The sequence below is a fragment of the Chitinophaga filiformis genome (assembly GCF_021646545.1).
In the GTDB taxonomy this organism is placed as follows: Bacteria; Bacteroidota; Bacteroidia; order Chitinophagales; family Chitinophagaceae; genus Chitinophaga; species Chitinophaga filiformis_A.
In genome coordinates, this window is sequence record NZ_JAKIRP010000004.1 from 173,015 (window position 1) to 288,357 (window position 115,343).

General features: G+C 47.4%; 89 protein-coding genes (1 of these 89 cut by a window edge). 34 read left to right on the forward strand and 55 right to left on the reverse strand.

Going from position 1 to position 115,343, the window contains the following annotated elements; all coding sequences use genetic code 11:
- The first annotated feature begins 252 nt into the window (after positions 1-252).
- The gene (locus tag L3C95_RS13040) at positions 253-1,899 is read left to right on the forward strand and encodes a UxaA family hydrolase (RefSeq protein ID WP_236388058.1); all 1,647 of its coding nucleotides are present in this window, start codon (positions 253-255) and stop codon (positions 1,897-1,899) included.
- A gap of 68 nt (positions 1,900-1,967) precedes the next feature.
- On the opposite strand, the gene L3C95_RS13045 is transcribed toward L3C95_RS13040, so the two are convergent.
- From L3C95_RS13045 to L3C95_RS13065, 5 genes are all read right to left on the reverse strand, one after another.
- Positions 1,968-3,320: an MFS transporter gene (locus tag L3C95_RS13045; RefSeq protein WP_236388060.1), complete on the reverse strand. Its 1,353-nt coding sequence runs from the start codon at positions 3,318-3,320 to the stop codon at positions 1,968-1,970.
- Between the two features lie 106 nt (positions 3,321-3,426).
- Positions 3,427-4,092: a bifunctional 4-hydroxy-2-oxoglutarate aldolase/2-dehydro-3-deoxy-phosphogluconate aldolase gene (locus L3C95_RS13050; RefSeq protein WP_236388062.1), complete on the reverse strand. Its 666-nt coding sequence runs from the start codon at positions 4,090-4,092 to the stop codon at positions 3,427-3,429.
- Positions 4,093-4,094: 2 nt separating this feature from the next.
- On the reverse strand, positions 4,095-5,093 hold the full coding sequence (locus L3C95_RS13055) for a sugar kinase (RefSeq protein WP_236388064.1): 999 nt from the start codon (positions 5,091-5,093) through the stop codon (positions 4,095-4,097).
- 12 nt (positions 5,094-5,105) lie between these two features.
- Positions 5,106-6,500, reverse strand: a complete 1,395-nt coding sequence (gene uxaC / locus L3C95_RS13060) for a glucuronate isomerase (protein ID WP_236388079.1) — start codon at positions 6,498-6,500, stop codon at positions 5,106-5,108.
- Positions 6,501-6,515: 15 nt separating this feature from the next.
- The gene (locus L3C95_RS13065; RefSeq protein ID WP_236388095.1) at positions 6,516-8,021 is read right to left on the reverse strand and encodes a tagaturonate reductase; all 1,506 of its coding nucleotides are present in this window, start codon (positions 8,019-8,021) and stop codon (positions 6,516-6,518) included.
- A gap of 179 nt (positions 8,022-8,200) precedes the next feature.
- On the opposite strand from L3C95_RS13065, the gene mnmA reads away from it, so the two are divergent.
- The gene (gene mnmA, locus L3C95_RS13070) at positions 8,201-9,301 is read left to right on the forward strand and encodes a tRNA 2-thiouridine(34) synthase MnmA (protein WP_089834717.1); all 1,101 of its coding nucleotides are present in this window, start codon (positions 8,201-8,203) and stop codon (positions 9,299-9,301) included.
- Between the two features lie 99 nt (positions 9,302-9,400).
- On the opposite strand, the gene L3C95_RS13075 is transcribed toward mnmA, so the two are convergent.
- The 4 genes from L3C95_RS13075 to L3C95_RS13090 form a co-directional block, all read right to left on the reverse strand.
- Positions 9,401-10,282 (reverse strand): hypothetical protein, encoded by an 882-nt coding sequence (locus L3C95_RS13075; protein WP_236388100.1) that lies wholly within the window; start codon positions 10,280-10,282, stop codon positions 9,401-9,403.
- A gap of 16 nt (positions 10,283-10,298) precedes the next feature.
- Positions 10,299-11,459 carry an RsmB/NOP family class I SAM-dependent RNA methyltransferase gene (locus L3C95_RS13080; RefSeq protein ID WP_236388108.1) on the reverse strand — a complete coding sequence of 387 codons (1,161 nt, stop codon included), beginning with the start codon at positions 11,457-11,459 and terminating at the stop codon, positions 10,299-10,301.
- A 110-nt stretch (positions 11,460-11,569) separates the two neighbouring features.
- Positions 11,570-13,138: a 2-oxoglutarate dehydrogenase complex dihydrolipoyllysine-residue succinyltransferase gene (gene odhB / locus L3C95_RS13085; RefSeq protein ID WP_236388123.1), complete on the reverse strand. Its 1,569-nt coding sequence runs from the start codon at positions 13,136-13,138 to the stop codon at positions 11,570-11,572.
- Positions 13,139-13,205: 67 nt separating this feature from the next.
- Positions 13,206-15,956 (reverse strand): 2-oxoglutarate dehydrogenase E1 component, encoded by a 2,751-nt coding sequence (locus tag L3C95_RS13090; RefSeq protein ID WP_236388136.1) that lies wholly within the window; start codon positions 15,954-15,956, stop codon positions 13,206-13,208.
- A gap of 313 nt (positions 15,957-16,269) precedes the next feature.
- On the opposite strand from L3C95_RS13090, the gene rpsT reads away from it, so the two are divergent.
- Together rpsT and L3C95_RS13100 are read left to right on the forward strand one after the other, a co-directional pair.
- Positions 16,270-16,524 carry a 30S ribosomal protein S20 gene (gene rpsT / locus L3C95_RS13095; protein WP_089834712.1) on the forward strand — a complete coding sequence of 85 codons (255 nt, stop codon included), beginning with the start codon at positions 16,270-16,272 and terminating at the stop codon, positions 16,522-16,524.
- Between the two features lie 476 nt (positions 16,525-17,000).
- Positions 17,001-18,740 (forward strand): M14 family metallopeptidase, encoded by a 1,740-nt coding sequence (locus L3C95_RS13100; RefSeq protein ID WP_236388157.1) that lies wholly within the window; start codon positions 17,001-17,003, stop codon positions 18,738-18,740.
- A 74-nt stretch (positions 18,741-18,814) separates the two neighbouring features.
- Here L3C95_RS13100 and L3C95_RS13105 read toward each other — a convergent pair whose 3' ends face one another.
- From L3C95_RS13105 to L3C95_RS13155, 11 genes are all read right to left on the reverse strand, one after another.
- Positions 18,815-19,873, reverse strand: coding sequence for a beta-ketoacyl synthase chain length factor (locus L3C95_RS13105; protein ID WP_236388165.1), 1,059 nt, complete (start codon positions 19,871-19,873; stop codon positions 18,815-18,817).
- A complete protein-coding gene (locus tag L3C95_RS13110; protein ID WP_262915863.1) occupies positions 19,863-21,077 on the reverse strand; it encodes a beta-ketoacyl-[acyl-carrier-protein] synthase family protein in 1,215 nt (404 codons plus the stop codon). The genes L3C95_RS13105 and L3C95_RS13110 overlap by 11 nt, the downstream gene beginning before the upstream one ends.
- A 14-nt stretch (positions 21,078-21,091) precedes the next feature.
- Positions 21,092-21,352 carry a phosphopantetheine-binding protein gene (locus tag L3C95_RS13115; protein WP_236388180.1) on the reverse strand — a complete coding sequence of 87 codons (261 nt, stop codon included), beginning with the start codon at positions 21,350-21,352 and terminating at the stop codon, positions 21,092-21,094.
- Positions 21,353-21,486: 134 nt separating this feature from the next.
- Positions 21,487-22,773, reverse strand: coding sequence for an ABC transporter permease (locus tag L3C95_RS13120; RefSeq protein WP_236388187.1), 1,287 nt, complete (start codon positions 22,771-22,773; stop codon positions 21,487-21,489).
- Positions 22,774-22,783: 10 nt separating this feature from the next.
- A complete protein-coding gene (locus L3C95_RS13125; RefSeq protein WP_236388196.1) occupies positions 22,784-23,530 on the reverse strand; it encodes an ABC transporter ATP-binding protein in 747 nt (248 codons plus the stop codon).
- The gene (locus L3C95_RS13130; RefSeq protein WP_236388204.1) at positions 23,530-24,555 is read right to left on the reverse strand and encodes a BtrH N-terminal domain-containing protein; all 1,026 of its coding nucleotides are present in this window, start codon (positions 24,553-24,555) and stop codon (positions 23,530-23,532) included. The genes L3C95_RS13125 and L3C95_RS13130 overlap by 1 nt, the downstream gene beginning before the upstream one ends.
- A gap of 60 nt (positions 24,556-24,615) precedes the next feature.
- Positions 24,616-25,014 (reverse strand): hypothetical protein, encoded by a 399-nt coding sequence (locus tag L3C95_RS13135; RefSeq protein WP_236388219.1) that lies wholly within the window; start codon positions 25,012-25,014, stop codon positions 24,616-24,618.
- 179 nt (positions 25,015-25,193) lie between these two features.
- A complete protein-coding gene (locus L3C95_RS13140) occupies positions 25,194-26,330 on the reverse strand; it encodes a beta-ketoacyl-ACP synthase III (RefSeq protein ID WP_236388230.1) in 1,137 nt (378 codons plus the stop codon).
- 363 nt (positions 26,331-26,693) lie between these two features.
- Positions 26,694-27,614: a hypothetical protein gene (locus tag L3C95_RS13145; protein ID WP_236388232.1), complete on the reverse strand. Its 921-nt coding sequence runs from the start codon at positions 27,612-27,614 to the stop codon at positions 26,694-26,696.
- A 661-nt stretch (positions 27,615-28,275) separates the two neighbouring features.
- The gene (locus tag L3C95_RS13150) at positions 28,276-28,944 is read right to left on the reverse strand and encodes a class I SAM-dependent methyltransferase (protein ID WP_236388242.1); all 669 of its coding nucleotides are present in this window, start codon (positions 28,942-28,944) and stop codon (positions 28,276-28,278) included.
- Positions 28,945-29,010: 66 nt separating this feature from the next.
- Positions 29,011-29,727: a head GIN domain-containing protein gene (locus L3C95_RS13155; RefSeq protein ID WP_236388244.1), complete on the reverse strand. Its 717-nt coding sequence runs from the start codon at positions 29,725-29,727 to the stop codon at positions 29,011-29,013.
- Positions 29,728-29,861: 134 nt separating this feature from the next.
- Here L3C95_RS13155 and guaA point away from each other — a divergent pair, with 134 nt between their 5' ends.
- From guaA to L3C95_RS13180, 5 genes are all read left to right on the forward strand, one after another.
- A complete protein-coding gene (guaA, locus tag L3C95_RS13160) occupies positions 29,862-31,400 on the forward strand; it encodes a glutamine-hydrolyzing GMP synthase (protein WP_236388246.1) in 1,539 nt (512 codons plus the stop codon).
- A 114-nt stretch (positions 31,401-31,514) separates the two neighbouring features.
- Complete coding sequence (locus L3C95_RS13165; protein ID WP_236388248.1) at positions 31,515-32,840, forward strand: ABC transporter substrate-binding protein; 1,326 nt, start codon at positions 31,515-31,517, stop codon at positions 32,838-32,840.
- A 140-nt stretch (positions 32,841-32,980) separates the two neighbouring features.
- Positions 32,981-34,006, forward strand: a complete 1,026-nt coding sequence (locus L3C95_RS13170) for a ligase-associated DNA damage response exonuclease (protein WP_236388250.1) — start codon at positions 32,981-32,983, stop codon at positions 34,004-34,006.
- A 40-nt stretch (positions 34,007-34,046) separates the two neighbouring features.
- Entirely contained in the window at positions 34,047-35,636 is a 1,590-nt protein-coding gene (locus L3C95_RS13175; RefSeq protein WP_236388252.1) for an ATP-dependent DNA ligase, read from the forward strand.
- Between the two features lie 84 nt (positions 35,637-35,720).
- A complete protein-coding gene (locus tag L3C95_RS13180; protein WP_236388254.1) occupies positions 35,721-36,224 on the forward strand; it encodes an Lrp/AsnC family transcriptional regulator in 504 nt (167 codons plus the stop codon).
- 5 nt (positions 36,225-36,229) lie between these two features.
- Here L3C95_RS13180 and L3C95_RS13185 read toward each other — a convergent pair whose 3' ends face one another.
- Positions 36,230-36,817: a hypothetical protein gene (locus L3C95_RS13185; RefSeq protein ID WP_236388257.1), complete on the reverse strand. Its 588-nt coding sequence runs from the start codon at positions 36,815-36,817 to the stop codon at positions 36,230-36,232.
- A gap of 71 nt (positions 36,818-36,888) precedes the next feature.
- Here L3C95_RS13185 and L3C95_RS13190 point away from each other — a divergent pair, with 71 nt between their 5' ends.
- The 8 genes from L3C95_RS13190 (at position 36,889) to L3C95_RS13225 (ending at position 45,508) form a co-directional block, all read left to right on the forward strand.
- A complete protein-coding gene (locus tag L3C95_RS13190) occupies positions 36,889-37,932 on the forward strand; it encodes an LD-carboxypeptidase (protein ID WP_236388259.1) in 1,044 nt (347 codons plus the stop codon).
- A 108-nt stretch (positions 37,933-38,040) separates the two neighbouring features.
- Positions 38,041-38,808, forward strand: coding sequence for a MerR family transcriptional regulator (locus tag L3C95_RS13195; protein ID WP_236388261.1), 768 nt, complete (start codon positions 38,041-38,043; stop codon positions 38,806-38,808).
- A 169-nt stretch (positions 38,809-38,977) separates the two neighbouring features.
- Positions 38,978-39,658: a hypothetical protein gene (locus tag L3C95_RS13200; RefSeq protein WP_236388262.1), complete on the forward strand. Its 681-nt coding sequence runs from the start codon at positions 38,978-38,980 to the stop codon at positions 39,656-39,658.
- Between the two features lie 137 nt (positions 39,659-39,795).
- Positions 39,796-40,512: a hypothetical protein gene (locus L3C95_RS13205; protein WP_236388265.1), complete on the forward strand. Its 717-nt coding sequence runs from the start codon at positions 39,796-39,798 to the stop codon at positions 40,510-40,512.
- Between the two features lie 9 nt (positions 40,513-40,521).
- Positions 40,522-41,226 carry a hypothetical protein gene (locus L3C95_RS13210; RefSeq protein ID WP_236388266.1) on the forward strand — a complete coding sequence of 235 codons (705 nt, stop codon included), beginning with the start codon at positions 40,522-40,524 and terminating at the stop codon, positions 41,224-41,226.
- A gap of 239 nt (positions 41,227-41,465) precedes the next feature.
- Positions 41,466-43,928 carry a ligase-associated DNA damage response DEXH box helicase gene (locus tag L3C95_RS13215; protein ID WP_236388268.1) on the forward strand — a complete coding sequence of 821 codons (2,463 nt, stop codon included), beginning with the start codon at positions 41,466-41,468 and terminating at the stop codon, positions 43,926-43,928.
- Between the two features lie 33 nt (positions 43,929-43,961).
- Positions 43,962-44,609, forward strand: coding sequence for a ligase-associated DNA damage response endonuclease PdeM (gene pdeM, locus L3C95_RS13220; protein WP_236388270.1), 648 nt, complete (start codon positions 43,962-43,964; stop codon positions 44,607-44,609).
- Complete coding sequence (locus L3C95_RS13225; RefSeq protein ID WP_236388271.1) at positions 44,609-45,508, forward strand: histone deacetylase; 900 nt, start codon at positions 44,609-44,611, stop codon at positions 45,506-45,508. Before pdeM ends, L3C95_RS13225 begins: the two co-directional genes overlap by 1 nt.
- A 622-nt stretch (positions 45,509-46,130) precedes the next feature.
- On the opposite strand, the gene L3C95_RS13230 is transcribed toward L3C95_RS13225, so the two are convergent.
- Complete coding sequence (locus L3C95_RS13230; RefSeq protein WP_199653190.1) at positions 46,131-46,883, reverse strand: XRE family transcriptional regulator; 753 nt, start codon at positions 46,881-46,883, stop codon at positions 46,131-46,133.
- A gap of 111 nt (positions 46,884-46,994) precedes the next feature.
- Here L3C95_RS13230 and L3C95_RS13235 point away from each other — a divergent pair, with 111 nt between their 5' ends.
- Positions 46,995-47,462 (forward strand): hypothetical protein, encoded by a 468-nt coding sequence (locus L3C95_RS13235; RefSeq protein WP_236388272.1) that lies wholly within the window; start codon positions 46,995-46,997, stop codon positions 47,460-47,462.
- A gap of 170 nt (positions 47,463-47,632) precedes the next feature.
- On the opposite strand, the gene L3C95_RS13240 is transcribed toward L3C95_RS13235, so the two are convergent.
- Complete coding sequence (locus tag L3C95_RS13240) at positions 47,633-48,307, reverse strand: SdpI family protein (RefSeq protein WP_236388276.1); 675 nt, start codon at positions 48,305-48,307, stop codon at positions 47,633-47,635.
- Between the two features lie 280 nt (positions 48,308-48,587).
- On the opposite strand from L3C95_RS13240, the gene dinB reads away from it, so the two are divergent.
- Both dinB and L3C95_RS13250 read left to right on the forward strand, forming a co-directional pair.
- Complete coding sequence (gene dinB, locus L3C95_RS13245) at positions 48,588-49,802, forward strand: DNA polymerase IV (protein ID WP_236388278.1); 1,215 nt, start codon at positions 48,588-48,590, stop codon at positions 49,800-49,802.
- A gap of 14 nt (positions 49,803-49,816) precedes the next feature.
- On the forward strand, positions 49,817-52,762 hold the full coding sequence (locus L3C95_RS13250; protein ID WP_236388280.1) for a DNA polymerase III subunit alpha: 2,946 nt from the start codon (positions 49,817-49,819) through the stop codon (positions 52,760-52,762).
- Between the two features lie 74 nt (positions 52,763-52,836).
- On the opposite strand, the gene L3C95_RS13255 is transcribed toward L3C95_RS13250, so the two are convergent.
- The 7 genes from L3C95_RS13255 to L3C95_RS13285 all read right to left on the reverse strand — a co-directional run bounded on the left by L3C95_RS13255 (position 52,837) and on the right by L3C95_RS13285 (position 65,324).
- The gene (locus L3C95_RS13255) at positions 52,837-54,159 is read right to left on the reverse strand and encodes an aspartate kinase (protein ID WP_236388282.1); all 1,323 of its coding nucleotides are present in this window, start codon (positions 54,157-54,159) and stop codon (positions 52,837-52,839) included.
- A gap of 79 nt (positions 54,160-54,238) precedes the next feature.
- On the reverse strand, positions 54,239-55,312 hold the full coding sequence (locus L3C95_RS13260; RefSeq protein ID WP_236388286.1) for an Ldh family oxidoreductase: 1,074 nt from the start codon (positions 55,310-55,312) through the stop codon (positions 54,239-54,241).
- Positions 55,313-55,368: 56 nt separating this feature from the next.
- Positions 55,369-55,683, reverse strand: coding sequence for a DUF3467 domain-containing protein (locus L3C95_RS13265; protein WP_089834682.1), 315 nt, complete (start codon positions 55,681-55,683; stop codon positions 55,369-55,371).
- A gap of 89 nt (positions 55,684-55,772) precedes the next feature.
- Positions 55,773-57,113, reverse strand: coding sequence for a SusD/RagB family nutrient-binding outer membrane lipoprotein (locus L3C95_RS13270; RefSeq protein WP_236388291.1), 1,341 nt, complete (start codon positions 57,111-57,113; stop codon positions 55,773-55,775).
- Positions 57,114-57,132: 19 nt separating this feature from the next.
- Complete coding sequence (locus tag L3C95_RS13275; protein WP_236388293.1) at positions 57,133-60,327, reverse strand: SusC/RagA family TonB-linked outer membrane protein; 3,195 nt, start codon at positions 60,325-60,327, stop codon at positions 57,133-57,135.
- Between the two features lie 340 nt (positions 60,328-60,667).
- Positions 60,668-62,104 (reverse strand): SusD/RagB family nutrient-binding outer membrane lipoprotein, encoded by a 1,437-nt coding sequence (locus L3C95_RS13280; RefSeq protein ID WP_236388296.1) that lies wholly within the window; start codon positions 62,102-62,104, stop codon positions 60,668-60,670.
- 28 nt (positions 62,105-62,132) lie between these two features.
- Positions 62,133-65,324 carry a SusC/RagA family TonB-linked outer membrane protein gene (locus tag L3C95_RS13285; protein ID WP_236388298.1) on the reverse strand — a complete coding sequence of 1,064 codons (3,192 nt, stop codon included), beginning with the start codon at positions 65,322-65,324 and terminating at the stop codon, positions 62,133-62,135.
- 105 nt (positions 65,325-65,429) lie between these two features.
- On the opposite strand from L3C95_RS13285, the gene L3C95_RS34940 reads away from it, so the two are divergent.
- Positions 65,430-65,564, forward strand: a complete 135-nt coding sequence (locus tag L3C95_RS34940) for a hypothetical protein (protein WP_262915864.1) — start codon at positions 65,430-65,432, stop codon at positions 65,562-65,564.
- A gap of 217 nt (positions 65,565-65,781) precedes the next feature.
- Here the strand turns inward: L3C95_RS34940 and L3C95_RS13290 are convergent, their stop codons facing one another.
- The 4 genes from L3C95_RS13290 to trpS form a co-directional block, all read right to left on the reverse strand.
- Positions 65,782-67,794, reverse strand: a complete 2,013-nt coding sequence (locus L3C95_RS13290) for a ComEA family DNA-binding protein (RefSeq protein WP_236388301.1) — start codon at positions 67,792-67,794, stop codon at positions 65,782-65,784.
- 180 nt (positions 67,795-67,974) lie between these two features.
- Positions 67,975-68,793 (reverse strand): hypothetical protein, encoded by an 819-nt coding sequence (locus L3C95_RS13295; protein ID WP_236388302.1) that lies wholly within the window; start codon positions 68,791-68,793, stop codon positions 67,975-67,977.
- 149 nt (positions 68,794-68,942) lie between these two features.
- Positions 68,943-69,578: a deoxynucleoside kinase gene (locus tag L3C95_RS13300; RefSeq protein WP_199653203.1), complete on the reverse strand. Its 636-nt coding sequence runs from the start codon at positions 69,576-69,578 to the stop codon at positions 68,943-68,945.
- 142 nt (positions 69,579-69,720) lie between these two features.
- Positions 69,721-70,725 carry a tryptophan--tRNA ligase gene (gene trpS, locus L3C95_RS13305; RefSeq protein ID WP_236388303.1) on the reverse strand — a complete coding sequence of 335 codons (1,005 nt, stop codon included), beginning with the start codon at positions 70,723-70,725 and terminating at the stop codon, positions 69,721-69,723.
- 107 nt (positions 70,726-70,832) lie between these two features.
- Between trpS and gatC the strand changes: the two genes are divergently transcribed.
- The 3 genes from gatC to L3C95_RS13320 are packed head-to-tail and all read left to right on the forward strand — an operon-like array spanning position 70,833 to position 72,450.
- Positions 70,833-71,123 carry an Asp-tRNA(Asn)/Glu-tRNA(Gln) amidotransferase subunit GatC gene (gene gatC / locus L3C95_RS13310; RefSeq protein WP_236388308.1) on the forward strand — a complete coding sequence of 97 codons (291 nt, stop codon included), beginning with the start codon at positions 70,833-70,835 and terminating at the stop codon, positions 71,121-71,123.
- 25 nt (positions 71,124-71,148) lie between these two features.
- On the forward strand, positions 71,149-71,874 hold the full coding sequence (locus L3C95_RS13315) for an ABC transporter ATP-binding protein (RefSeq protein ID WP_236388310.1): 726 nt from the start codon (positions 71,149-71,151) through the stop codon (positions 71,872-71,874).
- 12 nt (positions 71,875-71,886) lie between these two features.
- Positions 71,887-72,450 carry a cob(I)yrinic acid a,c-diamide adenosyltransferase gene (locus tag L3C95_RS13320; RefSeq protein WP_236388312.1) on the forward strand — a complete coding sequence of 188 codons (564 nt, stop codon included), beginning with the start codon at positions 71,887-71,889 and terminating at the stop codon, positions 72,448-72,450.
- A gap of 170 nt (positions 72,451-72,620) precedes the next feature.
- Here the strand turns inward: L3C95_RS13320 and L3C95_RS13325 are convergent, their stop codons facing one another.
- On the reverse strand, positions 72,621-73,283 hold the full coding sequence (locus L3C95_RS13325; RefSeq protein WP_236388705.1) for an ABC transporter ATP-binding protein: 663 nt from the start codon (positions 73,281-73,283) through the stop codon (positions 72,621-72,623).
- A 99-nt stretch (positions 73,284-73,382) separates the two neighbouring features.
- On the opposite strand from L3C95_RS13325, the gene L3C95_RS13330 reads away from it, so the two are divergent.
- Entirely contained in the window at positions 73,383-73,604 is a 222-nt protein-coding gene (locus L3C95_RS13330; protein WP_012794455.1) for a DUF2795 domain-containing protein, read from the forward strand.
- A gap of 1,033 nt (positions 73,605-74,637) precedes the next feature.
- Here L3C95_RS13330 and L3C95_RS13335 read toward each other — a convergent pair.
- The 5 genes from L3C95_RS13335 to L3C95_RS13355 form a co-directional block, all read right to left on the reverse strand.
- Positions 74,638-75,450, reverse strand: coding sequence for an enoyl-ACP reductase (locus L3C95_RS13335; protein WP_199653208.1), 813 nt, complete (start codon positions 75,448-75,450; stop codon positions 74,638-74,640).
- 81 nt (positions 75,451-75,531) lie between these two features.
- Entirely contained in the window at positions 75,532-77,181 is a 1,650-nt protein-coding gene (gene recN / locus L3C95_RS13340; RefSeq protein WP_236388314.1) for a DNA repair protein RecN, read from the reverse strand.
- An 88-nt stretch (positions 77,182-77,269) separates the two neighbouring features.
- A complete protein-coding gene (locus L3C95_RS13345; RefSeq protein WP_236388315.1) occupies positions 77,270-78,757 on the reverse strand; it encodes a tetratricopeptide repeat protein in 1,488 nt (495 codons plus the stop codon).
- Between the two features lie 150 nt (positions 78,758-78,907).
- Positions 78,908-79,660, reverse strand: a complete 753-nt coding sequence (locus L3C95_RS13350; RefSeq protein ID WP_089828206.1) for a zinc ribbon domain-containing protein — start codon at positions 79,658-79,660, stop codon at positions 78,908-78,910.
- Between the two features lie 8 nt (positions 79,661-79,668).
- A complete protein-coding gene (locus tag L3C95_RS13355) occupies positions 79,669-80,763 on the reverse strand; it encodes a Nif3-like dinuclear metal center hexameric protein (RefSeq protein WP_236388318.1) in 1,095 nt (364 codons plus the stop codon).
- A 42-nt stretch (positions 80,764-80,805) separates the two neighbouring features.
- On the opposite strand from L3C95_RS13355, the gene L3C95_RS13360 reads away from it, so the two are divergent.
- Complete coding sequence (locus L3C95_RS13360) at positions 80,806-82,320, forward strand: carboxypeptidase M32 (RefSeq protein WP_236388322.1); 1,515 nt, start codon at positions 80,806-80,808, stop codon at positions 82,318-82,320.
- On the opposite strand, the gene L3C95_RS13365 is transcribed toward L3C95_RS13360, so the two are convergent.
- Positions 82,315-82,983, reverse strand: a complete 669-nt coding sequence (locus L3C95_RS13365; RefSeq protein WP_236388325.1) for a rhodanese-like domain-containing protein — start codon at positions 82,981-82,983, stop codon at positions 82,315-82,317. The two genes, L3C95_RS13360 and L3C95_RS13365, sit on opposite strands and share 6 nt — an antisense overlap.
- 224 nt (positions 82,984-83,207) lie before the next feature.
- Between L3C95_RS13365 and L3C95_RS13370 the strand changes: the two genes are divergently transcribed.
- The 4 genes from L3C95_RS13370 (at position 83,208) to L3C95_RS13385 (ending at position 90,188) form a co-directional block, all read left to right on the forward strand.
- Positions 83,208-88,079, forward strand: coding sequence for a PKD domain-containing protein (locus L3C95_RS13370; RefSeq protein WP_236388329.1), 4,872 nt, complete (start codon positions 83,208-83,210; stop codon positions 88,077-88,079).
- 55 nt (positions 88,080-88,134) lie between these two features.
- On the forward strand, positions 88,135-89,172 hold the full coding sequence (locus L3C95_RS13375; protein WP_236388331.1) for a PorP/SprF family type IX secretion system membrane protein: 1,038 nt from the start codon (positions 88,135-88,137) through the stop codon (positions 89,170-89,172).
- Positions 89,173-89,228: 56 nt separating this feature from the next.
- Positions 89,229-89,699, forward strand: coding sequence for a redoxin domain-containing protein (locus tag L3C95_RS13380; RefSeq protein ID WP_236388333.1), 471 nt, complete (start codon positions 89,229-89,231; stop codon positions 89,697-89,699).
- 138 nt (positions 89,700-89,837) lie between these two features.
- Positions 89,838-90,188, forward strand: coding sequence for a T9SS type A sorting domain-containing protein (locus L3C95_RS13385; protein WP_236388334.1), 351 nt, complete (start codon positions 89,838-89,840; stop codon positions 90,186-90,188).
- A gap of 141 nt (positions 90,189-90,329) precedes the next feature.
- Here L3C95_RS13385 and L3C95_RS13390 read toward each other — a convergent pair whose 3' ends face one another.
- The gene (locus tag L3C95_RS13390) at positions 90,330-91,502 is read right to left on the reverse strand and encodes a class I SAM-dependent rRNA methyltransferase (RefSeq protein ID WP_236388336.1); all 1,173 of its coding nucleotides are present in this window, start codon (positions 91,500-91,502) and stop codon (positions 90,330-90,332) included.
- A gap of 351 nt (positions 91,503-91,853) precedes the next feature.
- On the opposite strand from L3C95_RS13390, the gene L3C95_RS13395 reads away from it, so the two are divergent.
- From L3C95_RS13395 to L3C95_RS13405, 3 genes are all read left to right on the forward strand, one after another.
- Positions 91,854-92,411, forward strand: a complete 558-nt coding sequence (locus L3C95_RS13395) for a nucleotide exchange factor GrpE (RefSeq protein ID WP_236388338.1) — start codon at positions 91,854-91,856, stop codon at positions 92,409-92,411.
- A gap of 64 nt (positions 92,412-92,475) precedes the next feature.
- Positions 92,476-93,636 carry a molecular chaperone DnaJ gene (gene dnaJ, locus L3C95_RS13400; RefSeq protein WP_236388342.1) on the forward strand — a complete coding sequence of 387 codons (1,161 nt, stop codon included), beginning with the start codon at positions 92,476-92,478 and terminating at the stop codon, positions 93,634-93,636.
- A gap of 184 nt (positions 93,637-93,820) precedes the next feature.
- Positions 93,821-94,768, forward strand: a complete 948-nt coding sequence (locus L3C95_RS13405; RefSeq protein ID WP_236388343.1) for a class I SAM-dependent methyltransferase — start codon at positions 93,821-93,823, stop codon at positions 94,766-94,768.
- Positions 94,769-94,773: 5 nt separating this feature from the next.
- Here L3C95_RS13405 and L3C95_RS13410 read toward each other — a convergent pair whose 3' ends face one another.
- From L3C95_RS13410 to tgt, 13 genes are all read right to left on the reverse strand, one after another.
- Complete coding sequence (locus L3C95_RS13410) at positions 94,774-96,540, reverse strand: vWA domain-containing protein (protein ID WP_236388348.1); 1,767 nt, start codon at positions 96,538-96,540, stop codon at positions 94,774-94,776.
- Between the two features lie 134 nt (positions 96,541-96,674).
- Entirely contained in the window at positions 96,675-97,211 is a 537-nt protein-coding gene (hpt, locus tag L3C95_RS13415) for a hypoxanthine phosphoribosyltransferase (protein ID WP_236388352.1), read from the reverse strand.
- Positions 97,212-97,230: 19 nt separating this feature from the next.
- Positions 97,231-98,976 (reverse strand): glucosaminidase domain-containing protein, encoded by a 1,746-nt coding sequence (locus L3C95_RS13420; protein WP_236388355.1) that lies wholly within the window; start codon positions 98,974-98,976, stop codon positions 97,231-97,233.
- A 38-nt stretch (positions 98,977-99,014) separates the two neighbouring features.
- Positions 99,015-99,659 (reverse strand): O-methyltransferase, encoded by a 645-nt coding sequence (locus L3C95_RS13425; protein ID WP_236388356.1) that lies wholly within the window; start codon positions 99,657-99,659, stop codon positions 99,015-99,017.
- Between the two features lie 34 nt (positions 99,660-99,693).
- Positions 99,694-100,392, reverse strand: a complete 699-nt coding sequence (locus tag L3C95_RS13430; protein ID WP_236388363.1) for a TIGR00730 family Rossman fold protein — start codon at positions 100,390-100,392, stop codon at positions 99,694-99,696.
- Between the two features lie 890 nt (positions 100,393-101,282).
- Positions 101,283-101,864: a hypothetical protein gene (locus L3C95_RS13435; RefSeq protein ID WP_236388364.1), complete on the reverse strand. Its 582-nt coding sequence runs from the start codon at positions 101,862-101,864 to the stop codon at positions 101,283-101,285.
- A 27-nt stretch (positions 101,865-101,891) separates the two neighbouring features.
- Positions 101,892-103,298 (reverse strand): FAD-binding oxidoreductase, encoded by a 1,407-nt coding sequence (locus L3C95_RS13440; RefSeq protein ID WP_236388366.1) that lies wholly within the window; start codon positions 103,296-103,298, stop codon positions 101,892-101,894.
- Positions 103,299-103,324: 26 nt separating this feature from the next.
- On the reverse strand, positions 103,325-104,347 hold the full coding sequence (locus L3C95_RS13445; protein WP_236388367.1) for a PorP/SprF family type IX secretion system membrane protein: 1,023 nt from the start codon (positions 104,345-104,347) through the stop codon (positions 103,325-103,327).
- A 4-nt stretch (positions 104,348-104,351) separates the two neighbouring features.
- Positions 104,352-108,047, reverse strand: coding sequence for a PKD domain-containing protein (locus tag L3C95_RS13450; RefSeq protein WP_236388370.1), 3,696 nt, complete (start codon positions 108,045-108,047; stop codon positions 104,352-104,354).
- A 226-nt stretch (positions 108,048-108,273) separates the two neighbouring features.
- Positions 108,274-110,385: an ATP-dependent DNA helicase RecG gene (recG, locus tag L3C95_RS13455; protein WP_236388373.1), complete on the reverse strand. Its 2,112-nt coding sequence runs from the start codon at positions 110,383-110,385 to the stop codon at positions 108,274-108,276.
- A gap of 151 nt (positions 110,386-110,536) precedes the next feature.
- Positions 110,537-111,856, reverse strand: a complete 1,320-nt coding sequence (locus tag L3C95_RS13460) for a citrate (Si)-synthase, eukaryotic (RefSeq protein ID WP_236388375.1) — start codon at positions 111,854-111,856, stop codon at positions 110,537-110,539.
- A 197-nt stretch (positions 111,857-112,053) separates the two neighbouring features.
- Positions 112,054-113,133, reverse strand: coding sequence for an LptF/LptG family permease (locus tag L3C95_RS13465; protein ID WP_236388376.1), 1,080 nt, complete (start codon positions 113,131-113,133; stop codon positions 112,054-112,056).
- A gap of 22 nt (positions 113,134-113,155) precedes the next feature.
- On the reverse strand, positions 113,156-114,286 hold the full coding sequence (tgt, locus tag L3C95_RS13470; RefSeq protein ID WP_236388378.1) for a tRNA guanosine(34) transglycosylase Tgt: 1,131 nt from the start codon (positions 114,284-114,286) through the stop codon (positions 113,156-113,158).
- 196 nt (positions 114,287-114,482) lie between these two features.
- Here tgt and L3C95_RS13475 point away from each other — a divergent pair, with 196 nt between their 5' ends.
- Positions 114,483-115,343 carry the 5' portion of a glycosyltransferase gene (locus tag L3C95_RS13475; protein ID WP_236388380.1) on the forward strand. 273 nt of this gene lie beyond the right edge of the window, so the window shows 861 of its 1,134 coding nt (coding positions 1-861); it begins with the start codon at positions 114,483-114,485; its stop codon lies beyond the right edge, outside the window.

A 115,343-nucleotide genomic window follows, 5' to 3' on the forward strand; every position in this document is an offset into this window, starting at 1 on the left:
AATGATAATTCATGTTGGGGATGCTGTATCAGTTGCATCTTTTTTCATAACCTGAATGAAAGGTAACGCTTAAAGCCGAAAATTGCAAACGTTTGCATAAAATACCGGAAATAACAGGAGGGCTAATCTTAAAGGGCTAAAATGTTTTAGCTAAACACTTGTGCGGTCCCGACTGTTCTAAAGGCAAAATCTTATCAAGGATTAAGATTTTAGTATTAACAGTGGGTGATGATATTTTATACTTTAGCTATTATGAATACGTTTCTACAAATACATCCTGATGACAATGTACTGGTCGCCCTGCAGGACCTGCAGCGTGGCACAGCAGTCAGGTTTAATGGTTCCACAATTACTTTGCTGAAAGATGTTCCCGCTAAACATAAATTCATGATCTCCGACATTCAGACCGGCGATCCTATTACTATGTACGGTGTACTTGTTGGTAAAGCAAATACCCCCATCCACAAGGGAGAAATCATTACTACTGAGAATATTAAGCATGATGCCAACGCTTTTCATGAAAAGGAAGGCAGCATTGAATGGCAGAAACCTGATGTCAGCAAATGGAAAGACCGCACCTTTATGGGCTTTCCACGTAAAGACGGACAGGTAGGTACCCGCAACTACTGGCTGGTGATACCACTGGTCTTCTGCGAAAACCGCAATGTAAGTGTGATCAAAACGGCCTTTGAAAAAGGGCTGGGATTTGCTCCGACAGAAGTATACAACGAGCAGGTACAGGACCTCGTATCCCTATACAAAAGCGGTAACCTGGATGCAATAAAAACTTATAAGGCAGAAGCAGTAACGCTTACCAACAAACGTAATACTGTCTTCTCCAATATCGATGGTATCAAGTTCCTGACACACGAAGGTGGTTGCGGAGGTACGCGCCAGGACTCAGATGCGCTCTGTGCACTGCTGGCGGGTTATATCCATCATCCGAATGTGGCGGGAGCAACAGTGTTAAGCCTGGGATGTCAACATGCTCAGGTATCCATACTGAAAGCTGCACTGAACAAATTGAACCCACAGTTCGACAAGCCGGTACTGGTGTTTGAACAGCAGAAGAGTCCTTCGGAATTTGAGATGTTGTCAGACGCAATCAGGGAGACGTTCCTTGCACTGGTAGAAGCTGATAAGGTAACCCGTCAGCCAGCCCCGCTCTCCAAACTGGTTATCGGCCTCGAATGCGGTGGTTCTGATGGCTTCTCTGGTATATCAGCCAACCCTGCGGTAGGCCATACCTCTGACCTGCTGGTAGCTTTGGGCGGCAGTTCTATCCTTTCCGAGTTTCCTGAACTGTGTGGTGTGGAGCAGGAACTGATCAACCGTTGTGTTGAGAAGAACACTGCCGATAAATTCATCCACATCATGCGGGCTTATGAAAGTCAGGCAGAGTCTGCAGGCTCAGGTTTCTATATGAACCCTTCGCCTGGCAACATCAAAGACGGCCTGATCACTGATGCTATTAAATCAGCCGGCGCCGCTAAAAAAGGCGGTATTTCTCCTGTAGTGGATGTGCTGGACTATACAGAATATGTCACCAAACCAGGGCTAAACCTGCTCTGTACACCCGGTAATGACGTTGAATCCACTTCTGCAGAAGTAGGTTCCGGTGCTAACATCGTTTTGTTCACCACAGGTCTCGGCACACCAACCGGCAACCCGATCGCTCCTGTTTTAAAACTCGCTACCAACACGAAACTGGCGAACCGTATGCCGGATATCATCGATATCAATACAGGTACTATCATCAGTGGTGAAAAGACCATTGAAGAAATGGGAGAAGAGATCCTGGAATATGTGATCAAAACTGCCAGTGGAGAATTAAAGACGAAAGCTGAACTGTTAAATCAGGACGACTTCATTCCATGGAAACGTGGGGTGAGCCTGTAATCTCATCATATTAAACTAAAAAAGGCTCATTGTACAATGAGCCTTTTTTAGTTTAATATGATGCGTATCTAAAGCTTTACCTGCTCCATCCTTGGTGCAAAAAGATGCATGATGAGCCAGGCGAGCAAATACATTGAACCACTGATCAGGAACAGGATATTATATCCTGCACCAATGTTGCCCTGCGCTTTATAATAGTCGAGCAAATACCCTACTAATATCGGAAACAGGCTACCTCCTATCGATCCGGCCATTCCACCGATGCCTACTACGGAACTCACCGCATGCTTGGGGAACATATCCGAAGCTGTTGTGAAGATATTTGCCGACCATGCCTGGTGTGCTGCTGCGGCCAGACTGATCAAACCTACAACTACCCATATATTGTTAGTGGCTTTGGCAAACATAATCGGTACTACACAGATAGCAAAAAGCAACATGGATGTTTTACGTGCTTTAAACACCGGCCAGCCTTTTTTGATCAGCCAGGAAGACAGGTATCCACCGCCAATACTTCCTATCGTGGTAGCTGTATAGATGACGAATAACTGCAGATTAGGTTTTTTGAAATCAAGGTTAAATGTAGTGGCAAAGTAAGAGGGCAGCCAGAAGAGGAAAAACCACCAGATAGGATCTGTAAGCAGTTTACCAAATACAAATGCCCATGTCTGTTTGACTCCTAACAGCTGTTTCCAGCTTATACTTTTCTTCTCATGAGGTGCCGACGCGGAAGCTACTGCTGCTGCAGTTACCGGTTTAACACCGGCAGGAAGCTCCTCCGTAGTGGGCTGATCATCACTGTGAATATGATCATATTCTGCCTGTGTCAGTTTCTTGTGCCGCGCAGGGATTTCGTACATCACCGCCCAGAATATCAGCCATACAAATCCTATCAATCCCGTCCAGATAAACGCATGCTGCCAGCCATAGGCGCCTGCCAGCCAGGGAACTACAATCGGTGCAATTACTGCCCCAATATTAGCGCCTGAATTAAAAATACCTGTAGCCAGTGCACGTTCTTTCTTCGGAAACCATTCTGCCACGGTTTTAATTGCCACCGGGAAGTTTCCGGATTCTCCGAGTCCGAGGAATACACGCGCCACCCCGAATCCGAATGTTGTTTTTGCCAGTGCGTGTCCCATCGCAGCGATACTCCATACAACGATAGATAAAATATACCCCATTTTGGTGCCTATCTTATCCACCAGGCGGCCGAAGACCAGCAGCCCTACTGCATATGCTGCCGCAAAAGCGGACATCATACCACCGAAGTCCTTTTCCGTCCAGTTGAACTGGTCCGGGGCCATTAGTATAGGCTTCAGCAGACCTATCACCTGACGGTCTATATAGTTAATTGTTGTAGCAAAGAAGAGTAATGCACAAATGCGCCAACGGTACTTGCCAATTGTAGTGGAATCCATGCCTTTCATTTTGGAATTTATAAAGCGTTATCAATTTACAACAGTCTGGTGAATAATGCAAACGTTTGCATCTTTTACTGTTGAAACCCTGGTTTTCGCGTGGCAGTTATTTACTTATGCCCTTTACCAATTCCACAAGGCCGGACATCTGCGTACGCAATGCAGCCCAGTCCTTCTTGTCTATCAAGTCTTTATTTAGCAGGTTGGAGCCCATGCCGACGCAGACTACACCTGCGTCCAGCCATGATTTTATGCTCTCTTTAGTTGGTTCCACTCCTCCTGTTGGCATAAATTTCATTTTAGGGAACAGTGGTTTAATCGCTTTTACGAAACCAGGTCCCAGCACATTTCCGGGAAACAACTTCGTCAACGGCGCCTCGTGCTTTTCAGCCACTGCAATTTCAGACGGGGTCATACAACCGGGTATCCATACAATATTCTCTTTGCGGCAGCTGTCTGCCACGCCTGCATCTATGATGGGGCTTACAATGAAATCAGCCCCCATATCTGCAAACACTTTTACATCTTCACCATTTTTAATGGTACCGATACCCAGATACATGTCAGCCATAGCTGCTTTCTTCTTCTCCTGCATAGCGGCAAAATTGCGCCGTGCACCTTCTCCACGGTTAGTAAATTCAAACACACGGAGCCCCGCATCATAACAGGCCTGCAATACTTCTACACATACTGCGGCATCATCGTGATAAAATACGGGAATTACTTTACTGCGCTCAAATGCGGCAATGATCTCTGCTGCTGGTGCTGCCATGTCTATATCAGTTTTAAGATGTCTGCTTTATCTGTTAAGTTAAAATCTCCTTTGACGAATAACTTCGACCAGGCTGCTGCTGCTGCAAATGAAATGGTCTGCTGTGCATCCATTCCGCTTACCTGTGCATGTATCAGCCCTGCCATAAAACTATCGCCGCTGCCCACACGGTCTACCACTTCATTCGTCTCATATTGTTTTGATACCTTCAGTTCTCCGCCTTCATACCAGGTGGCATAATAGAGGTTATGCGTAAATGCATTGGAAAAACGGAAAGTAAAAGCCACCTGTTTACAACGGGGATACTTCTCTGTAATCTCTTTGGCTACGGATGCGGCTTCCGCGAGGTAGGTGTCTTTTGTGGCCGTCTCCAGCGCTACAGTGTTTAATGTAGTATCCAGCATCTGGTGGGCGGCCCAGATATTGCCCATTACCACATCGCAATACTGTACCAGTTCCGGCATTACCGCGAATGGCTGTTTGCCATACTGCCACAGCTTACTGCGATAGTTCAGGTCTGTCGATATCTTCAGGCCTTTGCGTGATGCGGCCTCCAGCACTTCTTTACAGATAGCGGCTGTATCTTCATTCAGGGCGGGTGTCAGTGCACTCCAGTGAAACCATTCTGCGTCTCCCAGCAGGCTGTCCCAATCCACTGAACCACGTTGCATCTGACTGAAAGATGAATATTTCCTGTCGTATACAACACCTGCATTTTTCAGGTCGGTTCCTTGTTCCAGGAAATAGATCCCGATACGGTCACCGCCTTTCAGTACACGGTCTGTCACTATTCCCAGGCCTTCCAGCTGTTCTAATACCTGTGTGGCAATGCCATTGTCAGGTACTTTACTGATATAAGAAACCGGTGTGCCCCAGCGTGCCAGTGCTGCAGCTACGTTAGCTTCCGCGCCACCTACAAACAAGGCTGCGCTATTCTTGTTCCACTCCGGTGATAAGCGTAATAATATCTCTCCAAACGAAATTACTTTAACTGGCTTCATGCGCTTTAGGGTCTAAAATCCGAAATAAGATCTGGCATTATTGTAACTGATGTCCTGCACCATCTTGCCCAACCACTTGATATCTCCCGGCAGTTCTCCGTTCTCTACATCGTTACCTATGAGGTTACACAAAATACGGCGAAAATATTCATGTCGTGAGTAAGAGAGAAAACTTCTCGAATCCGTCAGCATTCCCACGAACCGGCTCAATAACCCCATATTACTCAACGTATTCATCTGTTTCTCCATACCATCCTTCTGGTCGAGGAACCACCAACCAGATCCAAACTGCATTTTTCCGGGCACAGTGCCATCCTGGAAATTACCGACCATGGTGGCAAATACCTCATTATATGAAGGGTTCAGGTTATATACTACTGTCTTTGCCAGTTTATCTTTCTTGTCGAGCCTGTCCAGGAATACAGACATCGCCTGTGCTACCTGCCAGTCACCGATAGAATCCACACCTGCGTCTGCACCGATCCGGCTTAACAGACGGCTGTTATTATTGCGGATAGCGCCGACATGGAACTGTTGTACCCAACCACGCTCGTGGTTCCATTCACAGATAATATGCAGGGTGCCTGCTTTGAAAGCATCCGCTTCTTCCGGTGTAAGCGCCTGTCCTTTACGCAGTTTTGCATAAGAGGCGGTCAATCCTTCTTCCGTGAAACTACCTGCATAAAATGTACTGATACCATGATCGGACAGGCGTCCGCCGTTCGCATGAAAATAGTCATGGCGACGGCGCAGCGCATCTATGAATTGACTGTATGTATCTGTATTGATGCCTGCTGCGGCACCCAGTTTATCTGCATAAGTATTAAATGCTGTCACATCTTCCACAGCTATTGCCCTGTCAGGCCTGAACGTAGGCAATACACGCACTTTAAAAGACGATTTGCTGATGGCCTGATGATATTCCAGTGAATCGCAGGGATCATCGGTAGTGCATAACGCATCTACTTTAAAATGTTGTAGTAGGGCCTGGGTAGTCCACTTAGGCAGCTGTTCATTGCAATATCCGTACACCCATTCTGCGCTGTCTTTATCAAGTAGTTGCTTTACACCAAAAGGATTCAACAGCTCCATATGCGTCCAGTGATACAGCGGGTTCCGCATGGTATAGGGCACGGTTTCTGCCCACCGTTTGAACTTCGTATAGTCGTCTGTATCGCCGGTAATATCTGCCTCTGCTACACCGTTTGCACGCATTGCACGCCATTTATAGTGATCTCCTTTCAGCCACATGGCTGTCAGGTTTTCAAACTGACGATTAGCCGCTATTTCATCTGGTGGCAGGTGATTATGATAATCGATGATGGGCATCGCTTTTGCATAATCGTGGAATAACTGTTTAGCCGTTTCTGTCTGCAACAGGAAATCAGCATCTAAAAATTGTTTCATAAACGATCTGGTTCCTTATAATACTTTACTGTAGCTGTCTGCATATGCTTTTACGCCTTCCTGTAACATGCCTTGCAGATGTGCGGATACTGCCTCCACAAAACCAGGGATCTGCGACAGATCGCTCTCCCATAAACGCTTGTCTGCACTGATGGCCTGAACCATTTCCGTAACGGCTGCACCTCCCCTGCCTGTTATGCCCGCCCAGTAGGCTGCAAAGATGGCGATATTATCGTCTGTGATAGCATAATATTCGGTTCCCCGCTGACCGAAATACTGTCCGTTTTCCTGCTTTTCAGGCCGCAGGAACAAGAGCATGGCGGCAAAGCCCAGGCACATAGAAACCGGTAATGCGTTCTGCTGCTCGTAATAACGGACGATGGTCCGCACGTTACGGGCATTCATCTTCATGCTTTCCTGGAAAGTGATACTCAGCAGCTTATGCGCAATGTTCGGATTGGCAAAGCGGTCCAGTACATCTTCCGCAAACTCCGGCGCCTGAGGACAGATCTCCCTGATTGTAGGCAGGATCTCTTCGATAATAACCGTCCGGAAGAAGGAGCGCATGTAGGCATTCTCCATACATTCGAAAACGGTGTTTAATCCGCAGAGATAGCCCAGCGGTACTGATATTGTATGACTTCCGTTCAGGATCCTGAGTTTCTGTTCACGGAAGGGTGTAATATCCGGTGTTATCAGCATCCGGGCATCTGTCTGATGGAATCCCAGGATGTCCCTTACACGCTCATCTCCCTCAATTGCCCAGAGCAGGTAAGGCTCTGCGTCAATCCACAAACCATCGCTATATCCTGCTTTCGCCTCGAGTGCGGTCAGGTCTTTCGGTTTTCCCGGTACGATCCTGTCAACAAGCGAGCTGCAGAAGTAGTTATCGCTTTCTATCCATTGCAGAAAAGCCAGCGGCAGGCCATTATATTTTGCCAGTTTCAGCACTATCTCCTTCAGTAACAGCCCGTTGTTAACAACCAGCTCCGTAGGCACGATCACAAATCCGGTATGTGAAGCCCCCTTGAAATACTGGAACCGCTCCCAGAGTACAGCCAGCAATTTTCCGGGGAAAGATGCCGGTACGCCGTCTATTTTTTCCTCTACATACTGGATTCCCACCTCTGTAGTGTTGGATATGATTGTTTGCAGCGCAGGCTGGTGTACTGCCTCTAATACCTGCTGCCAATATGCATTCGATTGCAGAACACGGCTAACGGAAGCATTGATCAGCACCTCATTCACCAGTTCCCCCTGGGAAACGCCCTTGATATTAGTTGTATATAAGTTGTCCTGCTGGCTGAACTCTTTCGTATCGCCTCCGGTAGATTTCACCACCACGATCCGTCCCTGGTACACTCCTTTTTTGTTGGCTTTATCCACCAGGTAATCCACTAATCCTCTCAGCAATACGCCTGTGCCAAACTGTAATATTTTCTCCGGATAGTTAAAATAGCTCTCAGACACCCCCAGTTCCGGATGCTTCAATACATGAGCTTTATTCAAAATAGGTAACATATTAAATTTTTTATTAAACGCAGAACTCCGATCATTAAATATAAAACGAATACTTGACAGTCCATAGTGTATACTTAATATCGGAGTAGAATTACTCTTTCCCATTCATGTCATAATATTACCCCCGGGGAGCCTTCTCGACTAATTTCTGTAATTTTGCGCACTTAATATTATTAACAATGAGCAGACATGGTAAGGTTCTGGTAGCGATGAGCGGCGGTATAGATAGTACCGTTACCGCCCTGATGCTGCATGAACAAGGGTACGAAGTGGTGGGAATCACCATGAAGACCTGGGATTATGCATCTGCCGGCTCCAGCAAAAAGGAAACCGGGTGCTGTAACCTGGATTCCTTCAATGATGCCCGTGCAGCAGCCGTACACCACGGTTTTCCTCACTTCGTGCTGGATATCAGGGACGAATTCGGGGATTTTGTTATTAATAACTTTGTAGACGAATATATAGCAGGCCGCACCCCTAATCCTTGCGTTCTGTGCAATACCCATATAAAATGGCGTGCGTTGATGAAACGTGCAGATGCCATGGACTGTGCTTTTATTGCAACAGGACACTATGCTCAGATCAGGGAAGAAGACAGCCGCTTCGTTCTCAGCAAGGGTATTGATGACCTGAAAGACCAGAGCTATGTATTATGGGGCCTCCAGCAGGATGTGCTGGCCCGTACGATATTGCCCCTGGGTAAATACCGCAAGACAGAGATCCGCCAGATGGCGTTTGATTTCGGCTATCCGGAACTGGCAAAAAAAGCAGAAAGCTATGAGATCTGCTTCGTGCCGGACAATGACTATCGCGGTTTCCTGAAACGTAAAGTGGATGGACTGGAAGAACAGGTAAATGGTGGCAATTTCGTGCTGAGAGACGGCACGATCGTCGGTCATCATAAGGGTTACCCCTTCTATACTATCGGACAGCGTAAAGGGCTGGATATTGCCCTGGGACGCCCGGTATTCGTCACTGAGATCATCCCGGAAACCAATACCGTAGTGCTGGGTAATGAAGATGAACTTAACCGTAACGAAATGACCGTTGCAGGTCTGAACCTGATAAAGTACGATCACATTCCGGAAGGGATGGAAGCCATCACCAAGATCCGCTATAAAGACAAAGGGGCTCTCAGCAATCTTTACAATGTAGACGGAAAGGTAAAGGTGAACTTCTATGAACACGTGAAAGGTATCGCTCCCGGACAGTCAGCCGTTTTCTACGAAGGAGATGATGTGATTGCGGGGGGTATTATACAGAGAAGTGTATTGCAGTAGAATGCTGTAATCCAGATATAGAAAAGGTGCTTCTTTATCCGAAGCACCTTTTTATTTTCCTTTAAAGATTATTTGAGAGCAGATCGAAGTTTTGAAATGCTACCTGTAAGTGATCTTTCTCGTTGTTACCGACGTCCAGGTTTTATCATGCGGTGTGGCTTTCTCAATCGTCCAGTTTCCTTTTTTATCATACTCATATTCGGATGTAAAACTCATAGCTTTGTTGATTTGACCAAAGCTATCCTTAGTCAGACTATCGGCATGATAATGTTCCCACAAGACAATATTCCCATACCTATCGTACTTCTTAATCACTTTGTAATCAGCCTTACCATTTGTATAGGTATACATACCCACAAGTTGATTTAAACTATTATATTCATCCTCCCTCGACCAGGACATGGAATCCTGATTCAACATACGATGTACCGCCATTAGAATACCTTTCTTTTCGCTGATGATAATCTGTTCCTTATTACTGCCTTTCCCCGCGGAAATCAGCAACGTATCGCCCATCTTACTATACTCATAAAATTGATGACTTTCAGTACTAAAAAAACGGTTTACTTTTTCAACACGTCTGCCGGCAGCATCATATCTGAATCGGTCGGCATTATAAGTGTTATAATCATCCGAATAGATAAGCGCTAATATTCTACCTGCGCTATCATACCGTATAGTGAGCGTATCATTCGTTGTTCTCCTGGAAGTGGTAACGATCCTGTACAGCCGGTGGTCTTTAAAAAGGTATTCCTTCAACACAGAGTCCCTTTCTATGTATCCATCGCCAGCCTTCGTTTCTGTATAAAATACTTCGGAAATGTGTTCAATGTCTCCCTGGAATGTTTCAGGACGGAATGGTGTAGTGAAGTGCTCATTCAATACCTTCTCTCTGATCAATGCGATCCTGTCCACTTTTTCATCAGATGACGATGATTTACATGCTGCCAGCAATAGTAACAAATACAATACTCTCTTCATAAGGTTTATAAGGCAATTACTTTTTTAACATCTTTACCGCAAACATACTATCCGCCCGCTGTTCATATCCGGCTATCACACCTCCTTCCTGTCGTTCAAGCCCACTCCCCTCTTCCAGGAATCTCACCACCTCTTCATTCTCTTTCCTGAACACCGAACAGGTTATATAGATCAGCGTCCCTCCGGGTTTTAACAGTTGCACTACATTGGCAGCGATCTTCTTTTGCAGCTGCTGATATTCTGTGATCTGTTTCTCACTGAAGAAAGAAAGACTTTCCGGCGTACGTCCCCAGGTACCTGATCCTGAGCAGGGTGCATCCAGGATAATATGATCAAAACGGCGGTCTTTAATAACTGATGATGCTACCGGTGCTGTCAGGTCCATCACAACACTCTCGTAATGCCTTATTCCAGCCTCTTTAAAGCGCTGATGCAGGTTTTGGATAATGGAGGTCCGGATATCACTTGCCAGTAGTTTTACGCCTGGTTGTTTGTCCAGCAACAGGATCGATTTCCCGCCACTGGCAGCACAACTATCCCACCAGAGCTCTCCGGCCTGTGCATTGAATAAGGCGCCTACTTTTTGAGAGGAGGCATCCTGTATCTCATACCAGCTCTTATCTGTAATGATCGCATCTATTTTCGTACTGTTAGGCAATGCAATGGTATCGTCTCCCAATACTTCAAATGCCACCGCCGACTTTTCCAACAGGCGCAATATCGAAAACTGCTTGTTATTACGCGTTCTGATAAACAGTTGCGGTTGTACGAAGAAAGAGCGACTGAAGGCAAGACTATCAATATCGTCGGACAATTCCCTGGTAAACGGGAATACATCCGTCACATCTGCATGTCCCAGCAATAACAGTTTCTCATCTACCGGCAATGTGATCTTTTCATGCAGTTCCGGATGATAGAACCGTAATATCTCATTCCCTTCCTGTTCACACAGGAAACATCCCATCAATATTCTTTCAGAAGTACTCTTCGCCCCTTTCCACAGGTGTCCCAGCCGGTAATACTGATATACCAGTTGAGAGATCTGTCGTCTGTCCCTGCTGCCCATGTAAGGATGCTGCTTAAAGAATCCTTTCAGAAAGTGGTGCAATGGCAGGGAGCCATCGTAAGCGACAATGATCTTCTCTGCAGCAGCTAAATAATTTTCCCAGCGGATCATATAGCGATTGATGCGGCCGCTTTAAATGCAAAACGCTTAACGCGATTGGCAACAATGCAATCAGGCGTTAAGCGTTTCCGCAATTATATGCGTTCCGCGTTTAGCGTTTTTTACAATTTCAGTAATGCTTTCAGCGGATCCTTACCGAACAGTAACTGCTCAGGACTCTCCAGCATTTCTTTTACACGCACCAGGAAGCTTACAGACTCACGACCATCGATGATACGGTGGTCGTAGCTGAGCGCCACATACATCATCGGACGGATCACTACCTGTCCGTTGACAGCCATCGGGCGTTCCTGGATCTTGTGCATACCTAAGATGGCAGACTGAGGAATGTTAATGATCGGAGTACTCATCAGCGAACCGAACACGCCTCCGTTGGTGATAGTGAAGGTACCACCGGTCATTTCATCCATGGTGAGTTTGTTGTCACGGGCTTTGGTAGCCAGTTCCACTACTTTCTTTTCAATCTGCGCCATATCCAGGCTTTCTGCGTTGCGGATCACCGGTACTACCAGACCTTTCGGTGCTGATACAGCGATAGATACGTCACAGAAATCATGGTATACCAGCTCTTCTCCGTCGATATATGCATTTACAGAAGGGAATTCCTTCAGTGCAAAACAACATGCTTTTGTGAAGAAGCTCATAAAGCCCAGGTTCACTTCATGCTGTTTCTTGAATACTTCTTTATACTTAGCGCGCAGTTCCATGATAGCTGTCATGTCCACCTCGTTGAAGGTAGTCAGCATCGCTGTTGTATTCTTCGCTTCCACCAGGCGGCGGGAAACTGTCTTACGCAGGTTGCTCATCTTCTCGCGACGTTCTGCGCGGGTGAACATTTCCTGACCGATAGCCACACCCGGATGCTGAAGCGCTGCGTATACATCATCTTTCATGATCTTACCATGTGCACCGGTACCCTTGATAGAGGATGGATCCACGTGCTTGTCTGCAATTACTGCAGCAGCTACAGGACTAGCCTTTACATCATTCGGGATAGCGGTCACCGGCGCCTGCTGTGCCTGTGGAGCGGCCTGTGGTTTCGCAGCGGGAGCAGCAGAAGCAGCTGGTTGCGCTTTACCGGCAGGACGGCCTACACTGGTATCTATTTTAGCGATAGGATCACCTACCTTTAATACGTCTCCTTCTTTACCGAGCGTCTGTAACGCACCGGCTTCTTCGGCATTCAGTTCGAAAGTGGCTTTCTCTGATTCCAGCTCGCAGATCACTTCATCACGTTCTACATACTCACCGTCTTTCTTCAGCCATTTTATCAATGTTACTTCACTGATAGATTCGCCCACAGTAGGCACCTTCATCTCAATGGTTCCTTTATTTACCGCAGGTGCTGCAGGAGCAGCTTCGGCAACAGGAGCAGGTGCAGATGCAGCAACAGGCGCAGCTGCGGCCGGAGCGCCCGCACCCGCAGGAGCAGCAGCATCCGTGTCAATTGTACAAGCTACATCGCCTACTTTTAAAGTAGCGCCTTCAGGGGCTGCAATTTTTAATACCCCCGCCTTTTCTGCATTCAGTTCAAAGGTGGCTTTTTCAGATTCCATTTCACAGATCACCTCATCCTGCTGCACATAATCTCCGTCTTTCTTCAACCACTTTGCAATTGTTACCTCGCTAATAGATTCTCCTACCGTAGGAACTTTGATTTCGATAGCCATATTTCTAATTTCTGTGTGCAATCAATGTTTAAAAGTGAAATCATTCTTCACTTTATTCTCTATTCATCTAAATGTTAAATGCAGTCTCAATGATCTCGAGCTGCTCACGCGCATGTACCTTCGCATATCCGGTCGCAGTTGCTGCACTTGGATTACGGCTGATCACACCATAGTTGATCTGTTTCAGGTTCATCTGCAGATAGGAAGCTGCGCCCATGTTCAGCGGCTCTTCCTGTACCCAGAACCAGGTAGCAGCTTTGTACTTCTGGTTCAGCGCTTCCAATTGTGTTACCGGCAGCGGATACAGTTGTTCCAGTCTTACAATAGCCACATCTTTCCTGTTCTCTTTCAGCTGTTTTTCGCTCAGGTCAAAATACATCTTACCTGTACACAGCAGTACCTTTTTCACTTTAGATGGATCATCGATGAAATCATCATCCAGTACTTCCTTAAATCCTCCTTCTGTGAAGGCTGATATTGGCGAGTAGGAACCTACGTGCCTTAAGTTGGCCTTAGGTGCAAAATTCACCAGCGGCTTGCGGAACGGCCAGGTTAACTGACGGCGCAATGCGTGGAAGAAGTTGGCAGATGTTGTAATATTTGTAACGATGATATTGTATTCAGCACATGCCTGCAGGAATCTTTCCGGACGGGCATTGGAGTGGTCTGGTCCACCACCTTCATAACCATGCGGCAATAACATTACCAGGCCATTCTGTGTTGTCCATTTTTGTTCTCCACTGCTCAGATACTGGTCAATCACCGTCTGCGCACCGTTGGCAAAGTCACCATATTGTGCTTCCCACAGTACCAGGGCATTTGGATTGGCCATTGCATAACCATATTCAAAACCCAGTACAGCAAATTCACTCAGCAGTGAGTTGTAGATACGGAACTGGCCTTGTTTTTCCTGCAATGTAGCCAGCCTGTTATAAGTAGCGTTTGTATTTTCGTCGAACAGGATAGCGTGACGGTGGGAGAAAGTACCTCTCTTCACGTCTTCACCGCTCATACGTACATCCTTGCCTTCAGTCAGCAGACTTGCATATGCCAGCAGCTCACCGGTTGCCCAATCCAGCTTTCCTTCTGATTCGAACAGTTTTATTTTGTCCTGCAGCAGCTTTTCAACTTTACGTAATGGAACGAACTCTTTTGGCCATGCCATCAGCTTGCCGAACAGGCGTTTTACTTCTTCTTCTTTAATGGCGGTCACCGGCGATTTTTCAAAATCTTCCGGCTGTGATTTGCGCAGTGCCGACCACCACAGCTCTGGTTTCTGGTAAGTATAAGGCAGCGGGTTCTGTCTTACCTCATCCAGGCGTTCCTGCAGGTCCGCCCAGAAGCTCTTCTCCATTTCCTTCGCCAGTTCCTGTACTTCCACTTCACCTGCCTGTAACAGTTTCTGGGTGTACACTTCCCTTGGGTTAGGATGTTTATCGATCAGTGCATACAGGCTTGGCTGGGTAAATTTAGGCTCATCACCTTCGTTATGCCCGTGCTTACGGTAACACAGCAGGTCGATAAAGATATCTGAATTAAACTCCTGTCTGTAACGGGCCGCTATCTCAGCTACTTTCGTAACCGCTTCCGCATCGTCGCCGTTCACATGGAATACAGGCGCCTGTACGGTAGAAGCGATACTGGTACAGTAGTCAGAAGAACGGGCATCGTCAAAGTCAGTAGTGAACCCGATCTGGTTGTTGATCACCAGGTGCATGGTACCACCGGTGTAATAACCTTTCAGGTTGCTCATCTGAATGAGTTCATATATTACGCCCTGCCCTGCTACCGCAGCATCGCCATGGATCAGGATAGGGAGGATCTTGTCGTAATCGCTGTTGTAGATCACATCGGCTTTACTGCGGGAGAAACCTGTTACCAGCGGGTCTACCACTTCCAGGTGAGAAGGGTTAGGCAGCAGCTGAAGGTTCACTTTGTTGCCGGATGGTGTTTCCACGAGGGAACGGAAGCCGAGGTGATATTTCACGTCACCGCTACCCATTGTCAGGTCCGGTACGGCATGTCCTTCAAATTCGTTGAAGATCTGCTCATACGTTTTACCGAGGATGTTGGCCAATACGTTCAAACGACCGCGGTGCGCCATACCGATCACCGCTTCCTGCACGCCTTCGGCGGCAGCAGTGTTGATAATAGCGTCCAGGGCCGGGATGGTATTTTCACCACCTTCCAGACCGAAACGTTTCTGACCGATATATTTGGTGTGGAGGAATTTTTCGAACATTACACCCTGGTTCAGTTTCAGCAGGATGCGTTTCTTCCTTTCCAGGGATACGGGCTGCTGCAGGGTAGTTTCCATTTCACGCTGTAACCACTCTACTTTCTTAGCATCGTTGATATAAGTAAATTCCAACCCCACTGCAGCAGCATATACCTGCTTCAGTCGGTTCACGATATTTTCCAGGCTTGTTTTACCAAGGCCCAGTACCTGACCGGCATAGAATTCAGTTTTCAGATCTGCTTCTCCAAGGCCGTAAAAAGAGATATCCAGGTTAGCCTGTCTGTCCTTTCTTTCGCGGATGGGGTTCGTTTTCGAGATCAGATGCCCCTTTTTACGGTAGGCCTGTATCAGTCTGTAAACATTGAGTTCCTTTGTTAACTGGTCACTGCTTACCGGAAGACCGGCGCCCGCCGCTCCCGGCGCTCCTGCTTTTCCATTAACGTTATTTACCGCAAAGTCAAATCCTTCAAAAAACTTGCTCCATTCCGGGTCTACTGCGCCAGGGTCTTTACGGTAATCCTGGTATAAAGATTCAATGTAGGCAGGATGTGAGTTGGTAACAAATGAGAAGTCCTTCATTTACAACGAGTTTTGCTAAAGCTTCGATTCAAATTGCTATTCTGTTGAATGCCCCTTATATAATATATGGGATTGCAAATATCGTAGCTTTTTTGTGAAAGAAAAACGGAAAAATGCTGAAGCTTTAAAGCTTAATCAGGAACACTTAAACTGCTTTTCTTATATTAACCGGTTTTCACTTGATTTTATTCAGTTTAATTAATTTTGTGTCTATAGTACGGAAATCCGGGCAAATATTCCGGGAATTTCGTTTTTATTTGTTTTCTATTGAAGTAATGCATACCTTTGCCGTCCGAAACTTGAAATAAGAAAAATGGCAAACCATAAAGCAACGAAAAAAGACGTACGTCAGAGCAGAAAACGGAATGAGCGTAACCGTTACTACGGTAAAACTACCCGTAATGCTATCCGTGATCTGAAGAAATTGACTGAAAAGGCGGCTGCTGACGATAAGTTGTCTGATGTGATCTCTATGATCGATAAGTTGGCTAAACGTAATGTTATTCATAAAAATAAAGCAGCCAACCTGAAGAGCAAACTTTCTAAGAAAGTAAACGCCCTCGCGTAAGCGCTTTAGTCTGAAAATAATTTTTAGCTCTTCCTGTCAGCAGGAAGGGCTTTTTGTTTTGCCGGTACATTCCACAGGGACCTGGCACGTCCGTGTTCTCTCCGTGTTCTCTCCGTGTTCTCTCCGTGTTCTCTCCGTGTTCTCTCCGTGTTCTCTCCGTGTTCTCTCCGTGTTCTCTCCGTGTTCTCTCCGTGTTCTCTCCGTGTTCTCTCCGTGTTCTCTCCCTCGTCCCATTCCACTCCCCTGGTTACCGCCGCTACAAACATACAGTCCGCCTGTGGTGCGGCTGATCTAAGCAACCTTTCCCGATCTTTCTGCCGCCCATGTATTTCTTCCTATGGACACACAACAGACATATAAAAACCAAAGATAATCCACTATTTTGTTGCCCCGGCATTGACAACATGCCGCCTGCCTGATCATAAGGCGCAACAGAACTAAATCAACCAACGCTTTACAAACGTCGCTTTTAATACATGAAGAAAATCATCAGAACCGCTACCCTGCTGGCGCTATGCTACGTCTGGCTGCCCGCAGCAGCACAGGACCTGACCACCCGCTTCGAAAAAACACAGGGACAGGAAACAGCTACTTATGAGGAATGCATCGCCTATTACCGGCAATTAGATAAACGCTTCCCGCAGATCTCCATGAAAGAAATGGGCCTCACAGATGCCGGTATTCCCCTGCACCTGGTCGTCTACTCCCCTTCCGGCGATTTCGATTTTACCAGCCTGCGCAAAAAGAATAAACGGATCATCCTCATCAATAACGGTATCCACTCCGGTGAACCCGACGGTATAGACGCATCCATGATGTTGCTGCGCGATCTGGCTCTGGGTAAAAAGAAACTGCCTGAAAATATCGTCCTGGCCGTCATCCCCGTATACAACATCGGAGGTGCTTTGAACCGTAGCACCAATTACCGGGTTGATCAGAATGGTCCTGCCGCCTTTGGCTCCCGTGGCAATGCACGGAACTATGACCTGAACCGTGACTTTATCAAAGCCGATTCCCGTAATGCCCGCTCTTTCCAGCAAATCTATCAGCTGGCGGATCCGGATGTCTTCATAGACAATCACGTGAGCAACGGCGCTGATTATCAGCACATCATGACCCTGTTATCGACCGAACATAACAAAATGGGCGGTATCATGGGTAGCTTCCTCCACAAGGAATTCGAGCCCGGCATCTACCAACTGATGAAGGAAAAAGGTTATGACCTCGTTCCTTACGTCAATCATTTCGGTGAGACACCTGAAAACGGCTGGATCACTTATGCAGACGGCCCCCGCTATTCCAGTGGTTATACCACCCTCTTCCATACGTTCGGATTTGTGCCTGAAACACATATGTTGAAACCTTACCCACAAAGGGTCCAGGCTACCTATGCGCTCATGGAATCATTCATCAGCTTCGTCAGCACACATAGCGAACAGATTAAAACACTGCGCGCACAGACCAAAGAGCAGGAAAAAACGCAGGCTTCCTTCCCGCTGGAGTGGAATGTGGATACCAGCCACTACAGCTATATCAATTTTAAAGGTTATGCTGCCGGATACAAGCCCAGCGAAATATCCGGTCAGCCCCGCCTCTACTACGACCGCACCAAACCTTTCGAAAAGCAGGTAAAGTTTTATGATAATGTCGTTGCAGGGAACTATGTGCAGAAGCCCCTGGCTTATGTTATTCCACAGGGCTGGTGGAATGTACTGGACCTCCTGAAGAATAATAATGTCCAGATGAGACGTTTTACACAGGATACGGCCATCTATGTGGAGACCTACCATATCGACGACTATAAGACTGCCCAGCGTCCGTATGAGGGACATTACATCCATAGCGATATGAAGGTGTCTGCTACCAAAGACACTATCCACTTCAGGAAGGGCGACTATTACATTCCGATGAACCAGGTCGCAAACCGTTACCTGATAGAAACACTGGAACCTACAGGAGACGACTCTTTCTTTGCATGGAACTTCTTTGATCCCATCCTGGCGCGCAAAGAGGGATATTCACATTATGTCTTTGAGGATATTGCGGCAGATTATCTGCGCTCAAACCCTGCCTTACAGGAGCAGTTAAAACAAAAAAGAGCGGCCGACAGCACTTTTGCCAGGAGTGGAGATGCCCAGCTGCGCTTTGTTTATGAACATTCACCTTATTCGGAACCAGGATACCTGAGATACCCGGTTTACAGGATCGTTAAATAAAAGATCATCCGATAAAATTCTTCAAAGGGCTGCCTGATACAGGTGGCCCTTTAATTTTCAGGGCTATTTACAGGTTACACCACCTGTACCAGCATAAACGTATGCTGCTCTCCAAAGAAGTGATTATAGATGAGAATATTCCGCAATCCTGCAGGCTGCTGCTGCAACATTGGGAACCATTGTGATGGGATCTGTTGTTGTTTTAATACCTGCGCTGCCAGCCAGAGGGCAAAGGCGCCCGCTGTTTCATAATCACCGCTCAGGTGTTTGAACGGCAATTGAGGACAATGCGTATAATCGTTCAGCACCTGGTAATAGTGCTCATGATTGCTGTCGGCATTTGCACCAGTCAGCACCAGGTCTATATCTTTCGGCTCTAACCCATGTTGCTGCAGGAACAGGGGCAACGCGGCTTTTAGTTTTTCGGAGGATGGTTTATATAACATCTCCAACCCTCCAATCTGTGCATAGCTCTGCGCCGTAGCTGCCGGAGCCAGTAAAAAGAAGATGGCGCCTTCTCCGGAGATTGTCCCGGGAGAGACATGCTCATACAGCCTGTCATTAGACACTGTTTCCTTCTTCCAGTGACCAATACGCCCTTTTATGAAAAAGTGCTCCGGTGTGATCTCATCGAATGCTCCTGCCAATACATCAGAAGTGCCTTCATGCAATAACAGCATACTGTCCAGCAGCGCATGTTCAAACGAAAAGCCACGATGTACGAACGTGTTGTTGTATGTTGTACATTTTTGCTGTAGTGCAATCAGGCCATTTACAGCATTATAGGTAGATTGAATGAAGGGAGTAGGATTCAGGGCCTGCTCCTGGTAATCACGGATCTCTTTGATAAAGCGTTCTGTGTCCTGCAGACTGCCTTTGCCAGTACCGGTCACAATAGCACCGGGAACGGCAATACCGCTGTCCTGCAGGCATTTCAGAGAGGCCGTCAGCCCCATTCTGAGCACGCGCGTCATACGGCGCAGACTGTTCGGGGCGATAAAGGAACGATAATCCGGTTCCATGCAGGAAAGCATATTTCCCTCCGTAACCACTACCGGCTGCGACAGGTCTCCCTCAAACGTATGCTGGGGTGTGATGGCGGCCAATCCCTGTATATAACACTTACCCTTCATATTTGCTGATCAGCAGGGAAGCATTGCTGCCGCCAAACCCAAATGAATTTGACAGCACATTACGTACGGGATACTGCTCCAGCAATCGGGTTTCCGGTGTAATGTACAATTCCTGCATTTTATCTTTAAAGTGGAGATTAGGAAATATTGTCTGATGAGAGATGGCCAATACAGCATAGATCGCTTCTATCCCACCTGCTGCCGCCAAAGCATGACCCGTAAAAGGTTTGGTACTGCTGAACTTCGGTACCTCAGTGCCAAACAACCGTTGTAAGGCCATTCCCTCCGCTACGTCATTGGTGAGTGTAGCAGTACCATGCACATTGACATACTGAATATCAGCAGGTGTACAACCACCCATTTCCATGGCTGTTTTCATTGCAGCATAGGCGCCATCGCCCTCCGGAGAAGGAGCTGTAGGATGGAACGCTTCGTTGGTATTGGCATAACCACCCAATGTGGCCAGTACAGTAGCATTCCGCTCTTTTACGAGCGATTCACTTTCCAGCACCAGGTATGCCGCACCCTCTCCCAGATTCAGACCGTTGCGGTCGTTATCAAAAGGACGGCAGGGGCGTTTATCTACATTCTTAAGTGAGTTGAAACCATTCAGGGTAAAGCGGGTCAACGCTTCCGTGCCACCGCAGATCGCCCGGCGTAGCAGACCGGCTTTGATCAGCCTTGCGCCATACATCAGTGCATTTGCAGAGGAGGAACATGCGGTGCTAATAGTAGTGATAGGTCCGTTGATGCCCATTACATCAGCAATCTGCTGTGTACAATCGGCGCAATCCAGGGTATCGATATACTTGTAGAAATCACCCGTCTTGGCCGGGTCAGCGATATCAAAATAAACATTCTCTGTATCACACATGCCACCTACAGTAGAAGCATTGATAAAGCCGGTGGATGTATCCTCCACGCTGCTGAGACCTGCATGTTTCAGTGCTTCCTGCATGGCGATCAGTCCCAGTAAAGTAGTACGGGTATATCCCTCCTGACCGGCAACGCCAGCCATTTCACGGAGTGCCGCTGTGGTATGATTGACTTCAGCTACCGGTAAAACTTCCTTATAAATAGTGTCCAGCTGCCTGGTGAAACCCAGACCGCTCTTTTGCGCGCGCAGACTCCGGAGATTCTCTGCGACGTTATCACCAATGGCGGTGATCATGCCTAAGCCTGTTATAAACACTCTTTCCGCCATCTCTGGATTGCTACTTACGCAGGTTGTTGTTTGGACTGAATGAATTCTGCCATAGATTGAACAGACTGTAATATTTTTCTTCCTTCGCGGGGATCTTCTACTTTGATCTGGTAATGCCTTTCCAGCAACACCATCAGCTCAAGGGAGTCAATGCTGTCGAGGCCCAGACCATCACCAAACAAAGGTGCATTGTCATCAATATCTTCAGGACGTGTGTCCTGCAGGTTCAACGCCTCAATAATCTGAACTTTCAATTTCTGTTTTAATTCTTCCATAGTATTGTTGCAGGTTTATATCCCCTTTCGTTTATCCCGGGAGCCTGGCCACCATTCGCAATTTTCACGCCAGGTGGCCGTAAAAATACAGTTTTACCTCCAATAGTCAATGCGCTCACACTTAACCCATTCCCTTAGCTGAGCCGCCTTTTCTCTATCACTGCTGCGATACACAATAAGCCTACCGCAAATAACACCAGCTTGCCCATATGCCCCCAGATATGCCCTACGCCCACATTGCGCAGATAAATATCATTGATGGCATCCAGGCCCCAGCTAAGCGGCGACAGGTGACCAATGAACTGCATATGCGATGGCATAATTTCCAATGGTATCCAGATACCGCCAATGGCAGACAGGATAACAATGGATATAGCACCAAAATTCAACGCCTGGTTGGGTGTTTTGAACACGGTACCCACCAATATGCCATAAGATGTAGACGCTAAACCGATCCCTACCGCTACAATGAATGCCGCCAGCAGGCTTTGTCCCAGCATCAGTTTGGGCAATCCCAACAGTGGCAACAGGTAAATACCTACCTGCATCATCAGGTAGAACTGCACCACACATACCGCTACAAAAAACAACATCTTACCCGTCAGAACCGCCAGGTAAGAACCCGGTATCAGCTTCATTCTCAGCAGACTGCCATCTTCCCTTTCCCTGATCATATTGCCCGCAATAGGAATCACGATAAAGAACATAGCAAAGATGCTCCATGCCGGCACATTGTGCTGCACAGAATTGGATATTACGTCTATCTCCTGTGATGGCCCCGTCAGCTGTTCTTTCAGTCCTACAGCCTTGAGCTGTATCACCATAGAATCGCTTTCCGGAACATCCTTTCTTCTTAGCTGTTGTTTGATCCTTTCCAGCAGCAGGTCTGTTTCCACCTGCGTCAGGAAATTATCCAGGGCCTGATGAATAGCGCTTTTGAAGGCTTTCTTCGAAGCAGGATCAAAATAAACGGTCACATTCAGTGAGTCTTTACGGCTGCTTACAGGCAATACACCAGGCATGCCCATACGCTTCGAAATATCATTAACGATCTTGTTCGCATTGCTCACAATAGCGCCGGTAGCACCTTGAGGAATGATGATGCAGATCTTGTATTCACCTTCATTCACCAGGTCCCTGGCCTGTTGTTCCGTAATGGGCTGGCCTTTCATCGAATCTATCACCCGGAACTGCGCACTGTATTCCAATCCTTCCCTGATATATTTTCCCAGGCGGCCATGATCATTATCCACGGTCAGGATGTCAAATCTCAACTCCTGGTAATCACGGAAAGGCGCATCCTCTATCATAGCCATTACGGTGATCAATACCACCGGCATGGCAAATAACAGCGTCAGCCCTGTCCTGTCGCGCAACAGTAATAACCATTCTTTTCGTATAGTAGCCAGTAGTCGTAACATCCGGTTTTTATTAATCTCTCAATGCGTGTCCGGTATAATGCAGGAACACGTCTTCCAGGTTGCGGCATTCAGGATGCCTTGCAATCAGCTCAGTGGTGCCGCCTTGTACTACTGCTTTGCCTTCATCTATGATGGCTACTTCCTGGCAGAGGGTCTGTGCCTCGTCCAGCAGATGCGAAGTGTATACGATGCTTACGCCCTGCCGGTTATAGTCACGAAGGAACTGCAGTATCATACTGCGCGATTGTACATCCACACCAGCTGTAGGCTCGTCCAGCACCAGCAGCTGCGGCTGATGTAAGATGGCGGCAATGATATTGGTACGGCGTTTCATACCACCTGAAAAATGCCTTACCTGTTTACCACCGTTCTTTTCCAGCCCGAATATCTGCAGGTATTCGTCAATACGGCTGCGCAAAGATTTGCCCTTCAGTCCATACAGGTTGCCGAAGTATTCCAGGTTTTCAACAGCAGTAAGATGGGGAAATAATGCGATCTGCTGGGGCACAATACCTATCAGCCCTTTAATGGCTTCCCGGTTCATGGCATTCTGCGGCAGATCAAAGATCTGTACCTGCCCTGCATCTGCTTTTATCAAACCACAGAGGATGGAAATAGTAGTAGTTTTACCAGCACCATTAGGTCCCAGCAGGCCCACGATGGACCCTTTCGGAAAACTAAAGCTCAGGCCTTTCAATGATGGTTCCAGCGCTCCCTTATATGTTTTGTGCAGGTCCTGCACCAGAATGCTGGTCATTATAATTTTACTTTCGACAATTTACGGAATAACACTTCTTCTTCTGCCGCGCATTGCATCAGCATTTCACTCAGTTCCGCATACGATACATTATTCACACTTCTGCTCTTACATACCCTGCCTGCATTGAAGGCAAAGTTGCGCCACGTATCTCCGATGCTGGTCAGCTCTGCTGAGATCTCTGCCAGTTCATCCCGTTTCAGAATACCTGCTGATTCCTGTAAAAAGGCAGCATACATAAAGCGGAAACCAGCACCACCGGTGCCGATCTCCTCCTGCATACGAATGATATTACCCAGATATAACACTGCTTTCCTGTCGCCCACCTTTTCAGGATAATGCTTCAACCGTTTCGCCAGAAAACGCATACCCTTTACACCGAAAAATGGCAGGGGAATATGCAACATATCGCTGCATGCCTGTTTGATACCATCACGTATAGGTTGCTCCAGCGATACCTTCTTAGGTACTTCTACCGGATAATACATCTTTCCTTTCGGAGCAGGGAACCCTTTAGCAAAGCGGGCCTCTGCGAGACTCGCGGGGTCTATCTGCGTAACCGTCTCCATGATCGGATCACTGATACGGTAGTTGTCTCCATCCTTTCCGAATGCCACCAGGTTGTGGGCATTGAAATGGAAACGATATGCCGGCGGAAAATAAGGCAGGTAATATACACTGGATAGCAGTCCCACGGGCTTACCTGTTTCCAGCACACGGTCCAGCGCTTCCATACCTTTCTGCGGACTGGAAAAGGTCTGTGACTCCATTTTAACCCCCAGGCGTTTGCACACTCTCTTGAATATTGCACCCGGCACCACGCGGTAAGTTGTACCCGGCACCCCGTTCACCTTCATGAAAGGCAGGTGTCCAAAGAAAATACCGGCTCCTATACCAAACGCCATCGGCTCACTGATGTGCAAACCGTAATGGCGGAAGATATTTGAAATAACCCCACTCTCGCAATGGGCGGTTTGCTCGTGGTTGAACTGAATATCACTCATAACTTCCAGTACCTCATCCATTTGGATATAATTTATTGAAGACCTTCAGGAATTGGTCCTGCAGGGTCTCTCTACACTTGATTATTTGATATTTTTCAATTCCTGCACACTGACCTTAAATGCCGCGGCATACTTGCGCAACATTTTATCGCTCAGCTGATTAAAAATGGCTGGTTTCATATGGCGTTTTACCTGCCACTGGAACTTACCTACATAACTGGCCAGTAATGGCAGGTCCATGATGGTCTTTTCCATGTAGTATACTACCGGACTGACTTCACCAGCTATTACCTGCGCCCTGGCTTTTTCCACACGTTCATTGATCTCTTCCCACGCCTGCTTCATCGCTACATTCTCAGGCTCCCAGCCTACGCTGGTTACCGGTACATATTGACCCGCATTGTCGGTGGCATAAAACAACTGTTTGAAAGTACCTTCATGCATGTTGTCACCATCCTGGGGAACTTCCTCTTTTTTCATGTGTATTATGTTTGAGCCAAATTTACATTTATATTATATATCATATACTAAAAAAGAAAGGAGCTTACGCCCCTTCTTAATTATTTAAGGATCAGGAATTAATATTGGATGCTCTTCATCAAACTCAACAACGCCATTGGAATTAACCTGTTCATCTGCCCAAACATCCAATCCGCTTCCTACACCACAGTAATATGTGCGTAAGCATATGAGAATCTTGCACTCTCAGGCACCATCATTACTATGGTCTGCCCTTTTTTCAGCATATTATTATTCATCAGCTCTTCCAGCATGAAATAAGGAGATGCTGTACCTACATTACCTACACGGGTCAGGTTGGTAAACCATTTTTCCTGCGGAATAGGTACTCCCAGACGGGTGATCTCTTCATCGATTTTGAAACGGAAGAATTCGGAAGACAGGTGTGGCAGGAAATAATCCAGTTTATCGAGGTCAATATTATGACGCTCTACCAGCTCCTTCCACATTTTAGCGCCGGACGGAACAATGTTCTTACCCAGCAGGCGGGTATCCTGTTTGAAAGAGAATACACTATGCTGTGCCCACTCTTCCGGTGTCATATCGATCCAGCCTTTGGTGGAACCGTCTTCATTCTTGATGGAACCGGCATACATACAAGTCTCCAGTTCATGTGCATAAGAAGCTATTTCAACCCAGTCTACGCGCAGGGACAGACCAGTTTCATTCGGTTTATCCTGGAACAGGGCTGCGCTGGCGCCATCAGAGAGCATCCAACGAAGAAAATCCTTTTCAAAGGCGATGATCGGGTTGTCTTCCAGCTGTTTCAGGTTCTCGGTTTCGGGCTGGAATTTTTCTGCCAGCATCCAACTGGAGAATTTCTCAGAACCGGTACTTACCGCATTGCTGGTATTACCGCATTTAATAGACATCCAGGCGTATTTGAAAGCCTGCATGCCTGCAGCACAGGCGCCTGTGGCTGCTATTAATTCTACCGGCTGGCATTTCAGCAACCCATGCACCATAGCCGCATGGTTAGGCAGCAGCTGATCGGGTGAAGTTGTACCACATGCCAGCAACTGCATTTTGCTGATAGGGAATTTATCATCAAACAGATTGTTTACAGCCGCGGCTGTCATTTCAGCGTTCGAATGAGTCGATTTTCCTTCTTTATCCAGTGAATAATAACGTGTTTTGATCTTATTATTTCCCAGAATTCTCAGCCGGGCGCGGGAAGGCTTTCCATCCACCATGCCCAAAATGTTTTCCATTTCATCATTCCCTACAGGCTCATTTGGCAAAAATTTAGATAGCCTTGTAATATAAACTTCCTTCATTTGAAATAGATTCCTGTTTTTTTAGTTGATGCCCATCCTCCTTTAAAGACTGGCTATTGATTTACAATGGTATGTTATCAGTGCAAACGCGTGGCCTTTCGTTCAGACAGGTCATGTCCCCATTACGTATGTTACATTTGGTTATATGAATGTCCGGCTGGCCCTTCCCAAATCCTGCTAATGCTGGCAAATCATCCCCGTTTACTTGTTACATGAAATGTCCGATTTGCCCCTCTTCATCCTTTTGAAATACACAAACGCCCGTAAATATAGAATACTCTACGGATATTACCGTAAAACAGTCAAGTACATGTTGTCCCGGATAATAGTCACATGATAAGTATTAAATGACAACGGCTGGGCTTAGCGCAGATGTATGCCTTTATAGTATTCTACATCCTGCTGCAGCTGTTTCTTATTTAACGCCAGCTTGAAAACAGATGTTATTTTGGCTATAGGCGATAATACAAAAATACCGATTAGCAGCAATCCTCTGTACATTGTTACTCTTCCCTGGCGTTCTGGTGCTCCCGGACCTCCTTTGGCGCTGATGAACTTCGACCAGTAACGGAAAGCTCTGATACCCCGGCCTTCCAGCAAGATCAGGTTAGGTAACAGGTCTATCGCCCCCAATTCCAGCAGTTGTGGCTGCAATGCATCCCACTGCCTGGTTTCCAGCACTTTAGCTATCGGCTCAGCGAACCGGACTGATTCAATGATATCTTTCTCCTGTACACCTGCCGGTGGTAACAGGGCTGTTGCTTCTTTTTTTCCTTTGAATTGCCATCTCAGTACCGTGATCAGCGCTACCAGGTTTGGAGAAGTATCTTTCAGTACAATATTGCCAACCAGTTTCGCTCCTGCCTTCTGCAAATATTCCTTCACTCTTTCCTGTGCGTTCAGCCACATATTGCGGCAGCCCATCAATGTAATAACAGGTTTGCCTTTCAGCAGGCGGCCTGCTATCTCACTCTGCAAAAATGCTGCCGTAGGTTGAGATGGAGACAGGAACCAGGGTTGGTAAGCCAGTACAACGAGATCAAAATGCTCATCCGGATTCACCTTTAGCGGCTGAATACCTCTTGGACGTCCTAACACTGTTTCCGGCATTGTATCATAAAAAACCTGCTTTTTCCATGGGAACTCAAATGGTTGCAATGGTTTCAATTCTTCATATACAATGGTTGCTTTATCCTGTAAAGGGCCAAGCACTGTATCGATGATTCTTTTCAGTTGTCCCGTTTGCGTATAATATACAACCAGGATCTTAGGTCGTTCAATCATAAAAGGAATAGGAGGTTCAACAATATTGAAGCCGTAAACTTACGAAAAACAATATTAGCCAAAGGATATTTTTTTGTTATATGAATAGTGGTCGTTAATAAACGCTTGTTCAATATCAGGGAATATCCGGCCGCATGAATGACTGATCGCTTGTTCTATCGGGGTTCGTACATGGGCTGCGCCTTCCTGTTCCGTCATCCCGGCTCACACATATCTTCCCGGTACCAATCCGGTACCAACGGTGTACCAATGGCTTCATCTTATGTTCATCTTACGTTCAAAACGTAGGATGAACATAAGATGAGGCCATTGGTACACCGTTGGTACCGAATACATACTATATTGCTACGCTATCGGACTAGCCCCAGGTCAATTTTCTCATTTAATGCCATTGCACGCATTCCTTTAAAAGAAAACGCCTGCGGAAAGCGTATTACTTTCCCGCAGGCGTGTATATATCTTTTTGCCGTACCTGTAAGGCCGTTACCCTCACCTAAACGGCACCAATAATCGTAATTTTCAACTCCATCTAGTGCCTTAGCCAGGTACTGCCATATCCTCTGCATTTGTTTACAGCAGTACCGTGGCCAAAGGACTTAATGACTTGTTTAACAGGTACAAAGATGCTGTTTTGTTCAATAACATAACTGTTAAAGAGAACTTAAAATTTTATTCCGCGTAAACAAATGTTCTCTAACTCCACCATCGTACTGCCGTCACCTGACATTCTGGGCGCCTCCATCCTTGTCTGCACCTCGATATCCCGGAATCCATTCGCTTCCAGCAATGCTTTGGCCTCTTCTGCACTATATAAGGTAAAGCCATGGGCGCTGAAAGGCAATTGCTGCATGGTTTCTTTAGAACGAATACCCAGTAACAGCTGTCCTCCGGTATCCAATACACGATGTATCGCTTTAAGCGCCACGACAGGTTCGTCCCAGAAATACAATACGTTCACCGCAAAGACCTTCGTGAAGGCTCCTGCTGCAAAAGGCATGTCTTCTGTTTTGCCCAGCTGTAACGTTACGCTGCCATCTGAAATACGGGCCTCATTTTCCCGGGTAGCTTGCGTTACCATTGTTTCAGACATATCAAGACCGGTGTACCGGATCGCGTTCTCCCTTTCAAAGAGCGCCGGAATGAAATGCCCGTTCCCAAACCCGATTTCCAGTATCCGGTCGCCAGGTTTTATGGCCAGGAAATCCAACACCATTTGGTAAAGCGCCGCGTTCGACTTATTCATCGCAAAACCCACCTTTATCCCATCTTCACCTTCCGGCCGGCGTAACTGGCTGGCAACCTCTCCGGCAGTCATTGCTGGCTTCTCCATATCAGTTATCTGTTTACGTAGCTTAAAATAATCCTGAATTATATTATTGCCCGAACGGCCGGGGTATCAGCCCTTACGCACGGAGCCTGAACCGGCGATCCTGGAGCTTACTTCGGGACTGCCTTTATATCTTACATCGCCGGAACCTGCGATCTTCGCTTCCAGTTTCACGCTGGCATGTACGTCTACGTTACCGCTACCGGCAATAGATACCCGGGCGTTTTCTGAGTGCAGGTCACCGCCCTCAAAGTTACCACTGCCTGCCAGGCTTATTTCCAGGTCTTTGGTTTCACCGGTCAGCTTTATATTACCGGATCCGGCCGAAGAAGCCTCTATTTCCGGGCTATTCACTGTCCCGTCAATATTACCGCTGCCGGACAATTTCACACGTACCCCATCGCTGTTCTGCAGCGTATTGGTAATATGTATGTTGCCGGAACCGGCGAGTGACAGGGAATTTACATCAGGAGCAGTCAGTTTTATCCTGATCCCTTTATTTGTTTTTACGGAGATATGGTCTTTCAGGTCCACTACCAGTTCACTTCCATGTACTTCCAGCCGCACATACTGCATGATGTTATCTTCAGCTTCCACTACTGCTGCCTGAGCAGGGCCCTGGGTGAATTCTACATCCATAGATCCTTTCAGCACTACTTTCTCATAATCTCCCACGGTACGGGTCTGTGTTGTCACGTTGCCGCTGCCATTAACGCGTTGGCCGTTGCAACTGTATTGGGAAGCAATCAATAGTGTAATAGCAGAAAAACAAATGATCTTTTTCATAAGGGTAATGTTTGTTTGGGTTGTAAAATGGCGATTTATACACATGTATATTACGAATATAAGAACAATCATCTATAGACTATTCCCATTTTCGGACTTGGGATTTCATATTTGGCCTTTATCTTTGCACCACCATGACAGAAAAGATACTTATACTAGACTTTGGCTCTCAATATACGCAGCTGATCGCACGCAGTATCAGGGAGTTGAACATTTATTGCGAAATCAAGCCTTGTCTTCAGCCGGTACAATGGGATGATACAATAAAAGGCATTATTCTCTCCGGTAGTCCGTTTTCAGTGAACGATGCCGGTGCACCAACCGTTGACATAGCTGCCATGGCGGCAAAAGTTCCTGTACTGGGTGTTTGCTACGGCGCCCAGCTCACAGCAAAGGTATTTGGGGGTGAAGTAGCCAAAAGCTCCATCCGCGAATATGGCCGCGCGTTTATGGATCATGAGAACAAGGAAGAAAAGCTCCTGTATGATATCTCTTCCCGCAGCCAGGTATGGATGAGCCATTCAGACACCATCGTGCGTATGCCCGAAGGATTTGAGATCATCGCCCATACTGATAACATCCCGGTGGCAGCCTTCAAATCAGAGACCGTAGCCAAACACCCGATCCTGGGCCTGCAGTTCCACCCGGAAGTGACCCATTCGCTGGAGGGTAAACAACTGCTCCGCAACTTCCTGGTACACATCTGCGGATGTAAACAGGACTGGACACCAGCAGCATTTGTTCAGGAAACCATCGAAAAGATCAAGGCGCAGGTAGGCGACAAAAAAGTAATAATGGCGCTCAGCGGTGGCGTAGACTCTACCGTGGCTGCCGAACTGATACACAAAGCAATAGGAAGTAACCTGTATTGTATATTCGTTGATAACGGCCTGCTCCGTAAGAACGAATTCGAAACCGTACTGGACTCCTACAAGCACATGGGCCTGAACGTAAAGGGCGTGAACGCCAAAGATCTCTTCTACGGAGAACTGAAAGGCGTGACCGATCCTGAGAAAAAACGTAAGATCATTGGCCGTCTCTTCATCGAAGTATTCCAGCAGGAAGCTAACCAGCTGAAAGATATCTCCTTCCTCGGTCAGGGTACCATTTACCCTGACGTGATAGAATCCGTTTCTGTAAATGGTCCTTCTGTTACCATTAAATCCCATCACAATGTAGGCGGTCTGCCTGAGAAGATGAATATGGGACTGGTAGAGCCTTTGCGTTTCCTCTTCAAAGACGAGGTTAGACGTGTAGGCCGTGAAATAGGCATCAGCGACATCTTCCTGGGCCGTCATCCTTTCCCTGGTCCGGGTCTGGCTATCCGCATCCTGGGTGAGATCACCCCTGAGAAAGTAGCCATGTTGCAGGAAGCAGACGCCGTATATATCGACGGACTGCGTGAAGCAGAGCTGTACGACAAAGTATGGCAGGCGGGTACCATCCTGCTGCCGGTACAGAGCGTAGGCGTAATGGGAGACGAAAGAACCTATGAATTCACTGTAGCCCTTCGTGCAGTAACCTCGGTTGACGGTATGACCGCCGACTGGGCACACCTGCCATATGAATTCCTGGCTAAGATGTCGAATGATATTATCAATAAAGTGAAAGGTATTAATCGTGTGGTATACGACATCAGCTCCAAGCCACCGGCTACTATCGAATGGGAATAATTCCTTTCGCCGTGAGTAGAAACGCTTAACGCTGAGCACTTTATACATTTGCACCTCAGTGTTAAGCGTTTCTTGTTCAACGCCTGGGAACGATTTTTGTAATTAATCATCGCTATGAGTAAATCCAAAATATGCAGTCTGATGGTCACTGCATGTGCACTGACCATTCTGCTGTCTGCCTGTTCACTGTTCAAAAGCAGTAGCAGCAGCACCCCGACTGCTCCACCAACAACTGTCACAAAGCCTAAAGAGGAAGAAAAGAAGAAGGATGAGAAAAAGAATGATGAAAAAGCAGCCCCTTTCAATGTACCGGCATTTGCCCGCGAAGTGAAAAAAAGCGCTTACAACATTGCACTCTTTGCTCCCCTGTATCTTGACTCCGTTTTCACAAATGGTACAGAACTTTCCGGCCGCACGCTGCCTCGTTACGTATTGCCTGGTCTTGATTTTTACGAAGGCGCTCAGCTGGCGCTCGACAGCCTGCAACAGCAAGGTGTAAAGCTCAATGTACATGTATATGACAGTAAATCCAGAGCGAACAGCATCAGCAACCTGACAAGGAATAAATTACTGGATAGCGTAGACCTCATTATAGCAGCGGTAAGCGCTCCGGAGATACAGGAACTCAGCAACGTAGCCCGTCAGAAAGAGGTTAACCTGGTATCTGCCACTTATCCAAATGATGGTGGTATCACCGCCAACCCTTTCCTGCTGATCACCAACAGCATGCTCCGCACACATGGAGAAGCCCTTCAGCGCTATCTGCAGGAAACATTTGCCACTAAGAACATCCTGCTGTTCCATCGTAACAGTGCCTTCGAGAAACGCCTTGCAGCCGATTTCAAGGCCGACTACGAGAAAATGCAGAATCCGAAGAAATCACACATCCGGGAAGTGATCTGGAGCGATGCGATGACAGATGGAGAATTGTCCCAGTTCCTGCTGACCGACAGGCCTAACCTCTGTATCATTACCGCGCTGGATGAGACCAATGCAAAGGCCATCCTGCGTAAGCTCAGCGTACAGACCGGCACTTATCCTATCCAGATTTATGGTATGCCTACCTGGGATATCATGAAGTTTAAAGAGCCTGAGTTTAAGGATATGCAGATCTACTACACCTCTCCCTACTTCAATGATAAGACCAACGCATACAGCCGCTATATCACAGATTATTTCAAGCGCATCTACAAATCCCGTCCGTCAGACATGGCCTTTAAAGGCTTTGAGCTGACCTGGTATTTCGTGAAACAGCTGACTGATAAAGGCGTCTACTTCAACGGTAGCCTGAACGATCCTTCGAAAAAAGTGTTCAATAATCTCAATTATCAGCCGGTATACCTGAAAGATGGCGCCACCATGCCTGATTATTTTGAGAATAAGAACATCAACATCATACAAAAGAACGATAGCAGTGATGTAAGGATGAATTTCCAGTAAATATTACTGTTGTTTCTGCAACGTAAAGAGGGTGTCAATTACAACGGCACCCTCTTTGTTTTTCTACCCTTTCTCGCGGATATCAAAATAATATCAGCATCCCCCCTCATCACGCATGATAATTGTATACTTTGCTTTATATGCAGGTATTACAGTTTACGGACAAGGGCATTTACTGCCCTGCAGGCGATTTCTACATCGATCCCTGGCAACCCGTGGAACGGGCTGTCATTACCCACGCCCATTCCGACCATGCCCGGTATGGCAACAAACATTATCTCTGCCATCATGATAGCGTCCCTCTTCTACAGCTAAGGCTAGGGCAGGATATCAGTGTACAGGGCGTCGCCTTCGGAGAAACCATCCGCTATAATGGCGTCACCATATCCCTCCACCCTGCCGGGCATATTATCGGATCGGCACAGGTACGGGTACAGCAGGAAAACGAAGTGTGGGTGTTCAGCGGTGACTATAAAGTGGAAAACGATGGCATTTCAGGACAGTTTGAGCCTGTTCCCTGCAATACCTTCATTACGGAATGCACCTTCGGCCTTCCTATCTACAATTGGCAGCCCCAGGGCCTTATCTTCAGCAATATCCGGCAGTGGATACAGGACAACCAGGCGGCCGGCAAGAACAGCGTGCTGCTGGGCTACAGCCTCGGAAAAGCCCAGCGCTTGTTGCACAACCTGCGCGACGTGACAACACAGATCTGGACGCATGGGGCCATCTACATCCCCCACCAGCTGCTGCGGGAGAAGGGCTGGGACCTACCGGAGATCCATCGTGTTACGCCGGAAACCCCGGCATCGGCTTATAAGAACAACCTGATCATTGGCCCGCCGTCCGCAGCAGATAGTTTCTGGATGCGGCGTTTCAATCCGTACGCCCTGGGCGTGTGCAGCGGGTGGATGCAGGTACGGGGACATATGCGCCGTCGTAATGCGGACGCAGGCTTTGCTTTGTCAGACCATGCCGACTGGACAGGCCTGTTACAGGCAGTGAAAGCTACCGGCGCTGAGAAGGTATATACTACCCATGGCTTCAGCAGCGCTTTTGCCCGTTACCTGACTGAAAACGGGATTCCGGCACAGGAAGTAAAGACAGAATACGGCGACATGGACGAGGAAGCTGGGATGCCGGATACCATCACTAATGATCAATAAAGCCTGGGATACCATCACTAATGATCAATAAAGCCTGGTTATGAAAGAATTTGCCGCACTCATAAAAGTATTGAGCAACAGTACCAAGACCAATGAAAAACTGGATGCGCTAAGCCGCTACCTGGCGGCTGCAGATGCTCCTGACCGCCTCTGGGTGCTGGCACTGTTCACCGGCCGGCGTCCCAAACGAACCGTCAATGCCACCCAGCTTAGCACCTGGTGTCTGCAAATGACAGGTCTGCCCGCCTGGTTGTATGAAGAGTGTTATCATACCGTGGGAGATCTGGCGGAGACCATTGCCCTCCTGCTGCCGCCAGGTAAAAGCCTCTCTGCCCACCCTTTGCATTACTGGATAGAACAACTCTTACAACTTCAAAATGCAGACGAAGCCACCAAACAGACCTTCATCCTCAGGGCCTGGGAAGAACTGGATACCAGTGAAAGATTTGTGTTCAATAAACTGATCACCGGTGGTTTCCGCATCGGCGTATCCCAGCAAACCATGGTGAATGCGCTGTCCAACACCTACAATATCCCCGCTGCTACCGTCTCCCATATGATCAGCGGGAACTGGGACCCGCAGCAGACCACCATAGAGGCCCTGCTCAGCGAGAACATCACAGAAGCTGATGCCTCCAAGCCTTTTCCTTTTTATCTAGCCTATGCCCTGGAAGGCGATCCTTCGGAGTTAGGCACTCCCGAACAATGGCAGGCGGAATGGAAGTGGGACGGTATCCGCGGACAGATCATCAAACGTAACGGACAACTGTTCGTATGGTCGCGCGGAGAAGAGCTTATTACCGAAAAGTTCCCTGAATATCAGCCCTTGCTGGACATACTTCCGGAGGGTACCGTACTGGATGGAGAGATCCTCACTTTTGCCAATGGGGCGCCCCTGCCCTTTCAGACGCTGCAGACCCGCATCGGACGGAAGAACGTGACCCGCAAACAATTGCAGGAGGCCCCGGTGGCCTTCCTCAGTTATGATCTGCTGGAATGGGAAGGTCAGGATATACGTACAACCGCACTGCAGGAACGTCGCTTACTTTTGGAGAAGGTAGTGGAGCAGATCAATCACCCGGCCCTTCGGTTGTCGCCGGCTATTACTTTCCACGACTGGGATGAACTGGCCCGTTTCCGGCTGCAGGCCAGGGAAAAAGGCAGCGAAGGACTGATGCTGAAGAAACGGGATTCCGTGTATCAGGTGGGCCGTAAACGCGGAGACTGGTGGAAATGGAAGATAGACCCGCTTACCATTGATGCAGTGATGATCTATGCCCAGAAAGGACATGGACGCCGTTCAAATCTGTATACCGACTATACCTTCGCCGTCAGGGACGGAGATCAGCTGGTATCGTTTACGAAGGCCTATTCCGGCCTGACAGACAAAGAGATCGGCGAGGTGGATAACTGGGTGAAAAAGAACTCATTGGAGAAATTCGGTCCGGTCAGGACGGTGAAACCCGAACTCGTATTTGAGATCGGCTTTGAAGGAATTGCAGCCTCCAACAGGCATAAGTCAGGCGTGGCACTCCGTTTTCCCCGCATCCTCCGCTGGCGGAAAGACAAACCGCTCTCAGAGATCAATACGCTGGAAGATTTACAGCAGCTACTGCGAACACATAAATAATAAGGAATTTTGAAGGAATATTGAAGCGAATTAGTATATTGTACTTAATTTTGCTTTTGAAACGGAACATTATTCTATACTGACATGAATAACCTGGGAAATAACAAAAAAGAAAACGCAACTGAAAACATTGCGCTGGATGAAAAGGATATCGCTATCCTCCAGTTGCTGGAAGAAGATGCCAAGATGACCATCCGCGATCTGGCAGCAAAACTGAACCTGAGCGCCACTCCCGTTTATGAACGTATTCGTAAAATGGAACAGGCAGGCGTTATCAGGCAGTATGCCGCCATCGTTGATCCCAGTAAGATTGACAAAGCCCTCACCGTGTTATGTTATATCTCCCTGAAAGAGCATGGTAAAAAAGCAGGCACCAAATTTATCAAAGAGATCACCTCTTTCCCGGAAGTGATGGAATGTCTCAACATTTCAGGCCAGTTTGATTTCATGCTGAAGGTGCAGGTGAAAGACATGCTTGCCTATCATGAGTTCAATGTAAATAAACTGGGTGAACTGGATAATATTCGTCACATGGAAAGTGTGTTCGTGATGTCAGTGATCAAGGCTACACACAGGGTGGTATACTAAGCTGCTTACAACTTTTTTAATCCCTCATACCCGGGAAAGAGAATATAGGTATTGATATCTTCTCCCTGAGGATGTACAGTAATGGCTGTACATAGCTGTTTACCACCTTTTACCGTCGTCATTTCAAATGCGATACCTTCTTTACGCACATCGTACAGTGTGATCTTCCTGCCTTTCAGTTTATCCTGATACTGTGCCACGACCTTGATAGCGGGAAATAGTTTTTTCACTTCGATATAAGAGCTGCCTACCCTCAGTCCTTTCTCCGTTGTAAAGGAAGATGTGTTTACACGGATCTGTTTCACCACCATTGCTTCCTTACCGCTTGTTTCTTCTCTAACGGAATAAACAGCCAGGTATCTGCTGGAATCGATGGCTTTATCTTTTTTGTGGCTGTACCAGATGCTCCATGCTTTTCCCATAGCAGCGTCTCCGCCATCAGCGGGACCTAACATAGCAGCCATATCATCTGCGGTAGCGCCTATTTTTGTATTTCCGATATATTGACCCGGTTCTATTCTCCAGGCTGTCTGTGCCATTGCCGGTGCTATCATCAGCAGAAGTGCTGCCCCCAAAAAGTAAAGGTGTTTCATGGTATATTCTTTATACAAAGAAAGACAAAAAACACGCCATATCGCTTATAAATTATGCTTACATTAATGTTATGAATCGTAAACACTTCCTGTCAGCACTGGCCACTACAGCAGGACTCACCACATTACCGGCGCTCACCCGTTTACAACAGGCCGCCGCTGCCCTGCAACCCTATGAAGAACGATTATTGATCCCGCCGTACCTCAGGCCCGGCGATACTATTGGCATTACGTGTCCTGCCGGACACATTACCCTGGAAGAGATAAAGCCTGCCATCAGCATCATGCAAAGCTGGGGTTTTAAAATACGTGTAGGCAGCACTGTTAATAAGACTGACTTCAGCTTCGGAGGCACTGACCAGGAACGCCGGCAGGATATGCAGGAAATGCTGGACGAACCCTCCATCAAAGCAATCATGTGCGCCCGCGGTGGTTATGGGAGCGCACGTATCGTAGATCAGCTGGACTTCTCCCGCTTTGCTCAACAACCAAAATGGATCATCGGCTTTAGTGATATTACGGTACTGCATTGTCATATTAATCGCCTGTATGGCATTGCTACCTTGCATTCAAAGATGTGTAACAGTTTTCCTGATGATTTCAGTAAGGCTGAACCTATCGTACAACAAACCATTTCTTCTATCAGGGATGCGTTGTCAGGTCAGCAACTGCACTATACCACTTTCTCCGATTCCCGCAACCGTACAGGCACTGCAAAGGGAGTGCTTGTGGGGGGTAATCTTTCAATGATCCAGAGTGTGCTTGCTACCAATTCGGAACTGGATACTATCGGCAAAATCCTTTTCCTCGAGGAAGTAGGTGAATACCTTTATAGCCTTGACCGCATGTTCAACAGCCTTCAGCGCGCACATAAACTGGATAATGTCGCAGGATTGATCATCGGTGGTTTTAACCGCATCAAACCCGATGATCCCGGAGAAGAATTTGGCAGGACAGTGTATGACATTGTGATGGAGAAAGTGAAGGATTTTAATTACCCGGTGTGCTTCGGCTTTCCTGTGGGACATCAGAAAGATAATTATGCGTTGAAATGTGGTGTTATGCATCAACTGACGGTGGGACAGCAGGAGGTGACGCTGGATGAGTTGCGGTAATGATGTGTGGTAATCATAACACCGGTTGGTACAGCACAAAAAAATCTGGTAAAACACTTGACTCTTACCTTACGTCATAGGTTATGTTTGTATCTCAAAGTATCGATCATGGAACATTATGCTGTAAAAAAGCTGGCAAAGTTGGCAGGTGTAAGTGTGCGCACCTTACACCTGTATGACCAAATGGGGTTGCTGACGCCTTCCATCCGTACGGAAGCCAGGTACCGGCTGTATGGAAAGAAGGAACTGCTACGGCTTCAACAGATATTGTTTTACCGGGAACTTGATATTCCATTAAAAGAGATCAGGGAAATACTGGATGATCCGGCATTTGATCTTGTACAGGCACTGGAAAACCATAAAGCAGCGCTGCGTGCAAAACAGGAACGGATCAGTACATTGATCGATACAATAGATAAAACATTGTATCACTTAAAAAACAAAACTATGCTTGAGGTAGAAGAACTATATGACGGATTATCACCAGAGAAAATAGCCGAATATAGAGAGCAGGCGATGAATCGCTGGGGCAAAGACAGGGTACTGAAAGGAGAAGACATACTGCGTAAACTCAGTAAAGAGGAAGTGAATGAGATGAAGCAGGAGCTGGATACGGTTACAAAACAATTACTGGCTTCCAGCGAAAAAGATCCTTTCAGCCAGGAAGTACAAACATTGATCGCACGACATTGTAAAATGATCACAAAATTCAGTGGAAGAACGGAAGAACAGGGCCTCCGGGATTACTACAAAGGCCTCGGAGAACTCTATCTTTCAGACGGACGGTATACGAAAGTAAATGGCGAAGAAAATCCGGCTTTTGCACAATTCATGCAAAAGGCGATGAAACATTTTGCTGAGACGATGTTGGAATAAATGCGAAAAGTTTCTCGTGATTATTCTGATAGGTATTGAGGTATAAAATGAATTAGGGCTCAGATTTTCTGAGCCCTAATTTCCTTACCTGATTACGTTTCCACGAAGGAAAGAGGCTTTACCAGGCCTGTATGCCAACAAAGATAGTATTTTTTCCGAAATTGCTTAAATGAAAATAGCTTTAAGAAATCAATATCTTTCAACACAACGTTTTAGCAGATACCTTATCGCTACGGGAAATAATAACAGAAGAGCAAAAAGACTATATGCTGCCAACATAAGGCTAGCACAGGCTTTTCACCCGATGTTAAGTCAATTGGAGGTTGTCTTCAGAAATGCCCTCAATGCGACATTATCTGCATATTTTAACGATCCTGATTGGATAATTAATCAAAAAAATGGGTTTATGAGCCATCCCTCGCTAGCCCGATCAAAATTTTTCTTACGTAGCTGTATTCAGAAAACTGAATACCATCTGCAGAACAGATCGATTCCGGTTACGGCAGGAAAAATAATATCCGATCAAATGTTTGGCTTCTGGGCCGCTTTCTTCGTTCCACACCATTATACCTTGATACGTGGACAACCGATTTACGTTTTTCCTAATAAACCAGCGAAGGAAACCAGAGCGAGTATTCATCAGAAACTGGAAGAAATAAAGAACTACAGAAATCGCATGAATCATTGTGAGCCGCTTTGCTTCAATGCCAACACGGTCGATTGTACTAACGCTTTAGCAATAAGGTCCATGATATATGAGCTAATAGAATGGATAGATCCCGAACTGAAAGGTTATTTTCAAAGTATAGATACTATCCAATCGAAAACAGCACGGATTATGTTAATATAAATCACCATCATTTTGATCTCGCTATAATCTCGAAAGTACTCCCCCTCATACCAGATTGTCAACCTGCCCCATGTCACTAATTTCACATTTGTTTTTACTCTCCCCTCTTCTTATCTTACACGAGCCAATCCCAGACCATGAAAGCATATATATCTGTACTAATACTCTGCATCGCAATCCTTATATCCTGTAAAAAAGATGACAATACTCATGTCATGCGGGAAGGGACCTACACCAACAACAGCCTTGCCACTGCCGGCCCAATCACGTTGTACGTCGGTAATAAAACTATCACTGAAAAGACATTTATTCACAACTTCCTGGAAAGAAGGATCAACAGCTGGCTGACGGATAGTACTTTCAGAGAACAACCAGGCATCAACACGCCGTTTATTTTCACTTCCGTAACCATTCGGGGTGACTTTGCGTACTACACACTCGATCCGGGCAACAGCTATGAGGACACTTTCCGCATCAACGCACTTTCTGCCAATACCAGACTGCTTGTGGCCAATACGGAATCTATCATAAAGCCTACAGTAACAGGAGAATTAAGTTGTGCGAACGTCGCAAAGTATGTACGCCGTAATCCTCCAACATATGCATGTAGTTATTTCAATTATCCGGATAGCTACTGCACCGGCCGTAAACAGCTGCAGCTGAATGTGGAGGATGATCATCTGGTGATACCTGTGCTGACATACTACTTCGCCCGCCCTATCGCTCCGGGCATTATTTGCCATACGTACGAGCGTTATATCAGCGACGATTTCAACAAAGATATTCTCAGTAAATTACGATCAGAAGATACACTCGCTGTACAAACCTATTTTGTAAAACTCTATAAGCAATAATCCTTCAATATGAAATCATCCTTGTTACTAATATGTGTGCTGTTGCTTTGCTTTGGCTGTGGAGATGATGATGTGGCAACTTACCCGACCGGCAATTATGAAAGCGCGGCTAATATCAAAAACGATCCTGTAACGCTTTATACTAAAGATAAAATCATTACAGACGTCAACTTCATTCAGGCATATCTCGAACGCCACCCGTTCTATGGATCCTTTGATCTGACAGCTGGCACGGCAGAATCAGCCATTCAGGTGGTATTTGATAACCGGGTTTCCGACAGTGTCTATTTCAGGTCAGTTTCTGAGGGTAATGCACGTGAACTGATCTTTAACCAGGTTTATTATGAGAACAACGCTGCCATATTACTAGGCCGCGACAGTCTGCCGGTAGCTGCAGCCGATGATGGTGAATTGAGCTGTTCAAATGTGGGTATACGCATTCGCCGGCATCCGATGCTTACCTATTGTTTCCCCTCAGTACCCTGGAATCCATTGACCTGCAAAGGCAGATATCAAATGCCGGTAGTGATGGAGGGAGGTCATCTTACTCTTCCGATCATCAGCTATCAATTCTACAGCAGGACCGCAACTACATCTTGTGCTGTGTCAGAAAGATATGCGTTTGGTAGTTTCAATGCAGATGCGTTAAAAACGATACATACACAGGATACGCTGGTGGTGCAGACAAGGATGTTAACGTTGGAAAGGAAATAATCCGGCACCACCGGTAATTATTGATCTCCCAATCCTCCACGATCTGGATATTTCATATAGTAGACTGTTCTCTGTTTCAGAAAGCTTATCAAACCCTTTCTGCAAATAGGATTCTATTACGATCATTGCGATAAGATACTGGAAGTTCGTTTCAATTTTCATACAGGAATCTAAAGTCAGGCAAATGTACGTTGCCGGGACATTGACATATCCCCGCTTTTCCCTAATTTCATTACCCAATGAAAAACAAAGCGCGCGGATGGCAAGTGATAACAGAATGGCTCGCTGCACATGACAGAAAGCCTTTTGCTTTCCAGGAAGAAGCCTGGGAGCATTACCTGCAAGGCAGATCAGGCCTTGTAAACGCCCCTACCGGTTACGGTAAAACCTTCTCTCTCTTCCTTGCCGTGGTGATAGACTGGATCAATAAACACCCAAAGGATTATCAGCAGAAAACGAAGAACGGCCTGCAAATGATGTGGATCACTCCGCTACGCGCACTGGCAAAAGATATTGCCCGCGCAATGGAGGAAGTGCTGCAGGAACTTAATATGTCCTGGCAGGTAGGTATACGCAGCGGGGATACTCCCATTTCTACCCGCCAGCAGCAAAAGAAACAGATGCCGGAGATATTGATCATCACGCCGGAAAGCCTGCACCTGCTGATGGGACAGAAAGAATATGCAAAGGTATTCACACATCTCACAACGGTTGTAGCGGATGAATGGCATGAATTGCTGGGCAGCAAACGTGGTGTTATGGTGGAACTGGGTCTCAGCAGGCTCCGGGGACTGGCAAAAAAAGCAGGACGCCCTGCCCTGAAAGTATGGGGCATATCTGCTACTATCGGTAACCTGGAGGAAGCGCTGGATGTACTACTGGGGCAGCCAGATGCGGAAGCGGTAATTGTACGCGCCAAACTCGGTAAGAAAATAGAACTGAAAAGCATCCTGCCGGATGAGATCGAAAAATACCCCTGGGCTGGTCACTTAGGTACAAGGTTGCTGTACAAAGCCCTGCCAGTGATCCTCAACAGCCAGACCACCCTTATATTCACTAACGTCCGCTCACAGACAGAGATCTGGTACCAGGAAATATTACGCCAATGCCCCGAACTGGCGGGCGCTATTGCCCTGCACCATGGATCTATTGATGCGGAGCTACGCGTATGGGTGGAAGAAGCGCTGCACACGGGTGTATTGAAAGCAGTGGTCTGCACGTCCAGTCTTGACCTGGGTGTGGATTTCAGGCCAGTAGATACGGTGATACAAGTGGGCAGTCCGAAAGGGGTAGCCCGCTTCCTGCAAAGGGCCGGCAGAAGCGGTCACCAGCCCGGCGCTACCAGTAAGATCTGGTTCCTGCCTACGCACAGCCTGGAACTGGTGGAAGCAGCTGCCCTGAAGGCGGCTATGGAAGAACAGCTGGTGGAAAGCCGCCTGCCTGTTTTACTCGCCTTTGATGTACTCCTGCAATACCTGATGACACTCGGCATTTCTGACGGTTTTCATGCGCCTGAAATATGGGAAGAGGTGACCGGTACTTTCTGCTTCCGCGATATGACGGAAGATGAATGGGGCTGGATATTGTCTTTCCTCTCTACCGGTGGAGAAGCACTGTACAGCTACGATGAGTTCAAAAAACTGGAAAGAGAGGGCGACTTCTTCATCTGCCGCAGCCGTATGCTGGCCATGCGGCATCGCCTGCATATCGGCACCATCGTCAGTGATGCGATGCTGAAAGTGAAGTTCATGAGTGGAGGATTTATCGGTATGATCGAAGAATGGTTCGTTGCCCGCCTGCAACCAGGCGATGCTTTCAGCCTGGGCGGCCGTACCCTGGAGTTTGTGATGATAAAGGACATGACGGTGCTCGTACGGAAATCGAACGCTAAGCGGGCCATTGTGCCCAGCTGGATGGGAGGAAGACTCCCTCTCTCCGCCAATCTCGGGAAGATATTACGCCGCACCTACAACGAGGCATTATCCGGCAAGTCGGATATGCCGGAGATTAAAATATTACAACCGCTATTCGACCTGCAGGAACAATTGTCGCACGTCCCAACGGACAATCAGTTGCTGATTGAAATGATCCATACCCGCGACGGTTACCATATGTTCGTCTACCCTTTCGAAGGACGCCTGGTACATGAGGTGATGGCCGCCCTGCTGGCTTACCGGATCAGTAAACGTCAGCCTATTACCTTTTCCATGGCAATGAACGATTATGGCTTCGAACTGCTTTCCGATCAGCCGATCCCTGTCAGCGATGGCGATGTGCATGATCTGTTCTCCCTTGACAACCTGAGTAACGATCTGCAGGCGAGTGTGAACTCGACTGAAATGGCCCGCCGCAAGTTCAGGGACATTGCCGTCATTGCGGGTCTTATATTCCAGGGTTATCCGGGCAAGCATAAAGCCAGCCGCCACCTGCAATCGTCCGCCTCCCTGCTGTTCAATGTGTTCAGGGATTACGATCCGCAGAACCTGTTATTGCGGCAGGCCTTTAACGAGGCATTCTTCTACCAGATGGAAGAAGCCCGCCTGCGCGAAAGCCTGGAGCGTATTTACAACAGCGATATTATTATTACGGCTCCCGAAGCGCTGACACCTTTCTGTTTTCCGATCAAGGTAGACAGTCTCCGGGAGGAACTGACCAGTGAAAAACTGGAAGACAGGATCAAAAAAATGCGTCCACAGATATAGTTTGGGAGAGATACAGTAGTTTTACCGGAGATTATGGAGGAAGTGATTTACAGACACCAGGACCAGACCTGGCATTTATCGGCCCACAGGGCTATTTTCTGGAAAGAAGAACAGGCGCTGATCGTCTCTGACCTGCACCTGGGTAAATCCGCCCATTTCAGGAAAGCAGGAATAGCTGTTCCTGCCAACATCGGGCAGGACGACCTCTATCGCCTGCAGTTGCTTATTACAGCTTATAATCCCTCCCAGATCATCATTGTAGGAGATATGTTCCATAGCCGGGAGAACAATGATGTACCTTACTTTAAACTCTGGCGGCAGCAATTTGCACATATCCGTTTTAAACTGGTAAAAGGTAATCATGATATATTACCGGCCGCTACTTACGAAGCGCTGAATGTTGAAGTGTTTGATACGCTTATCATCCGCGATATTCATTTCATACATGAGCCCTGTTCAGAAGAGGATGCAGCGGGTTATACTTTCTCCGGGCATTTACATCCGGGGATCGTTGTTGCCGGCGCCGGAAGACAGCGTTTACGCCTGCCCTGTTTCTACTTTGGAAGACATTGCAGCATATTGCCCGCTTTCGGGCGTTTTACGGGCCTCGCCATGCTGGAACCTGATCCAGATGAGGCAGTATTCGTTATCGCTGAAAACAGCATTCTAAAAGTCAATTAATGCTGGTTGCCTACGATCCTATATATGCACACCCATTGCCGGAAGGTCACCGGTTCCCTATGGTGAAGTACGAGCTTATTCCGGCGCAGTTATTACGGGAAGGTGTGATCACGGACAAACAGATACATACGCCGGCTCCGCTGGATGAAGCGACTATCCTGCTCACCCATACTCTGGGATACTGGCACAAACTACAGCACCAGACATTGTCAGATAAGGAGCAACGCCGTATTGGCCTCCCACAATCACCAGCATTGACATTACGTGAGACCGTGATCTGCCAGGGAACAATAGACTGTGCGCTGCATGCACTGGATGATGGCGTGGGATTGAACGTGGCAGGCGGCACACATCATGCCTTCGCTGATCATGGGGAAGGTTTCTGTCTGCTGAATGATTTTGCTGTTGCGTCGAATTATCTGCTGCAGCGAAAGCTGGTAAAACAGGTGCTGATCATCGACCTGGATGTACATCAGGGAAATGGCACTGCTGCCTTATTTGCCGGCAGACCGGATGTATATACGTTCAGTATGCACGGTGCGCATAACTATCCATTTCACAAAGAAACGTCCGACTGGGATGTACCCCTACCCGATGGTATGCATGACGGTGACTATCTCCGTACACTACGCGACTGCCTGCCCGTACTGATTGATAAGGTAAAACCCGACTTTGTATTTTATTTATCAGGAGTGGATATTCTGCAAACTGACCGTTATGGTAAGCTGAAGGTCACGTTACACGGTTGCAGAGAGCGGGATGAGCTGGTGTTTCAGACGATGAAGCAACATAATATTCCTTGCGCCGTAGCGATGGGCGGAGGGTATTCAACACATATCAGGGATATTGTCAATGCGCATTGTAATACGTTCAGAGCAGCGGCGGAGATATTTGGTTAATACCAATCGCTTTGGTAAGCTCCGTCAGGAGCGATGTGTTTGTAGCCCTGAATTTCAACCGGCGAAATGAACGCGGTGCCCCCGGAATCTGGTAACCAAAACAAAACATCAATCAACCCCGATAGGGGTTGTGTGTTTGTAGCCCGGGGTTTCAACCCCGGGAACGAGGGTTTCAACCCCGGGAAACGAACGCGGTCCCACGAAAATCCGGTAACCAAAACAAAACATCAATCAACCCCGATAGGGGTTGTGTGTTTGTAGCCCGGGGTTTCAACCCCGGGAACGAGCGTTTCAACCCCCAGGAAACGAACGCGGTCCACGAAAATCCGGTAACCAAAACAAAACATCGATCAACCCCGATAGGGGTTGTGTGTTTGTAGCCCGGGGTTTCAACCCCGGGGACGCAGGTTTCACCCCCGGGGATAAACGCGGTGGGCGTCATGCACAATATTAGTAACGCATATTTTAATATGGGGCCGTATAACACAACAACAATATCATCATCGATACAATCATCTCATTCACCTCGACAATCTAACGGGGAATTAACAACACAATAACGTCCCTGCCGCTATCTACATACAGCATTCCTCTATACAACAACAATGTCTTTGTATTAATCTTAATCCTTGATCCTCTTCTTCAGCATGCTCACCTGATCTTGCAGATGGCTCACCATATCAGCCAGATGATTTACGCTCAGACGGCTTTGCTGGCCGGTCTTGCTGATGACCGCATCTGACTGCCACAGTTCCAGCACTTCATCCATGCCAACGGCATAAGGCTCATATTGCGGATTATCCGACACCAGTGTGATCTTTCCTTTAGTGCGGTTGCTTTTGAGCACACGTTTATAAACAATGCCTTCACGACTGGTCACTACCACATAGGCTTCATTGTTACGGATCTCTTCCCAGCCATCTACTTTATGGCAAACGATCACTGATCCGGAAGGAGTAGGTAACATAGAATCTCCTGCGATCTCGAACGCCCTGTAGCTGCCTGCGCCCATCATAGGCAATGTGAAAGTGTTCAGTTCTTCAATAAATTCGTCATCGTTGTAGCCTGCCAGATATCCCGCCGCAGCTTTTACGGGTACGAACTCTATCTGCTGACGGTCATTCGCCATCTTCTGCTGTCTGCGTTTTTCAAGGAAACTCTCTTTCTGGGAACCTACATCACGACGTAATAAGTCGTCAATGGATATACGGAACATGTCACTGACCAGTTCGAGCACCTCCGTGCGGGGTTCTGCACGTTCTTCTTCGTAAGCGCCCAACAGGGAACGTTTGATCCCTAATTTATCAGCAAACTCCTGCTGCGTCCAGCCTTTCTGCTTGCGCAGGAATTTTAAATTGCGGCATACTACTGACATAATCTAAATAATTTAGTACGTTACTAACAAAATTAGCATATAATTTTTATAATTACCAAATATATTCCGGTCAGCTTAACTTATTTTTGCCCGTAAATCCAACTCAATATTATGCATAACACGTTGTTAATTATTCACTCGCTGCTAAGGTGGGCAATCGTACTGACAGGATTATGGGCCGTGATCCGTGCATTGAAGGGCGTTAGCGGTAAGACACCTTATACCGGCGCTGATAAAAAAGCAGGTCTTTTCTTCATGATCTTTCTTGATATACAGTTACTGGTAGGTTTATTACTTTATTTCGTTACCAGCGCACTGGGACTGAAAGCATTCCAGACAATGGGCGGTGGCGTCATGAAAGAGTCTTATTACCGTTACTTCGCAGTTGAACATGTATTTGTCGCTATCGTTGCCATTGCACTTGTACACATCGGACGTGCAAAAGTGAAGAAAACAACGCTGGATGCACAGAAACATAAAACATCTCTGATATTCTTTGCTATTGCGTTAATCCTGCTGGCTTCACGTATTCCATGGCCAGGTACATTCGCCGGTGCAGGTAGAGGTTGGCTGTGGTAATAGCAAGACCAATTGCATTATAAAAGTGAAGGGGGATGTAACAAATAAGGGAACATCCTTATAGGCACATAAAAGATTATCTGATTCCATCAGGTTCCAAAATAAAACGAGCCCGTATCAACTTTTGATACGGGCTCTCTGCTTTTTATATAGTGACCACTAAGAGTACCTTATCCTCTGTCAGTATGGAATAACCGATAAGAATAAATATAAGGCAGCGCGGCCAGGATACCTCCTACAAAGATCAGCAGGAAGGTGCCTGTCACTACCGGCAGGAAGAATCCTGCAACAATCATAACGATACCAGTATATAACCAAAGATTACCGGCGAAAGCATGTGTTTCCCGCCAGATATCATCACTTCTCAGCGTCCAGGGCGTTCGCACACCCACAAAATAGTTTGGCTCAAGCCGCCTCAGGTAGATACCTATCACTCCGATCAGTAATCCTACTCCTGTAAATACCCAACGCTCTATCACAAACGGATGGCCCTGACTAGCCATAAAAATGATAGCCGCTGTAAAAATAGCCAGGTAGATATGGATCATGAAACGGATCTGATAGTATTTCCGGTGAAATACAGTCATGTCTTTGTGGTGGATATCCGGCTCATCTACATGCGGAATGTACCGGAACAGAAAATATAACAACAGGTTAGTAAAGAACAGGAACGTCATTAACAAAAGGAAATCACTTTTGCTCCCCACCCGTTCGGCAACACCTTTTACATTGAAATTAGTCGGCATAACGTCTGGCAGGGAGGGCCAGATAATTCCCAGATAGACCATGGGCACTATCAATAACAACAATAACAACAGCTCCTGGCCAATATCAGGCTTTTTCATGAGAAAGTGTTTTGTTTGAAAGTAAGTTGACAAATACTGTACCCGCCTTATGGCACTTTATTAATTAACCATTATCCCCTGTAATTTGTTATTGCCTGGTTATTTATACTAACATTATTAGTATTAACTAAAAATATTAGTAAATTTGTTTCAGATCTATAGTACATGGGCGATAGTCTGTGGACAGGCCATGCCCTCATAGCCTATGTCACATCTATACCGCCTATCCATAGACTGTTTCCTGTGTACTATTCATCAGCATGAACCATTATCATAACTTATGATTTCTTTGCAGCACAGGTCCATTGCTCATTTTGATATGGACAGCTTCTTCGTATCAGTAGAATGCAGGGATGATAACAGCCTGAAGGGGAAACCTTTGCTGATAGGAGGCATGAGCGATCGGGGCGTAGTAGCTTCCTGCAGCTATGAGGCCCGCCGCTATGGCATCCATTCTGCCATGCCTATGAAAATGGCCCTGAAACTGTGCCCCCACGCTGTTGTCAGAAGAGGGGACATGGAGAAATACAGCCAGCTTTCCAGAGAAGTCACCGAGCTCATAGCCGAAAAGGCGCCGCTTTACGAGAAATCTTCCATAGATGAATTTTACCTCGACCTGACCGGCATGGACAAATTCTTCGGCTCCATGAAATGGACAGCAGAACTACGCCAGCATATCATGCGGGAAACACAACTGCCCGTTTCCTTCGGACTGGCCTCCAACAAAATGATCTCGAAAGTAGCTACCAACGAGGCCAAGCCCAACGGACAAATGGAAATCGTTTTTGGAGAAGAAAAAGCTTTCCTCGCTCCCATGCCGGTGGAAAAACTACCCATGGTGGGTAAAGAAACAGCCGGTCAGCTAAGACGCCGTGGCGTGGAAACAGTGAAAACACTGAGCGAAATACCCGTTAACTTACTCGAAGCATGGTTGGGGAAGAATGGCATCTCCCTGTGGAATAAAGCCAATGGTATCGACGAATCGCCCGTTGTACCCTATCATGAACAGAAATCTATCTCGACAGAAAATACTTTCTCTTCCGATACGATCGACATGCAGTTCATCCATGCAGAACTGGTACGCATGACGGAAAAGATCGCCTTCGAACTACGCCAGCAAAACAAACTCACCGGTTGTGTTACCGTAAAGATCCGCTATTCCGATTTTGAAACCGTTACCAAACAGATGACCATTCCCTACTCCGGCAGCGATCATATACTACTGGAAAAAGTAAAAGAACTGTTTAATAAACTCTATGACCGCAGACTGCTCATCCGCTTGATAGGCGTGCGCTTCAGTCACCTGGTACAGGGCAATTACCAGATCAGCCTGTTCGATGATACACAGGAAATGATCGCACTCTATCAGGCTATCGACAATATTAAAAACCGTTTCGGATGGCAATACCTGATGAAGGGAACCAATGCAGTACCTCCGGCAAAAAGAGGAACCGTGAGGAAACCGGATGTTATGCCTTATCCTAAAGTGAGATAAAACGCTCTGCTGATATGTATCTCAACTGTAAATCCTTCTTCAGCCTGCGCTACGGCACCATTGATACGAAAGACCTGGTCAGGATCGCGCGTGAAACAGGCATTACATCACTGGCGCTGACCAATATCAATATCACATCCGATACCTGGAACTTCGTGAAGGAATGCCAGGAACAAGGCATCAAACCTATCATAGGACTGGAATGCCGAAACGGACACGATCTGAAATACATCCTGCTGGCGCGTAATATGGAAGGGTGGTTTCATATCAATCGCTTCCTCTCCGACCATCTGCATAAAGCACTTCCTTTTCCTGACCGTGCGCCAGCCTTTCCGGGCGTATTTGCGATCTATGCATGGGGAACCCTTCCGCTGCACGATCTGCATGCGCATGAACTGGTAGGTATCCGGCGCCGTGAGATCAATAAACTGTTTCGCATAGACACTATGTCCTACCAGGACAAACTCGTCATACTGCAGCCCGTTACCTTTCAGGATGCTGATCATTATGAATTGCATCGCGTATTGCGCGCTATAGATCAGAACATCCTCATTAGTCAGCTGCTGCCACATACTACAGCGCAGGCAGACGAGCAATTCCTGCCACCTGCAGTATTGTTTGACAGCTTTGAACAATATCCTCACATCATCAGTAATACCGTGCGGATAATGGATGCCTGTCAGGTCAATTTTAACTTTAAAACACCCCGCAACAAAAAACATTTTACGAACAGTGAATCGGAAGACCATGCCCTGCTCCGGCAACTGGCATATGATGGCATGCTCCAACGCTATGGGCCCGACAATGCAGAAGCCAAAGCACGCATTGAAAAAGAACTGGGCGTTGTACAGGATCAGCACTTCGATTGTTATTTTCTCATCACCTGGGACATCATCCGCTATGCGCAGGAACGGGGCTTCTTCTATGTAGGCCGGGGCAGCGGCGCTAACTCTATTATCGCATATTGTCTTAAGATCACAGACGTTGATCCCATAGAACTGAATCTTTACTTCGAAAGATTTCTTAATCCTTATCGCAGCTCTCCCCCCGACTTTGATATCGACTTCTCATGGCGGGACAGGGACGAGATCATTGACTATGTTTTTAAGAAATATGGCAACATACACACCGCTCTATTAGGCACAGTTACTACCTTCCAGCAGAATGCCACCATTCGTGAACTGGGTAAGGTATATGGTCTTCCGAAACATGAAATAGATAAAATACTGGATACACCTTTCCAACCTGATCTCACCGGCGATAGTGTGCAAAGGAACATTCTTCGCTACAGCCAGTTGATGTCGGGAGCAAAAGCATTTCCCAACCATCTTAGCATACACGCAGGCGGTATCCTTATCAGCGAAGCACCCATTCATCAGCACTGCGCTACGTATATGCCGCCGAAAGGTTTCAGTACCGCACAACTGGACATGCACCAGGCAGAAGCTATCGGGCTGTTTAAATTCGATATACTTAGTCAGCGTGGTCTCGGACATATCAGGGACTCCCTTGCCATTATCAAAGAAAACAAAGGCGTAGATATCGACATTCATGATGTAAAAAAATTCATACAGGATCCGCATGTACAGCATGCACTGAAAACAGTGAACACCATCGGCTGCTTTTATATTGAGTCGCCCGCTATGCGGCAGCTGTTACAGAAACTGCAATGTGAGGACTATCTCACGCTGGTAGCCGCCAGCTCGGTGATACGGCCGGGTGTAGCGCAATCAGGTATGATGCGGCAATATGTGCATAACTACCGCAACCAGGAGAAAGTGGTATACCTGCATGAAATTGTAAAGGAAGTATTAAGCGAAACATTCGGTATCATGGTATACCAGGAAGATGTGATCAAGATAGTGCATGAATACGCCGATATGGACCTCGCTGATGCAGACATCCTGCGCAGAGCCATGGCTGGTAAATACCGCGGACAGGGCGACTTTCAGAAGATAGAACAACAATTCTTCACGAACTGTAAACGGCTCGGAAGACCTGATGATGTGACGCAGGAACTCTGGCGCCAAATAGCCAGCTTCTCCGGCTTTTCTTTCTCAAAGGCACACTCTGCAAGTTTTGCAGTAGAGAGTTATCAGAGCCTTTTCCTGAAGACATATTTCCCTGCTGAGTTTATGGTAGCAGTGATCAACAACTTCGGCGGTTTTTATAACAGGGAACTATACTTTCGTGAATTGTATAAAACAGGCGCCACCATTAAAGCACCCTGCATTAATAACAGTGAGTACTACACGAGAATAACAGGCAATACGGTATATACCGGCTTCATTCATGTTGAAGGACTGGAAGAAAAATGGATACAGGATGTACTGGTAGAACGTACGCTGTACGGGCCTTTCGAGAACCTGGAAGAGTTCGTTGCACGTGTGTCCCCTCCACCGGAACAACTGGATATACTAATAAGGATCGGTGCATTCAACTTTGATATGCACACGAAAAAAGAATTGCTGTGGAAGAGTAGCCTGCTACTGAAAAACAAAGGACCACGCGCAGAACATATACAACCTTTATTCCGTGAGCAGGTGCCCGAATGCCAGCTGCCGATGTTGTCATATCATGAACATGAACATGCATTCGAAGAAATTGCATTGCTGGGTTTCCCCTTGTGCTCTCCGTTTGACATCCTGCAACATGACCAGCGTGCATATATTCCTGCCAGACATTTTAAGGAACATAAAGACAAGGTTATTTCCACGCTGGGCTACCTTGTGTGCACGAAGGGAATTCATACCAGTAAAGGCGTTCCAATGAGCTTCGGTACCTTCATGGACGTGAATGGCGACTTTATTGATACGGTGCATTTCCCGGATATTCTCCGCCAATATCCTTTCCAGAAAGAAGGGTTTTATATACTGCAGGGAAAGGTGACAGAAGAGTATGATGTATATTCGATAGAGGTGAACTACATGCGGAAGATAGGCTACTTCGAGGATAAATAACAACATGTAATAAACGGCAAAGGGTGCATCATATGATACACCCTTTGCCGTTTATTATATACTTTTTCAAGCGCCTATTCCAGGTTGAACAACCCTTTGTTCAGCAGCTGTAATGTTTTCTCTTTGTACTGACCGCCTATCAGGATAGATATGTTATGACGGCTGCCTCCGTAGGAGATCATACGCAATGGTACTTCATTCAGCGCATCAAACAGTTTCTTCAGGATAGAAGGTGTAGCAGCTACTTCATTACCCACAATAGAAACGATGGTCTGATGGTGATCCAGTTCCACAGAACCAAAAGGCTGCAATTCTTTCAGCAGCTGGTCCAGGTAAGGCGTATTCTCTATTGTCAATGATACGGCTACTTCAGAAGTAGTGATCATATCGATAGGTGTACGGTATTTTTCGAACACTTCGAAGATCTTACGGAGGAAACCGTAAGCCAGCAGCATGCGGCTGGATTTGATCTTGATAGCGATGATACCGTCTTTAGCAGCGATGGCTTTTACACCGTCCCCACTTGGCAGTTCAGTGATGATAGTACCTTTTGCTTCCGGCTGCATGGTGTTCAGCAGTTTCACGGGGATGTTAAAGTGCTGTGCAGGCCAGATGGAAGCAGGATGCAGGATCTTGGCGCCAAAGTAAGCCAGTTCTGCTGCTTCATCGAAAGACAGCTGCTCGATCGGGAAGGTTTTCTTTACTACCCTTGGATCGTTGTTGTGCATACCGTCTATGTCTGTCCAGATCTGTACTTCGCTGGCCTGGATGGCGGCGCCGATCAGGGAAGCAGAATAGTCGCTACCGCCACGTTTCAGGTTGTCTACTTCACCTTTTGCGTTACGGCAGATGTAACCCTGGGTCACGAAGATGGTTTTACCCTTGTTCTTTTCCAGCAGGTTACCCAGCTTGATCTTGATCTTCGGGATCTCAGGCTCTTCGTATTCGTCGATGCTCATGAAGTCCAGCGCAGGCAGCAACACTGCATCTACGCCGGCTTCTTCCAGGTATATGCTGAACAGGCGGGTGGACAGCAGTTCACCTTGTGCCAGTATATCCTTGTTTAAAGCCTCGTTAAAAGATATCTTAAGAATGATGTTCAGGAACTCGAAATGTTCGTCAACAACAGCAGTAGCCTTGGCGCGTGGAGCGTCCTGCTTGACCAGGGCCTCGCAAAAAGTTCTGTAATGTGCTTCCAGCTTGTCTATCTGGCCTTTTGCCTGTTCTTTTTTGCCCTCTGAAAGGGATTGCCCGATTTCTACCAAAGCATTGGTAGTACCGGATAATGCAGACAATACTACTATTTTAGGAGCATTATCAGCAGTCACCAGACTGGCCACGGCATGCATACGTTCCGGTTTACCTACAGACGTACCACCAAATTTTAAGATCTTCATTACTGTTGAGTTGTTATATGTTTGACGCTACAAGATATTGAGCTTTAAAAAGCCGCAAGTTCGTGTGTTTATGGCGACTTTAAAAATCCAATTTAAATTTTCCTGCTACTTCCTGCAGATCTTTCACCACGGGGTCCAGTAAGGGAATCCCGGCGGTTCTTCTCTCCTTCTCCATTTCCCGTTCGGGATCGCCAGGTATCAGCACCTGTTCTCCGGCTACAGGCTTTGCCTGGCGGAAACGTGTGATCCATTTGTCCATATGTTCCTTGAATTCATCTGCCGGACGGAATGCATCCACCCTCATAGCGCCCAGGAAATGTCCCAGCCCCTCTCCCACCGGATCGGGTGCCAGGGGCAGGAAGCTCACAAAGGGCGGCGCCCAGGGCCCGTAATTGGCGCCGGAGAGCACGGCGGAGAAAATATCCACGATTGCTCCCAGGCAATATCCCTTATGGCTGCCATGATCGCGGTCGCCGCCCAGCGGCAGCAATGCACCTCCTGATTTCAGCTCATGCGGGTTAGTGCTGGACTGCCCATCTTTATCCTGGATCCAGCCGGTAGGCGCTTCCTGGCTTTTCCGCTGGAGGATCTCCAGTTTGCCATTGGCAGCGGTCGTGGTGGCAAAGTCGGCCACGAAAGGCGGCTGTTCTTTGGCAGGTATGGCTACTGCAATGGGGTTGGTGCCCAACATACGCTCAGTAGCGAAGGTTGGCGCCACCAGGGGGCTGGCATTTGTCATAGCCATCCCGATCATATCTTTTTCCAGGGCCATCATGGCATGCTGGCCCGCTATACCAAAGTGATTGGAGTTTTTAACACTTACCCAGCCACTGCCAACTGCTGCTGCTTTCTCAATGGCCACCTTCATAGCAAAGGGCGCTACTACCAGCCCCAGCCCGGCATCGCCGTCTACAACGGCTGTACTGGGTGTTTCATGCACCACACGTACATTCGGCGTAGCATTGATCCTGCCGGCCTCCCACAACCGTACATAACCGGTCAGACGGGCTACGCCGTGGGAGTCGATTCCCCGCAGATCCGCAGATAACAATACTTCGCTGGCAGTGTCGGCATCCTGAGGAGGACACCCCATTTTTATAAATACTTCCCTGGTAAATTCCCGCAGATGGGGATAGGAGAATGTTTGACTCATTGTTTCTTAAATCCTGTTTCCTGTATGGTTTCCGTTCAGCGTTTCAGAGAGAATGATTACGCCTGTGCAGTAGGTCCGCCAAAATTCATGGGCAGGGAAACAGGATCCTGGTCCTGAATGGCTCCATGCACAGACTCATATTTCTTGATATTGTCCACCAGGGCTCTCATGAAGCGCTTGGCATGCTGAGGAGTCAATATGATACGGGATTTTACCTTAGCCTTTGGTAATCCCGGCATCACATTTACAAAATCTACCACAAATTCTGCGTTGGAATGGGTAATGATGGCCAGGTTGGCATACACACCTTCCGCTATTTCCTCGCTCAATTCAATATTAAGCTGATTCTGTTCTTCCTGCTGATTTTCCATATTATTTTGCTTTTGCGGTACAAATGTAAAAAAGAGACCTTAAAATGAAAGGTCTCTTTTTCAAACGTCGGTACAAGGAAGTAATACGGTCATGGAACATCCCACCAGACGCGACGTGTCAGCCTTGTATTGGCTGGCGTATTGGTATTATAGCGAATTTCACTGCTTGGGTAGAACAGCGACCTTGGCAACTGGCCTCCCAGTACATTTCCCGGAGTAGCTGTCAGCGTCGGTAAACCCGTTCTGCGCCAGTCTGTCCATACTTCAGGACTGAGGAACAACGCTATGTACTTTTGAGTCATGATGTCATTAAGCGTGATATTGGCGGCTGTCCTGTCTACTTCAGACAAATAAGAGGCGTCGCCGATAGTCCGGATCAGATTTGCCCTCACCGCTTCATTGTAGGCTTCGGCTGCCGCTGTAGTATTACCGTTCCGCAATTGCAGCTCTGCTTCCATGAACTTCAGTTCATCGTAAGACAGGAAATACACCGGAGAATTGGGGGAACCGTACAATGATCCCAGGGCACTCGGATCTGAAGGATCGAAATACACGTCGTACCGGGGGTCGCCGGCTGCGTCCATGATGTCATTCAGATGACCTGTGAATATAATGTCTGCACGCTGGGTATTGAACTGGTACCAGGGCGCCTGGGTAGTAGTGGCACTGCTACCTACAAATCTGACAAATGCAGCTTCTCCGTCCTGGAAGCCCTCGGCAATTTCAGCCAGCGCTTTCGCTGCCGCGGTATTGTCCACCTTAACAGTATGCAGGTAGAACTTCGCTTTCAGTGAATGGGCGAACCTGAGCCATTTTTCCAGATCGCCTTCAAACATCAGATCGTCATTGGAATTTGGCTGGAACGGAGATCCGTCATCCACTTCAAGGCTGGCAATAGCCTCATCGAGCAACCGGTGCAGCTCAGCATAAATAGACTGCTGACTGTCATATTTGGGCTGCGTATTACCCAAGCCTCTGAAGGCTTCTGTATAAGGCACATCGCCCCAGAAATCAGTCACCTGTCCAAGGTCATTTGCCATCAGGATCTTGCCCAATGCTGCATAGTGCAGCTGGCCGGCGGCAGTAGCGATAGATATCAATGTATCAACATTGGTCAGAATAGCGCCATAAAAGCCGGCGTACCACATGTTGTCCACGTCATCAGGCGTGATATTGTACACGTTGGCGCTGGCTGACTGGTTAGCTGCTCCTGTCGTCTGTTGCATAAAAATAGACGGGAGGCGGGAAGCATCCCCACCCCAGATGTAAGCGCTCTGCAGGATCGTTCCGGGCAGTAACGCCGTAGCTGTTGGGTTCTTCAGCTGAGAGGGGTCATCGTTGATACCATTGTAGAAGTAGTCTTTTCTGCAGCCCTGCGAGATGGCCAACAGGAACAATAGTGTGAGTATATATTTCGTAATCCGTAACATGGTCGTTCGTTTTAAAGGGTTAGAATTTAAACTTAAAGTTCAGGCCATAACTGGAGGTACCAGGCATATTGAAGTAGTCAATACCCTGTGCATTGGTAGCCCCTGTCAGGCTGGTTTCCGGATCTATGCCCTTATACGGTGTCCATATGATAATGTTACGGGCAAATCCACTAACGGTAATGCCTTTGATAACCCGGGAGTTTTTGAACCTGTCTGTTGGAAAGTCGTATGATAAACTCACTTCACGCAATTTCACAAAAGAGGCATCGTCTATAAATGTCTCTGTCTGTGCACCGAAACCACCACCATTTCCAAGGTACCAGGCTTCATCCAGTGGCACTGCGGTAGTATTTACTGCTCCTGCACCGGGTTTTTCAGCGCCACCCTCATTATGCACGATCTCGCCCGCATCGTTCAGGTGCCCCAATACACCAGGGAATGTGTGCATCTCTCCCCTGTTTATGGTATAGTAGGAAGTACCAATGGCCTGCAGCGATCCGCGTGTACCATTCCACAGGTCACCTTTATGTTTCCAGTCTACCAGGGTATACAATGAAAATCCTTTGTAGCTGAAAGTATTGCCGATACCCATCAGGAATACCGGGTTAGGATTACCTACTCTTTTCTGTATGTTGGATACTACCGGATAACCGAAGTCATCGGGGTTGTCACTGACGATAATGCGGCCCTGCGGGTCTCTTTCCCAGCCATAAGCATAGATAATACCTGCGGGCTCATTTGGCAGGTGTGCCACCACTGTACCTGTAAAACCGTTGACGGTCACCTGATTAATACCAGGGGCCAATGCCAGTACTTTACTGCGGTTCATGCTGTAGTTCACAAACATATCCCACGTAAAGGCCTTGCTGACGATCGGTTTAGCACTGAGGGTGACTTCAAGACCATTGTTCCTGATAGAAGCTGCGTTCAGGTTTACATACTGAAATCCGGCAGACCCTGCTATCGGAGATTCCACTAACAGGTCGGTTCCCTTTGTATGGTAACCTGTCACATCAACTCCGAAACGGTTGTCGAAGAACTGTAACTGTATACCAGCCTCATAAGAGAGCGTCTTTTCCGGCTTCAGGGTAGGGTTACCCAATACATTGTCCAGGGAGAAACTACCTTTTCCATCATATGGGAAGGAAACACCGGTGGTGTAACCATCCGGGAAAGTGGTAGGCACTGAGAAAGACTTTGTTACGAAAGAACCGGGGTCTTTACCCACCTGGGCAACTGATAACCTGATCTTACCGAAGTTGAGCACATTTCCACCTTTCAGGCCTTCCAGTTCTGTAAATACAAAACCTAAGCTGGCTGAGGGATAGAAGAAACTGTTATTATCCGGTGGCAGTGTGGATGACCAGTCATTACGCCCGGTCAGTTGCAGGAACAACATAGACCGGTAGTCAAAGTTCGCATCAAAATAAAGCGATATCCTCCTGTAGGGAGTGATATAGTTGTAGGATTTCTGTACGGTGGCATTACTGATGTTGTCGTATCCCGGAGAGGTCAGACCATCACCTTGTACATACAGCTCATCCATTCTGCGGGAGTATAAGTTGTTACCCACCCGGAGGTTTACCCTGAAATCTTTGGAGACCTGCTTGTTGTAGGTGATGATCGCGTCTGAGTTCACACTTTTGTAAGTATACCTGTCATCAAACACACGGCCGCCATTGTAGGCGCCGGATTGTATTTCGTAATACTGGTGACGGTTATCACTATAAACATCTGTACCAATGCGGTAAGTCAGTGTGAAGTCTTTTATAAAATCCCAGTCCACCTGCAAGCTACCCAGCAGACGGGTTACAGCAGTAGTGTAAGGGGTGTTATTAAGGGTCCAATATGGGTTATCGTATATACCATTCCGGTAAGAACGCTGTAAGCCATTAGAGAACAGATAAGTGCGCGGATCGTCAGCGGCCAGTCCACCGTTTGAGTTATCAAAACTGATAGGCGTTCTGGTTAGCCCCAGCATAATACCTGACAGGTTACTACCATTCTGCGGCATACTACCATTAGTAACATTGAAATTGAGGTTAGCTGATGTCCTTATCTTTTCAGATACTTTCAACTGTCCGGCCAGTGCGATAGCGGTACGTTGCTGGTATTGCAATGGCACAATGGAATTCTGGTAGTTATGGGAAACAGACATGCGGTACGTGGCCGCCTCAGTGCCACCTGTAAATGCCAGGCTATTGTTATAAGTAACCCCTGTTCTCCAGAAATCGTTCGTATTGTCATAAGGTACGAACTTGATATTGGCGTTAGGGTCTGAAGCACCTACCAGATCACCGTGGAAATCATATTCGTTAGGAACACCTGTCCAGTACATTGTATCTATATTAGGCCCCCAGGAATAGCGGTTACTGGAAGTGAATGGCGCCAGTATCCCTCCAGATCCTTTCACAAATTGTTTCTGGATCTTAGGCAACCTGTTCACCACATCAAAGGATACGCCGGTACTGAAATCTACAGAGACCTTGCCGGCTTTACCTTTTTTGGTAGTAATGATGATGGCGCCGTTAGCGGCGTCAATCCCATACAGCGCGGCAGCGGCAGGACCTTTCAGTACGGAAATACTTTCAATGTCGTCAGGATTGAGGTCAGCACCACGGTTGGTATTGGTAGCGCCCTGCAGTAACTGGTTTTCTCCGTCAGCAGGGTCGCCGGAAAAATTCTGCGAGTTATCTACCGGAATACCATCAATTACGAAGAGCGGCTGGTTATTACCGGTCAGGGAGTTGGTACCTCTGAGTTTTATAAAGGTAGCGGCCCCTGGGGTACCGCCGGAACCAACAACCTGCATACCGGCCACTTTTCCTGACAGGGCTCTGAGCGCATCACCCTGGCTGGCCCTTACAAGGTCATCGCCTTTTACATCCTGTACGGCATATCCCAACGCTTTTTTCTCACGTCTGATACCTATACCAGTGACTACCACTTCCTGTAAATTTCTGTTATCCTGTACTAATGTAACATCGTAGGTAGTAGCTGAGCCGACGGGGACTTCTTTAAGCGTAAAACCCACGCTTCTGATCTGGAGTATGTTATTATCGCCGTCCACGATTAAACGGAAATTACCGTTCTGGTCGGCAGTGGTCCCCTTGTTGGTACCTTTTAACTGGACAGTGGCATAAGGTATGGGAACCCCATCGGTTCCGGTCACCTTACCAGTCACTTCACGCTGTTGCGCGTAAAGCCCTGTCATTAAACAACTAAGAATTAACAAGCACAGTAAATGTTTTAGCATAACGGTTCGGATTTATTTTATACACCGGAGAGGTGCGTGAATAAAACAATGTCCTGAAGGAGTAGTACCCGATATGTCGTTTTACGAATTTTGGCGTTAATTAAAATCCAATCTAAGTTTTTCTGTTGATTGATTTACAATGTTTACAATGGGTTTCTCCTGTATAACAAAAATGAAGGGGCAGGGTTCAGTGGATTAACAAAAAAGGCCCTCCTCAAAGCTATCGCTATTGAGGAGGGCCTGTTATCAATTCTAAATCTTGTGCAGTTACAGCATTTATTGTCTATTCCGGAGCGGATTATTTATCCCAGAATATTTTTGTTGTCACTCTATCACCATCGCCGCCCAGATCTTTGGCTGCTTTGTCATAATTAGTTCTGTTCAGATTCTGTTCAGAAACCGGATAAGTGAAGCGTACAGGCCATGGACTTCTGGCGGTAGGACCTGGTACGAATACAGGGTAATCAAGTCTTCTTGCTTCTACCCATGCATCAAAACCACGATTGTACAGCGCGATCCATTTCTGCAGACCGATCTTCTGTTTGTAAGTACCGGTAGCTGTAGCATAGGCTACAGAAGGCTGAGCCAGGTAAGTTACTGCTTCAGCGGCAGTACCACCCCATGAAACGATAGAGTTAGTGATGGCATTGTTGTAGTGGGTTGCAGCAACACCTGTTATCAGGCCTCTTTCGATAGCTTCAGCACGCAGGAACTCAATTTCGGAATAGTCGATAAACACACCTGGCAGATCTTTTCTTTCCAGTTTATCGCCCGGGTGAGAGTAGGCAACATAAGAACCTTTAGTGCCATATTGTAATCCGATAAACTGACCGTCAACAGTCGTGAAGAACTGGCCAATTCTTGGATCATTCAGCGTTTTCAGCTGATTGATCATTAAAGTGGTAGCATTAAAGTCATGACGACCACTCTGTACCAGATCTTCCCACAGCGGGTTAGTATTTGGAGGAACGGTTGAGTAAGGGAACCTTGCAAATTCGCCCATGGTATTGAAAGCCTTAGGTTCTGCCGCGGTAACAGCAGCAGCAGCCTTGTCAGGCGCTGCATCAACCAGGGTCATACCTAATCTGAATTTCAGGGAATTGCCAAATTTGATCCAGCTATTGATCTCATCGCCAGGGAACAGCATATTAGCTGTACCAAAACCTTCAGCACTTGCATCAAAAGATGTCAGGGCAGCATCCAGGCGGGTGAGCAGGTCATTGTAGATAGTCAGACCATCTTCATACACCGGGAACAGGTTGTCGATATCCAGCGATTTGCTGTAAGGTACGTTACCAAAAGTATTTACAGCAACTGATGTAGCGAAAATTGACATGATCTCAATCTGAGCCAGCTGGTTCTTCTTGGTAGCAGCGCTGATAGAGGCGTCAGCTTCCACTACTTTCCTTGCTTCGCTCAAATCTTTCAATACATCTGTATAGAGCGCACTCCACACCGCATCAGGAATACTCCTTTTGATCAGGTTGTAGTTAGACTCATCCAGGTAGGTGTTTTCTGTCCATTGTTGTACGATCAATCTGTAAATGTTCAGATTCACACTTGTACTTGTCAACAGGTCAGCCAGTTCTTTGGTTGCACTCGCATACAGTGCAGAAGCAGCTACTACGTCCGGTTTCTTCACATCATTGTTAAGTGAAGTGAGGTCTTTGGTGCAGGATACTGTCGAAACCATACCTGCTATAGAGAGTGATGCGTATAAGAATATCTTTTTCATTTTACTTTTTTTGAGTTTAATTCACCTACTAGAACCTGAATCTTACGTTAGCACCGAAAGTTCTTGTAGAAGGATAGCTACCACCGATATAACCCTGATAGTTACCAGAGCTGATAGCATCATCCGGATCTGCATAAGGCAGGTTCTTGTGGATGATCCACAGGTTACGACCGATCAGAGAGAAGTCGATACCTTTGAACGGCGCCATACGTTTTGTCAGAGAAGCAGGCAGAGAATATGTCAGAGACACCTCACGCAGTTTCACATAGCTTGCATCGTATACGAATGCTTTATCAGGATTAGATACGTAACCATAAGTTCCGTATTCGTTAGCGATCCTTGTAGTGTTAGGTTTACCATCTGCAGTTACACCTGGTACGATGATACCACCGGAAGTGTTATCGTTGGTCAGAGGAGCTCTTGACTCGTTACCCAGGTCGTTTTTACCCACTGTTTCTGGCAGCAGACCTGTTGCCAGGCCATAGTACATATCCAGAGAGAAGAGGTCGCCGCCTTTACGTACGTCCACCAGGAAGCTCAGGGATACATCTTTATATTTCAGTGTGTTGGTGATACCGCCGATCCAGTCAGGATTTGCGTTACCGATGATGTTGTTGGAAGTAGGGGAAATCTGATAGTATCCATCCTCAACCAGCTTCTCACCTTTTTCATTGTATACATAGTCTGTACCAATGATAGTACCATAAGGCTGACCCACAGAAGCATTAACAGTAATGTTACCAGGGAAGCTTGCGAGCTGCAGTGTGCTGATACCAGGTAAGGATTTCACCTTGTTACGGTTGCGGGACCAGTTCAGGTTAACATTCCAGGAGAAGTCTTTAGTTCTTACCGGAGTACCGAAAACTGACAACTCAATACCCTGGTTCTGGATATCACCAGCGTTGATCACTTTGTAGTCGAAACCTGTAGCAGTTGATACTGGCAGTGGAACGATCTGGTCTACAGTGTTCAGTCTGTAGTAGGTCGCGTCAAAGCCGATACGGTTCTGCAGGAAGGCCATTTCCAGACCTGCTTCAAAGCTCTTTGTACGCTCTGATTTCAGATCAGGATTGTATTTGGTACCATCAACAGATGCCAGCGGATTACCGTCGATACCTGTCAGTACCTGGTAGTAATTTTTGGTGTATAATGCCGGAGCGGGGCTACCCACTTCTGCGTAGTTCACCCTTACCTTACCGCTTGACAACCATGTTGCCTGTGGCATCAGTTTAGAGAATACGAAACCTAAGGAAGCAGCTGGGTAGTAGTAGCTGTTATTGTTATCAGGTAAAGTAGAAGACTGATCCCTTCTTACAGAGAGGTCGAGGAATAAGAATTCTTTGTAACCGAGGTTAGCTGAAGCGAAGATACCGTCTACTTCTTCAGTAGTAGCGATCTCAGTTGGAGCTTCCATTGGGTTAGCAGTGTTCAGCAGTGCATACAGACGAGGAATCAGCAAACCACCATTTGTTTTGGAAAGGATGGAGTTGTTCTTCGTTCTTCTGACGTTACCACCGAGAATACCTTTGAAATTCAGATTTTCAGAGATATTCTTGTTGAAATTCAGCATCAGGTCATAGTTGTACTCGCTGAAAGTATGTTCATATCTCTGGTACTGGGACACATCGATTGAACCTACAGCGATCCTCTCTTCCTGCATTTCATTGTAAGTATCCAGTGATACACGACCCAGTACATTTAACCAGTCGGTCACATTGTAGTTCAATGCGATGTTACCGAAGTTACGTGTACGCTGGTCGTTCTCATAGTTCTCATATCTTGTCCAGTATGGGTTATCCCAGTAAGCCGGAGAAAGATTGCCCGGATACTGCTGGTTCCAGGTGATGTTCTTCATCTCCTTTTTGTAAGCAGCTTCCTGGTCTTTCACGTCAATGTTGGTTTCCCACCACTGCCTGAAGTTAGTCATCAGGTTTTTAGAGTCATAACCAGTACCATAACGGCCCTTTCCTTTGATCAGGGAAGTATTTACGGATGCACTGGCAGTCAGCTTGGAAGTCAGGTTGTAAGAAGCCCCAAAGTTGATGAGGTCTTTACCGATGCGGCTGTTAGGCATAATACCCTGGTCAACGCTCTTGGTGTAACCGAGTTTGAAGTTGCCTTTGTCGCTGCCACCATCGATCACAGCACTATTGCTGGTACCAACAGCAGTTCTGAAGAACTTCGTAGCATCGTTTGCAGCTGCAGTGTAAGGCCTTTTTTTGCCATAGTTTGGAGAACCTTCATAGAAGGAATCCCAATGATACACCAGCAGGTTTGGATCGAATTTAGGACCGTAAGAAGCGTCATCCACGGTATTCACGATCTTGTCAACAGTGCCGTCACCATCGATATCTTCTTCAAACCAGTAGTCGCCGTAACCAGCACCATAGTCTTTCTGATATTTTACGAAAGTGCTTTTATCTACTTTACCGATGTTCACGCCGCTGTTCACAGTAACGTTCAGACCACGGTTACCTTTTTTGGTAGTGATCATCACAACACCGTTAGAGGCACGTGAACCGTACAGCGCTGTAGCAGCCGCACCTTTCAGTACGCTCACAGAAGCGATATCATCAGGGTTGATATCTGCAGCAGCGTTACCGTAGTCGTAACCGGAACGACCGGTACGCTGGTCTTTACTGTTTGTGTTTGAGTTGTCCACGGGCACACCATCTACAACGAATAATGCCTGGTTATTACCAGTCAGTGATTTGGCGCCACGCAGTACGATATTGGTAGAACCACCCAGCGTATTGTTTTTGCGGATTTCCAGACCGGATACTTTACCGGACAGGGAAGTTACCACGTTCGCATCTCTGGTCCTGTTCAGCTCTTCAGCGTTTACGATCTGAGCTGAGTAAGGAAGTTCATTTTTATTTCTTTTTACGTTCAGAGCAGTTACAACTACCTCCTGGAGGTTCTGATCGTCATTCTTTAGTGATATGGTCACGCTTCCATTTGCACCAACAGCAATGTCCTGAGCAAGATAACCCACACTTCTAACAATCAATACTGCATTGTTGCCATTTACATTCAGTTTGAAATTTCCATCCTGGTCTGAAGTGGTTCCCGTATTTGTCCCTTTGATTTGAATTGTAGCGAATGGTATAGGCAACCCATCTGCCCCGGTGACCTTTCCCTGAACCTGACGTTGTTGAGCATACGTCAGAGTAGCGCTCACCATAAGCACGTTGAAAAAGAGTAACGCTCTTTTCTTCATAAACGATTTAGATTTAATTGACAATAAAAAATTAATTAGTCCCGAGGCCTGTAATAATTGGCATAGCACAGACTATACAAGCCCCTAACTTGCAAAAACCACTTTATGTTTACCAAAAATTTTGTTGTTGAAATAACCATCCGGGGTGAAGGCGGCAAGAACCTGGATGGTTGTTTGCGGCGCGGAATGACACTGATCCATCTTACCAACGGAAATGGAATACCGTCGAGCACAGGTTGACATTGTTGTATCTCTAGCAGTAAGACAGGATAAAGAGATTCCGACCTCTTTCATATTACGATTTAGATTTTGGTTGAGGAGCACAATTTAGAGATTTTTTTTCCTCCGCACCAAGAAAAATTTAACCTTTTTTTAAGAGAGAAAAAAAATAATATATGTACGTGTATATTTTACAGTTAAATATCGAATAAAATTTAACATTCATTCTGTCCCCCTCCTAAAATGAGTACTGCAATTGACAATGCAGGTCCCCTACCCTGTTGCCGGCTACTTCATCCCAGCCATTTCCGATGCTGGTTACACGACCGTATACTGTTCGCTGATAGCGTATCCAGCATGTCAATCCATTCTTCATTTTCCAACGCATACGGCACTGGTATTGACGCCCCTCTCCTGACAAGCGGGATACCGCATATTCATACAGCATGCCTGAAGTGATGGTGTACATACTTTCCGCCTCTCCGGCTGCAAACATGGTATAACGTACATATAATTGCAGTGGCCAGCGGGTACACGCATAAAGTAACTCCTGAAACAGGAGGAACCCCCGTTGCGCTTTTCCCTCCTCCCTGCGCCGGCTCAGTTCCACTCTGTTTTTTACTGTAATGCCCCTTTTTGCGTCCAGTTTCACCTGCAGGCGCCAACTCTGACGGTCTACCCGCACAGGCGGCGGAAAAAAGGATACATCGTCCTTCCCATCCTGTTGTTTGACAGTATAATTGTACCTGAGAAAGATCTCCGTCTGTTTATCAGGCGTATAGGTCAGTGCCACCAGCAGATCCCTTCCTCCGCCCGGTGCGGATGATCGGTATTGCAGCCAGGGAAAACGGAACTGGTCTGCATAGGCGTCTATTTTCAGATGAGTGTTCACTTTCAGGCTAATGCCGGTATAAACGCCGTTTTCATTAACAGGCTTGTAAAACTCACCCCAGGCATCCGCATAAAGCGAATGGTAGCCCCTGTTATAGTTGCGGTAAAGCAGCACCATATCCACATTAGCAGTAACACTGGCCAGCAGTCCGCTGATCCAGGCTGTTTTCCCATTGGCACTCATCGCTCCCTCACCAAAAAGATGCAGGCCTTTCCAGCTGGCTTCATAGTCTGCACTCACTCCTGTAAGTGTTTTACCTTCAAATGCAAAAAGCTGATAGGGAGCTGTCCCTTTCACTACCGGCTGCGAGAACTGATGTTGTATCATGTTAAGTCCGGCCCTCCAGTCCCGACCTGTTACCGTAACATTGCCGCCTATGGTATATTGTCCCAATGTATGCCGCTTAGCCAGTTCTGTATGAGAGCGGTGATAGCCACTGTTCTCTGTGATGCTCCCATCCAGCATCCGGGAAGATATGAAAGCAGTACCCTCCCATTTTCCCTGCGCCACGGTCACACCTGCGCCACGGTAAAAATTGTACTCCCCTGCTGAAGCATATGGCTTTAACAGTTCTCCTTCCCGTTTTACCTGCATAACGGCGGCTCCTTTTCCGAAGGCCAGGGATTGCCAGTTCAACAATCCCTGCCCCATATTCACGGTGAAGTCACCCAGAGCAAGTGCCCTGATCCATTTATATTGCCTGACAAACAGGTGGATGCTGTAGAAATCGAAACCCCGACCTTGGCCTCCCCTGAAAAAGGCTTCGCCTGCATCCTTCTCCATCACAACGCCCCAGCTCATGTACCGGGGGAAATTGTACCGGTAACGTAACAACAACCTATCCGGGCTACCCAGGTAATGTGCAGAAGTGCTGTCTGTATGTTGATATCCCCTGCTGGTTTCCAGTTGCCGGCCGTAGCGGAAAAGGAGGGTATGGTCTCCCCTTTTCAGATAGTCTTTCAGTGTATACCGGGGCTCGAGGTCATTGCCTGTACGTACATAAGGCAGTATGCTGCGGATCAGTTGCTCATCCCAGCCAGGTACGGCCTGTAACTCATAAATGCTGACCAGCTTACCCATTTGCTGCCGGTATGCCAGGAACTGGCGGATCTGTACAGGAGATAGTATCCCGAGGGATTTTAGTGCCGCTGCATCAGCCGTATTCAGGTCAATTTTGCGCCGCGTATATCCCTGCAGCTGTTGCCAGTGCCCATCATCTTCCGATATATTATCCGCATTTGCTGCGTGGCCTTCCAGCTGGCTCTCTGCTACCGCATTCAGTGCGGGTTCCGGCTGCTGTGCATAACTATTGTTGCACAGCAGTAACAGCAGGATCAGCATGGCTATTTTAATGGGCATAAAATCACAATTACAGTGATGCCTGATTGCAGATCGCGACGTCATTATCGCTTCGTTAATTACTACATGATTACAGTTGCGGTTGCGATGCCTGATTACACCTCGCAAGATCATGGCCGTTACTTTCATTAGCGTACAATTGTAGTTGCCGGTATGAGCCCAAATTGCAGATCGTAAACATCATTTCCGCTGCTTTAATTGCCATACAATTGCAGTTGCCGGTGTGAGACCTAATTGCGGATGATGACTGGCAGAGAGCTGTATATACAGCTGCTGCAATGAAATACTGACAGCCGCACTACTGAGTTGTGGGTTAGCAGACATGCCCAGCTGCAGGGACAACTGCTTTATAATACGATACTCACACATCACTTTGGCAAGTGTTGCAGCATCTGTCTCATGTGTGACGGCTGTACTCAACAAAAAGGTGGGCGCTACTTCATATCCCATACCGACACTGTAAATAGCAGGCACCTTGTTTTTACCCAGGCTTTGAGAATTGCCCGCAGTAGGATTAAATACATGTAACCCCATATGCAGCTGTGGCGTAAGATGCATCAGGCACCCCAACTCAAACACAATGGTAGCAGCTGTTGTGTACTGAGGAATGGCTTCCGACAGATAATCAGCCTGCATACCAATACTGAAGCGGTTGCCCAGGGTTCTCCCGTAAGACAGACCGATGGCTTGCCGTTTGTAATTAGTATATCCGGATTGCTGTAAATGCAGTCCAAACCCACCATGCCTGACAGGCACTGCCAGTGCGGCAGCATGTGTGCTGAGGGCCTTTAGCAGGAAGCGCCGTTCCGTGCTTACACCTGCAGTTACAACAGGTATATAGGCCAGTGCTGCCTGGTTTTGTAAGGCGGTCAACAACTGATGGAAGTTCCGGCTGTAAGTACCGGCAAAAGGCTGTTTGTCGACAGACAGCCAGACAAGTTGCGCGCAAATAACTGCCGTGCACATAGTGCAGACAATGGTCGCAATGATTTTTTTCATTTGCTTGGAATGATTGTGGATCAGTTAGTTTTTCAGAAGGGATGTTATGTAGTGCGGGTCAACGTGTTAACAAACAAAAATCTCCTCACATATGTGAGGAGACAATATTAGGAAATTAATCTTTATTTAAAAAAACTATATCGTAATGATCAGAACAGACCATATAACTGAGAGTCTATTTTCGATATAATCTCTCCCAGATCTTCTTCGCTTTCCGGGAATTTATTCTTGTCGATATCGATGATCAGCAGCGGTCCTTCCGAATATTTTTCTATCCAGTTATTGTAATATTCGTTCAGTCTTTTCAGATAATCCAGGCGGATATTTTCTTCATATTCTCTTCCTCTTTTCTGGATCTGTGCTACGAGTGTAGGCACGGATGCACGCAGATAGATGAGCAGGTCCGGAGGTTTTACCATGGACTTCAGCGTTTCGAAGAAGTTGAAATAGTTGTCAAAATCGCGCTTGGTCATCAGCCCCATTTCATACAGGTTGGGCGCAAAGATGTGTGCATCTTCGTAGATGGTACGGTCCTGGATCACGATCTCATTTCCGTTCTGAATGTCGAGTAGCTGTTTGAGACGCCCGTGCAGGAAGTATACCTGCAGGTTGAAAGACCAGCGTGGCATATCTTCATAAAAATCATTCAGGTAGGGATTATGCTCAACATCTTCGAACTGGGGCACCCATTTATAATGTTTTGACAGCAGCTCAGTAAGTGTGGTTTTTCCGGCTCCAATGTTTCCGGCTATAGCTATGTGTTTAATCTTGCTTTGTTTTGCCATGATAATATCAGGGGTCACTAATCATTCAATTGCAGCCGGCTGGTGGCAGCAAGTAATTAGTTGATAACCTAAAATTTACAAATTATTTGGTTATCAATTGAAAAAACTTGCTACCACTGCCATGCGGCATTATAACGAGTGATTAATAGTAGTGAATTCCAATGAGTTTCCTCGCTTGTTGCAAAGTTTGTGCCGCACTTTCCCTGGCTTTCTCTGCACCTTCTTTCATGATACGGTTCAGGTAAGTCGGATCATTCTGTAAAGCGAGCGCTTTCTCTCTGATGGGAGCGATAAAGTTCACCATGTCATCTCCCAGTTGTTTTTTCATATCTCCGTAGCGGATAGTCTGATTATCGTAGGTGTCGCGGAAATGTTTGATCACCTCCGGTGTACTTACCTGTTCCATCAGCAGGAAAAGATTAGTAACGGCTTCCGACATTGGGGCACCCGGTTCAGGCGTGCCACTATCGGTCTTTGCTTTATTCAGTTTCTTACGGATCAGATCATCGGTATCAGCCAGATATAAAGTCGCCATCTGATTTTCACTCTTACTCATTTTTCCTGTGCCATCCAGACTGGGTATTTTCACCAGATCATCTCCGAAGTTGAATGCAACCGGCTCCGGAAACAGATCACCATAACGTTTGTTGAAGCGTTGTGCGTAGTTACGTGCCATTTCCAGGTGTTGCTCCTGGTCTTTACCCACCGGTACTTTTACAGCACGATGAATGAGTATGTCTGCACTCATGAGTACAGGATAAGTCAGCAAACCGGCGTTTACATTTTCCGGCTGCAGACGCACTTTATCTTTAAAGGTTGGCACTTTTTCAAGTTCCCCCTTATAAGCCATCATATTGAGTAACAGATACAACTCCGCGATCTCTGGAACGTCGCTCTGTACGTACAGTGCGACCTTTTCAGGGTCCAGGCCGGACGCAATATTTTCTGCCAGCACGCGGAACACATTGGCGCGCAGGTCTTTAGGATCAGGATGTGTGGTAAGGGAATGCCAGTCAGCTACAAAGAAATAACAGTTAAATGTTTCCTGCATCCTGATGTAGTTGCGGATAGCGCCAAAATAATTGCCTAAGTGTAAATACCCGGTAGAGCGGATGCCGCTCACCACTATTTCTTTTGATGTAGCCATAATGGGGTGCAAAATAAGGAATTTGCCCATTATGGACTATCGACTATTTAAGGTAACTTTAACGCGGACATGTCCGATATTTATTATTTTTTCATTTAATTTGATTTATGGAAGTGAATGCGATGCTGGTACAACAACTGGCAGACCTGGCAAGGCTTGAATTCAGCGAACAGGAGAAAAAGGAGATCCAGGGAGATCTTCAGCGGATGATCACCTTTGTGGAGAAACTGAATGAGCTGGACACAACTCACGTAAAACCATTATTACATCTGACGGCGGACAGAAACGTGCTGAGAGAAGATACTGTAGTCCCTTCCATAACCCGGGAAGAAGGTTTAAAGAACGCCCCCGCTGCCAACGAGCAATATTTCAAAGTGCCGAAAGTTATCAAGAAATAGATCAACCTTGTAATGCTATAAATCTATGCGCCCGAATTCCGTCATCCATTTGGAACATATCCGTAAAAGCTACTTCATTGGTAAAAATGAACTACCCGTACTGAAAGGTATTGACCTGGACATTTTTAAGAATGAGTATGTAGCGCTGATGGGCCCTTCAGGCTCCGGCAAATCCACCCTCATGAACATGCTGGGATGCCTTGACACGCCTACCAGCGGCAGATATATACTGAGTGGCCATGATGTGAGCAAAATGGAAGACGATGCCCTGGCAAGGGTGCGCAACAAGGAGATCGGGTTCGTATTCCAGCAGTTTAACCTGATGCCGCGTCTCAGCGCACTGGAAAATGTGGCCGTTCCGTTGATCTATGCTGGTATTTCCAAAAAAGAGCGGGAAGATAAAGCCCGGTTCATGCTGGAAAAAGTAGGTCTGGGACAGCGTTACAAACACAAACCCAATGAACTTTCCGGAGGTCAGTGTCAGCGCGTGGCCATTGCCCGCGCCCTGGTCAATGATCCTTCCCTGATACTGGCGGATGAACCTACCGGTAACCTCGACACCAAGACCTCGATTGAGATCATGGAGATATTCGGGAAAATACATGCCTCCGGCAATACGGTGGTGCTCGTAACCCATGAAGAAGATATAGCAGCCCATGCCCGCCGCGTAGTACGTCTGCGTGACGGCCTGATAGAATCTGACAGGAAAAATGAAGAGGTGCTCGCTGACACCGCAAAATCCAATCAGTAAACAAACTCACTGATGTCATTTAAGATCTACACCAAAACAGGCGATCAGGGTAAAACTGCACTGATCGGGGGCACCAAAGTGCCTAAAAGTAACCTTCGCATTGATGCCTACGGTACCGTAGACGAACTCAATTCCTATATTGGCCTGGTAAGCGACTACCTGTCGGCCTATGGCGATACGGTGGCCCTGCTACGGGAGATCCAGGACCGCCTTTTCACGATCGGCTCTTCCCTGGCATGCGATCCTGAAAAGGACACTAAAATGCGTATCCCGGACCTGCAGGCGGCAGATATCACATTGCTGGAAAATAATATAGATAAGATGAACGAGGTATTGCCGGAAATGAAGTCATTCATTATTCCCGGCGGTCACGTGGCAGTATCCACCTGCCATATCGCCCGCTGCGTATGCCGAAGGGCCGAACGCCTGTGTGTGGGATTGCAGGAACAGCAGCAGTTCATCGAACCGCTGGTGCTGCAATATATGAACCGGTTAAGCGATTATCTGTTTGTTTTGGCCCGCTGGACAGGTCATCAGCTCCAGGTAGCCGAAATACCATGGAAGGCGAGGATGTGAGGGCCGGCGTTGCAAATCCCGGAGTTCCACCCCAGGCTACAAACAGGGACTGCTGACGGAGTCCTGTTATGGTTTGTCAATGACGTTTGATATAAACACCAGGAGCTAAAAAGTACGCTTTTACCATGCCTTTGACATGCCTTTACCATGCCTTTGACATGGACTTAACACTACAGCAGCTCCCCTACTATTCCCCCGTCCTTCATGACCAGTTGCCTGTCGCTCATAGGAGCAAGCTCTTCGTTGTGGGTAACAATAATAAAGGTCTGCTGAAACTTATCCCGCAATTCGATGAAAAGCTGATGCAGTTCCCTGGCATTTTTCGAGTCCAGGTTGCCCGTAGGTTCATCGGCCATGACAATGTCCGGCTGATTGATCAGGGCCCTGGCCACCGCTACGCGTTGCTGTTCCCCTCCTGATAACTGGTTCGGCTTGTGTTCCAGCCTGTTGGACAGGCCCAGGGTTTCCAGCAGAAAGGCGGCCCTTTCTTTTACTGCCGCTTTGCGGGTGCCTGCAATATACCCCGGGATACAGACGTTTTCTAAGGCAGTAAACTCCGGTAAAAGGTGGTGAAACTGAAAGATGAAACCCATATGTTTGTTCCTGAAATCAGCCAATGCGCTCCCTTTCAGAAGTCCCAGGTTAACATTATTCAGCCAGATTTCCCCCGAGCTGGGCGTGTCCAGCGTACCGAGTATATGCAGAAGCGTACTTTTGCCAGCACCGGAAGACCCTACGATAGTAACGATCTCTCCCTTGGCTACGGATATACTTACACCTTTCAGGACGTGCAAGTTGGAATAATTTTTGGTAAGATTGCGTGCGGTTAGCATACTCAAAGAAAAGTAATTTAACCTTTAAAATAGTATAGTTGTTTATTTCAAATTAAATAATACTTTTGCGAAAATTCAGAAAGTAAAAATTTCGATAACATGTACTGGACCTTAGAATTAGCTTCATACCTGGAGGATGCTCCATGGCCAGCTACGAAAGACGAATTAATAGATTACGCCATCCGCTCCGGTGCACCGATTGAAGTGATAGAGAACCTGCAGGAACTGGAAGACGAGGGGGAAATTTATGAGGGAATAGAAGATATTTGGTCTGATTATCCGTCGCAAGACGACTTTTTCTTCAACGAAGATGAGTATTAGACGGATTATTTTCCATTATTGTTGCCTCAGCAATTCGCCTATGCTTAAAAAGTTTAGCCGTTCCTTTTCTTAGGAGGAACGGCTTTTTTTATATCCTGATCAGAAATATCATACATGATCAGAAGTACGAGCACGGAGTGAACTGGAATTGTATGCCCCAAAAGATTGTCTTTCCTTTACCCAACTGAAACTGGGTATATTTTCGTGTTATAAATAACGTGAGGTAATGTATGTTATGCCATGTATCAATTGCCGTGGGCAAAAATGATACGCGGTAAATACGTTGTTGTGTTATCATCCAGGGCCATAAAACGTGGGATACCTGCGGTTCCCGGGGATTTACGGGGATTCACGGGGTTGCGGGGATTCACGCGTCTCCCCGGGGTTGCCGGGATTCACGGGGTTGCGGGGATTCACGGGTTGTGGGGATTCACGGGTTGCGGGGATTCACGGGTTGCGGGGATTCACGGGTTGCGGGGATTCACGGGTTGCGGGGATTCACGGGGTGCGGGGATTCACGGGGTTTCATGGGGATTCACGGGCCGGGATTCACGGGGTTGCCGGGATTCACGCGTCTCCCCGTTGTTGCAACCCGCGCTACAAATACCGGACTCCTACCGGAGTCCTATTGTGGTTTGTTAATGGCCGTTGTTGCAACCCGCGCTACAAACGGTGGACTCCTACCGGAGTCCTATTGTGGTTTGTTAATGACTTTTGTTATACCCGGGATACCCAGGAACAACCCTCGCTTTTAACTGCATATAACGCCGTACAAGCAATGGTTCTCCTATGGCTAACTTACGTTCATCTTACGTTCAAAGACGCAGGATGAACGTAAGTTAGCCATAGGAGAACCATTGCTTGTACCTCGCCACATCCTTGTCAGGACACGGAAGCATACGCTCATTTCCAGGCTTTCACCCGGGGTAAAAACACATCGTTTCTTCGGCGCACTGCGGCGGCGCTATAAATAAAAGAAGCCGTGAAAAGGAGTACTCCTCTTCACGGCTTTTAATTATGTTATTACGACTGATTACTTTTCCATCTGCTCAATTACCTCTGCGGATACACCGGTAAATGAGAAACCACCATCGTGGAACAGGTTCTGCATAGTCACCATCTTTGTCAGGTCAGAGAACATGGCGATACAGTAGTCAGCACACTGTTGTGCAGTGGCGTTACCCAGCGGGCTCATTTTCTCTGCGTAGCCGATGAAACCATCGAAACCTTTCACACCGCTACCGGCAGTTGTTTTGGTAGGAGACTGGGAGATGGTGTTCACACGTACTTTCTTCTTGAAACCATAGTGGTAACCGAAGCTGCGTGCTACTGATTCCAGCATGGATTTAGCATCTGCCATTTCGCTGTAGTCAGGGAACACTCTCTGAGCAGCGATGTAGGTCAGCGCTACTACGGAAGCCCATTCATTCAAAGCATCCAGCTGGTACGCGGTCTGCAGCACACGGTGCAGGGACATAGCTGAGATATCGAATGTTTTGTGAGAGAAATCATAATCCAGGTCGGTGTAAGATCTGCCTTTACGCATATTGATACTCATACCCACAGAGTGCAGTACGAAATCTATTTTGCCGCCAAAATGCTCCATGGATTTAGTGAAAAGGTTTTTCAGATCATCCATATTGGTAACATCAGCGGGTATAACAGGAGCCTTACACAATTCAGCCAGTTTGTTGATCTCTCCCATACGTAATGCTATAGGAGCATTGGTCAGCACAATTTCGGCGCCTTCTTCCACACAACGTAATGCTGTGCTCCAAGCCATAGACTTCTCGTCCAACGCACCAAATATGATACCTTTTTTTCCTTTTAATAAGTTATGAGCCATTGGGTTCAAAAATTAATTTCGGCAAAAATAGCTGTTATAGTTGAAAAAAAAAGATTAATTGAAAAGCGATCAATTGATTAGCTATTTCACCAGCTCCCTTGCATTTTCCAGTGCTGCTGCCGTAGGCTTCTCCCCGCTCAGCATCTGGGCAATTTTATTGATACGCTCTTCCCTTGTCAGCAGCCTTACGTTGGTGGTTACCTTACCATCACGGGCATCCTTAAACACAAAGTAGTGCGCATCTGCCTTACCCGCAATCTGCGGCTGGTGAGTGATGCAGATGATCTGGTGACCACGGGCCATATCTTCCATGATAAAGCTGACCTGACGGGCCGCTTCTCCGGAGATACCGGTATCAATTTCATCGAATATCAGTGTAGGCAGGGCTACCGACTGTGCTACCAGCGATTTGATGCACAACATCAGCCTGCTCAGCTCACCACCGGAAGCTACCTTCCTGATAGGCGCGAACTGACCACTTTTATTGGCATCAAAAAGGAATTCAATAGTATCCTGTCCGTAAGGGTTGAGTCCTCCCTGAGCGATAGAAGCTTTCAGACGGGCATTCGGCATACCTACCTGTGCCAGCAGGGCATTTACCTTTTCTTCAAAAGGTGCTGCTGCAGCTACACGTGCAGCCGTGATAGTATCTGCCTGTTGCTGAAGGACGGCCTGCAATGCCTCCAGTTCGGTTTCCAGAGCTGCCAGCTTTTCATCCAGGTTCAATGCCCCTTCAACACTGCCGGTCAGCTTTTCCTGGATCTGCAGCAATTCTGCCGTAGTCTGTACACCATGCTTCTTCAGCAGTTTATAACCCATTGACAACCGTTCATTCACCAGTTCTATACGTGCGCCGTCGAACTGCACCTGGTCATTCATATGGCCTATCTCCGATGAAATATCCTGTAGTTCCACATAGGCAGATTGCAGTCTTTCAGCTACCGCCGGAGCGTCTTTATGGAACGCAGCCAATGCCTGTACGGAAGACTGTATCTGTTTCAGCTGCTGGAGGATAGGCTGTTCATCTTCATTCAGCTGGAAATATACACGGCTCAACGTGTTACGGATCTCTTCCGCATGGCTTAATACCTTCAGCTCTGCGTCCAGCTCTTCGATCTCGTTAGGCGTAAATGCAGCATCCGACAGTTCATCCAGCAGGAATTTATTATAGTCCAGTTCCTTATTGGCGCTGTCACGCTGGTCTTTCAACTGCTTCAGCTGTCGCTGTACCTGGGAATAGCGCTGGAACTGCTGCTGGTATTGCTGCATTACAGCCGGCTGGTTCACCAGTGCATCCAGTACTTCCCGCTGGAAATCGGATTTTTCCAGCTCCAGCGTATCGAACTGCTGATGGAGGTCCACCAGGTACTGGCTTAATTCTGTAAGCTGGTTCAGATTAACGGGCGTATCATTGACAAATGCACGTGACTTCCCGGCAGCACTGATCTCCCTGCGGATGATCAGCTGATCTTCCATATCCAGTTCATACTGTTGAAAGAAGGCCGCCACCTGCGATTTTTTAACTTTAAATGCACCCTCTATCACACACTTTGCTTCTTTGTCAAGCAACATTCCCGGGTCTGCACGCTCTCCCAATATTAATGACAACGCACCCAGCACGATCGACTTACCGGCACCTGTTTCCCCTGTAATTACATTCAGGTTGCCGGAGAAATCCACCTCCAGGTGATCAATGATCGCGTAATTCTTGATAGTTAGTTTCTGTAGCATAAGGAGTATTGGAAATACGAATATATCACATTGGATTATTCCGCAAATTAATACACATATTACGAACTGTATTTGCGTAGTGACAGGCTCAACCTCCATTTAAACGTTGCAAGCCTGCCTTCGCGCGCTGATCGAGTGAATTCTTATAGTCATGTCCTTTCATATCCAGACAGGCCTGGTAGCACTTCTGCGCCTTAGCCTTGTCATTCCTTTTCTCATAGATATATCCCATCTGTAAAGATGCCCTGGCTGCAAAATATTCCGGCCTGTTAGAGCCCGTTTTTACCGTTACCTCATACATAATGATAGCATTATCATCCTGCCCCATTTCATCGTAAATACGACCCAGGCGATAGGCATATTCCAGCTTTTCTTCCATGCTTCCGAAATCAGCTGCTTTCTTTGCCTGCAACAGTTTCAGCGCCTCCTGGAAATAACCTCCGTCGCTCAGCAGACGGGCCTTCAACAATAAAGGATGTGGCCATTTACCGCTTTTGGCGTCTTTCAATGCCTGCTTATCTGCATCGGTTTCCGTATTTCCCCTGGTGAGGATCATATTACGGTATTTATTGGCAGCTTCCATATTATTATGCAGGTAGTAATACCAGCTAAGACGTTGCAAGCCTTCCTTGAGATAGAATTTCCCTTTAAAGCGGTCAATGAATTTCAACAGGTAGACATTCGCATCGTCGTCCTGCCGGCACAGTTTCAATTGCCCCAGCAGGTAATATACATAGGGGATCTCTTCGTACTGCACACTATCATTCCGCTCCGTCAGCACTTTAATACCCAGTGAGGCCTTCTGATTATTCATGGCAATATTAGCCACCATCAGGGCAAAGAGATAGTTGTTCTTAGTATCCAGCTTGTATTTCTGAATAAATCCCCATACATCTTCCGGCTTGTTCTCTATGAATAATTTCAGATAGCAATAGTAATAGCACGCTTCTTCCCGGAACAATCTCGCAACTTCCGTATTACTGTCTATCACCTGTTGTACCGACTGCATACCCTCACGGATACTGCCTTTCATTCCAAGTGTATTGGAGATCCAGCGCAATCCTTCAGGAATGGTACCGAAAACTGTTTGCATTGATCCTGCCAGCATGTTGTTGGGCAGGAACTGAGGAAATTTTTTCTGGTTATCTTTTAATAGCAGATAGGCTTTACGGATATCCCACACGGCATCCCAGCGTTCACTGAACTTTACACGGATCATTCCCCACTGGAAGCGGATTGCGGCCTGGGTGTACAGATAATAGGGCGAGTTCGTTGGTCCTTCTTCCATACGTGCAAGCCGCTCGGCTCTGAGTGGCTTTCTCTGCGCATACAACGCCGGATCTTCATTAAAGAAGAGGAGAAAGAAATCAGTATAGTTATCGAGGAAATACGGGATGAGGTTATCGGGGTTCGCCTTTTTCTCTTCTTCCAACAGGGCCGTTCCTGCGTCAAGACGTAGCTGCATGATGGCGTCATAGGCTTGCTGACAACGGATATTGAAGTCGTAAACCTTCTGCCGTGCTGATACCGAAAACGAAATACTTAAAATTAATCCCAGCAGGAATGATGTGCGCATGAAACAAAGATATCTGATTAATAACTCCGGGCCTATCTAACCAAATTCCAAACCAAATTTTAACACTTCCTTCCGGCCTGAATGTAAAAGTCCCGGCATAAAAGCCGGGACTTCTTTATACTATTTAAATGAGGTATATCGCACTATTTATTAGATAGTCACGGTTGCGTCCAGGTCATTATCAACCAGGATACGGCCGCAATGCTCGCAAACGATGATCTTCTTACGCTGGCGGATCTCAGCCTGGCGTTGAGGAGGAATAGCGTTGAAACAACCGCCACAGGAATCGCGGGAGATGGTCACCACAGCCAGACCGTTACGGTAGTTGGTACGGATCTTCTCGTAAGCAGCCAGTAAACGGGCTTCTACCTTGGTGCGTGCTTCATCGCTCTGTTTGCGGAAAGCTTTCTCTTCTTTCTCGGTTTCAGCGATGATCTTTTCCAGTTCGCCTTTCTTGTGCTTCAGGTTAGACTCCTTATCAGCGATCAGCTTCTTGGCGCTATCCAGGTTACGGCTCTTGTCCTTCACCTCTTCGTTCGCATCTTTGATATGCTTCTCAGCCAGTTTGATCTCCAGCGACTGCATTTCGATCTCTTTGGTGATAGCTTCGAACTCACGATTATTCTTAACGTTATCCTGTTGCTTCTCGTATTTCTTCATCAGGGCCTCTGACTCTTTAATCGCCGCCTTCTTGTTGGCAATAAAGTCCTGGATGCCACGGATTTCGTCCTCTACATGAGACAGACGGGTGTTCAGCCCTTCGATCTCATCTTCCAGATCCTTTACTTCCATTGGCAACTCTCCCTTCAACACCTGGATTTCGTCCAGTCTGGAGTCCATCTTCTGTAGCCTAAGTACAGACGCCAATTTTTCTTCTACGGAGTATTCTTTTACAGTAGCCATGTATGTTTTTATAAGTAATTTACCGGATTTGTACGAATTGTAGATTTAAGAGGCGCAAAATTAGGGAATTTTTCGGTCAATATATGATAAAATAATTCAACCGTAAACTGCTCACTCTCGAAATGTCCTACATCCGCTATAACTATCTGATTTTCAGCATCAAAAAATTCATGGTATTTGAAATCAGCTGAAATATAAGCATCTGCCCCTGCTGATATCGCCTTTTTCAGGAGGAAACTACCCGCTCCTCCGCAAAGGGCCACTTTTTTAACAGGCTTTCCCCTGAGTGGTGTATATCTCACGCATCCCGTATCGAACTGCTGTTTCACCCAGCGCAGGAACGTTTCCTCATCCATCGGCTCTTTCAGGTATCCCACCAGTCCGGAGCCTACCTCTCCGTATGTATTCTCCAGTTTCACGATATCATAAGCCTCTTCTTCATACGGATGGCTATCCTCCAATGCCCTGATCACATATTGTTCCAAATATAAAGGAAATATCACCTCCACCTTTGTTTCGGCTTCATAATGCCGCTCGCCGACCTTGCCCACATGAGGGTTCGTGCCCTCTCCGCCCTTGAAAGTGCCCGTTCCTTCACCATTGTAACTACACTCGCTGTAAGCGCCAATGTGTCCGGCGCCGGCTGCAAAGAGGGCCGTACGCACTTTCTCAGCATCTGCCTGTGGCACAAATGTATAGAGTTTGCGCAGCAGCTCTCTTTTAGGCGACAGCACACTGCAATCCTGTAAGGCCAGTTTCCGGGCCATCATCTCACAGACGCCGTTCCTTACATTATCCAGGTTGGTATGGGCCGCATAAACAGCTATATCATTTTTGATCGCTTTGATGGCCACTCTTTCCACGTAGTTATTACCATTGATCTTTTTCAGTCCACCGAAAACAATAGGATGATGAGCCACCACCAGATTGCATTTCCTGGCAATAGCTTCCTCTATTACAGCTTCGGTAGCATCCAGCGTCAATAACACGCCGGTTACTTCCCAATCCGGGCTGCCAAACAGCAATCCGGCATTGTCGTAGCTTTCCTGGTATTGTAATGGTGCAAATGCCGCTATGGCATTGGTAATATCCCTGATCTTCATATCGACGGTAATTTACCCCTACTTTTGCACAAAATCAAAAGCATGGCACAGACCTCATCTACAATAACCCAATACGAAGCTTATAAGGGAAAGATGCAACAGATCGCTGATATCCGGAATGCGATTGCCGTACTTAGCTGGGACCAAGAAACCTATCTGCCGGAGAAAGGGGCTGCGTTCCGCGGACAACAGATCACTACGCTCAGTACGCTTTCCCATGAATTGTTCACTGCCCCACAGCTGGGCGACCTGCTGGAAACACTTAATAAGGAAAAAGAAGCGCTGGACCCTGTAGCTGCAAAGAACATCACTTTGTCACTGGAAGACTATCAGAAAAACAAGAAATACCCGGCCAGCTTTGTGGCGGAATTGTCGCAGACCACCAACGAATGTTATCATGCCTGGATCAATGCACGGAAGGAAGGTAACTATGCTGTGTTTCAACCTGTACTGAACAGAATGGTGGAACTGAAAAGAAAAGAAGCAGACATCCTGGGCTATGAAGGCCATCCTTACAATGCCCTGCTGAACGAATATGAAAAAGGCGCTACCACCTCCATGCTGGACAAGATATTCAGTGATGTTAAAACAGCGCTTACCCCCTTGTTACGCACCATTGAACAGCGGCCACAGGTAAAGAAGGATTTCCTGCACCTGCACTATGACCGCAACCGTCAATGGGAATTTGGTATCCAGTTACTGAAAGCCATGGGCTACGATATGGCTGCGGGCAGGCAGGATGTTTCAGAACATCCGTTCACTACCAGTTTCAGTCCGCAGGACGTAAGGGTCACCACCCGCATTGATGAGAAAGATTTCGGGAATATGACCTGGAGCTGTATCCATGAAGGCGGCCATGCCTTGTATGAACAGGGGCTCGACACCGCCGCCTACGGCCTGCCTTCAGGTGAGGCTGCCAGTCTGGGCATCCATGAATCGCAGTCCCGGCTATGGGAAAATAATGTAGGCCGTAGTCTGGTGTTCTGGCAGCATCATTATCCGCAGTTACAGCTTTTATTCCCTGATAATCTGAGCAATGTAAGTTTGCAGGACTTCTATAAAGCCATCAACCTGGTACAGCCGTCCCTCATCCGTACGGAAGCCGATGAACTGACCTATCACTTTCACGTGATGGTGCGGTATGAAATTGAGAAAGGATTGCTGGAGGGAACCTATCAGACGAAAGATCTTCGCGACATATGGAATTCCTATTATAAGGAATTTCTGCACGTAACTGTCCCTAATGATACTCAGGGCGTTTTACAGGATATCCACTGGTCACATGGCAGCTTCGGTTATTTTCCCACCTATTCCCTTGGCAGTTTTTACGCAGCACAGTTCTTTGCGACTGCACAACAGCAGATCCCCGGACTGACCGGGCAGATCGCCGGCGGCAAATACGACGAACTACTGACCTGGTTACGCCAGCACGTACATCGCTATGGCCGTTACTATACTTCCAATGAGCTGTGTGAGAAAATAACCGGTGAGCCGTTGAATTTCAAATACTTCCTGGATTATGCCACCCAAAAGTTCGGCGATATCTACGGGTTATAACTTGTCGTATACACCTTGTTTCCGCCACACTTCCCTGCCGTCCCTGTAAAGAATAAAGGTAGGCAGGGAAGTGGCGTTTACAGCCTGCATAACCTCGCGGTCACGCCCGCCGTCCACCTTCAACAGGTGTACAGTTTTATTTTCTTTCAGGTACGCCTCAATGACAGGCGCCATTTTCCTGCAGGGAGGGCACCATTCAGCGCCCACATCTACCAGCACATCGCCCGAGGCAATGGCAGTGCGGAAAGTATCAACGCTCATCTGTTGCTGATCAGCTGCTCCTTCTACAGTCAGGCCTGCCTGCTTCCAGGCATTGATCCCTCCCTTCAGTTCGATAACCTCTCTGAAGCCGTTTTCACGCATCCACCTGGCGGCGGCAGTACTCCTTCCGCCGCTTAAACAATATACGTATATAGTTTGTTGTTTGTCAAGGTATTGTACTCTTTCAATGAACTCTTGCTTTTTCGTATAATCGGCCTGTAATGCATTGTGCAGGTGACCGGTGTTAAATTCTCCGGCTGTTCTAACATCAAATACCTGTGCATCCTTTTTCTGTATAGACTGCTGAAATACAGGCACATCTACCTGTTGGGCGCTGGCACTACTCATTACTGAAATAAGTAAACCTACAAGTGCCACGTATGTATAACATTTATAAATCATATTTTTGCTATATATTGTTGAGCTTGTGCATCCGTAAATTGTTCGTTAAGTGCTGCGTTGAATAACTTTTGTGTGATTTTGGGACAGCCCCTGGACTACTTGTGCAAAGTTTACGTTTTAATTTTTACGGATCAGTATTTTAATCGCATTATTTATTTTTTTTATTTTTTACACTTTATTTTTCACCTGTGCTGACGTCAAAAGACAACGGCCATATCCGGAAAATGAAACACCAATACCTACGCCAATTTAAGCACTTCTGGTATGCATTGTCATGCTTTATAGTGCTCTTTCTGCTTTCAGGCGCCAAAGCGCAAGCACAGAACACCGTAGCATTTACCGCCGACAACTGGAGTGGTTGCGGAGCAGTGTTCGTACAATTTACAAATCAGTCAAGCCCCGTAGGTTCAGCCACGTGGGACTTTGGGGACGGAGGCGCTCAATCCACATTATGGAACCCCACACGTTCGTTTAACAGACCTGGTAATTTTACGGTGACCCTGACGGTAACCTTTCCCAACGGGCAGGTTAGCTCCACCCAACACGTAGTGAACGTATACGACAGGCCGACGGTCAATTTTGCAACATCGTCGCTTGCAGGTTGTACGCCGGTGAACGTAACATTCACTGACCAGTCGACTCCTGGAGACGGAAGTATCACCAGCATCAGCTGGGACTTCGGGGACGGGAACGGCGCAACCGGCTCTACTACATCCCATGTATACGACAGGGGTGGCAGTATTGTAGCTACGTCGATTGTCACTAACAGCTTTGGTTGTACCAACAGTGGCTCCCAGACACTGCAGATAAATGCTACCCCCCAGGTATCATTTACGAGCAACAACAGGGGTGGATGCCGTGCGCCAACGACTGTTAATTTTACCAATACGACTACTATCAACACAGTAGGCGCACCGCCGGCCATCAGCTATCTGTGGGACTTCGGTGACGGCACAACCAGCACGGACCAGCATCCGAGCCATGATTATACCACCACCGGTAGTTTCCCGGTAAGGCTGACAGCCACCACTGCAAATGGTTGTACACAAACCGTTAATCTGCCCAACTATATCGTGGTTACTACTGCAACAGCAGATTTTACTGTTACGCAGGCCTGTACCAATAGTAATGTGACCTTTACAAATACTACTCTGCCAGCTCCGGTATCTGCTACCTGGACATTCTCGGATGGTACTGTATTGAACACGATAGATGCGGTAAGGACCTTCCCTACTGCAGGGCCGTATTCTGTAACACTGAGATCTATCTCTGCGGATGGTTGTGAAGCTGTTGTTACACGGAACTTCACTATTTCCGGTCCGCCGACAATAAATTTCACTATGTCGCCAACCACGGCCTGCGCCGTGCCCGCAAATGTGCAGTTTACACCTTCCGGCACCGGCGCTACCACCTGGGCCTGGGACTTTGCAGATGGCTCTACCAGTAATCAACGGAACCCGCTGCACAGTTTTACCGCAGAAGGTACCTATAATGTGAAGGTAGTGGCTACGAGTGCAGCAGGTTGTAGAGACTCTGCTGTTAACTCTATTACCATCAGGAGGCCGACACTTGCGATCACCGGTACCAGCAGAGGTTGTATACCACTGAACGCAACTTTCGGCACCACTATCGTAAGCCCTGACCCTGTAGTATCATATGCCTGGAATTTCGGAGACGGGACTACTTCTACCGCTCCTACCCCATCACATGTGTACACTACTCAGAACCGATATACTGTCAACCTGACTATCACTACCCAGTCAGGTTGTACACAAACCGCCACTTACGATGTAAGAGCCGGCAGTCCGATCAATGTTGACTTTACAGTTAACCAGAACAGTGGCTGTCAGCCAACAGTATTCAACTTTACCGATCAGTCCACCCCGGCAATAGGCGGTTTGACATACCTGTGGACATTTGAGGAAAATGGTAGTGCTGCAGGTACCTCCGCTGTGAGAAATCCAAATTATGTGTTCAATACGATCGGGATGCATGATGTGACACTGACCGTTACCAACAACGGTTGTTCACAGAGTCTGACCAAGCCTAATTATATTGAAACACTCGCGCCGATAGCAGACTTCGCGATAGGCGCTGTTGATTGTGCCAATCCATTCACGCGGACGTTTACTGACGAAACCAACTGGGGCACCGGCCCTGTAGGTACCTATTCATGGGACTTTGGCGACGGTACAACCGCCAATACGCCATCTCCTACGCATACATATACTGCGGATGGTACTTACACTGTTGTGCTGAGCGTATCTAATGGTAGCTGTACTTCCACCTTCTCTGCTATCGTAAGGGTCTTTACAGCAAAACCAGTGATCTACGCTACTCCAAATGTGGTTTGTCTCGGTACTTCGACAGCTTTAACTGTAGACCCTTTCCCTCCAGGTACTGTTACTTCCTTCAGATGGAATTTCGGTGATGGAAGAACAGGTAGCGGTACCAGCAGACCAATAGTTACCTATAGAAATACCGGCACTTATAATGTTGTCTATACAGCCAACGACGTGAACGGTTGTCCACACGTGTCTGATCCGCTGACAGTAGAAGTGAACGGTTCAGTGGCAGGATTCGTGGTCGACCCACGCCAGTGTAAAGACCAACCGGTTAGCTTCACTGACCAGTCTACCACCCGCGCCGGCAATTCAATCGTTTCCTGGACATTCGACTTTGGTGATGGAACAACTCCGGTGGCCTATACTACCCAGCCGGTGAACATCACGCATACTTACAGCCTGACCGATACCTTCCAGGTAATACTGACAGTAAGGGACAACACAGGTTGTGAAGACACATCCATCCAAAGCGTTGTGATTCCTGATATAACCGCCGGATTTACTGCACAAAGCAACATTGCCTGTCTGAATGTACCGTTCCAGTTTGAAAATACTTCTGTGACAGAGCCACTGACCTACGCGTGGACATTCGGAGACGGCGGTACCAGCACAGATAAAGATCCGGCACATATCTACACTTCACCTGGAAGATATTCTGTAACGCTGGCTATAACAAGTCCTAACGGTTGTACGGCTAACGTTTCCAGAACAGACTTCCTGTCGGTGCCTAATCCGATCGCAGACTTTGTCTTCCCGAATGTAGCGGGCGATATCTGTCCTCCGGTTTCGGTGCAGTTCACCAACCGCTCTACCGATTATGTGAGAACTTCCTGGGATTTCGGCGACGGTAGTGCGTCAGACGAAGACAATCCAATGCATAACTATATCAGGCCCGGCACCTTCCCGGTTACCTTAACGGTTTACTCTGAAGGTGGTTGCGCAAGCCCTGTTGCCGGACCCAGAGACATTACAATTGCAGGTCCTGACGGTACCTTCACAGTAACTCCGGAATCAGGCTGCTGGCCGCTGACAGCTAGTATGACAGCTGTATCGGCAACTGCACAGCGATTCATCTGGGACTTTGGAGATGGTTATTCCGTACGTACCACCACGCCTGCTTCTCCATCTTATACTTATCAGAAAGAAGGGGTATACTACCCGGTTGTATTGCTGGAAGACGCCCGTGGATGTACAGTACCGGCAACAGGTAATCCGAAAATCACCGTAGACAGGATCACCGCTGCTTTCAGCGCAGATGTGACGCAGGCTTGTGACGGAGGAACCGTAGAATTCAGTGATTCCACTAAAGGTGTTTCTATTGAAGATGGCATGGCGGCTACCTATGTATGGGACTTCGGTGTGACCGGCCGTACAGATGATGTGGCCACCGGACCTAACCCAACTTTCATCTATGATGCTCCAGGTTCTTACACTGTAACATTGACTGCTACCAGTTATTATGGCTGTGTGAAGGATACTACCATGCAGATAGACATAGAAGCGAAACCTGTAGCCCAGATAGCACCGGTTACACCGGTCTGCGTCGGCCAGCCGGTGCAGCTGGTAGGAACGGACGCGCGGAACCTGCCGGGTACTACCTGGAACTGGACAACCAATAATCAGCAATATAATGTACAGACACCTCCGGCTATTACTTATCCGCAGGCAGGCCCTCAGCCGGTACAATTGATCATTACTACTGCCAGTGGTATCTGTAGCGATACTGCCACTGAAAATGTACAGATAGAAGCTTATCCGACTTTATCACCAACACCGGTTGCAGCCAGCATATGCCGTGGCCAGTCTGTTACACTGCAGGCAAATACACAGGCGGGTGTGGATATTACCTGGACAGACTATAACATTTCTGACATCAAAAGTGCTTCTCCGATTGTTACACCTGATATAGACACTACTTATCACGTCGTAGCTGTGAATGCTGCGGGTTGTAGCGCAGAAGGAGATGTTAGCGTAACCGTATCACAGCCATTCACCGTACAGGTGAATCCTGGTGGGGATATTTGTCCGGGAGGAGCTATACAGCTACATGCTGAAGGCGCAGTTACCTATAAATGGACACCTTCAACAGGCCTGAGCAATCCGGATATCGCTAATCCGATGGCCACTCCGGAATCCACCATCACTTACCAGGTAGTAGGATATGGTAACGATAATTGCTTTACTGACACCTTAACGTCTACCGTTACCGTACATCCGGCTCCTGTTGTGGATGCGGGCGAGGATATGGAAGTTCCGACAGGTTCAGTGATACAGTTACCGGTGACAGGCAGCAGCGATATTACACAGATAGAATGGTGGCCAGCCAACTCGCTGAATTGCGTGGATTGCCTCACACCAATAGCAACGCCAAGAGAAAATACCACCTACCATGTAAGAGTGTCCAACGCTTATGGTTGTACCACGCTGGATGACGTTACCATCAGGCTGGTATGTTCATCAGGTGCGATCTTCCTGCCGAACACTTTCACACCGAACAGTGACGGCGCAAACGACATCTTCTACATCAGGGGTAAGGGAGTAAAATCTGCCAAATCTTTCAGAATATATAACCGTTGGGGCCAACAGGTATTTGAAAGGACCAACTTTAATATAGAGGATCCGGCATATGGATGGGATGGTCGTGTGAATGGCCAGCCAGTGAATCCGGACGTGTTTATCTACGTAGCAGAACTGGTTTGCGACTCTAACGAAACTTTCACCCTTAAAGGAAATGTAATGCTGGTCAGGTAAGCCATACCTGCCAGCATCCCATCAACAACCATATGAAATTTAAAAACTTGCCAGCATGAGAATGAATTGTAGAAATCTGTTCGTGGCACTGTGCCTGTTCGGCACACAAACACTGGTAGCACAGGATATACACCTGTCCCAGTTTTATGAAACTCCGATCTTACGTAATCCGGCCCTGATAGGTCTGTTCAACGGAGACTACCGTATTCAGGCCGTATATAGAAATCAGTGGAACAGCGTTACTATACCATACCAGACAGGAGCATTAAGTGCGGAGATGAAGTTCCCGGTGGGAAGCAGTGAGGATTTTGTAACTGCTGGTATCCAGTTCACATACGACAGGGCGGGTACTGCCCGCCTGCAATCAGTACAGGCATTGCCGGCTGTCAACTATCACAAATCCCTGAGCCAGGACAAAAGCATGTTCCTGTCGGTAGGCTTCACCGGTGGTATTGTACAGCGGCAGTTTGATGCTACCAAGCTGACTTTCAACAACCAGTATACCGGTGGCCAGTTCGACCCTACGGCGCCCACAGGCGAAGAGGGCAGGCTGGCGCTGCGCGGATATTCTTACCTGGATGCAGGCGCCGGTATCAGCTTCAACAGTACCCTGGGCGTGGATGAGCAGGTGACCTATTATATAGGTGCAGCCATGTTCCACTTTAACCGCCCGAAGCTGTCTTTCTACAAAGATGCTACCATCGCCCTGGATCCCAAGTTCACTTTTAACGCGGGTATTACCTTCCCGCTGCAGGAAAGGCTGAAATTCATCGCCCAGTACAACGAGATCCACATGGGCGCCTATTCAGAATACCTGGGTGGGGCATTGCTGGGTTACAGCCTGTATGACGACGGACTGGAAAGTACCAGAGCATTTTATTTCGGAGCCTATATGCGTTATAAGGATGCGATCATCCCGTCTTTCCGTCTTGACATGGATAAGTATGAGGTGGGCGTGACCTATGATGCGAATATCTCCAAGCTGAAGACGGCCAGTCAGAGCTTTGGAGGTTTTGAAGTGTCGCTGGTATTCAAAGGGTTCCTCAACAGCAGGAACAGTACGCTGGAAAGCATACACTGTCCGAGGTTCTGATTGTTGCACCAATTGTTATCTTTACATCCCACTTTAATCACGTAAACAGACAACAGATGAATGTAACAATTGGTGCAAAAGCTCCTGCCTTTTCCCTGGTAAATACCGACAGGCAGAAAGTTTCTCTCGAGGATTTTAAAGGACAGAACCTGGTCATCCTGTTTTTTCCGATGGCCTTTACCAGTACCTGTACAGCAGAGCTCTGCAGTATAAGGGACAATATCGCGACCTATAACGGTTTAAACTCAGCAGTAGTAGGCATATCTGTGGATTCGCCTTTCACGCTCAATAAGTTCAAGGCGGAACAAAACCTGAATTTTCCGCTGCTGTCAGATTTCAACAAGGAAGCTTCACCGGCTTACGGCGCCTTTTATGAGACGTTTGTGCTTGACCTGAAAGGTGTTTCAAAAAGAGCAGCTTTTGTGGTGGACAGAGAGGGACTCATCAGATATGCGCAGGTGTTAGAAACCGCCAGCGATCTGCCTGATTTTGAAGCTGTTAAGAACACGCTTAACAGCCTGCAATAAAAGTTATCAGAAAGCGTTAATTTTTTTAAAAAACTAATGGCAAGCCTTCGTTTTTGGCTTGCCATTTGTTATTTTTACATAGGATGATATTGTGAAATAAATCAGCTAATATTTGAAAAAATCTTTATCTTTACGGGTATGTGGAAAACCTCTACACTATTACTTACTTGCTTCCTTTGCCTGGCGTCCTTAGCAGGACGGGCACAAAGCGCTAAAACTTCTCCATTTTCTGATGGGGGTAGTAAGATCGTGAAGCTATATCCCAACCCGGCTACCAGCAGGATTAATTTCGAAATCCAGAACAATAACGAGCAAGGTTATGATCTTATTGTCTTCAATTTCCTGGGAAAAAGAATAGATCAGTTCAAAAATCTGAACACACGCACTACAGTTGAACTGGATAAATATTACAGTGGCGTATATATCTTCCAGTTAAGGGACCGTCAGGGTAACCTTGTGGAGTCAGGCAAGTTCAACGTAGTCAAATAATTAATCAGATATTTCCTTTTAACTATTTATAAGAGAAAAGGGGTCCGTGCAGCACGGGCCCCTTTTTTTATCGTTTTCGATCATCCCCGCCTGAGGCAGGTAATCGAAATGGCTTTCTTCTGATATTTCAACCAGATTCCCTTATTGTACTTCTACAATGAGGAATTTCAGGTAGGTTGTATTTTCAATATTCCAGAGGATCGGGTGATCCTGCGCCTGGGTCTGGAAGGTAACCTGACGTAGTTTCTTTTTAGCGTCCTTTGCGGCCATATCGATGATCTCCAGGAAAAGGGATGGTGGCACCAGGTTGGTACAGGAAGCTGTTACCAGGAATCCACCTGGTTTCAGCAGCTTCATACCGCGGAGGTTGATCTCCTTGTACCCAGTGATGGCCTTCTGGATGTTTTCGCGGCTTTTCGTGAATGCCGGCGGGTCCAGGATCACTACGTCAAATTTCTTTTCTTCACGTGTCCACTGCTTCAATACATCAAATGCATTGACTGCCTGGAACTTACATACATCTTCCAGGTTGTTCAGGGCAGCGTTCCTGCGGGCGGTATTTACGGCATGTTCCGAAATATCCAGTCCCAGAACACTTTTCGCCCCATAATGGCCTGCGTGGCAGGAGAAGGTACCGGTATAACAGAATGCTTCCAGTACGTCGGCCCCTTTTACAATATGCTGGATCGCACGGCGGTTATCCTGCTGATCCAGGAAATAGCCCGTTTTCTGGCCATTTTCGATATCTACATGGAACTTCAGCCCATTCTCATTGATAATCACATTGGTGTCGAAAGGAGCGCTCAAAAAGCCCTTTTGCTGCTGCAATCCTTCCAGTTCACGTACCGGTACATCGTTACGCTCATAGATCCCTTTGGGGGAGAATATTTTGTTCAGGGCATCCACGATGGCGCCCTTCCAGCGGTCCATGCCTAATGCCAGCGTCTGCAGTACGAAATGGTCGTTGAACTTATCGATCACCAGAGCAGGCATCTCATCTGCCTCACCGAACACCAGGCGGCAGTTTTCCACATATCCCAGCTGCTGGCGGTATTTCCATGCCTTCAGCAGGCGGCGGTAAAAGAATTCAGCGTCGATCTGCTCATCTTTGTCGCGCGTAAGCAAACGCACGAGAATCTGGGATTGGGGGTTGATATATCCCCTGCCGATGAAAAAGCCCTGATGTGTGAATACATCCACCGTGTCGCCAGCGGTCACCGGTCCCTCAATTGTCCCCACTTCGTTCCCAAATATCCATGGATGGCCCTGCAGCACACGGTTCTGTATCTTTTTCTTTAAAAAAACTTTGGTCATTTCAATTTTTTCCAGGCTGCAAAGGTAAGGCAATTGAGATTAGGAAGGGGGAATTTAGGGGAAGGATAGCTTTAAGATAGTGTACCGATCCGGTGGGGACTATAGCTTACAGGCTCCGTACTATAGCTTTATAGCCACTATTGTATAGCGATCGCTATAGAATGGCAGGCGTAACGCAGGACTATAGCGCCTGTAGGTAGACAGAGGTACCCTATTGCTATACTATCTGTACCGGTATTTAAAGGCATTCCTTATCTCGTGTCAATTTGTCTTCTCTTTCCATCTTGGCAAGTTAATTGTCTGACGTACCTTTGCAGACAATATTACTTCATAACAGAAAACGTAAAAGATATGCAGACAAACGGACAGGACACCGAAAATGGTAAAGGCATGCCGGATATTAATGCTGATGAGAACCTGAGCGGCACCACACACCTCAACGATGCCTTGGCGGATGAAAGCGAACTGGACAAGAAACAACAGGAGCTCAATGAAATAAGGGATAAATACCTTCGCCTGGTTGCGGAGTTTGACAACTTCAAGAAACGTACAGCCAAAGAGCGTATTGAACTGATGCAGACGGCCAACAAGGAAGTGATCATTTCTTTGCTGGATGTGCTGGATGATAGCGACCGTGCAGCCAAACAGATAGAAACTGCTACCGACATTAATGCCGTAAAAGATGGTGTTGCGCTGGTTTTCAATAAATTAAAGTCGACCCTGCAAGCCAAGGGCCTTAAACCTATGGAGAGTTTGCACACCGAATTTAATCCTGATCTACACGATGCCATCACTGAGATTCCCGCACCCACAGAAGAACTGAAAGGAAAGGTAATTGACGATATGCAGAAAGGGTACTACCTGAATGACAAATTGATACGTCATGCCAAGGTAATAGTAGGGAAATAAGTGACGTTCTGACAGAAATGCTTTCATTAACCATGCCGGCAAATTGCCGGCCTTAGTGTGATATATGTCTACCAAAAGAGATTACTACGAAATACTGGGTATAGCCAAGTCCGCCTCCCAGGATGAGATAAAGAAAGCCTACCGTAAGGTGGCTATGCAGTACCATCCTGACAGAAACCCCGACAACAAAGAAGCGGAGGAGAAATTCAAGGAGGCGGCAGAAGCCTATGAAGTGCTGAGCGATACCGACAAACGGGCGCAATATGACCGTTTCGGCCATGCAGGCATGGGAGGCCGTGGCGGTTTCAACGGCGGCGGTATGAACATGGATGATATCTTCTCCAACTTTGGGGACATCTTCGGAGATGATATCTTCGGCAGCTTCTTTGGCGGCAACCGTGGTGGCGGTGGTGGCGGAAGACGCGGCAGGGGAACCCGTGGTTCCAACCTGCGCATCAAGATCCGTCTTACCTATGAAGAGATCGCGAAAGGCGCCAACAAAAAGATCAAGGTGAAAAAATATGTTCCCTGCAGCCACTGTAGCGGTATGGGAGCGAAAGATAAAAATGCGTTCCAGACCTGCGGTACCTGTGGAGGTTCCGGTCAGGTAAGGAAAGTGACCCAGACATTCCTGGGCCAGATGCAGACAGTAACCACCTGTCCTACCTGTCATGGCGAAGGACAGACCATTACCAGCAAATGCGGCCACTGTAAAGGTGAAGGACGCGTTTATGGCGAAGAAATGGTGAGCATCGACATCCCTGCAGGTGTACAGGAGGGTATGCAACTGAGCATGAGCGGAAAAGGTAATGCCGGCGAAAGAGGCGGCGCTCCCGGTGACCTGCTCATACTCATTGAAGAAGAACCACATCCGGAACTGCAACGCGATGGCCTGAATGTGGCCTACGACCTCTACATCTCCTTCCCTGATGCGGTATTCGGCACTTCTGTGGAAGTACCTACCATCGACGGTAAAGCGAAGATCAAAATACCTGCCGGTACCCAAAGCGGAAAGATATTCCGCCTGAAAGGCAAAGGATTCCCTTCCGTAAACTCTTACGAGAAAGGCGATCAGCTGATACATGTCAATGTGTGGACACCTCAGCAGGTGAGTAGCGAAGAAAAGGCATTCCTGGAGAAGATCCAGTCTTCCGACAACTTCAAACCAAACCCGGAAAAGTCTGAAAAAGGCTTCTTCGAAAAGGTAAGGGATATCTTCAGCTAAGTACTTCAGCTATTCCAGCCTGTCGTTTCATCATGGCAGTATAGCAGTACCAACACACATACAATCACATTTTCATAAAAGAGGTTATATCAAAAGTGTTTTGATATAACCTCTTTTTAATTCCGCTGGTAGCTCCGGTTTCTCTGTCTTTCTTACTTTTATATTTTTTACTTTTACAGGTTACATGTTCGATCCGTCAAAACTTCAGATGCTGGAAAACCGCCTGGTAAAGGTGTTCAAACACCTGCGCAAAACTGCGCGCCGGCAAAATATTACCTGTTACAGAGTATACGATGATGATATTCCTGAATTCCCATTCAGTATAGAATTGTATGAAGACCACATCTATGTGGCGGAATACCAGCGCCAGCACGGCATGGAAGAAGAAGAACACGAGAACTGGCTGGACAGCAGCCTGGAGGTAATATCCAAAGTGCTGGAAGTACCCCTGGAAAAGATCTTCGTAAAACAACGCCAGCGCAAGGCGAGCAGGCAGGATCAATATGAGAAACTGTCTTTCGAAAGCCACGAAATGACCGTACACGAAGCCGGTCTTTCTTTCAAAGTGAACCTTTCTGACTACCTGGACACTGGCCTTTTCCTCGACCACCGTACTACCCGTGGTATGGTCAGAGATGCGGCCGCCGGCAAAAAGGTGCTGAACCTCTTCTGTTATACCGGCTCTTTCTCTGTATATGCTGCAGCAGGCGGCGCCTCCCAGGTTACCTCGGTTGACCTTTCCAAGACCTACCTGGCATGGGCAGAGGAAAATATGCGGCTGAACGGCTTTGACGTGGCTAGCCACCGCTTTGTTCACGCAGACGTACTGCAATACCTGGATACCCTTTCTGAAGATGAATTTGACCTGGTAGTGCTCGACCCTCCTACTTTCTCCAATAGTAAACGTATGAAAGACTTCCTGGACATCCAGCGGGACCATGTCTCTATCCTGAACAAGGTGTTAAGGGCTACAAAACCGGGCGGCGTTATCTACTTCAGTAACAATTACCGCCGTTTCGTACTGGAGAGCGACCGTATACTGGCAGCTGAAATAAAGGATATTACGGCCCAGACGATGCCGTTCGATTTCCAGCAGAAGCTGATCAGAAAATGTTATAAGATCACGCGGTAAGGGGTTTAATCTTCTATTTTCTTCGATTTCTTCAGCTCTCTCAGCAGGGCAATAAATTCTCTGCGATAACCGCCCGGATCGTCGTCCAGCGATCGTTTTGCGATGTCCAGCACCATATTGCAGGTACCATTTCCTTTGAAGGCGGATTTCCTGAGCAACATTCCCGTGAGGGCGACTGCACTGGCAAACCTGAAATCGCCGGAGGCGTCCCGGAACTCGGTCAGTTCTCCCGGCACAGTATAGTGCAGGTATTTAATGGTGGTGTCAATTGCCTCCCGGTACCTCAACTGAATGGTAGCCAGTGAACTGTCCTCATCCATTCCATTTTGCGGAACGATCTCATACATAGCTACCGCACAATGACCCGACCCGATGATGCCACCAGATATCTTATCGGTAGCCGAATCTTCATCGTTTATCACTTTGTTTTCATACCCTATCAACCGGTAAGACTTCACTGTGCGCGGGCTAAAGAGCACATCAGCCTGCACGTCTTTAGCTACGGTAAACAGGGTGCTGCCAAACTCCCGGGCAAAGATTTTATTGGCTTCTTCGAGGTTATCGATATAGGCAAAATTGCCATTCCCTTTACTGGACAAAGTCTCTAATTTGGAATCCTTGTAGTTTTTCATGCCAAAACCCAGGCAGGTGAGCAATACGCCTGTCTCCTTTTTACCCAGTATCAGCTGTTCCATGTCGTAATCGCTGGTCTGCCCGACGTTAAAGTCGCCGTCTGTTGCCATGATCACACGGTTGTTACCATTCGTGATAAAATTCTCTTCCGCTATCTTGTACGCCAGTTTAATAGCCGCTTCCCCGGCTGTCGCTCCGCCAGCGCTGAGGTTGTCTATTGCATTGAGGATCTTCGCCTTCTGACTACCGGAAGTGCTGGGCAGGATAATGCCTGGTGTACCAGCATATGCCACGATCGCTACATGGTCATTACTGCGCAGATTATTGACCAGGATGCGGAAAGCGGCCTGTAAGAGCGGCAGCTTGTTAGGCAGGGACATAGACCCCGATACATCTATCAGGAAAACGAGGTTGCTGGGAGGCAGACTATCCAGGTTGACGGCCTTGCCGCGGACAGCTATCTGTAACAGGCGGTGGTCTGGCGCCCAGGGGCAGGTGGCATAATTGCTGTAGATTGCCAGGGTCTGACCGGGAGGCGGTAGTGGATAATGATAATGGAAGTAGTTCATCATCTCCTCTATACGTACCGCATTAACGGGGATCTTTTCTTTCAGCTTTACGAAACGCCGGATATTGCTGTAGGCAGCCCTGTCCACATCTACGGCGAACATAGAGGCGTTCTTTATATCTGTTTCGACAAACTTATTCTCATACAATGTGCCATAGGTTTCATCAAAGAAAGCGCGGGTTCCCATGGCGGAGTTGCCATAGTTGGGATTAGAACCATTGGAAGAACGTTCCCGGGCAATGGCTTTGGCTTTTTTTGCCACATCGTCCTGGATCTCTTCTTTGGCGCTTAACTGAACAAGCATACGACTGTATGCTCCCGCAGACAAGCGTTTCGGGAAGTACCTGTTATGTTGAAATAAAAGTATCGCGTCCTGAGAGGGCACCGCAATGCGAAAAAGTCCGTACTGGTTCGTAATAACCCTGGCGGTATCATTGTTTACTGTGACGATCACTCCCTGCAGCGGACTGTGGGAGATGCTGTCCTCGACTGCCCCTGAAATCCATATCTTCTGAGCTCTCCCAGGTACAAGGATAATTAAGCTGACAAGCAGCATAAGGAGCCTTTGCATCAGTTTTGCATCAGTTATCAGTTATACATAAATATAATAAAATTGGGAAAAGGAAGGAGGGAATATGCACTAATAAAAAACCCCGGGGACATGCGATTGCATTACCCCGGGGCGCTAAAATTACGTTCTGTTATTTATTCCACCAGTTTATATATTTCCGGCAGGTTCCGTCCCAGGCCGTCATAATCCAATCCATAACCCAGCAGGAACTTATTAGGGACTGAAAAACCCAGGTAATCAATGTTAATAGGGTACTGCATTGCCTCCGGTTTGGTGAGCAGGGCAGCCACCATCAGTTTTTTAGGCTGTTGATGTTCCAGCTGTGGCAGGAACTGGCTCAGGGTCTTACCGGTGTCCACGATGTCTTCCAGGATAACCACTGTACGGCCATACAGGTCTTCATCGAGACCAATGGCCTGCACTACATTACCGGTGGATTTCATCCCCTTGTAAGAGGCCAGTTTAATGAAAGATATTTCGGCCTCGATGGTGAGGTACTTGAAAATATCTGCTGCAAACATAAAGGAGCCATTCAGAATAGCGATGAATAAAGGCTTTTCTCCCTTCAGATCATTATTGAGGGCTGTGGCCAGTTCCTTTATGCGCTCCTGTAATTTTTCAGCGTTGATGTATGGTTCGAACTTTTTATCGTGTACCTGGATAACAGACATGTGATTCCGATTTATGTGATTAGATTTTGCCGACCAAAAGCCGTTGTCCTATTTTGATGTCGAAACTTTCCAGATGATTCCATTGCTGTAACTGCTCTACCGTTACGTTGTAACGTTTCGCAATGCCATACAGTGTTTCCTTCGTCTGTACTTCGTGATATAATGAATTGCCGTCCCTGATAGGACCTCCTTTTCCGGCAGCATCTCCTGCGGGTTGAGCAGGTGGTGTCGTTTGTGCAGGTGCAGCAGGTACCTCAGACGCGGGCACTGGTTGCGCCGGTGCCGGTTGCGTACCAGACGGCTGCGTAGTAGCAGGTGGTCTGGAAGAATATGCAGGTTGTGAAGCTGCTGGTGTTGATTGCACGGGTGCTGCCGGCTGTGTACCATTTTGCGCCGGCCTCGAAGTATACATAGGCTGTGAAGATGCTGGTGCTGATTGCACAGGCGTCGCAGGCTGTGTATTGTTTTGCGCTGGTTTTGGCGCTGGTTGTGAAGATGCTGGCTGGGTGGCCGCAGGTTTTGACGATGCAGGCGTATTCTGTGCGGCGCCACCACCGTTTGATTTCACCTCACCGAGCTTCTTCAGGTCATCCATCATACCCGGAGGCAGATTGTTCTGCTGGGCCGGTGCACTGTTCTGTTGTTGCTGTGCGGCATTCTGCTGTGCTATTTCCTGCTGCCTTTCCATTTCTGTTCTGACATCTTCCACGATCTGTCCGGGTTTGAAATCGCCCTCTGTAGGATCTTCTGCAGGTGGATATTTCGCGAGGCGTGGCGTTTTATTAGCATAACCCGCCAATGCCAGCCGCTCTCCTACCTCAGGTTCCTGGCCTTCCTTCATCTTATTACGGCGGCGTAACCAGCGCAGCTGGATACCTTCTGACTGCGCAATGTCATACATGGTCTCTCCGGCAACAACTGTATGGTAATCATTCTTACCAGATTTACCCTTTTTCTGGAGGAAGATGAAAGTTTCTTTCGGTAAAGGATCGTCGTTCGGGAGGTCGTTGTAGTGAACCAGGTTACGGAGTTTAATATCCCGCTGATCGGCTATCTGTATCAGTGAGGTACCGGCAGGTACCAGTATTACTTTACGGTCGTTGATCTGGAATACGCCTTTGGGCGCATTGGCCTTAGTGATACCGGTCGATTTACCGGTGCCGGCAACCGGCGTTTTAGATGGTTTGGATGCCACTACTTCATCGCCTGTCTTGGCGTTGCTCGTTCCGGCTTTGGTCACACCCTCGCCTTCCAGCGTATACTGCTGCAGGTTGTAGTCTTCGATGAGTTTGATCAGTTGCTGCGGATAGGTATTGCTGGTAGCATATCCCGCCTGTTTGAGCCCATAGGCCCAGGATTTATAGTCTTCTTCCTGGAACTGGAAGAGGAACGCATAACGGGGATTATTCCGCAGAAAGTCTGAGTGATCCCTGTAGGAATCGGCTGCGGAAGGGTATTTGCGGAAGCATTCCTGGCGGGCATCGTCGTCATACCTGACACTTTCGCCAGTCCAGTTATTCTTACATTTTATGCCAAAATGGTTGTTGGAGTTTTGTACCAGCCAGCTGCCCCCCGACTGTGTTTCAAGGATACCCTGGGCCAGTTTGATGGAAGCAGGTACACCGCTGCGCTGCATTTCAGTAATAGCGATATCCTTATACTTTGCGATATACTGCTGGGTACTTGCGCTTTGCGTTTGCGCCCTCAGCATGGGCATGCAGCCAAACAGCAAGCTACACACTAAAACAGATCTCCTTAGTTGCATGTATGTTGAATTTAATGGGTGTGGTTCGCGTAAGTGGATCAGCTTTTCTTTCTGATGATCATCAGACCGTCTCTGAGCGTCAGCAATAACTGTTCCGCCCTGCCATCAGCTGCTACTTTTTCGCAGAAACTGATCATTGCTTTGGCATTGTTACTTTGTCTTGATGGTTCCAATAGTGTTTCTCCATGAAAGAGCACGTTATCTGCCAGTATAAATCCCCCCGGACGTATTTTCTCCCAGACCAGATCATAATAGTGCTCATAACCTGTTTTATCTGCGTCGATAAATACCAGGTCAAATACTTCATCCAGCCGGGTTATAATATCTGCTGCCTTACCGATATGCATTTTTATCTTTCCGGATAATCCTGCTTCTGCGAAATAGCGCTGGCACATTTCTTCCCTTTCTTCGTTCATGTCAATGGTGTGCAATACACCTCCCTCCTTTAATCCCTGCGCCAGGCAGATTGCCGAGTAACCGGTATACGTCCCGATCTCCAGCACCTTTGCCGGTTGCAGCATATGGCTCACCAGGCTCAGGAACTGTCCCTGCAGCTGACCGCTTAACATATGCGGCTGCTCTACTTTCAGGTATGTTTCCCGGTGTAACCGCTTCAACACATCTGTTTCAGGACTTGTATACTTTTCTGCAAACGCTTCTACAGCAGCAGGAATTATATCCATGTTGTAAATTTTTGCAAAAATATGGCAATAAATCCTAGAAGTTGGGCCGCAACTTGTTCGTTGTGTAGAATACCCTGAAGTATTCCACCACTTCATCGGCTGTATCAAACAGCTTTAACAGACCAAGATCTTCCGGGGAAATATTACTTTCCTTCTCCATCATAGTGCTGCGGATCCACTCCAGCAGTCCGCTCCAGTATTCCTTGCCTACAAGTACCATCGGGGTTTCCGTCATTTTCTTAGTCTGGATAAGGGTGGCTACTTCGAAGAATTCATCCATGGTGCCGAAGCCTCCCGGCATCATCACGAAGCCCTGGGAATATTTGGTGAACATTACTTTGCGCACAAAGAAGTAGTCGAAGTGCATGTTCTTGTCATGGTCAATATACGGATTAGGGTTCTGTTCGTGAGGCAGAGAGATATTCACGCCCACTGATTTCCCTTTTACTTCCTGCGCTCCTCTGTTGGCAGCTTCCATTACCCCCGGACCACCGCCGGTGATAATACCAAAGCCTTCATCAGCCAGCCGTTTGGCGATGTCGTGCGCTAATTCATAATATCTGCTTCCGGGTTTAGTACGTGCGGAACCGAATATAGAGATACAGGGGCCCATTTTGGCGAGAGATTCGAAGCCATCCACAAACTCGGCCATGATCTTGAATATCTGCCAGCTGGAATGTGCTTTTGTTTCTGTCCAGTCTCTCTCCTTCAAATGCATTAGACGATCGTTCATTACTGAGAGTTGTTTGTTCTATAATTGGCTAAAATACTGAAAAACTGCCGGGAATACGACAGCTAATATAAAGCAGCGGGTCATTTAAACCACAGATCAGTCCCCATCAAACGGATCGGGCATATACGGATGCCGGCAACTACAGAAACTATGCTGAAGCTGATAAGGCAACAGTGCTTAAAAAGAAGCAGGTAACTTGAAAGAAACCCGCTTAACATTTAACACGTTATGAACATGTAGTTGCCGTTGTTTGACATACCACATAATTTTTATCCATAGCTGGCCATAACGCATAACGTTTAATGCTTTTTTCTTTCCAGGTTAGAAGTGATGTAATAGTATCAGCCTGCATGTACAGGCATGTGAACAGTACAGTGTTTTCATACAACGTGGTTTAGTTTTCAGCTTATTGACCTTGAGGGGGGCCAATTTTTAATTAAAATACAGATAATCTTTGTTAATTCCTAACTTGATAAAAACAATTGGGGGTTAACAATTAATGCTGCCGGCTTACACGGGCAACCTACTGTATAAATACGCAGACATCGGGGAAGCTTGTCGCAATACGCGCTCCATCCTGCATCCCATATCCCATATCCTATATGCTGTATCCTGATAGTGCCTGGCTACCCGGTGGAAGCCAGCGAAGTAGCAGACGGTTAAAGATGGAGACTGCGGGCCTTCGGCTCTTCGGGTATACGATTGATAACGCTCCATAAATATTCCCAAGCCCATACGCTTGACAGATCCTACACAGCGATCGAATCCCCGGAGAGGCGCCGACCGCAGGCCCATACTTTAACCGCACGCTACTTGCGGTAAAAGATCAACTAAAAAAATAAAGGGATCAGGCATTAGCTACCCGATCCCTTTTATCAAATAATTTCTTCTTACAATCCGATTGTTGCGCCTACACGCAGTATCAGACCATTCTGGTATGGCGATCTGCTATTCTGCAACACGTCATATAAAGCCATAATACTGAATGCCGCATTACCGCCAACAGGCTGCGTATAGCCGCCACCCATCAACAGGCTGGATACGCCATAACTCTCCTTGATAACTGTTTTCGGGTCAGTGTCGTAATAAGTGCTTTTAAGATTGATGTGGTTATATTCCGGCTGGATATGTATAAACAGGAAGTCCAGCGGATATACGCGCCCCCATAGACCACCACCCAGGATGCTGTACTGGTTGCGTTGACCTGTATTACCGTAATAATCACGGAAACGCTCAGACCCATACTGTGCATTGATGGCCAGACCGGCTGCAAATAACTGGGAAATACGATAACCTACCAGCGGAGATATGTTGATATTGGTATAATCGCCGAATGCCAGTCCAAGGGAGCCGCCCACAATAATACGGGAGGCATCAAATTCTTTCTTCCTGGCTGTATCTGTTTTGTAATACTGTGCATGTACCAGTTGTACAGCTGTCAGCAGTAAAAAACACAACAATAAACGTTTCATATTACTGTCCTTTTAAATGGTTTATCATCAATCAAAAATCTTCCCCCTGTTCAGGATATTGGATGGATCGAACACCTGCTTGATCTGCCGCATCAGCTGCATTGAGGTGTTATCAAAAATCACATCCATATAACTTTTCTGCACCAGGCCTATACCATGTTCTCCGCTGATGGTTCCTCCCAGCTCTTTTACCAGCAGGAAGATCTCGCGGATTCCTTCTTTCAGCGTTCCGTTCCATTGCTCTTCCGTCAGCTCTCCCCGGATGATATTCACATGCAGGTTGCCATCGCCTGCATGTCCGTAACACACAGAATGGAAGCCATATTTACGTCCGATGTCTTTTACTCCTTTCAGCAATACCGGCAGTTCTGCCCTTGGTACCACTGTATCTTCCTCCTTGTAAACAGAATTGGCCTTCACCGCTTCTGCCACGCGGCGGCGTAATTTCCAGAGCTCTTCTTTCTGCTGATGATCTTCTGCAAAGAGGATCTCCCCACAGTCAAATTCCGTCACTACACCTGCAATTCCCTCCATTTCCTGCATCAGTACATCGGGATAGTTCCCATCTACCTCTATCAGGAGGTGGGCCTGCACATCATCTTCTATTTTAACAGTGCTGCTATCTACGTACTTACTCACCCAATCCAGCGCATCCCTTTCCATAAACTCCATGGCAGACGGCGTGAACCCGGCACGGAAGATAGCGCTTACCGCTGCACACGCATTTTCAGCAGACCGGAAAGGTACGAGCATCAATAAGTTAAACTTAGGCAAAGGGATCAGGCGAAGCACGATCTTGGTAACAATGCCGAGCGTACCTTCACTGCCTACTACCAGCTGCGTCAGGTTATAGCCGGTGGCATTCTTCAGCACATTAGCCCCTGTCCAGATCACATCCCCTGAGGGAAGTACCATTTCCAGGTTCAGCACGTAGTCTTTCACCACTCCATATTTAACAGCTTTAGGCCCTCCGGAGTTCTCTGCAATATTTCCCCCGATAAAGCAGGAGCCTCTGCTGCTGGGATCCGGGGGGTAGAATAAGCCTTTTTCTTTTACGGCATCCTGCAATACCTCGGTGATCACACCGGGTTCTGTAGTCACCTGCAGGTTCCTTTCGTCCAGGTCCAGGATCCGGTTGAACCGCTCCATGGAGATCAGCACGCCGCCCCATTGGGGTAGTGCGCCGCCACTCAGACCTGTACCACCGCCACGCGGAGTGACCGGCAGGCTTTCCTGCTGGCACAAGCGCATGATGCGGCTCAGTTGTTCAGTAGTATCCGGTTTCAACACCACCTCCGGGAGATAGTGCAAATCTTCTGTTTCATCATGTGCATAGTTGTCCAGACTTTCTGTGTCAACTATCACATACGCCGCCCCTACTATCTCACGTAAAGCTTCGAGATGGCGGGTATTTACTTTCGCAAAATCGATCATGTAACAAAAATAGGAAAAAGCACCTGTTAAAAAGAAGGACAAATAACGGACCTTCTGGCGCCTGAAAAACTACGGTTGGGATACAAGCCGGTATAAATGATGCCAATCTCATAAGCGCCGCGGCGGTTATTGAACTGCCCCAGTGATGATGTGGTCACGTCATAACTGAACATGATCTTCACTGTCTTCAGCTGATATCCTACCAGGAAAACGGCCGCATCATTCATACGGTAGTAGGCGCCTCCATAAACCTGTGTAACCCCATCGCCCGAAAGGTTATAGGCAAGGTTACCACCAAACACTGTTTCTGTTGCTCTTGCCTGCCTTGCATAATAACCAGAGGGATTTACTATCACTTTATCGTTCAGCTTAAAACTGGCATTCAGGAAACCAATATACCGGCGTGCGATCTCGTTGTCTCCTTCGAAAAACGTTTCCCTCGGCGTATTGACGTGTTGCGCTGACAAGCCAACATTGACATAAATATTGTCTGTCGGAAAATAGGCATAGTTCATCCCCACCTGCATATCAAAGTAAGAGATCTTCGTTTGACTGAAAGGCTCTGCAGTAGGCACCTGGGAATCGAAGAACTTACCATTCCACTGGTCGCCGAAAGTCAGTTTCGTTACATCTACCCTTTTACTGGCAGAGCCAACGTTGAAGCCCAGCGATAACAGGCTGCTCTGTCCCAGCAACTGATGATAGGCAATAGAGGCATATGCTTTGGTGGAGGTCAGGTTACCGCTGCCTGCCACATCCCTTAATATTACACCGCCTATACCTAACCAGCCATATTCAAGCCTGTCGCGGAACAACTGAAAATCTCCAAAGGCCGACATGGTCTTATAGGGAACGGGGATACTCGCCCACTGGTTACGGTAATTGATGCCGATACGGTAATTACCATCCGGAATGAAGCCTGTATTAGCAGGGTTGGTAGTAAGCGGAGAGTTGAAGTACTGTGAGAAATGCAGATCCTGTGCATTTCCCTCAAATGCTGCGGTTAACAACATTATACAACCTGCGATGTGTTTAAAAATCTGCTTCATATCATCATCTTAACAAGGTTACGCTTCCATTCTTGGTAGCCGTGGTACCGTCACTGAACTGTACGTTGATCACATATGCATAGGCGTCCATCGCTTGTACTGCACCTTTATAGCTTCCGTCCCATCCTATCGATGGACTATTTGTTTCAAATACCATCTGGCCCCAGCGGTTGTAGATCTTCATATTAAACTTGTCGATACCGAATCCTTTTACCAGGAATACATCATTTACACCATCTCTGTTCGGAGAGAACGCGGATGGGATATCAAACAGCGGTATTACAATAGCACTCACCTGCTTGTGGGCTGTATCCGTACAACCCGCGCTGTTTGAGGATATAAGGTATACATCAAATATGCCGGTCTTATTGTACTGATGCGCCGGATTCACTTCTGTAGAACCATCTCCGTCTCCAAATTCCCACAGGAAGCTGACAGCATCCGGAGAAGACTGATTAGTGAAAGTGACAGGCGTATTTTCTACCGGTTTCATTGGTGCATAAGTAAAGTCGGCTGTTGGCGGCGGGAATACATTGATCACCATCGTAGTGTCATCTGTTTTGTTACAGGTATTGCTATCCACTACATGTAATGATACTGTAAAGCTTCCTGCATTGGGATAGACATGTACAGGATTCACCTCTGTTGATGTAGTACCATCTCCAAAGTTCCACGTAAACGTCTCACCGCCCATGGTTGTATTCACAAACTCAATAGTAGCAGGCACGCAGGTGCTGTCAGGCGCAGTGAAAGAAGCTCTTACATTCTGCGCTACGCGCAATGGTACGGTATCGATCTGTGGCGCGTTACAATAGTTCGTGTCGATCAGTGTCAATGTTGCATTGTAAACACCTTCTGCTGCATAGCGGTGGGTATATGGGAAATTGCCCGGCCCTACGGCCACAGGAGGTGTATTATCGCCAAAATTCAATTCAAAGGACGTAGCTGTAAAAGGTCTTGGTGGCGTCGGTGCGGTGAAGTTGAACTGGTAGTTCAGGTCTTCACATGGCGGAAGACGCTGCGCAGTCATATCAAAGTCAGCCCTGTCTGTACGGATGCGCAGGTCCAGTACGGCTGTATCGCAACCATTACAACTGGCAGGATCACATTTAACGAGTGTTACCCTGTAGTTGCCGGGATTATTGTAAGTATGTTGAATAGTATCGCTACCGGTTACAGGTGCGGAGCCATCTCCGAAGTTCCATGTCCAGGTCTGTGCCGGTATACGTGTAGTATCCACAAAAGTAATGGTAGCCGGTACGCAGTAATTCGTTCTTCTTTCCAGTGTTTTGATACCTGCTTTTACTCCATCCAGGTTAAAGGCGATCTTCAATGCACCGAGGTTACAGTTAGGCGGAGCAGTTGTTGCGTATGCACCCGGCGTAGTCGGATAACGCGGCCTGAAGTCTGTTCTGTTGGTAGGGCACCATGCACAGATACCCTGATAGATCACCCCATTACGATCGAAACGGCTGGTACCACCATCCACGTGCTCATAAGTACCATTGCCACCAAAGTAGCTGCCAAACAGGATGTCTGTAGCATCACGCTGTAATACGAAGAAGTAGAAATCCTGGCTATCGGTAGTACGCTGTAAGGGGTTCTTCAGCGGTAAGCCTGCTGTATTGGAATTCGGATAATGCAGGTCAATATCAATACCGCCCCCCCAGCCGGATACATAAACGTTTTCACAACGGTCTACCAGGAAGGCCACCGGTGAAATACTGGGTGTGGAAGCTCCTTTACCGAAGGTGGTGGAGTATACAAATGCAGACAGGTCTGGCTGCAGTTTTGAAATGAATTGTCTCGAGTTGTCGTTGTAGAAGCTTGCTGTATTAGGCGCCTGCTGTGTAGGCCAGGTACCCTCGGTAGTTCCCATGATATACACAAAGCCCCTGGAATCCAACTGGATACCATATACCTGATCAGCCGCCACAGTATTGGCGCCCATATAGGTACTCTGTAACAATGTTCCACCGTCTGCACTGATATGCGCAATGAAACCATCGCATATACCGCCTCTGTAAGCTCCGTAGATAGGGTTTCCCCTGATAGGGAAGTTATTGCTGGCAGTACCGCCGGCAACGTATAATGTACCGCCGTTCAGCGCCAGTACGTATGCCGCATCTTCCTTGCTGCCGCCGATATAGCTCGCCCACTGCAGGTTGGAACAGTTCTGATCTATTTTCAGTATTACGCCATCCTGCGCACCGCCAAAGGAAGTCTGAAACGCGCCGGATGTGACAGGGAACCTGTCAGAGCGGGTACAGCTGGCTACGTAAATACTACCGGTATTATCTATCACCACTTCGCTGCGCGCATCATCACCATAGTTGCGCAGCAGAACTGAAGCCCCCAGGGTCCTGTCCTCACGGATATTCACACCGTCATCACCGGTACTGGCCACAATGATGGAACCGATGATAGCAGAACCTGTAGCATTGAGTTTTGTTACGGCAATGTCCCATCCTCCGCGATTACCGACTACTACCGGCTGACCGTTATTAGAAGCCGGACCAGGAAAATTGCCGGAAGTAGTTCTTCCTGAGATCACCAGGTTACCGGCAGGATCCACAAAAAGACTATGTGGTTGCTCCTTGCCGCCGCCACCCAGGTAGGTGGCATAGATCAGGTTACGGCCATTCGCAGAAAACTTACTGATACCGATGTCAAAACCACCTTCGGCATAAGTATTCTGTACTGCACCAGGCGTAACAGGATATCCTACGTTGAACACGATACCACCACCATAGAAGGCGCCCACGTTATCATATGTAGCGGTGAACCCCCAGTTATCAGCCTGGGAACCGGATACGGTGGAAAAGATATAAGAAGGATCAATGATCAGTGGATAGTTGCTGTCGTATTTACCAGATACTTTGAACTTCAGTTTCAACCCATTCAGCACATAAGAAACTTTTACGGATACACGCTGATTGTCAATGTACTGATAAGCAAAAGGCATCTGCTCTGTAACGGTACCTACAGAAGTAGTGATGATCAGCTGTTCTTTTTTGATTTCCAGTTTATCCACGCCGGTATATTGCAGTTGTATCTGGGAAGGATCAGCACCGGGTTGTACGATGAGGTCATACTTCAGCACACCTGCTTCTGAATATACCTGCATGTCAACGCCCTGGTACAGCGCCTTGTAATTAACAAGCTGATAAGATTTCACACCGGATGCCCAGTTTTTAGGATCATTACCGATGAAGTAGTTGGCATAACTTTCAGACGCTTTTTCAGCAGATATTTCGGGCGTTCCTGCATTCAGAAAGGTGACCTCATATGCATGCCCTTTCACGACAGGAAGAGGCAGCGGTGCACTGGCATCACCATCCTCCTTGCGGGCAGCCGGATTAGCAGCATTGGCCTTCGCGTTGGCAGCGTAGCTGGGATCGGGCACCCAGATAACAGAGTCTTTACCACCGTGTGCATGGCCGTGTATTCTTTCGGCTAGTGCATCGCGTTGTTTTTTGTCCTGTAACAGGAACGTAAAGCCTGTACGTTTCAGAAAGGCCGCCCCTCCGCCCATATCAGTTTTATAAAGGAAATCACCGTTCCACTGTCCTTTGTTCTCAGTAAACTGCAGGGGTTTGTTGTCATAGATTTCCTGTACCTGTACCTGCGCACTGGCTATTACGCCTGTAAAAAGCGAAAAAAGGAAAGCCAAGCAGCCTATAGGGAAAGTAAAATTCAACGGAGTAGATTTAAAATGTTTATTCCTAGTTCTTTATCACTTATATAATACGTAATAACGCAGACAGCGGTACATTTGTTACCGCAAGAACAGCGCCAATTCAATTAGTAGTATCATCCCAAACGCCGGCGGATATAATATAAGATGGCGGAAACGGGCCGGAGTTTAAAACAGGTCAATATACCAGCTTGCCGGGGCGCATTTAGATAATAAACGTAAAAGTTGCTCAGGAAATTTTACTCCACTGAGATTTTCCTTGCTGGGCGGCCAGAAACCGCTGTAAGGATTGATTCTCAGGTGTTGACAAGTCCGGATCTTCCTGTAGTATTTTTTCCGCACTGGCGCGGGCGGCTTCCAGTATGGGCCTGTCCTCCACAATATCAGCCAGTTTCAGATCAAGTAGCCCACTCTGGCGGGTACCCTCAATGTCGCCGGGTCCCCGCAGTTCCATATCTTTCTCAGATATTACGAAACCGTCATTCGTCTGTACCATTACCTGAATACGTTCTTTTGAATCAGCGCCTACCTTATTACCCGTCATGAGGATACAGAAAGATTGTTCTGCTCCCCTTCCCACGCGTCCGCGTAACTGGTGCAGCTGGGAAAGGCCAAACCTTTCTGTGCTTTCAATAACCATTACAGAGGCATTGGGCACGTTCACCCCTACCTCAATAACGGTAGTAGCTACCATGATCTGCGTATCGCCTTTTACAAAACGCTGCATGTTGGCATCTTTCATTTCTACCGGCTGGCGGCCATGTACCATGCTGATATAGTATTGTGGCTCAGGGAAAAACGCTTTCACTTCCTCATACCCTTTCATCAGGTTTTCGTAGTCCAGCGTTTCAGAATCTTCAATCAACGGATATACGATGTATGCCTGCCGGCCTTTCCGGATCTCGTCTTTGATAAAATCCATGACCTGTGGCCGCTGGAACTCTGTCCGGTGTACGGTCGTAATAGGTTTACGGCCGGGCGGAAGTTCGTCTATGACTGATACATCCAGGTCTCCGTACACGGTCATCGCCAGGGTACGGGGAATAGGAGTTGCCGTCATGACAAGTATATGCGGTGGTATAACGTTCTTCTCCCAAAGGCGGGCACGTTGCGCTACCCCAAACCGGTGCTGTTCGTCAACAATGGCCATGCCCAGGTTCTTGAAAACGACCTGGTTTTCCAGCAGGGCATGGGTACCTATCAGCAGATGGATCTCTCCTTCTTCTACTTCTTTCAGTATCTGTTTACGGGCTTTCCCCTTCACATTCCCTGTAAGCAGGGCTACTTTCACGGGCATATTTTCCAACAGACCGGCGATGCTTTTATAGTGTTGCTGTGACAGGATCTCGGTGGGCGCCATCAGGCAGGCCTGAAAACCGTTATCTACCGCCAGCAGCATTGTAAGCAGGGCTACCATTGTTTTTCCGCTACCCACGTCACCCTGTATGAGGCGGTTCATTTGCCTGCCGGTGGTCGTGTCCTGACGGATCTCTTTGAGTACACGTTTCTGCGCTCCCGTCAGCGAGAATGGCAGGTGATGATTATAAAATGTATTAAAGGCTTCGCCTACGCTATTGAATATGAAACCATGCGACAGCTGCTGCCGCCTGATCTTCAGCCGGCAGATCCTGATCTGGGCGAGGAACAACTCTTCAAATTTCAGCCTGCGGCGGGCCTGGTTGGCATCATCCTCTCCTGCCGGCAGGTGGATCTTAAAATAGGCCTTTGCCCTGTCCATCAGCCGGTATTGCTGCAGGATGGACTGAGGTATATTTTCGGGTATTTCTCCGGGGGATAATTGTTCCAGCAAAGCCTTGGTCAGCTTGCCGATGGCTTTGGCCGTCAGTCCCCGGGCTTTCAGTTTTTCGGTAGTATAATACACCGGTTCCAGGAATGGTTTTCCGGCGGCTATCTCTTCTGTCAGCAGGTCCATTTCCGGATGGGACATCTGCAGGTAGCCATTGAAAACAGAGATCTTGCCGAACACCAGGTAAGAGACGTTCTGTTGCAGCGACTTTTCCATCCATTGCCAGCCCTGGAACCATACCAGGGAGATCTCCCCGGTCTCATCCCGCAGAGTGGCCACCAGGCGTTTAGCGCGCTTATCTCCTATCACTTCCAGACGGGTGATCTTTCCACGGATCTGCACATAATCCATCTGCATATGCAGACTGATGATCTTTTCCACTTTTGTGCGGTCCACATAGCGGAAAGGAAAATAGTACAGCAGGTCTCTGAAGGTGTGCACACCTATTTCCTTACGCAGCAGTTCTCCCCGCTGGGGGCCTACTCCCTTCAGATACTCTATCGGATTGGATAATATGGCGTTCTTAAAATCCATAGACTACGCTCCTCAGGTGGGTGAATGCTCCCAGCCTGCGGACATGCTATTTTTGTTTAAAGGTCTGGCTTTTCTCAATAAGCAGGGTACAAAAATAAAAGGTAAACAGCATACACTGTTTACCTTTTAAAATATTATTACAACGTGGCGATTACTCAGCTTCTACCTTACCTTCCACGAATTGTTTCATCCATTCTGTGGTAACGGACTTCGGTCTTTCCAGAGAGAAACCAAGTGCACGGTCCCAGCACAGGGAAGCCAGTACACCCAGCGCACGGGATACGCCGAACAATACAGTATAGAATTCATATTCCACCAGGCCATAATGTACCAGCAGCGCACCGGAATGTGCATCTACGTTAGGCCATGGGTTCTTGATCTTACCGAGGCTTTCCAGAATTGGTGGAACGGTTTCATATACCAGCCATACGATACGTACCAGTTCATCATCAGACAGGTGTTTCTTTGCAAACTCCATCTGTGCGGTGAAGCGTGGATCTGTCTTACGCAGTACAGCGTGACCGTAACCAGGTACTACCTTACCGTCACTGAGGGTCTTACGTACGTAATCTTCGATCTGCTGTTTGGTAGGAATACCACCACCCAGTTCTTCACGCATATCAAGTATCCACTTGATCACTTCCTGGTTAGCCAGACCATGCAGCGGACCGGCCAGACCGTTCATACCTGCTGCGAATGACAGGTAAGCGTCGCTCAGCGCAGAACCTACCAGGTGAGTAGTATGTGCGCTCACGTTACCACCTTCGTGGTCAGCGTGAATGGTCATGTAGAGACGCATCAGTTCTTTGAAACCTTCGTCTTCATAACCCAGCATGTGAGCAAAGTTACCAGCCCAGTCCAGAAGACCGTTCGGTTGTATGTGGTTATTGTTTTTGTATTTACGGCGGTAGATATATGCAGCGATACGTGGCAGACGTGCGATCAGATCCATTGCATCATCGTACATCACACTCCAGTAATCTTTTTTATTCATGCCTTCTGCATATGCTTTCGCAAAAGCAGATTCTGTCTGCATAGCCATTACACCTACAGTGAACATGGTCATCGGGTGTGTGGTTACCGGCAGTGCATCAATTGCGGCAAAAACGTGGTTAGGTACATGAGAACGGCGCGCCCACTGGTTAGAGAGGTGCTGTACGTCTGCTTCTGACGGCAGTTCTCCAATCAACATCAGGTAAAACAATCCTTCCGGCAAAGGCTCGGCGCCACCTTTAACTTTTGGCATTTTCTCCCTCAGTTCCGGAATGGAATATCCACGGAAACGGATCCCTTCGTTTGCATCCAGTAATGATGTTTCTGTCACCAAACCAGTTATGCCGCGCATTCCCTGGTACACCTGGGCCAATGTAACATCCTCTATCTTCTTATTGCCATGGTTCTTCACGAGGTCCTTCACTTCCGCATTGAGCTCATCGGCCTTTACCTTGAATTTTTCTTTTATATACCCCATTTTAAACTGTTGATTAGGTAATGATAACAAAAAATCGGATCAATTGTCAAAAGTAATGATTTGTTGAAAACTTAGCTGCTTATAATCATAGAATTACAGGTAGCTATAAAGGCAATAACTTTCAAACAACTGATTTCCAATATACAAAGAAGTAAATATTATTGTTAAGGCAATAAATTAAAGAAATGTGAAATTTTCTATTTCGGTGCCCTTAAATACAACCAGAAGGCGAGTCCACCAAACAGGAAGTTGGGTATCCACACTGCCAGTAAGGGATTGAGGTCTGCTTTAATAGAAAATACCGTGGAAAACTGCAGGAAGATAATGTAGCTGGCGCTGATCACAATTCCGACAGCCAGGTGCAATCCGCTTCCTCCCCTTACTTTTTTAGAAGCAATGATCCCACCAATCAGTGTGAGGATGATCACTGCTCCGCAGGAGGCCGTACGCCTGTATTTTTCAACGTAGAATGTATTCAGTCCTTCGGCCCCTCTCAGCTCCTCCCTGGCAATGAACCTGTCCAGTTCGGGAGTGGTCATGGCTTCCTGGATATTCTTCTCTTCGTACATTTCTTTGGGATTCAGGGCGATCTTGATGGAAGTGTCTGATTTCGTCCACCAGTGTTCCTTCAGCCCGTTAATAGAGCGCATGGTTACATAGTCCAGTTTCCATTTCCCGGTGGTAGAGTCCCAGGTCACCCTGTCGGCCTTCATTTTGAACATGATATTCTGCCCGCGTACATCTTCCAGCAGGAAGTTACCACCGCTTTTATAATTAGGGTCGTAAGATCCGAAAGTTACGTAGGTAAAACTGTCCACACGGATGGTCTTGTCATACATGTTCTGCTGAGCCTTCTGTTTATGCACATAGGCGGCTTCGAACCTGGTCCTGATCTTATTGGCAATAGGTACGGTCCACCTGTTGCCCAGCCACAGTAATCCTCCGAAAAGCAGCGCCCCTACCCAGTAAGGACGTAAAAAACGGCGGAAGCTGACCCCACTGCACAGGATGGCAATAATCTCCGTTCGGTAAGCCATCTTGGAAGTGAAGAAGATCACGGAAATGAAAATGAAGAGCGGGAACAACAATGCGGCGATATGCGGGATAAAGCCGAAGTAGTAGTCTACTACGATCGTGTAGAAAGACAGGTTGTTGTTCATGAAGTCGTCTATCTTCTCCGTCACGTCTATCACTACGGAAATGATCAGGAGGATCATGAGGGAGTAAATAAAGGTACCTATGAACTTACGCAGGATGTACCAGTCTATCTTTGTCATATAACGGCAAGATAATATAAATCTAAAGTCTTTGTTTCAACTGTGGCACCATACTATTTTTCCAACTGGCATAATTACCGGCCAGGATCTGTTTCCTGGCTTCTTTCACCAGTTCCAGGTAAAAAGCAATATTATGGATACTTGCCAGCTGCATGCCCAGGATCTCCCCTGCGGCAAATAAATGGCGCAGGTAGGCCTTGGTATAACGGTTGCTGGCAAAACAGGCGCTGTTTTCATCTACCGGGGTAAAATCGGTCGCCCATTTCTTGTTTTTGATATTTATAACGCCATTCCAGGTGAACAGCATACCATTACGGCCATTACGGGTGGGCATTACGCAGTCGAACATGTCCACGCCGAGGGCAATGTTTTCCAGGATGTTCCAGGGAGTACCCACCCCCATCAGGTAACGGGGTTTCTGTTCCGGCAGGATGTCGCATACCAGTCCGCACATTTCGTACATATCCTGTTCCGGCTCACCTACGCTCAGGCCGCCGATAGCGTTACCGGCACATTCCCTGGCCGCGATCTCCGTAGCAGAGATCGTACGGAGGTCTTTATAGGTGCTGCCCTGTACTATGGGGAATAAGGTCTGTTCATGACCATAGGCAGGTTGTGTTTCCGCCAGGCGTTTGATACAGCGGTCCAGCCAGCGATGGGTCAGTTCCATCGACTTTTTGGCGTACCGGTATTCCGAAGGATATGGCGGGCATTCGTCAAAGGCCATGATGATATCGGCCCCGATGGTCCGCTGGATGTCCATCACATTTTCAGGAGTGAACAGGTGGCGGGAGCCGTCTATATGTGACTGGAATACAACACCTTCCTCCTTGATCTTGCGGTTGGCTGCCAGGGAAAATACCTGGTACCCGCCACTATCTGTCAGCAAGGGTCTTTCCCAGCCGTTAAATTTATGCAATCCGCCCGCCTGCGCCAGCACATCCATTCCCGGGCGGAGGTACAGGTGGTAGGTGTTCCCCAGGATGATCTGAGCCTGCACATCTTCGCGCAACTGTTCCTGCGTCACTGCTTTTACACTGCCTACGGTGCCTACCGGCATAAAAATAGGCGTTTCGATCTTCCCGTGACCGGTAGTGATCATGCCGGCACGGGCTTTACTGTTGCTATCTGTTGTTGTCAGTTCAAAGTTCATCTCGGTATCTGAATGCTTGAGGCTATTCCTGCCATTTTCAGGGGGCAAAAATAAGGGGAATTATGCAGAAACCTTCATTCCGGGCCGGGAAAGCAGCAGGCTCTCCGGGTGAGGATAAACTCCTCATTCTCATTTAAAAATCTTTTTTTCCACAGGCTTATACAGATAACTAAAAACGTATATATTTGTTGTTGCTATGTTGTATAACTTGGGCTTATTAGCCTTTTACGCTTTTGCTACCGTTGCAGCCATACAAATATTGTATTACCTGTTCTTCTTTTCCCGGGTAGCTTTTTATCGCCGTACCTTCGAAAATGATATCGATCCGGATATGGAGTGCTCCGTTATCATCTGTGCGAAAGATGAGGAGTTGAATCTCCAGAAGAATCTGCCGTCGGTCTTGTTACAGCGGTATCACGACAAGAAAAAGCCGGCATATGAGGTGATCGTAGTCAATGACAATTCGGAAGACGACACCAAGTATTACCTCCGCTCTATCGAACCCGGATATCCTCATTACCGCCATATCGAGATCAAACAGGCCGCCAAGTTCATCCCCGGAAAAAAGTTCCCGCTCTCCATGGGCATCAGAAGTGCCAAATACGAAAACATACTGCTGACAGATGCTGACTGTAAACCGGCCAGCACCTATTGGTTGTCACTGATGAGTCAGGGATTTACTGATGGTAAAGAGATCGTACTGGGTTACAGCCCTTACGAGAAGAAACCGGGCCTGCTGAACAAGGTGATCCGTTACGAGACCTATTTCAGTGCTTTACAATACCTTTCTTTTGCCCTCAGCGGCATTACTTATATGGGAGTAGGCCGTAACCTGGCTTACAAACGTGAACTGTTCAACCGTCACAAAGGTTTTACCGCACACCATCATATTGCTTCCGGCGATGATGATCTGTTTGTCAATGCCGCTGCCAACCGTCATAATGTAGGAGTGGTGATCAACAAACAGGCATTTACTTACTCAGAGCCCAAAACGACCTGGAAAAAATGGTTCCAGCAGAAAACCAGGCATATGTCAACCGGCAAACATTACCGCTTC

What these genes read in the sequence shown, in the direction of transcription:
- L3C95_RS13040 (WP_236388058.1), top strand. Translation starts at nt 253, where the DNA reads ATGAATACGTTTCTACAAATACATCCTGATGACAATGTACTGGTCGCC.
- L3C95_RS13045 (WP_236388060.1), bottom strand. Translation starts at nt 3,320, where the DNA reads ATGGATTCCACTACAATTGGCAAGTACCGTTGGCGCATTTGTGCATTA.
- L3C95_RS13050 (WP_236388062.1), bottom strand. Translation starts at nt 4,092, where the DNA reads ATGGCAGCACCAGCAGCAGAGATCATTGCCGCATTTGAGCGCAGTAAA.
- L3C95_RS13055 (WP_236388064.1), bottom strand. Translation starts at nt 5,093, where the DNA reads ATGAAGCCAGTTAAAGTAATTTCGTTTGGAGAGATATTATTACGCTTA.
- uxaC (WP_236388079.1), bottom strand. Translation starts at nt 6,500, where the DNA reads ATGAAACAATTTTTAGATGCTGATTTCCTGTTGCAGACAGAAACGGCT.
- L3C95_RS13065 (WP_236388095.1), bottom strand. Translation starts at nt 8,021, where the DNA reads ATGTTACCTATTTTGAATAAAGCTCATGTATTGAAGCATCCGGAACTG.
- mnmA (WP_089834717.1), top strand. Translation starts at nt 8,201, where the DNA reads ATGAGCAGACATGGTAAGGTTCTGGTAGCGATGAGCGGCGGTATAGAT.
- L3C95_RS13075 (WP_236388100.1), bottom strand. Translation starts at nt 10,282, where the DNA reads ATGAAGAGAGTATTGTATTTGTTACTATTGCTGGCAGCATGTAAATCA.
- L3C95_RS13080 (WP_236388108.1), bottom strand. Translation starts at nt 11,459, where the DNA reads ATGATCCGCTGGGAAAATTATTTAGCTGCTGCAGAGAAGATCATTGTC.
- odhB (WP_236388123.1), bottom strand. Translation starts at nt 13,138, where the DNA reads ATGGCTATCGAAATCAAAGTTCCTACGGTAGGAGAATCTATTAGCGAG.
- L3C95_RS13090 (WP_236388136.1), bottom strand. Translation starts at nt 15,956, where the DNA reads ATGAAGGACTTCTCATTTGTTACCAACTCACATCCTGCCTACATTGAA.
- rpsT (WP_089834712.1), top strand. Translation starts at nt 16,270, where the DNA reads ATGGCAAACCATAAAGCAACGAAAAAAGACGTACGTCAGAGCAGAAAA.
- L3C95_RS13100 (WP_236388157.1), top strand. Translation starts at nt 17,001, where the DNA reads ATGAAGAAAATCATCAGAACCGCTACCCTGCTGGCGCTATGCTACGTC.
- L3C95_RS13105 (WP_236388165.1), bottom strand. Translation starts at nt 19,873, where the DNA reads ATGAAGGGTAAGTGTTATATACAGGGATTGGCCGCCATCACACCCCAG.
- L3C95_RS13110 (WP_262915863.1), bottom strand. Translation starts at nt 21,077, where the DNA reads ATGGCGGAAAGAGTGTTTATAACAGGCTTAGGCATGATCACCGCCATT.
- L3C95_RS13115 (WP_236388180.1), bottom strand. Translation starts at nt 21,352, where the DNA reads ATGGAAGAATTAAAACAGAAATTGAAAGTTCAGATTATTGAGGCGTTG.
- L3C95_RS13120 (WP_236388187.1), bottom strand. Translation starts at nt 22,773, where the DNA reads ATGTTACGACTACTGGCTACTATACGAAAAGAATGGTTATTACTGTTG.
- L3C95_RS13125 (WP_236388196.1), bottom strand. Translation starts at nt 23,530, where the DNA reads ATGACCAGCATTCTGGTGCAGGACCTGCACAAAACATATAAGGGAGCG.
- L3C95_RS13130 (WP_236388204.1), bottom strand. Translation starts at nt 24,555, where the DNA reads ATGGATGAGGTACTGGAAGTTATGAGTGATATTCAGTTCAACCACGAG.
- L3C95_RS13135 (WP_236388219.1), bottom strand. Translation starts at nt 25,014, where the DNA reads ATGAAAAAAGAGGAAGTTCCCCAGGATGGTGACAACATGCATGAAGGT.
- L3C95_RS13140 (WP_236388230.1), bottom strand. Translation starts at nt 26,330, where the DNA reads ATGAAGGAAGTTTATATTACAAGGCTATCTAAATTTTTGCCAAATGAG.
- L3C95_RS13145 (WP_236388232.1), bottom strand. Translation starts at nt 27,614, where the DNA reads ATGATTGAACGACCTAAGATCCTGGTTGTATATTATACGCAAACGGGA.
- L3C95_RS13150 (WP_236388242.1), bottom strand. Translation starts at nt 28,944, where the DNA reads ATGGAGAAGCCAGCAATGACTGCCGGAGAGGTTGCCAGCCAGTTACGC.
- L3C95_RS13155 (WP_236388244.1), bottom strand. Translation starts at nt 29,727, where the DNA reads ATGAAAAAGATCATTTGTTTTTCTGCTATTACACTATTGATTGCTTCC.
- guaA (WP_236388246.1), top strand. Translation starts at nt 29,862, where the DNA reads ATGACAGAAAAGATACTTATACTAGACTTTGGCTCTCAATATACGCAG.
- L3C95_RS13165 (WP_236388248.1), top strand. Translation starts at nt 31,515, where the DNA reads ATGAGTAAATCCAAAATATGCAGTCTGATGGTCACTGCATGTGCACTG.
- L3C95_RS13170 (WP_236388250.1), top strand. Translation starts at nt 32,981, where the DNA reads ATGCAGGTATTACAGTTTACGGACAAGGGCATTTACTGCCCTGCAGGC.
- L3C95_RS13175 (WP_236388252.1), top strand. Translation starts at nt 34,047, where the DNA reads ATGAAAGAATTTGCCGCACTCATAAAAGTATTGAGCAACAGTACCAAG.
- L3C95_RS13180 (WP_236388254.1), top strand. Translation starts at nt 35,721, where the DNA reads ATGAATAACCTGGGAAATAACAAAAAAGAAAACGCAACTGAAAACATT.
- L3C95_RS13185 (WP_236388257.1), bottom strand. Translation starts at nt 36,817, where the DNA reads ATGAAACACCTTTACTTTTTGGGGGCAGCACTTCTGCTGATGATAGCA.
- L3C95_RS13190 (WP_236388259.1), top strand. Translation starts at nt 36,889, where the DNA reads ATGAATCGTAAACACTTCCTGTCAGCACTGGCCACTACAGCAGGACTC.
- L3C95_RS13195 (WP_236388261.1), top strand. Translation starts at nt 38,041, where the DNA reads ATGGAACATTATGCTGTAAAAAAGCTGGCAAAGTTGGCAGGTGTAAGT.
- L3C95_RS13200 (WP_236388262.1), top strand. Translation starts at nt 38,978, where the DNA reads ATGAAAATAGCTTTAAGAAATCAATATCTTTCAACACAACGTTTTAGC.
- L3C95_RS13205 (WP_236388265.1), top strand. Translation starts at nt 39,796, where the DNA reads ATGAAAGCATATATATCTGTACTAATACTCTGCATCGCAATCCTTATA.
- L3C95_RS13210 (WP_236388266.1), top strand. Translation starts at nt 40,522, where the DNA reads ATGAAATCATCCTTGTTACTAATATGTGTGCTGTTGCTTTGCTTTGGC.
- L3C95_RS13215 (WP_236388268.1), top strand. Translation starts at nt 41,466, where the DNA reads ATGAAAAACAAAGCGCGCGGATGGCAAGTGATAACAGAATGGCTCGCT.
- pdeM (WP_236388270.1), top strand. Translation starts at nt 43,962, where the DNA reads ATGGAGGAAGTGATTTACAGACACCAGGACCAGACCTGGCATTTATCG.
- L3C95_RS13225 (WP_236388271.1), top strand. Translation starts at nt 44,609, where the DNA reads ATGCTGGTTGCCTACGATCCTATATATGCACACCCATTGCCGGAAGGT.
- L3C95_RS13230 (WP_199653190.1), bottom strand. Translation starts at nt 46,883, where the DNA reads ATGTCAGTAGTATGCCGCAATTTAAAATTCCTGCGCAAGCAGAAAGGC.
- L3C95_RS13235 (WP_236388272.1), top strand. Translation starts at nt 46,995, where the DNA reads ATGCATAACACGTTGTTAATTATTCACTCGCTGCTAAGGTGGGCAATC.
- L3C95_RS13240 (WP_236388276.1), bottom strand. Translation starts at nt 48,307, where the DNA reads ATGAAAAAGCCTGATATTGGCCAGGAGCTGTTGTTATTGTTGTTATTG.
- dinB (WP_236388278.1), top strand. Translation starts at nt 48,588, where the DNA reads ATGATTTCTTTGCAGCACAGGTCCATTGCTCATTTTGATATGGACAGC.
- L3C95_RS13250 (WP_236388280.1), top strand. Translation starts at nt 49,817, where the DNA reads ATGTATCTCAACTGTAAATCCTTCTTCAGCCTGCGCTACGGCACCATT.
- L3C95_RS13255 (WP_236388282.1), bottom strand. Translation starts at nt 54,159, where the DNA reads ATGAAGATCTTAAAATTTGGTGGTACGTCTGTAGGTAAACCGGAACGT.
- L3C95_RS13260 (WP_236388286.1), bottom strand. Translation starts at nt 55,312, where the DNA reads ATGAGTCAAACATTCTCCTATCCCCATCTGCGGGAATTTACCAGGGAA.
- L3C95_RS13265 (WP_089834682.1), bottom strand. Translation starts at nt 55,683, where the DNA reads ATGGAAAATCAGCAGGAAGAACAGAATCAGCTTAATATTGAATTGAGC.
- L3C95_RS13270 (WP_236388291.1), bottom strand. Translation starts at nt 57,113, where the DNA reads ATGTTACGGATTACGAAATATATACTCACACTATTGTTCCTGTTGGCC.
- L3C95_RS13275 (WP_236388293.1), bottom strand. Translation starts at nt 60,327, where the DNA reads ATGACAGGGCTTTACGCGCAACAGCGTGAAGTGACTGGTAAGGTGACC.
- L3C95_RS13280 (WP_236388296.1), bottom strand. Translation starts at nt 62,104, where the DNA reads ATGAAAAAGATATTCTTATACGCATCACTCTCTATAGCAGGTATGGTT.
- L3C95_RS13285 (WP_236388298.1), bottom strand. Translation starts at nt 65,324, where the DNA reads ATGAAGAAAAGAGCGTTACTCTTTTTCAACGTGCTTATGGTGAGCGCT.
- L3C95_RS34940 (WP_262915864.1), top strand. Translation starts at nt 65,430, where the DNA reads ATGTTTACCAAAAATTTTGTTGTTGAAATAACCATCCGGGGTGAAGGC.
- L3C95_RS13290 (WP_236388301.1), bottom strand. Translation starts at nt 67,794, where the DNA reads ATGCCCATTAAAATAGCCATGCTGATCCTGCTGTTACTGCTGTGCAAC.
- L3C95_RS13295 (WP_236388302.1), bottom strand. Translation starts at nt 68,793, where the DNA reads ATGAAAAAAATCATTGCGACCATTGTCTGCACTATGTGCACGGCAGTT.
- L3C95_RS13300 (WP_199653203.1), bottom strand. Translation starts at nt 69,578, where the DNA reads ATGGCAAAACAAAGCAAGATTAAACACATAGCTATAGCCGGAAACATT.
- trpS (WP_236388303.1), bottom strand. Translation starts at nt 70,725, where the DNA reads ATGGCTACATCAAAAGAAATAGTGGTGAGCGGCATCCGCTCTACCGGG.
- gatC (WP_236388308.1), top strand. Translation starts at nt 70,833, where the DNA reads ATGGAAGTGAATGCGATGCTGGTACAACAACTGGCAGACCTGGCAAGG.
- L3C95_RS13315 (WP_236388310.1), top strand. Translation starts at nt 71,149, where the DNA reads ATGCGCCCGAATTCCGTCATCCATTTGGAACATATCCGTAAAAGCTAC.
- L3C95_RS13320 (WP_236388312.1), top strand. Translation starts at nt 71,887, where the DNA reads ATGTCATTTAAGATCTACACCAAAACAGGCGATCAGGGTAAAACTGCA.
- L3C95_RS13325 (WP_236388705.1), bottom strand. Translation starts at nt 73,283, where the DNA reads ATGCTAACCGCACGCAATCTTACCAAAAATTATTCCAACTTGCACGTC.
- L3C95_RS13330 (WP_012794455.1), top strand. Translation starts at nt 73,383, where the DNA reads ATGTACTGGACCTTAGAATTAGCTTCATACCTGGAGGATGCTCCATGG.
- L3C95_RS13335 (WP_199653208.1), bottom strand. Translation starts at nt 75,450, where the DNA reads ATGGCTCATAACTTATTAAAAGGAAAAAAAGGTATCATATTTGGTGCG.
- recN (WP_236388314.1), bottom strand. Translation starts at nt 77,181, where the DNA reads ATGCTACAGAAACTAACTATCAAGAATTACGCGATCATTGATCACCTG.
- L3C95_RS13345 (WP_236388315.1), bottom strand. Translation starts at nt 78,757, where the DNA reads ATGCGCACATCATTCCTGCTGGGATTAATTTTAAGTATTTCGTTTTCG.
- L3C95_RS13350 (WP_089828206.1), bottom strand. Translation starts at nt 79,660, where the DNA reads ATGGCTACTGTAAAAGAATACTCCGTAGAAGAAAAATTGGCGTCTGTA.
- L3C95_RS13355 (WP_236388318.1), bottom strand. Translation starts at nt 80,763, where the DNA reads ATGAAGATCAGGGATATTACCAATGCCATAGCGGCATTTGCACCATTA.
- L3C95_RS13360 (WP_236388322.1), top strand. Translation starts at nt 80,806, where the DNA reads ATGGCACAGACCTCATCTACAATAACCCAATACGAAGCTTATAAGGGA.
- L3C95_RS13365 (WP_236388325.1), bottom strand. Translation starts at nt 82,983, where the DNA reads ATGATTTATAAATGTTATACATACGTGGCACTTGTAGGTTTACTTATT.
- L3C95_RS13370 (WP_236388329.1), top strand. Translation starts at nt 83,208, where the DNA reads ATGAAACACCAATACCTACGCCAATTTAAGCACTTCTGGTATGCATTG.
- L3C95_RS13375 (WP_236388331.1), top strand. Translation starts at nt 88,135, where the DNA reads ATGAGAATGAATTGTAGAAATCTGTTCGTGGCACTGTGCCTGTTCGGC.
- L3C95_RS13380 (WP_236388333.1), top strand. Translation starts at nt 89,229, where the DNA reads ATGAATGTAACAATTGGTGCAAAAGCTCCTGCCTTTTCCCTGGTAAAT.
- L3C95_RS13385 (WP_236388334.1), top strand. Translation starts at nt 89,838, where the DNA reads ATGTGGAAAACCTCTACACTATTACTTACTTGCTTCCTTTGCCTGGCG.
- L3C95_RS13390 (WP_236388336.1), bottom strand. Translation starts at nt 91,502, where the DNA reads ATGACCAAAGTTTTTTTAAAGAAAAAGATACAGAACCGTGTGCTGCAG.
- L3C95_RS13395 (WP_236388338.1), top strand. Translation starts at nt 91,854, where the DNA reads ATGCAGACAAACGGACAGGACACCGAAAATGGTAAAGGCATGCCGGAT.
- dnaJ (WP_236388342.1), top strand. Translation starts at nt 92,476, where the DNA reads ATGTCTACCAAAAGAGATTACTACGAAATACTGGGTATAGCCAAGTCC.
- L3C95_RS13405 (WP_236388343.1), top strand. Translation starts at nt 93,821, where the DNA reads ATGTTCGATCCGTCAAAACTTCAGATGCTGGAAAACCGCCTGGTAAAG.
- L3C95_RS13410 (WP_236388348.1), bottom strand. Translation starts at nt 96,540, where the DNA reads ATGCAAAGGCTCCTTATGCTGCTTGTCAGCTTAATTATCCTTGTACCT.
- hpt (WP_236388352.1), bottom strand. Translation starts at nt 97,211, where the DNA reads ATGTCTGTTATCCAGGTACACGATAAAAAGTTCGAACCATACATCAAC.
- L3C95_RS13420 (WP_236388355.1), bottom strand. Translation starts at nt 98,976, where the DNA reads ATGCAACTAAGGAGATCTGTTTTAGTGTGTAGCTTGCTGTTTGGCTGC.
- L3C95_RS13425 (WP_236388356.1), bottom strand. Translation starts at nt 99,659, where the DNA reads ATGGATATAATTCCTGCTGCTGTAGAAGCGTTTGCAGAAAAGTATACA.
- L3C95_RS13430 (WP_236388363.1), bottom strand. Translation starts at nt 100,392, where the DNA reads ATGAACGATCGTCTAATGCATTTGAAGGAGAGAGACTGGACAGAAACA.
- L3C95_RS13435 (WP_236388364.1), bottom strand. Translation starts at nt 101,864, where the DNA reads ATGAAACGTTTATTGTTGTGTTTTTTACTGCTGACAGCTGTACAACTG.
- L3C95_RS13440 (WP_236388366.1), bottom strand. Translation starts at nt 103,298, where the DNA reads ATGATCGATTTTGCGAAAGTAAATACCCGCCATCTCGAAGCTTTACGT.
- L3C95_RS13445 (WP_236388367.1), bottom strand. Translation starts at nt 104,347, where the DNA reads ATGAAGCAGATTTTTAAACACATCGCAGGTTGTATAATGTTGTTAACC.
- recG (WP_236388373.1), bottom strand. Translation starts at nt 110,385, where the DNA reads ATGGATTTTAAGAACGCCATATTATCCAATCCGATAGAGTATCTGAAG.
- L3C95_RS13460 (WP_236388375.1), bottom strand. Translation starts at nt 111,856, where the DNA reads ATGGGGTATATAAAAGAAAAATTCAAGGTAAAGGCCGATGAGCTCAAT.
- L3C95_RS13465 (WP_236388376.1), bottom strand. Translation starts at nt 113,133, where the DNA reads ATGACAAAGATAGACTGGTACATCCTGCGTAAGTTCATAGGTACCTTT.
- tgt (WP_236388378.1), bottom strand. Translation starts at nt 114,286, where the DNA reads ATGAACTTTGAACTGACAACAACAGATAGCAACAGTAAAGCCCGTGCC.